Annotated in this window: 18 protein-coding genes and 1 pseudogene (2 of these 19 cut by a window edge); 15 read left to right on the top strand and 4 right to left on the bottom strand. The window is 51.3% G+C overall.

Annotation, left to right across the window (positions count from 1 at the left end; all coding sequences use genetic code 11):
• Positions 1-5,627, top strand: partial view of a TcdA/TcdB catalytic glycosyltransferase domain-containing protein gene (locus ACOJUO_RS17490; RefSeq protein WP_422137648.1) — the end only. It extends 22,927 nt beyond the left edge of the window; the window shows 5,627 of its 28,554 coding nt (coding positions 22,928-28,554); its start codon lies off the left edge, out of view; the stop codon is at positions 5,625-5,627.
• 556 nt (positions 5,628-6,183) lie between these two features.
• Complete coding sequence (locus ACOJUO_RS17485; RefSeq protein ID WP_422133284.1) at positions 6,184-6,684, top strand: DUF29 domain-containing protein; 501 nt, start codon at positions 6,184-6,186, stop codon at positions 6,682-6,684.
• A 292-nt stretch (positions 6,685-6,976) separates the two neighbouring features.
• Here ACOJUO_RS17485 and ACOJUO_RS17480 read toward each other — a convergent pair whose 3' ends face one another.
• Together ACOJUO_RS17480 and ACOJUO_RS17475 are read right to left on the bottom strand one after the other, a co-directional pair.
• Positions 6,977-9,226 carry an ankyrin repeat domain-containing protein gene (locus ACOJUO_RS17480; protein WP_422137647.1) on the bottom strand — a complete coding sequence of 750 codons (2,250 nt, stop codon included), beginning with the start codon at positions 9,224-9,226 and terminating at the stop codon, positions 6,977-6,979.
• A gap of 236 nt (positions 9,227-9,462) precedes the next feature.
• Positions 9,463-9,651 (bottom strand): annotated as a pseudogene (locus tag ACOJUO_RS17475) (ISNCY family transposase); the annotation flags it as partial.
• A gap of 288 nt (positions 9,652-9,939) precedes the next feature.
• On the opposite strand from ACOJUO_RS17475, the gene ACOJUO_RS17470 reads away from it, so the two are divergent.
• From ACOJUO_RS17470 to ACOJUO_RS17460, 3 genes are all read left to right on the top strand, one after another.
• Entirely contained in the window at positions 9,940-10,638 is a 699-nt protein-coding gene (locus tag ACOJUO_RS17470; RefSeq protein ID WP_422137646.1) for a hypothetical protein, read from the top strand.
• 53 nt (positions 10,639-10,691) lie between these two features.
• The gene (locus ACOJUO_RS17465) at positions 10,692-12,731 is read left to right on the top strand and encodes a hypothetical protein (protein WP_422137645.1); all 2,040 of its coding nucleotides are present in this window, start codon (positions 10,692-10,694) and stop codon (positions 12,729-12,731) included.
• A gap of 220 nt (positions 12,732-12,951) precedes the next feature.
• Entirely contained in the window at positions 12,952-15,951 is a 3,000-nt protein-coding gene (locus ACOJUO_RS17460; RefSeq protein ID WP_422137644.1) for a hypothetical protein, read from the top strand.
• On the opposite strand, the gene ACOJUO_RS17455 is transcribed toward ACOJUO_RS17460, so the two are convergent.
• Positions 15,946-16,080, bottom strand: a complete 135-nt coding sequence (locus ACOJUO_RS17455) for a hypothetical protein (RefSeq protein ID WP_422137643.1) — start codon at positions 16,078-16,080, stop codon at positions 15,946-15,948. The genes ACOJUO_RS17460 and ACOJUO_RS17455 overlap by 6 nt on opposite strands.
• Positions 16,081-16,183: 103 nt before the next feature.
• Here ACOJUO_RS17455 and ACOJUO_RS17450 point away from each other — a divergent pair, with 103 nt between their 5' ends.
• Positions 16,184-19,183: an RING finger domain-containing protein gene (locus tag ACOJUO_RS17450; protein ID WP_422137642.1), complete on the top strand. Its 3,000-nt coding sequence runs from the start codon at positions 16,184-16,186 to the stop codon at positions 19,181-19,183.
• Positions 19,184-19,907: 724 nt separating this feature from the next.
• On the opposite strand, the gene ACOJUO_RS17445 is transcribed toward ACOJUO_RS17450, so the two are convergent.
• On the bottom strand, positions 19,908-20,408 hold the full coding sequence (locus ACOJUO_RS17445) for a hypothetical protein (RefSeq protein WP_422137641.1): 501 nt from the start codon (positions 20,406-20,408) through the stop codon (positions 19,908-19,910).
• 107 nt (positions 20,409-20,515) lie between these two features.
• On the opposite strand from ACOJUO_RS17445, the gene ACOJUO_RS17440 reads away from it, so the two are divergent.
• From ACOJUO_RS17440 to ACOJUO_RS17400, 9 genes are all read left to right on the top strand, one after another.
• Complete coding sequence (locus ACOJUO_RS17440) at positions 20,516-21,157, top strand: hypothetical protein (RefSeq protein WP_422133273.1); 642 nt, start codon at positions 20,516-20,518, stop codon at positions 21,155-21,157.
• A gap of 123 nt (positions 21,158-21,280) precedes the next feature.
• On the top strand, positions 21,281-24,892 hold the full coding sequence (locus ACOJUO_RS17435) for a hypothetical protein (protein WP_422137640.1): 3,612 nt from the start codon (positions 21,281-21,283) through the stop codon (positions 24,890-24,892).
• Positions 24,825-48,749: a TcdA/TcdB catalytic glycosyltransferase domain-containing protein gene (locus tag ACOJUO_RS17430; RefSeq protein ID WP_422137639.1), complete on the top strand. Its 23,925-nt coding sequence runs from the start codon at positions 24,825-24,827 to the stop codon at positions 48,747-48,749. Before ACOJUO_RS17435 ends, ACOJUO_RS17430 begins: the two co-directional genes overlap by 68 nt.
• A gap of 30 nt (positions 48,750-48,779) precedes the next feature.
• Positions 48,780-77,153 carry a TcdA/TcdB catalytic glycosyltransferase domain-containing protein gene (locus ACOJUO_RS17425; RefSeq protein WP_422137638.1) on the top strand — a complete coding sequence of 9,458 codons (28,374 nt, stop codon included), beginning with the start codon at positions 48,780-48,782 and terminating at the stop codon, positions 77,151-77,153.
• Between the two features lie 96 nt (positions 77,154-77,249).
• Positions 77,250-87,038 carry a hypothetical protein gene (locus ACOJUO_RS17420; RefSeq protein ID WP_422137637.1) on the top strand — a complete coding sequence of 3,263 codons (9,789 nt, stop codon included), beginning with the start codon at positions 77,250-77,252 and terminating at the stop codon, positions 87,036-87,038.
• A gap of 1,317 nt (positions 87,039-88,355) precedes the next feature.
• Entirely contained in the window at positions 88,356-97,031 is an 8,676-nt protein-coding gene (locus tag ACOJUO_RS17415) for a hypothetical protein (protein WP_422137636.1), read from the top strand.
• 190 nt (positions 97,032-97,221) lie between these two features.
• A complete protein-coding gene (locus ACOJUO_RS17410) occupies positions 97,222-100,737 on the top strand; it encodes a hypothetical protein (RefSeq protein ID WP_422137635.1) in 3,516 nt (1,171 codons plus the stop codon).
• The gene (locus tag ACOJUO_RS17405) at positions 100,646-107,029 is read left to right on the top strand and encodes a hypothetical protein (protein ID WP_422137634.1); all 6,384 of its coding nucleotides are present in this window, start codon (positions 100,646-100,648) and stop codon (positions 107,027-107,029) included. The genes ACOJUO_RS17410 and ACOJUO_RS17405 overlap by 92 nt, the downstream gene beginning before the upstream one ends.
• 785 nt (positions 107,030-107,814) lie before the next feature.
• Positions 107,815-115,343 carry the 5' portion of a hypothetical protein gene (locus ACOJUO_RS17400; protein ID WP_422137633.1) on the top strand. The gene runs 1,360 nt beyond the window's last position, so 7,529 of the gene's 8,889 nt are visible here — the first part of the coding sequence; it begins with the start codon at positions 107,815-107,817; its stop codon lies off the right edge, out of view.

The raw sequence follows: 115,343 nt of genomic DNA, 5'->3' as shown, positions 1-115,343 counted from the left end.
TAGGCAGAGGAAACATTAGAGGGGGGTATGGAAAAGATACCCTGGTTTTGCCGGCAGAGGTCAGGTTTCCTTACTCCAGAATCAACAACTTCTCGCAAAAGGTTAAGGGTTACCATTACCTTCGCAGGACAGAATCCCGGGCATTCTTCGAGGTTAACCTGGAACAGGGACGCTGGCGTAACCATTTTGCTGAATACCTGCAAGACCACAACCTTAAACGCCTTGCGCCGGATGGCAGGGAAACAGGGGGAACAACCTCTCTTCTGCTCTTTCGCATATCAGAGCGCAGTTTCAGAATCACCGCATCCACCCCCGACGAGGATCTGAATCCAAAGAAATTATACATTGCCCCGCTGTCAGAAATAAAAGCTGACTACCTGCGTGAACAGGTCGACAAAGTATTGATATCTGAACATTTACTGACGGGGTACGATCAAAAGCACACAGGCGTAAAACGGATTTCTGATCAGTACCGCAGCCAGACCTTCTATTACGCTGGGAAAATCCTGTACAAATTCGCCAGCAACTGGAGAGGACATACACAAAGAGGCCATGTTTATTTTTCGAATCAGGGCATCTACCTGAAGTCGAACGAGGACGTGTATTACTTCAGCAAGCAGGGACTGATAGAACGCAGCAAAAGAGACCAACCCAATGAGCCCACCGTATTTTACACAACCCTCTGTCAGCTGCTGGAAACCGGGGGGACAATTAGCGGTATTGAAAATGTGGTGGGTTCGAAGCAAGGTCTGATAGTACGGGGAACCGCCGAGCCCAACAAAATTTATTTGCGGGGGGGTAAAAATGTAGCCCATACCCTGGGCGGGAATGATGTTGTCAGTGCTGGCGATGGCACCAACCTGATCCACCTGGGGACGGGTGATGACCTGGCGTTGTTGGGTGAGGGCTCGAACGAGGTGTATGGAGGTCCTGGCAGGGATACCGTTTCTTACCGTCTTAAAAAAAATGGGGTCAGGCTGGACCTCAGCCACCGGAACCCGTCTGATTCGTCGACAGGGCAGCATCTGGAACAGGTAGAGGTCATTCAGGGCTCCCCGGGCAATGACAGGATCTGGGGAGACCACGGCAATACCCTGTTCGTTATCACCAACGGCACCAATGTCGTGGATGTCCGGGGCGGGAACGACACGGTGGTCGCCAACGGCGGAGAAACCTCTATCCGGTTGCGCAGCGGCTTTAACAGGGTGATGCTGGGTGAGGGCTGGCATGAGGTATACACGGGCACTCATGCAGACACCATCTGGCTGCGTCGTGGCAGCGATCTTGGCAATCACAAAATTCACGCTTATCAACACCAGAAGCCTGCAACAGGAAAATGGCCAGTCGTGGTGGTCCGTTGGGAAATAGTCGGTAACGCCTGTGAGCACCGTCAGAAGGCCAGTTTGACGTTTAATCCCTTTGACGAGAGCCTGAACCTGCTTTTTGACGCTCAAATGCCTGACAAGCATGCGACTTTTGTCTTTCATTCCCCCGGTTTATCCAACTTCAACACAGTACAGGTCAATACTGGTATTTACTGGGACGATGTGGTGGGCAAACAACCTTCCCGGTCACTGACCGAGTCCCTGACAATCCTGAGGAACACTACCCTCTCGAGTCATATTATTTCAGGCAGCAGAACATGCCGGATCACCAGGGTTGTGGATGACTATAGCTTTACTAAAGAGGAGATGTTGGCATTTTTAAATCGCCACCCTGACAAACCTGTGGGTGAATTTCCCCGGGATCAATGGCGTAAAAAGGCTGAGCTGGAGAGCCTTGCCGATGAAGGAAAAACCCTCGGCGCTGGTCTGCACAGGATTGGTAGTCAGGAAAGCAATAATATCACGCTGGTGGTTGAGTTTGGTTTCGCCTCTTCCAGATGCAAACCAGGCACTGGTGTTTTGCGGAAGCTGACGTTTAAGCTGAATCAACAGCAGATGCTCACCGAAGGTTCTGGTATTTTGCGGAGGCTGAAGCAACAGCCGAGGCTTTCTGAAGACGCAGCCGTACCAAGGAATATCCAAGGTATTACTTCTTTGGAATTATGGCACACACTGACTTTAACATTGTTTGAAACCGGGGCAGACGGTCGCAGAAAACAACATGGGCGCCCTCAGGTGATACCGGGATTCAGGAAGGCAGGCCAATATACCTCGTTGTCTAAATGGACCCGAATATTCCCCGGTCAGCCAATGGCCAAAACCCTGAACATGCTGGAGATGGATTATACCTTCGAGACTCCTTTTATTCGCAAATGCAGTCCCTCCCCTTTATACAACAGCTCGGTGATTATGCCGACGGTTCACCTTGACCTGTCTTCAGACTCATACTCTGGCATCCCCATTATTATTGGCGGCCCGGGCAATGATCAGCTGACGGGCAACCCATCCACGGATAACGTGTTGCTGGGCATGGGAGGTGATGACCGGTTGCAGGATATGGGAGGCAATAACCTGTTCACGGTTGGCCTGGGTAATACGACAGTGATTACCGGCGGAGAGGGACACAACCAGCTGATACATGACAAGTCTGCCGTCGTTTATAGTACCCGGCTCTTGCGGCGAAGCTCCAGAAGTCTGACCGCCAAGGTGACCCTCTTGAAGTATCAACTGGATGGCATGACCGTCAATGTGACAGAGGGCATCATAAAGACCCGATGGCGAAATACTGACTCAACCGGCAGCTGGCGCTATCACCAGACCCTATTCAATGCTATGGACAAGATTGCCGGGACCTCGGGAGATGATAGCTACTTTGGCAGCAATGGTACGGATATTTTCAGCACCGGGGGTGGCCTGGACAAGGTGAGCATGGGGGACGGAGACGACCGGGTCATCATTGACGCCCCCTGGCAGAAGGGTACCTCGCTGGACGGCGGTAGCGGTGCCAATACACTGGTCTTTGATTTGTCCGTGAGTCGTGATGTGACGGTCGACCTGAAGAATGGTTTAACGGTCGATCACTTTATCCTGGAGGACACCGGGAAGGGCAACATAAGATTTTCCGGTGATGATAACGATAACGTTTATGTGTCCAGAGGTGCCCTGCGCAGTTTTAATGGCCAGGGAGGGGATGACTACCTTTTTGTTCTGAAGCTGCCCGCCTATATCCATTTTAACGGTGGTCCGGGCAAAGACACACTGGACTTAAGCCAGGCAACCCTTGCCCCGGAATTTGTCCGGCTGAAACTGTCCGTGCAAAAAAACTCAGTGCGCCACTCTTGTCCTGTAAACGATACGCAACCCTGCTCACCGGATATAAACATCAAAAGTCGTTTGTTCTTTACGCTCCTGCTGCCCGGATCGCAGGTCACCTATCAGACATGGGATTCCACGGTCAGAAATTTTGAGGTTTTCAATGGCCCGACCAGCGACGATTTTTTCGAAATCCCGGCCCTCGCCGGACTCACCGTCGATGGCAAAGGGGGCGATGATACTTTCATAATTTCCGCTGCCCACATCAGGGGCAATAGTTCAATCACCACCACCATCGGGGGAACAGGATACAACCGACATTATGGTAGCGAAGACGCTGACCGGATGGTGGCGAACCTGGGGCCGGACCTGCTTTCTGGTCACCTGGGTCCGGATACTTACGTTATCCACGCCCAGGCCAATGGCACCCAAATCATAGACCGGGACAACGGGAATAGCCTGATATTGCATGGGGTACAACCGGAAAAGCTGGACTGGCGGCTGACCGAAAACTATACCCTTCTGGAAGTAAACTACGATGGACAAATATTTTTCAGCATCGATTTACGGCACGTTCCCCATTGTGTACGCGAAGACAGCAGTCTGGTTACCGGGCACTTTATTGACAGTCTGGAGCAGCATATCTGGCACCTGACAACGATTGATCCGGTCAGTAACGAAGCCAGAGTTCTGACCGGCCAAAACCTTCGGAGTTACTATCACTCCAGGCTGACTGTTGACAATCGGCTGGACAGCACTTACCAGCTCAGCAATGTCACGGCATCGGTGCATGGCGGGCCAGGTGATGACGTGTTCTTCATCTCGGGTACGGTCAAGCCGGAGGCCGGGCTGTTCGGAGAGTCGGGAAATGATATTTTTCATCTTAAAAGCAGTGGTGCCAGCGTATATCCCGGCCCCGGCAATAACCTTGTCAGCCTGGAACTGGAAAATTCACAGAAAGATGGCAAAGAAAATGGCACGGTGAAGCTGTTCTTTGACCCCTCTTCGTTTAACCGGGTTCAGCTGGAAGGTGTCAGCCTTACGGATTTGCAGGCAGCAAGCTGGCGTCCGCTGGCTCAGCGCAATACCACTGACAGTAGTGACCAGGCTCCTTGTCCAGCCGGCTTATCCCACCTGCTGCCGCCTCCGGTCACTGGCGGCAGTTTTATCCTGGCAGCCTGGATTCGCCAGGACTTGCCCCTCGGCGGGCTAACACGGGCCGGGAGCACGCTGATTCATTTTGCCGATGCTGACGGCTCTGATGCCATCAGCTTGAGCCAGAAACCTGGTGGGCTGGAGATCAGGCTAACGAAGGGAGTCAGGGTCTTTCATAGAAAGGTCATGCCATTTTTTACCTCCCCCCGTCAGCACCTGGCTATGACAATAGATGACAGAGGGTTTCTAACCATCTACCGGGATGGCCGGGTTGTTTTGGAAACCGAGGCCCTCAGGCCACGCAGAAAAATTCGGGCGCTGAACTGTTATGCCGTTGAGAAACTGGTCATCAGTCGGCATCTCCCGTCGCCTGAAGGCATAAACATGATGGCATCCGGTGGTGTCGAACGTCTGGTGAGGATAGGCGATTGGCGATACCCTCACCTCTTCTATGCCAATGATTGGCCAGACAGTCTGGAGCTGGATGACGGGATTCTGGATAACAAGCAATTCATCCGTCAACGGCTGAAATCTGGCTATTCACTTTTACAGGAAAAAATCCCCGGACATCAGTATCTGATAGATGAAGAGAGCGCCACTTACTACTTTGCTGGCGATGACTTCTCTAACACTGACCAATGGGTTCTGGCAAACGCCACTGGCACGGCTGACCAGCTCGAGGTTAATACCCATGACTGCCAGACATTGCACTATCAAAAAGCAGGCGGGGATCTTATCCTGACGGTCTCGCCAAATACTGGCCTGCTAAAAAACAGCGACAATAGCGCTGAGCCGACAAACTCCACCCAGAGCCTTCGAGTGCAGAATTTTTTCAGCAAGCAAGGCGAGACCATTGAGCGCCTGATCGTCAATAACCGGGTGCTCAATATGAGCGAAGTGCTTGCGCAAGTGGACGCCCCACAGTCAAATGGCAGGCACTCAATGAATGAGAGCCTCCCGGAGGATGCATTGGCTGCTCAGGGTGGAGGCAACGGAACCCTGCCTCTTCTGAACAGGATCATTCGCCGGGGGCAACGGCTGGTGAAATACTTGGGCAGTCTGGCCGGAGGTGAGAAAGATGACGTTGGAGCGGGTGAAGCGGACAGTGAACAACGCGTGGTGGCAAGTCTGAATGACACAGGACTGAACCAACACTACCAGCGTCTGGTTCAGGAGATCAATGCCACGATGGGCAATCGCAGTGGTGAGAGTCCATCGTATGTGCCGACGGCAAGTGGCAGAATAATTCAGAACCTGACGACGCCGGGAATATAAACGACGGAGGTTAATTAATAAAAAATTAAAAACCTCTGTCGCTTTTTAGCAGATTCTGGATGAATTAAGTAGAACTATTGTCCTTTGAGAACTCTAAAGTCGAGCATGATATCAAGGTTTAGCAAGTAATACCTGCTGGAAGACAGGTATCCCCCGAGTAAATTTTGGCTAATGAGGAAGCCTGCCTGATGGGAGCGGTATGAATCGAGAGGTTCACGTACTGTTCTGAGAGGGGCTGACGGGGAAGTTCCGCCGGTCTACTCACCAGGTGAAACCCCCGCCAACAACTTTGCACCCCCCTCACCAACTGCTATCCTCAAACCTCGAACAAAAGTGAAACTCAGACCTGCTGGCCGACTTATCCCCAGGGATGGGGGGGTATCCCACCAAGCGCCTGGAGCGCGACTTATCCCCAGGGATGGGGGGTATCCCACCAAGCGCCTGGAGCGCGACTTATCCCCAGGGATGGGGGGTATCCCACCAAGCGCCTGGAGCGCGACTGGGAGGGAGCGGTTGATGGCTGAAGAATGGTATCCGTTTAATGGAGTGAACATCTATGAGTAATTTATACGAAACCGATTATCACCAGTGGTTATCCAATCAGGTAGCTTTGCTGCGAAATCGCCACTTTGACCAGTTGGATTTAGAAAATCTGTTAGAGGATTTGGAGTTGGGCATAGAATCAAAAGTCGATAATCTTGAACATTTTCTAACCAATCTCATACTTCAGCTTCTTAAGTGTGACTACCAAACCAGTGTGCTGCGGGATACTGTAGCTACAAAACGGGTCATAAACGGGTGGCTAAACTCTATTGATAATGCAAGGGACGGCATTAATAAATTATTAAGAAAAAATCACAGTTTAGAACAACGGGTGGAAGATGCTTTAGTTGAGTCATACCCTGATGGGAAAAATGGAGCCATTCGGGAAATGAATCGCCATATCCCCACTAAATGCCCAAAACTGGACAACAGCAGCTTCCCTGATACCTGCCCATGGTCTTATGAAAAGCTAATGGAAAAAGACTGGTATCCCCTTAACGGAGTTGAACTCTAACCTTTGTGGCGCTGCTCCATTTTGACTCGCTCCCATGATTTTAGGCCCTGCGGGTCCCAGCGTGGGAACGAGGTAAAAAAACCACTGTCGCTTAACCCAGGAAAGGGACAGCCCGATCCGCCAGACTCTTCATCCAAGTCCGGTTTTATATTCGGTTTCCTGACGCACAACCTTGAGCATGGCAACCGTCTCGCTTTTTACTGGACTTGAGACGGTTGCTTTTAGCAGATTCTGGATGAATAAGTAGAACTATTGTCCTTTGGGAACTCTAAAGTTGAGGATGAAGTTCACCTCAATTTTGCAGCTCAATAACCACAGGGGGGTTCTGCTCAGAGTCACTTTTCGTTTCGTTGGGCTTCGAACTCTCAATTTTATTTTGAATCAATAAAACAGCTGCTTGATTACCAATGGTCGTTGCCAAGTCTAAAACCGACTCATTATTGTTATCCGTTAATTGTAAATTTGCACCTTCTTGTATTAATGATTTTATAGCCTCTTGATTTCCAACACGTAAAGCAACATGCAGAGGTGTCTGTCCTTTATTATCCCGGATATTTAAATTTGCACATTTTTGAATTAATAATTTTATAGCTTCCTGATTTTCCAGTTGAACTGCAAAATGCAAAGGCGTGTATCCAAGTCTGTTCATTATATTAATATCTGCTCCTTTTGATAAAAGAATTGCAATCATTTTTATATCGTTATTCTGAATTGCATAGTGCAGCGAAGTATTACCTTGGTCGTCCTTTGCATTAATTTCTATCAAACGCACTCTTAGTAGAAACCTTACTACAGAATATGAATTAGCAAGAACCGCCTCATGTAAAACAGTTAGACCTGACTGAGTTTGAACGCAAAACTGATCGATTGTATCAGGCATGCATGGTTGATAAAACTTCAGCCCATAATGTAGACCTCTAGATAGCAAATCTTTTATAAGGGACTCATTATTGAAATTTGCTGCAATATGAAAAAGTGCTGACAGTTCATCTTGAGAAAATGCAGATTTCCAGTCTAATAACACTCTTATTGCATCTTGTGCTCCAGTAACAGCAGCAAGGTATAGTGGTGTAAATCCATCATTATTGGATAGTTCCTGGCTAGCACCATGACTAAGAAGTAAATTCACAACATTAGCGTTCTTTGCCAATACTGCTAAGTGAAGAGGTGTATTGCCTTGATAGTCCCCTTGATTGATAATTCTCAATCGCTCAGAAAAACGAGCTCGGCTTTTAATCAATAGTTTTACAGCTTCAGGATGATTGTTAATGATTGCTAAGTGCAGTGGTGAGTGTTGCTGATTGACAAGTAGCTCTATATCTGCTCCTGCCTTTAAGAGTGTTTCTAAGGCATTTGTGTCCCCCTGTATTGCAGCTACATGCAAAGGGGTAAAATCCTGAAGATTTCTTGCATCATAGTTGATACCTTTACTGAGCAAAAACTGAATTATCTCTGAATTATTGGTAGTTATGGCTATATGTAACAGCGTATTTTCAGAGGAATCCCGTTGATGAATTAAACCCGGAGAAGTTTCTAACAGGCTGCCAACTTCTTCAGCGTTCCCTTGGAGAACCGCTCTCAGTAAATGTTGAAATAATTGCTCTTGTTCAGCGCAATCGGCATCAGTATTACCTTCAGGGTTATCAATAACGGAAATATCAGGCAAAATAACTGCATATGACTCATGAGGCATGAATAAAAAGCTTGTTTTCTTTCTTTCAATTTTTCTCATTAAATCACCTTCAATTTTCCGCCTATTACTTTCTATATCCTTTGCACGAGTAATTTTCGACTTACGTTCTTCGTTTATATTTTTTAAAAATTTCCAGCCAGCATAAAAAGCTGACACTAATGCTATCCCGCCTACAATAGAAAATACTCCAGCTATCCACTCAAGATTTCTAAAATGCCTTTCTTCACCTTTCGAAATGACTTCATCATCAGTTGAGTTACTTGAAGTATGAAGTAGCTTTCTATTTGAAAATTTATTAAATACTTCCCCAGAAACATCTGAACCATTCTCAGAATTTAACTCCAAAACAATTTGTGTGCTGGGTGTTTTACCAACAGCATAAATGACTTTTTCTTCTGCCATTGTCATGATCTTATAAAAGGTAATATCTTTTGGCATGCCGGAAGGATCGTTATCATTTCCCTGCCTAACCCAAATAACTTCACCATTTGGATTCAAAGCGCTAATAAACCACTCTTGTTTGTATTGCAACTGCCCAGCGATGTACAAGTGATTACCTTTGAATACAGATGCGCTGACACTACCAATAAAATCAGGTAATGGTTGCTCATAAGTTTCTTCGTGACCAGCATTCTTAGCAACTTTCCAAAGCAATCGCCTTTTGTCTATATCGAAATAGATGTAATTAATTTCATCGCCATCGGCAGAGTTTCGATACAGTTGTAGTACCTTTGAGTTAGGCCGAACGGAGTCGGAGTTAGCCCTTACCGAAGTCCATGCCATAGTGGTATTGCAGTGAATAAATGCGGCCAGAGTTGCAGAGGCGGCTAAGTAGGAAGGAGTTTTCATAGGAGAAGAACCAAGTAGCGAGCAAAACATGGAAATTGTAGCTGATCAAAAGTAGTACCAAGGTTTTTTTCAAAATAGTTGCTGGCAAAGCATTGGTTCAAGAGCCAACGTCTGCGCAGGCTTTACCGGGACAGCCTACGCGAGTGTAGAGTTAGACACGATTCGTCGTGCATCCATGGTGACGGCGTAGATAAGAAACCCCGGTCATAACTGACTTGTGAAACCTGGGGAAATCACTGTTTGGCACCTTCTGCAATAGATACAGTCACTTGGTCGCCCGTCTGTTTTTCCATGACCAGATGATGCAGGGTAAAGCCAAACTGATCCTGCAATACGCAGACTCTGAGGCCAGGCTCTACAGGGGTTCCAGCCTTACCTTTGCTGATCCATTCGGTATGACGTTCGAACAATGAAAAAATCTTCTCATTGATACAACCCCAGTGACCAATGCGTTGGGGGTCATAGCCTCTCTGGCCATATTGTTGAATCTATAGCCTGAGTGATTCACCCCCTCGTTTAAAAGAGGCTGTTGCAACGCCCTCGCCCTCTATATGAGCGGCTCAGGAGTCATGGCTAATACCCTGAATAGCAGCACTAAAGAGAGGATTGACAAAAAGATCCGCCTGTTTTCTTGCAACACCACAATCATATTAATGGATAACTATAAACACAGCGTCTAGGCTTCCTGTCGACTTTTCCAGGGAGTCCTGAAAATGATTAAGTTGCGGCACTATTCGAACCTGTTCATCGCTCCTGTATTTCTGTTACTGGCCCTGACCACTCAATTTACACCCACTACAGCGTCAACAGCCCCCATAAAGATTAATGATGCAGAAGACCTGGGCAAGATTGGTCGAGATCGCGACTATCCACTGGACGGTACCTATCAACAGACAGCGGATATTGTTGTCACTAAAGACTATCAATCCATTGGCAATGATACCCATCCATTCACCGGGGAGTACTATGGGCAGTGCCGTACCATCAGCGGTCTGTCTAACTGTTTTATTGACACTCTGAAAGGCAGCATCAGGCACCTTCACTTTACTGGTGCCAATATAACTTCCCATAAGACGACCGGGTTAGCAGCCTGTGTTGTTGATGATACTGGCACAGTCAGTAATATCTGGGTGAAAGATGTTCATATTCTCACCAATGGTCGTAAAAGTTACGCTGGCATCGGAGGGGGGCTGATTAAAGGAACGGTTGGCAGCACCACGGCGGTGAACAGCAATGTCACAACCAGGGGTTGGTATGGAATCGCCGGCATCGGGGGGGGGCTGGTTTACGGAACGGTTGGCAACACCACGGCGGTGAACAGCAGGGTCGAAACCGGGGATTATCGTGCACACGCCGGCATCGGGGGGGGGCAGTTAACGGTGGAGGAACGGTTGCCAATACCAAGGCGGTGAACAGCAGGGTCGAAACCTCGGGCGAGGATGCTCACGCCGGCATCGGGGGGGGGATGGTTTTCGGAACGGTTGGCAACACCACGGCGGTGAACAGCACGGTCGAAACCGGGGATTATACTGCAAACGCCGGCATCGGAGGGGGCTTGGTTAATTTTCGAGGAACGGTTGCCAACACCACGGCGGTGAACAGCCATGTTACAACCGGAGGTGATGATGCAAACGCCGGCATCGGGGGGGGGTTGGTTAGACCTAGAGGAACGGTTGCCAACACCACGGCGGTGAACAGCCATGTCACAACCAGGGGTTGGTATGCATACGCCGGCATCGGGGGGGGGTTGGTTAGAGCTAAAGCAACGGTTGCCAACACCACGGCGGTGAACAGCTATGTCAATGGCATTAAAGAGAATTCTGAACCTACCTCCAATGATCAGCTTCTTTGCCAAAAAGCAGACCTACGTGTGTTAACAGCCAATTGCTCTTCGAGAACTGAATTTCTGGATGCGCTGGATTTTTCGAACAGTAATGCTTGCCCGGTAAAAGCCGCTACAGTGTCAACAGGCACTAAAGAGTCAGCACCCACTACCGCATCAACAGCCGTTAAAGAGTCAACAGCCACTGCAGCGTCAACCCCCATAGAGATTAATGATGCAAGAACCCTGGGCAAGATTGCCCTACATCCCGACTATCCAATAAACGGTACCAATCAAAAGAATGCTACTGCAGCTCCTACTACCGCAACTTCCATTCCAAGGAAATTATGCAGCTCTCTCAGAGATCAAACGACGGGGGTTCAACAACGGCTTATCGAGGACAGTGATCTTGTTAGCGAACGACAGTGCGTTGTTCTCAGTGCCGACCCTGCAGATGATTTAAGTGAGTTGATACAACAGATTCCTGATAACACTGTTATCTTGCTTTCCTCCAAAACAACTTCTCCAACCGTTGCCCCCGTGACAGGTAAGCTCACTGTTGAATATTTTATCGCCAATGCAATCGTTTTGAAGAGCGGTCAGGACATCATCGGGGCTGCTGATGACGGTTTTGAAATTGTTATCAAGCTTCATGATAACTTTACAAGTAAATACATGATCGGAGTTGGCGTTCACTACGATGACGAATTCAATTTTGGAGAAACAGCAGACAGTCATATAAAACACATTACTTTCCAGCCAACCGGAGTTAATCCAGATACTCAAACTGACGCTATTGTCCACACAAACTGCTATTCTGGGACATTATCTATAGAGAACAACGTTTTTTATCTCCCTGTCCGGGCCGCAGTTAACATTAATTGTTCTGCGAATCTGGATGCATCCACCAGTAATTTGCACACGGGCCCAGGCTTACGTTTCGCTGATAATCATGTCATTGGTCAAACCATCCACACAACAAAACTCAGTATGATTCCCGAGAAAGCAATATTCATTAATCTTCGCAACATCAATAACCTGTCAAACAAACTCGAAATAATTGGTAACACATTCCGGGGCAAAATCTCGGAATTGGCTCAGATTGCAATTGGATCCGGAAGCAATATTAATATCTTCAGAAACACTGTTGATATTGATAATAAAGACAAGACACCTGGCGAAATTCGTACAGGAATTGAAGGAGGGTTCGCTTTAAAAGGTCTTTCGTCGTCTGCCTATAGAAAAGCGCCTCTCATTAATCTGGCTGGTAACAATATCAACGTCACAAGGACAGCTTTAACTATCTATGACAAGCTTGATCTGGCGCTGGCCTGTAACCACTTTCTGGGAATGACTTTGTGGAAAGTAGACAACGAAGATTTCCCCCTGAAAGCCGTTGATCCATTGCCACTGGCAGATGAGTGCCCAAGGTCTGTGAGTTCAACCGTTGGCATGGCAACGACCAGCGCGCCGACACTCTGCCAGATCGTGAATAGCTGGACTCCTATCAATGATTCCAAAGCCACTGCTTTGACTGGGCTGACCAACGTCGAGGGGCAGTTCTACTTTGACTCAGCTGTTTGCATGACAGAGCTTCAGTCCTTTGCTTCATCAGCGGATACAACCTCAGTGACCAATGCTTTGGGGGTCATAGCCTCTCTGGCCATATTGTTGAATCTATAGCCTGAGCTGATTCATCCCCTCGTTTAAAAGAGGCTGTTGCAACGCCCTCGCCCTGTATATGGATGGCTCAGGAGTCATGGCTAATACCCTGAGTAGCAGCACTAAAGAGAGTATTGACAAAAAGATCCGCCTGTTTTCTTGCAACACCATAATCATATTAATGGAAAACTATAAACACAGCGTCTAGGCTTCTTAGCGACTTTTCCAAGGAGTCCTGAAAATGATCAAGTTGCAGCACAACTCGGCTCTGTTCATTGCTCCTGTATTTCTGTTACTGCCCCTGACCACTCAATCTACACCCGCTAAAGCGTCAACAGCCCCCATAGAAATTTATGATGCAAAAGACCTGGGCAAGATTGGTCGAGAATATCCACTGAACGGTACCTATCAACAGAAAGCGGATATTGTTGTCACTAAAGACTATCAATCCATTGGCAATGATACCCACCCATTCACCGGGGAGTACTATGGGCAGTGCCGTACCATCAGCGGCCTGTCTAACTGTTTTATTGACACTCTGAAAGGCAGCATCAGGAACCTTCACTTTACTGGTGCCAATATAACTTCCCAGAACACGACCGGGTTAGCAGCCTGTGTTGTTGATGATACTGGCACAGTCAGTAATATCCGGGCGAAAGATGTTCATATTCTCACCAATGGTGATAAAAATTACGCTGGCATCGGGGGGGGGCTGGTTAAAGGAACGGTTGGCAACACCACGGCGGTGAACAGCAGGGTCGAAACCCGCGGTGCATCTGCACACGTCGGCATCGGGGGGGGGGAGGTTAAAGGAACGGTTGGCAACACCACGGCGGTGAACAGCAGGGTCGAAACCCGCGGTGCATCTGCACACGCCGGCATCGGGGGCGGGTCGGTTTATAAAGGAAAGGTTGGCAACACCACGGCGGTGAACAGCAGGGTCAAAACCTTGGGCAGTCTTGCAAACGCCGGCATCGGGGGGGGGTCGGTTTATAGAGGAAAGGTTAGCAACACCACGGCGGTGAACAGCACGGTCGAAACCTTGGGTTGTAGGGCAGACGCAGGCATCGGGGGGGGGCAGTTTTTTGGTGGAACGGTTGGCAACACCACGGCGGTGAACAGCACGGTCGAAACCTCGGGCAGGCTTGCAGACGCCGGCATCGGGGGGGGGCAGGTTTATTTAGGAGTGGTTGGCAACACCACGGCGGTGAACAGCCATGTCACAACCAGGAGTGAAAATGCATGCATCGACATCGGGGGGGGCGTGGTTACAGACACGGTTGGCAACACCACGGCGGTGAACAGCAAGATCAAAACCTCGGGCGGGAGCGCAAAAGCTGGCATAGGGGTAGGGATTTTTGACCGTGGAGCGGTCGTCACCAACACCACGGCGGTGAACAGCTTTATCAATGGCAATATAACGAATTTTGGATCTATCTCCAATGATCAGCTTCTTTGCCAAAAAGCCGACCTACGTGTGTTAACAGCCAATTGCTCTTCGAGAACTGAATTTCTGGATGCGCTGGATTTTTCGAATAGTAATGCTTGCCCGGTAAATGCCGCTACAGTGTCAACAGACACTAAAGAGTCAACAGCCACTTCAGCGTCAAGAGCCGCTAAAGAGTCAACACCCACTAAAGCATCAACACCCATAGAAATTAATTATGCAGGAACCCTGGGCAAGATTGGCCTACATCCCGACTATCCAATAAACGGTACCTATCAACAGAATGCTACTGCAGCTACTGCAGCTACTGCAGCTACTGCTAATGCTACTGCAGCTACTGCTAATGCTAATGCTAATGCTACTGCAACTCCTGCTACTGCAACTCCTGCTACTGCAACTCCTGCTACTGCAGCTCCTGCTACTACTGCAACTTCCCCTCCAAGGAAATTATGCAGCTCTCTCAGAGGTCAAACGACGGGGGTTCAAAAACGGCTAATCGACGACAGTGATCTTGTCAGGGAACGACATTGCGTTGTTCTCAGTGCCGACCCTGCAGATGATTTAAGTGAGTTGATACAACAGATTCCTGATAACACTGTTATCTTGCTTTCCTCCAAAACAACTTCTCCAACCGTTGCCCCCGTGACAGGTAAGCCCACTGTTGAATATTTTATCGCCAATACAATAGTTTTGAAGAGCGGTCAGGAGATCATCGGGGCTGCTGATGACGGTTTTGAAATTGTTATCAAGCTTCATGATAACTTTACAAGTAGATACATGATCGGAGTTGGCGCTCACTGCGATAACGAATTCAATTTTGGAGAAACAGCAGACAATCATATAAAACACATTACTTTCCAGCCAACCGGAGTTAATCCAGGTACTCAAACTCACGTTATTGTCCACACAAGCTGCTATTATGGGGCACTATCTATAGAGAACAACGTTTTTTATCTTCCTGTCTGGGCCGCAGTTAACATTCATTGTTCTGCGAATCTGGATGCATCCACCAATGATTTGCACACGGGCCCAGGCTTACGTTTCGCTAATAACAAGGTCATTGGTGAAACCATCCACACAACAAAACTCAGTATAATTCCCGAGGAAGCAATATTCATTAATCTTCGCAACATCAATAACCTGTCAAACAAACTCGAAATAATTGATAACACATTCCAGGGCAAAATCTCGGAATTGGCTCAGATTGCAATTGGATCCGGAAGCAATATTAATATCTTCAGAAACACTGCTGTTATTGATAATAAAGGCAAGACACGTAGAGAAAGTTGTACAGGAATTGAAACCCGAAGGGGAGGGTTCGCTTTAATAGGTCTTTCCTCGTCTGCCTATTGCAAAGCGCCTCTCATTAATCTGGCTGGTAACAATATCAACGTCACAACGACAGCTTTAACTATCTACGACGAGCTTGATCTGGCACTGACCTGTAACCACTTTCGGGGAATGACTTTGTGGAAAGTAGACAACGAATATTTCTCCCTGAAAGCCGTTGATCCATTGCCACTGGCAGATGAGTGCCCAAGTTCTGTGAGTTCAACCGTCGACCCGGCAACGACCAGTGCACCGACACTTTGCCAGATCGTGAATAGCTGGACTCCTATCAATGATTCCAAAGCCACTGCTTTGACTGGGCTGACCAACGTCGAGGGGCAGTTCTACTTTGACTCAGCTGTTTGCATGACAGAGCTTCAATCCTTTGCTTCATCAGCGGATACAACTCCAGTGACCAATGCTTTGGGGGTCATCGCCTCGCTGGCTATATTGTTGAATCTATAGCCTGAGCTGATTCATCCCCACGTTTAAATTCGGCTCTCGTCCCATGGCAACCTGATCTCTGGCATCGGAAATCAGGGTCAGAATGTTTTTGAAGCCCTGCTTATAGCCATGAAGAATTACTGCAATCATCCTTTGCTGGGTGCTGAATAGTTACCATTGAACTATGGAAAGAAGAGTAGTCCCGGAAAATCTTGGCTATTCTCTGATGCACTACGAATAATGAGATTCACCCATGGCGTTCCTTTATTTTGTCAGAACAGACATTCAACACGGACTGTTCTGGCATTTCCTGACAAACAAGAAGGACGTGGTTGGTATTTTTGCTTTTTCCCTGCTGGCTATGATGATTGTGCCGTTATGTTATTCCTCAAACCTTATTGACCGTCATCATCCCGATGGGCGCAAGACTCTGATTGAAATCAATGATGGGAAAACCCGCAATAGCACACTGACAGTGACAGGAGGCAAGCTCGCTGACAAAGCCGATTTTCCCGGTGTCGGCGACGGAGGCTTTTTTTATTCGCCGCCTCCGCCCTGGGGAGGTGGAGGCGGCAGGCCATCGGGATTATTCGAAATTGACCTGGCTGTTCTGCAACCCGTCATCAACTGGCTGATGTCCATAGGCAAGACCCATCATGATGATGGCCGACAGGCAGGTAATGAGGATGGACAACCCTCTGGCAGCAGACCTAATGCAGAATCAAATGACGCAACTAACCACCACCATCAACAGGAGCAAAGAAAAGCACCTGAAAACCGAGAGAACAAATCACCCGGAGAAGAAAATAGTGGCAGCGGCGATGGCAATAACAGAGAAGACGACAATGGCGAGGAGGGTAAAAATAATGCTTCGACTCAGGACCTTCAGCTACTTGCCAACAAGCTTTTAGCTATTATTGCAAGCGACAATCCCAACGCCGCTTTTAAATTCAGGGAAATGTTAGAGAAGCTGGACATGCCTCAGCGTTTGCAGGTTCTGGAAACAAAAGGCACAAACATCAGCGGCGATACTATTACTCCTCTTGAGGCGATATTGGCACTGCCGCGTTCTTCCCTTGAGCAATCAACACGCAACCGATTTATCAGGCAGCTGATAGAAGCCGCTGGCAACAACTGCCAGATGATTTTGTCTGAGATTGTTCTGGACATAATCCACAAGCTCAACCAACCTGACCAACCACCGCAGATAGGGGATTTCGAAAAATGTTGCTTTACTGAGTACTTCCTTCAATTGTTCCTGCTTCATTCAAACCCGGTTGAGCGTATTCGCAATCTATTAGAAAAAATATCAGATTTAGCCATAAGGAATGAGATTATAAATAATCCACAATCATTAACACTCCCCTCCCCCTTTCTGGATACCTTGAAACAATTTAACCAGCACTCATCGTTCCTTGAATTAATACGCTTATCAAATGAACAGTGTATGCAAAATGATTTCATAGCGATCACTGCTTTTGCCAATAATGGACTGCGTGTGGATAAACATGAATCCAGTCAAATTATTGGTGCAGAGTGCGCGGTATGTAAGGAGCCGTTTGAACGCTCGTCAAATATAGTGAAAACGTGCTGCAATCACTTTTATCACGTTGATTGTTTAAGTCAGTGGCTCGAAAAAAGGAGGCGGGATCGTGCAGTCCAAGATTGTCCTACATGTCGTACACAATTAAATGGCTTAACAACAAAACTTAACGACTTTAACAAACTATTGAAAAAATACGACGGTTGTCATTCTTTAGCTATTGCAAAAAGAGCCGTTAAGGAATGGAATAAAACAGAAAAAAATTATGCAACCTTGTACCATTTTGTCCAATTTTGCCGACATAGCAGCCAGGCATCTGATGATTCACGGTTTGCAAAACTCTTGCGAACCCTCATTCATCCCGTGACAAAAGCCAAGATCCGCCATGACGACGTGATCAACTCAGCCACCTTCAGCGCCAATAACCACCTTGTGGTGACCGCCAGTGACGATGGCACTGCGAAAATCTATGTTTATCAGTCCGATGGAACATGGATGGAAGAGTTCACTATCCACCACGGTAGTCCGGTCATAATAGCCAGCTTCAGCGCCGATAGTCGCCGTGTGTTGACCACCAGTGACGATGGGACAGCAAAAATCTATGTTCGAAAGGAGGATAGATCATGGCAAGAAGAAATCACTATCCGCCACGATGGGCCCATTCGTTTAGCCACCTTCAACGCCAATAGTAGCCGCGTGTTGACCGCCGGTGACGATGGGACCGCAAAAATTTATGTTCTGAAGGAGAGTGGATCATGGGAACAAGAAGGGATCACCCACCATGATGGTCCGATCCATTTAGCCAGCTTCAGTCCTGATGCTAGCCATGTGGTGACTGTTGGCAAAGATAACGTGGTAAAAATCACGGGCAAATCAGCCGATGGATCATGGCAAGTAAAAATCAACGTAATCCATAAGCGCGAAGTCAACTCAGCTATCTTTAGCCCCGACAACCGCCATGTGGTGACCGCAAGTGACGATGGTACGGCAAAAATCATTGGCCAGAAAGACGATAAGTCATGGGAAAAAGAAGTTACCATCGGTCACATCAGGACTGTTAGTTCGATCAGATCAGCCGCCTTTAGCCCCGATAGCCGACATGTGCTGACTATCGGCAGTGATGACGAACTGGTTAAAATCATTGGTAAACGGGCCGACGGAACATGGGGAGTAAAAGCCATCATTTCCCATATTGATCGTATCACCTCAGCCACTTTCAGCCCCGATAGCCACCATGTGATGACCGCCAGTTTCGACAAAGAGGCAAAAATCTACGGCGAAAAAACCGATGCATTATGGGAAAAAGAAATCACTATCCACCATAATCATTGGGTCTTATCAGCCACCTTCAGTCCCGATAGCCAACATGCAGTAACCAGCAGTTATGATGGAACCGCAAAAATCCATAGCCACAAAAATGGAGGATCATGGGATCAAGGACTCACTATCCATCACAATGATCGGGGCACTTCAGCCACCTTCAGTACCGATGGCCGCTTAGTTATGACCTTTGGTTTTGATCGTACCGCGAAAATCATTCAACTGGAGGGCGATGGGTCATGGGAACAAGAAATTCGCCACCCCTATCCAATCCACGCAACCAACTTCAGCGCCGATAGCCGCTTTGTGCTGACCCAAAGTTTTTTTTTACCAACATCTGAAAGTTGTAGCAGCATTGTGAAAATTACTGAACTATGGAAGGAAGAGTAACTCCACTAGGAGCCTGACCGAGAATAGCGCCCGTAGCGAGGACGGCAGAAAATTGAGGATGAAAATTCGGTTTTGTGAGGAGAATAGCGAGCTATTTGACGAACAAAAGCGGATTTTCAGACCAATTTGCTGCCGCCGCAGTAGGGCAGTCTATTCTCGGTCAGGCTCCTAGGAGGCTAGCGGGACAGCAACTTGTTGTGATTTCGACGGTGTCAGATCGAGTGACGTAGAAGTTGGCACCTGGACTTGTAGCAATTGCACAGCCTGTGGTTGCTTTGGTAAATGTAGCATTACAAACGGCAAAGCTGGAAAATTGCAGACAAGTACATGTATCTGTAACTCAGATGGAGATTGCAGCGGAAAAACATGCACAGCTGGCGCAGCTTCCTTAACAGCGGGAGTCTTTAGCCTTTTGGTTGTATCTGTGGCTACTATTGCAGCGAGCTTTTAAAGTATCCCTCTTTATAAAAAGCCCTGATTGGGTAAAGTTGAGTTAGTTCCCGCCCCCGGTTTATGTGATTTGAAGGTATGGTGTCACAAATAAAAATCAGGGGCTACCTTTTCTCAGTAATTCCAAGCTCCGCAAAGGTGCTATTTAAAGGCATTTTACTGAAGTTTGAGCTAAATGTCAGATATTACACAATCACCGTCGTATCTCCATACCTGTTCCTCAGAAACCAGAAAATACTCACTGAGCAAACCACGGAGAACTATTGCTTCCGTATCACCTTCTACCTATGATTTTTACATCTCCATTATTTACTTCTTCTTCTGCCGAACTTAAGTCAAGGTAGCCACTTGCACTCTCTGCTGACTCAATACCAATTAAAGCAATTGGTTTATTGTTATCTAATATTATGTTTGCTGTAACAGTAATATAACCAATACCCTTGGGATTATCTTTGCTGAAAAGTTTAACGAAAAATCCTATCTCATGTTCGACTTTTGATTTTTCACCTTCTAACAAGATTGACTTAATAAGCTTGGCGCAAGTTTTCGATGTAAGTACCCAATATTTATTGACTCGAGCACCTGCACAAATACATACACCACCACCCACACCCTTCGTATAACCACCGAATAAAAGTTCACTGTCTGTATCTGCTCCTTTTCGGTAATCGTTGACAACAGAAAAAAATACTAATAAATCTTTTGCAACCTCATCTGGACTATCTTGAGACTCAGCCACACTACTTAAAGTTGTTATAAAAACAAAAAAATGCATCAAAAATAATCAAACCGATTGCGTAGCCACATCGAACTCCCCAAACTTCTAAAGAAAGCTAGGTGAGCAGATTGATGGCAATTCCCCAGCAATTTCCGATAATTTAATTGGCAGGTAATAAAGATGGACAACCTTCTGACAGCGGACCCCCCAATGCAGGAACAAAGGCACAAATCGTTAGCAAATTCGCCCCTGCTTCGTTTAACCGTGTTCGAATGGCTGGTGTTAGCCTCGCAGATTTGCAGGCGGCAAGCTGGCATTCGCTGGCTCGGCGTAATGCCACTGAAAGCGGTGACCAGGCTCGTTGCCCCGCCGGTTTATCCCGCCTGATGCCACCTCCGGTCACTGGCGGCAGTTTTATCCTGGCCGCCTGGATTCGCCGGGGCCTGCCGCTGGGCAGGCGAACACGGGCCGGGAGCAAACTGGTTCATTTTGCCGCAGCTGACAGCTCTGATGCCATCAGCTTAAGCCTGAGATCCAGGGGGCAACGGCTGGTTAATTACCTGTGCAGCCTGGTCGGAGGTGAGGAAGGCGACGTTGGAACGGGTACAGCGGAAAGTGAACAACCAGTGATGGCAAGCCTGAATGATACGGAACTTTACCAGCACTACCAGCGACTGGTTCAGGACCTCAGTGCCCTGTCGGGCAATCGCAGTGGCGAGAGCACGTCGTTTGTACCGTCGGCAAGCCAGGGAATGATACAAAACCTGACGACTCCACTACCTTCGACTACGATGAGTCAGGGTTGAAAAACTCAGAAATCATTAACACAGTGATATTACTGATAAGCAACATCTGTTGCATTACTCCAGTTGGTCTTTCCCACTGTTGTACTTCGGTAGAATTCATTACAGCTCCGGAGAGCTTCCTGCATGCCCGCCAATCTAACTGATACAAACCCTCTCAATCCTACTCCCAAAAGACAGTGGTTCAAGACCAGCGATGGCTGGTTTTACCCGGCCATTGTTAATACCGATATTTTTAGCATCAGACTGTCAACGGATCAGGCCAGCCCCGGATCAGCCTTTGCCACGCCAGCACACATCAGCACGGTCAGGACAGCCATTGACAGAGCCTTCTGGTTAATCGAGCAGTCCGGTTTTTTTCCCCACTATTTACATCGGAATATCAGTATTATCCTGTCTGACTCTGATTTGCCGGGTCAGAATATCTTTTATGACGACGATGGCGTTACATTGTTAATCGGGCAATCGCTCGGAGCTGACCAACTCGTTGCCACGTTGCTGAAAAATATGGCAATGGTCGTTTATGAAGCCTGTGACCCCAATAACTTCTGGTCAGAATTTCAGGCTCGCCAGCATGGTTCCGCAGAAAATAGTGGTGGTTTAATCCCGTCTCCCATTAGTCAGACTGATGATGTGGTTTCCGCTATAGCCACGCAAACACAGCTCGACTTTATTTCTGAAACCCTGGCTGCCAAATGGTTGAATCAGAAAGTATCACCGGCTTCACTCTATTGGCTGGAGTCTTTGCTTCCTGATCTGTTCAATGCCCCAAAAAATCCTGAGAAGCCGCCAACTCCTCTAAGTGCCCAACTGCAAGCCAGACACTGGCATTCTAAAAACGATCTTGGTCAAACACTTGCCTGGCTCAAAAGTGAGGAGATCCGTCCAACAGGCAATGTTACCAGACCAGTGCCTGACAGTTTTTCTCCTTTCACACCCGTCGCGCCTCTTTTGCGCATCGACGAGACAATAGCCTGCCCTGCTTTTGGCGATGGTTACCGCACCCGGGCTAACGGAACAGAAATAGGCATCAGGGTATACCCCCAGGGCGACGCCGCTCCGCCACTGCGACTGGCCGACATCACCCTTGATGTGGAAGGCTACCATTCACTCGGTTACAAAGATCCGGCACAAACGCTCCAGCGGCTGGTTTTTGACCTCAAGAAATTGGCAGGACTGTTTCTATACGGTGGTTTTAACCGGCAATTGCTGACCTTTCTTCACGGACTGCAGATTGCCAGTGATCCGGGTGGCCCGGATCACAAGGTCCCTCTTATCAAGGCAGAGTCCGACCGATTATTTATTGACAGTGACGCAACCTTCACAAACGACAGTCAGCCACTGATTCGTCTGGGAGCCGCCGATCTTTCCCGGCACTCTGACGAGGCTCTTGGACACGGACTGTCATCCCTGTTGGTACCTGCATGGCGAAAAACCCTGACCGACAATGCCGTGGCTGTGGCCGGTATTGAACAGCTCTGGGGAATCACTGACAACAGGCTGAAAGCACTGCAACCGCATTATGGGCTTGATGAACGTTACCAGGCCCGGCAATGGCCACCAGAGTCCGGTGATCTATACCAGCGACTGATGTCAGGCCAACGCCATGACCTCAGGAAACGTGGCGGCACAGCCGAAGACTTTGTTGATGCCGTCCGGGAACTTTATCAGGGTGACGGGCTGGCGCCAGCACTTGCCAGCGTTATGGGAGACTGGCAAGCGTCAGCGGAGAGTAACCGTACAGGCGGGGAAATGGCGGATTTGCTCAAGGCCATCGAAACCGTTTACGACGAACAACCGTTGCGCAGTGAACAATGGTTTTTCCGCAGGGCGCTCGATGACAGTCTGGACTGGCTGATCGCCCGAGATCCCAACAATACGGCTCTGGCAAACCTTCAGCGCCTGAAGAAAAATGACGAAGCACAACAGGATGAATACGATGGCCTGTTGGAGCCGGAACAGGCGCCGCTCTTTAACGACACCACCCGCAGCGTTCGGGGCAGATTCCTTACCCTCAAGGCTCTGGGTGACTGGATAGGGGTTTACCTGACACCGGACTATCTGGCCAGTTCCGGTAATCAGACCCTCGCCAGTGACCTGCGGCAACTGGTGGATGCCAGCGACCTGTTCAGACACCGGTTGAACAATACCGACGCGTTACGAATGCTGTCGGGCAACGTAACGACCCCGATAAGACCTGACACCCTTGGCGACATACACGACCAAGGTATATTTAAGGTCCACCCCGATGAGCGCAACAGGACGATCCCCGGGGAGTATGTCAGCTTGATTATCCCCGATCGCAATGGTGCGTTCCCCGGCAGTCAGTCCGGCCCACTGCCCTACCTGCCCATCGATCATGGTGCGGAAAATGACACTGTCCATGATCTTGCCCCGAATAATGGGACAGACCTTGCACCCATTAACCAGACAGTCAATAACGGCACCTTCACGCTTATCCCTTTTGATCCGGATGAGGGGAACCTGCCCTACGGTTCCGGATGGCTGGCAGGCCATCTTTCGTTCTTTTACCAACTGGGGGAGGCATTACGGCTGGCGCTTGGGCTGGCACCAGAAGAAGATATCAATGCGGCCAAAAACCGGATTCGTACTGAGCTTGGTTTGCCACAGCACTATCCCGGACAGGACAAACTGCCGTTACCGGTAGTGAACCCCCGTCAGATGATGGTCAAAGACACCCTTTCCGTTGAGGTAAGGTTTAATCAAACGACAGAGACAGACAGTAGAAAATCTTTGCGTCTGGCAGTGACCGGACGCGGCTCCCTGGGACGTCATCTGGAACTGACGGCAGAGCCTGACAGGAACGGTACTTATCGTCTGCAACTGGCTGCCATTGGCACTATGACCGCAGATGACAGTCTTCTGCCACCTTCCCTGCGGCACCGCTATCCGGCAGTCACAAGACCGGCAAAAGTACAAAGGGTTCGCCGTTCCGATTCTGATCCTGTGGCAGGTTCAGACTTGAAATTAATTGATAAACTGATTCCTGACGCCAAGACGTTCCATATGGAATTTGAGCCGTTATTACAGTATCAACGGATCTTGAACGCAGACTTGAACAAACGTTTTGAAGACCTGTTCTCGTCTTTTATGGTGTTTGATCGTTATCGCCATGTGAATGCACAATCAACCTTTGTTTCGGCGTTGAAAATCTACGAAAAACTCACCGCCCTGATCGTGAATCACCCACAGGCAACCGGCGTAAAATTTGCGAAACTGGCTACCAACATCCGGCGCTGGTTAGAAAGTAATCTGAAGCCAGTCCCTCCACAGCTGCATTTTGTCAGCGTTAACCCAACCGATGACGAACTGAAGCGTATCCGGTCATGGATTTTGGCCAATTCAGAGTCCGGTTTAAAAATAAATCTTTGGTATGACCCCAATGCAATGCTCGCCGGTGTGCTTGCCGAAGCCCTTAAAGAGTCAATGACCCGTAAATTGGCCGGTCAAACCAATCCCGGTAATCCCTCTGATTTTGAATCGGGTTTACTGAAAGACCTGATGAAGTTACAGGATGAGGCCTGGAAAGCCATAAAGCCAAAAATAGAACGGGGCCAGCCGTTTGATCAGGCGGTGAAGAATTTTCTGACAGGCCACCTCAAATACAAGGCGGACCTTGACAAAAAAAAAATCCCAAATGCAGAAATCCTTGCAGGAATTTGCACGGCAGATAGAGTTTTCTTACCCACAGGCGAAGTTTTCCCTCATCGATCTTAATAAGGTCTGGACCGCTGCCTACGGGGAAGATGGTAAGGAGACTGAAAAGGACTATTACAGGGAACTGGGGTTGCGTGGCCATCAGCCTGCGGCTGAGGCACTGGTGAAAATGAGGGTGATGGCCACCCTCGGCGGTGTTTATTCTGATACGTCGCTTTCGCCGGCATTGAATGAGGATCTTTTCAAGGGTGTTGATTATTCAGGCGTCAGCAAAACAGATTGGGACAGGGTAAAGGCAGTACAGACACAGTTGGTCATCCAGCGCCTCGGCAAAGAATTCCTTCCTGACGATCAGGCTCCTGCCATTCAACAGAAGGTTGCAGACGATATTGCCTGGTTCGGTGAAAAATACCCCGAGTTGAAGAGCGACATTGAACAGCGTCTGGCGAGTGCTGATCCCTCGCAACTGTTTAAGCCTTTGGAAAAAATTCAAGTCATGCCCTATCAGGCCTGTGTGCCATCAGAAAAAAATCCGGGTTTATTTTTCGCGGCGGCACCAGGCAACCCAACCATTGAGTTTGCTCAAAGCACGCTCTTATTACAACATGAAGATATTAGTCGGCTGGAATTGTCCAGTTTGACAAATTGGAATGATGCCAAACGAAAAGAAGCGGTTTTAACCCAAACAAAGGATGCTGCTGCGGCATTGGTTTATTACCGACTCAGAGGGATACAGAAGTTTGGGAAAGGCTATCAAATCCTGAATGGCGATGAGGCATTGAGGGAAAGCAAGTTTGCCATGAGTTGGACGGCAGGCTACGAAGCTTTACTGGATGTTCTGCAATTTTCAGCCAGAGAACACTTTACCATTTCCAGCGCAGCGGCAGCTGTCCGGGACCAGGAAAACGATATCCGGCGTTATATAGACACGGATCCGCAAAAGCCTGGCCAATACAGCCAACAACTGGTTCTCCAGATGGAGTCTGGCGATGCTAACCCGATTAGCAAGGCCAGCCATTACCTGTTTGACAAATATAAAAACCGCGAACCAACGAGAGTTAGTTATAACTCAATCCGTTGGCTGGTCAATAAGGGCAGTTATTGGTCAGATGGAGAGACAGGCGCAAGGATTAATACTGCCGATATTGGTAAATTTCTGGACGGAGATAGCCGAATTCATGTGGTCGGTGCGGGTCAGTCCAGCAATGGGAAATTTACCCTGAGCGGGCAAACCGCGTCAGACCTGTCAAAAACAATCAATGAATTGATTGCAGATACTCCTGTTAAAACCATTAACCTGGTTGGCTCAGGCATTGATCACGACGGGCTTGTCAGCCAATACCTGAGAGAGACCCTGAAAGCAACAAAAACCCAGGCAGTGACTGCCCGTGACGGTCTTTTGAGAGTGGATATCTGGGGGCGTCTGTGGGTTGGCCTGCTTGGAGACACGGGTCTGGTGACCTGGTCGCTGGCCGACAGGTCTGACAAGCTGAAAGCGCTTCGCATGAATGAGGGGGACGCCAGAGTCGAACGCTTGTCTGAAAAAAACCTGCTTGCTGAAAGTGCCGCTGGAATGCGGCAGTTGTCTTCTGTATTGTCAGACAACAGCGGGTTGCTGGGGCCCGTCAATCCGGATGATGCCATGCCGACTCTGGCGATGTTCAAGCACAGCCTGAAGCCCCATCTGGGTACTCTTGGTTCGGATAATTTAGCATCGCTGGAGAAAAAAATTGACCAATTTGACCAACTTCGCCCAGAGGGAACGCCCCTTCAAAAATACGCCCTTGTCTATCGGATGCAGGAAAACCTGCCCAAAACGTTTATGGGTGAAGCAGCCGTCTCCCTGCTGGACGCCACAATAAAGCAGTACCTGCTGGATGCTTTGGTCGAGGTACCGAAAGAGCTTAACACTATCTGGATTGGGCCTCTTAAAAAAGGTGTTGAAGACTGTCTCAAGATCTGGGTTTCACAGATTCCCGCCTGGTCTATGACGCTCTGGTACGATCCGCAAGCGTTTTTAGCGCCCATATTGGCCCGGGAAATACGTGAGTCTGTTGCCGCTGAGAAAGTACCCGAATCATTCCTGAAAAAAGAAAATGCCAGGAATGAATTTGTGAAACGTTTAAATCAACTGCAAGATCTGGCCTATAGCACTATAAAAAACGGCATCGCCCAGGGTAAATCCTTTGACGAAATGGCAAAGGCGTTTTTAGTCAACCATTTGGGTATGGATGAAAGCGAATTAGAAAAAATACGAACAGACAGTCTGAAGCAAATGAAGGCGTTCAGCGACGAGTTGGCCAAGCTCAGGAGCAGCCCTGTATCTGGTGAATTCAAGCTGGCAGACATCAATCAACTCTGGCCGACAGGCAATAAAGCCAGCCTGAAAGAATGGTACATCAAAGAACTTGCACTAAGGGGGATTTTGGCCGCTGCAGCAGATTTGGCAAGAGTGGAAGTACTTGCCAAAGATAAGGAAGGAGGGGGTGTCTATTTGGACGTTGATATACTACCTGCTTTTAACAAGGAATTGTTTAAACACCTTAGATTTCCGGATTTTTTTCCCTTTGGAGACCGTCGGATCGGTCCGGATTACCCCGTTAACCATGCAATCATTAAGTATTTTGGCCAGAAAGGGCCGGAACAGCTGTTTTTTGGCCGGACACCTGATCCGGAACAAGAGAAATACTATGACAAAATAAAGGAAGAATACCCTGATCTTATTAAGGGTATTGAAGAAGCCATAGCCAACCATGGCGAAAAACCCCTTTTTGTCTTTCAAGATTCGCTCAGGGTTATTCCTGGTTCAGTGGAAATAAAATTAATCTACAAAGAAAAAGCAAAGATCAACAACAACTTGATTATCGCGCCACCTGACAGTGAGGCTCTTGACACAGTTAAGAAAAGAATTATAAGACGTTATAAATTAATTGAACGTTTAAATATCGATAAGCCATTAAACGCTGCCAAGACAGATATAGACAAAACTGCAAAATCAATCGCCAGGGAATTGAATATTGATCAGAGAGTCGCCTACAGTTTTTTTGATTACCGGAAAGATGGAATATTGCACCAGGCTAAATCGACGATGTCCATATCAGGGTCCCGAGGATTTTTAGAAGTCTCCCAGAATTATTTGTCTGATTTTTTTTCAAAAAAAGACCTTGTTGATCTTGAAGTAAAAGACCTTTTCATGGAAATCAATCCATTAGCACAGATTAATTTAATCAGTTGCAGTACTGATGAATGCCCCAGTAGCTGGTTACCCAGAACGGATAAAACCGAGCGTTATGCCCTGAACGCTGAGCAAGACAGCCATTATACAAACCAGGTCATTCTTCAGCTGGGCGACAATGACATTGAAACCACAGCCAGCTTATATCTGGCAAACAAATACCAGCCCGATTTCAGCCGCCATATAGTTCTGGATTCTTATGGTTCCCTGTACGACCCGAATACAGGCCACGACATTAAGCTTGAGGCATTGCAAGCTGATTTTCTTAAAGACGACACCCGCATTATTGTAGTTGGCCACGGTAGTCAGTTTCAGGGGGATAAGGCCGGTTCTGAAAAGTTTCTTCTGGGCGGGAAGACGGTTGCGCAACTGGCCAAAGTGCTTGAGCGCATAACCGGCGGGCGCTTTGTCAGAACTGTCAGTCTGGTGGGCTGTGGCGCTGATGCCAGTGGCGAGCATTACCCTGTGGAGGCTTTCGCCAGAGCACTGTTTGGTGAAATCCGGACACGTCGAATCACGGCTCGTAACGCTCTGGTGGCGGTGGATGAGTTGGGGCGCAAATGGACGGGTGTGCTGCCCGCCAACGGCGATCCGCTGTGGTCACAGTCAGACCATCGCGTCAAACTGGTGCTTGAGAAAGACGACCGGGGACAGTTAATAACCCGCAAGCTCCCGGTTGCAGGAGGGTTGGTGAAAAAACTCCGGAATTTGCCCGTTTTACCCACCGGCAGGGATTATGTTCGTCTAGGTAAAGAGAGTGACCCTGATTTCCAACAAGCCAAACGTTTACTGCTTGAAGCGATTATCGAAAACAATGGCAGGCAGAAACTCTCCGATCTGATTGAGGATTACAACCGTCGACTCTATCAAAACACCGGTGATAACCTTTCTCCTTACCGGTTGATGCCTTTGCCGACTGCCGATGTCGAACTCCCTGTTGCCCGGGCCGGGGCTTCAAAAGAGCTTCAGCCACAAGAAAAACGTCAGATGAGCGCCTTTGTCCGCGCAGACTCAATCGGTGACCCGTTTTCCGGGGTGGGTCTGGTGGCCTATGGCGATCCCTTTGCCCGGGAGAATTTTTTCCGGACCCAGCAGGCGGGGTATCAACTGGCCCGGAAAGTCGCAAACCCGCCATCCAATGCGATGACAGCATTGTTTACTCGCCTGTTGCTTGGGTCTTTGCAGGACATTGTCGCACCTGGTGGCAATGACATAGACCCATTCCGGATCTCCAGCCCTGACCTGATAGCTTCTGTATTCGAAAAAGATGACCTGCTTGCCCTCTCGGTCCAACGGTCACAAACTCACTTTTCCGACTTGAGCGATTGGTATATCAAGTCTCTGAAAAATTTGCTGGGTCACTATCTGACGGACCAAGCAGACAAAAAAGTACTGAGACTGAACGCCAGAAAAAGGAGCGAACAGAGAAAGTCGCTGCAAGCAAGCCTTTCCCTTGGGATTAACAAAAGGCTGAAGCACGATCCTGATAGCGCTCTCAGTTCTACTGATCCTGTGTCTCTGGCCAGTGGCGAGGCTTTTGATAGCGACAAACACAACAAGTACCTGCCTGTTGTCACCGACCTTTCGGGTGAAACTTATGTTCTGGTGGACTTGCCAGAGACCAGGAGCCTGGCTTTTCCGGATTATCTGCGCAATATCCTGTCTATGCTTCAGTCCTCTGGTCCGCTTGGATCGCGTGATGCCCAGACACTGATCAATACCATTGAGTCAGCCTATACCCAACACTCAGACTCCCTGGTAGGACAGCAGCTTGATGAAAAAATAGACCAACTGCCGTTGGCTGATGTAGTCACACTGGCCAACGAAGTCATTAACATGGACTCGGAGCCTGATGCTCTGCGAAGCCTGATACGAAGACTGTTGCTTCGTCTGGTGACCAACGCAGAAAAAGCCCTGGACACTGATCAGAAACCCGATCACCAGGAGAGGTTACTGATCGCAGAATTACTCGCCCTGGCCCCCGACGAAAGGGTCTTCATCGTCGAGCTCCCACCTTCAGGAAACCGTCATCGCAAGGTTTTTCTCGACGGTTTGATGTCTGTCGACAAGCATCAGCGTTTGACCTCGCAAACCACCATGGGGGCTCATTCACCCTTTTTTTTCTCGACCGTCCAGCACAGAGCCTATCGCTCTCAGCTGCGTGAGCTGTCGAAACTGGATGGAACCCCAGATAGGCTGAAGCCTTTGCTTGGTTATTTCAGTAAACCTAATGAATTCGCCGATGCCCTTTTGGCCTGGCGCAAATGGGAGATAGAGACTGGTTTTGTCGCAAGAAGGGTGCCCATTAGTGTTCGCCCGGAACAAGACCGATTGCTCGCGGACAGTCGGGTAATTGTCCTGGATTGGGAAATAGCCGGGCCTTTCCTCCAGATTGGATTGAAGGATGTAGAGCATTATTCGTCTGATGCCGACCTGGCCCGGGTGATGACCCAATCCTACGGAATGGCTCTATTCCTGCAACTGCGGTTAATTGGGGCAAACCCATACATTCTCAACAGTGCTTCGGAGATATGGCAAACACAATTCTATAGTGATCCTCTTGGTGAGTTCGGCTTTGACAACAGTATGACAATGCGGCGGTTACCGGATCCCGGCGACCCGCTTTATCGTGAACTGGTCCTTGATAGCAATGACCATGGGCTTAAGTTTGCCGAGGGTACTGTAGATGATTTCCGGCAGGCACTGGAGGTATTGTTTGAGGAAGGAAATCTCTCCCGTTCGGTCAGAAACGTTATTCGTCACCTTGCAAGAGCCCCGGTGGGCTCTGTTTGTACTTTTTCAGAAGGTCTGGTTAAAGTACACGCAGAGTTCTGGAAACAGATGCGGGATTCACAACTGAGGTCTGCACTGCAGTTGCAGGACCCGGATTACCAGATGTTAAAACAACGAATAGCCAGATCTGGTTTATCCGCCAGAAAAAAGAATAGGTTATTTGCAGATCTGGCTAATATTGAAAGCTCGTCAGGCAAAACGTTTTCTCATGACACGGACGTCTATAGCAGTGAAATAAAGGAGAACAGCCCCGGAATTATTAGTGAAGTGACACCGGATTCCTATGGCGATAAGGGTTCGGTTTCGAAGATCGCGATCTTGTTCTCTGCCCGGTTTATCAAACATGTTCTTGAAAACAATGCTCTTGAAAACAATGCTCTTGAAAACAATGCTCTTGAAAACAATGTTCTCAAAAACAATGATCCAGAAAACAATACTCCTTCCAAACAACTGTTTTCATTACGCAATGAGATTATCAAAACCCTTCGATTGCTCAGAACCACCTCTGAATTCAAGGCTTTTTCCGACATCCTGGCAGAGGATCAGAGCCAGGTCTTTGGTGATCTCCGGGCTCTGGTGAATCAGGGCGTTATTGATGGATCTTTCGGGACAGGCTTCGACCAGGCCAAAATACCCGACTCTGTCCGGCTCTTACTGGTCATTACTCCTCCCGATCCATCCGCTACAGAAACGCCACAGCCGGTTCTGGTTGATAATACCGGTTGTATCCTGAAAGTAGATCCAAGCCAGTATTTCACCGAAGACAAAATGCTGGTTGGAGACTATCAAACTTTCTCAAGATCAGGCCTGATAGCAGGTTATATTGTTGCATCAAATCGGCTGAAAGGTTTCAGCAGCGATTTTGAAACTATTCGAAAAAGAATTCTGCCTCAACTTGGCATTAAGGGATTACAAAAAAAGAGCAAAACTCCGGAGACACGTCGGGACGATTATAGAGGACAGATCGGTCTTGAAATAGAGAATCTCATCACAAAAGTGGATGCTGAAGACGGCGAATTGCTTGCACGCAGTCAATTAAATACTAATGAGCTTATTAACCCTGATTATCCTGATATGCTCCTGTCTACTGATCTCCATGAGGGTCGCTCTATCATTGAAATCATTACCGGACCCAAACCGCTCTCGGCTTATCTCAGTGAATCCTCAGCTTTATTTCATGCGACCAAGACAATGGTCTCTGTTTTAACAAAAATACCTGAGGGTGGTTATACCGTAGGCGATTTAGTTAGGGCTTATAATGACGAGCTACTTGGCAATAACCCCAGAGGTAATTCAGAAGATTTCAGGTTGCTCACCCTTGATGAATATAGAAACAGTCAAGTTTCATTGCTGCCTGACATGATGGAGGCAGCGATAGCGGCAGAAGCACAGATACCGCCTTATCGTATTCATGTCAATATTGGGGTCGATCTTGGTTTGATTGGGGATATAACCTCCTATATTCCCAATCTTTTTGTCTCAAAGACAAAAGACATATTAAGGAAAGTTTTTCATTGGTGCCAGTATAAGGCCTCTGTCATTTCAGAAAGACTGAATCTGAATTCTGACTTGCTGAAATCCATGTTTACCATGCATTTGTACAAGCAGGCATTAGACAGTTCAACCGGCAATTTTATGAGGGGGAAAATGAATATTCCAGGTACCCCTATCAATAAAATAAGAGGATTACTGAGACTGGGTACCGCTGATTTTTTAATGACTGTTATCTCTGATTCGGAGGCCGCCCAACTTAAGTCAGCCATCCGGGATTACAGCTGGCAGGCCTTTACTTCGTTGCTGCAGGAAACGGTCAATGAACTGGCCACAGTGGGATCTGAGGCTGAAGGGCTTGGCAGGGCGTGGAAGGTTCCCAAACAGCGATTGCAAGTCAGGTTAAAATTGCTGTTCACCGACCTGTTGGATCATCGTGTCGAACATGGAAAGATGGTTATCCCCCCTGGTGATCTCTCAGATTATTTCGAATTACCCCAAGGCGAGAACAAAGGACCGAAGCTGGGTTACATAGATGTCATAAGTCCACTCTCAAGACATGATGTCACTTACTATGTCGATGACGAGGGTCAAAACCATTTCCTCGGTACCATGGAGGTTCGAAAACTCTGGCCCAATCTCGAAAACATGGCTTTTTCCCCTCCCGAGCCCTACACGATTTCGATTATAAAGTCCGTTCAAACCCCGGGGTTACTGGGAGCAGACCCGGAGATTGACGGGGTTTTTTTAACAAAAGCCCAATTCCTGGTCAAATCTGAAACCGAAACTCCGGATTACCAGCGCTGGGTGAAGCAGTCCATCCTCGACCGTCTGGGTCAACTCAGCCACGCCAGGCTCAAGCATGTAATCCGCACCTTCGTCAACCGTCTGCAGGAAACCCAGGACACAATCCAACAGGACAAAGTGGCCCGGTTGCTGCTGACTGCCAATCTAAGGGCAATAACCGGCGGGCCGTCAGGTTCAGCCTGGGACACTCTGGCGCAGTTGCAAAAAATGCAGTTGCAAAAAATAGTCTCGGTGGATTTTCAGCGGGCAAGCGAGGGTCAACGGCTTCCTTTAACAACCACTGACAATCTGGCCCCCTGGAAACAGCTGGCAGAGCTTTTTCTGCCCATTGAGTTTTATACAATCCTGGACTTCTTTCCTGCTGATGAAGGTAAAGCTTTTATTGTACCGGTGCTTAAATCGGAGGAGATACTGTCCGGGTACGGAATCTCTCTGAGTCGTGTGTTTCAGGAAATAACGATTGTCTTTAACGCCCAATGGCACTCGTACCAGAGTCGCCTGAATAACAATCCGCTGACCCTGACAGTGGGTACAAAAGACTCGCTGCCTGAACACCGTAAAGCGGTTTCCATAGGAAAGCTGTTCGCCATAGCCCTGTTAAACCATCCCGATGTCGCAGCGCTCAGGCAGGCCCAAAAAGCATTGCGGGCGACCTGGGGGTTATCGGCAATCATCACTGGCCGCAGTTATGGCCTGAGCAAAGGACTGACACTGGCCATTTTGCCAGACCAGCAAGCCCCCCAAGACAGTAACAGCAAGGTGCAAACGGGGCCTGCTCCCCTGGTGCAGCTTACCGACATCGGGACGGTGATAAAAGACAGCGCATCGGGCCGGATCATCCTTGAAAAGATAACCGACACTGTACCCAGACCTGCCGGATCGGACAGCACAATGCGCGAGAGTCCGACAAAGGTCAATGGCTCACCATTGACGACTCTGAAATGGCTTGGTGCCGAAGGTCAGCCGGGATTGCAATGGCTATCGGCCCCGTTGTCTCTGGATGAACTGGACACCCACAGGCTTTCTCTGGAAGCCGACTTTTATGGGAACCCTGAAGGGCAGTCCATTGACTGGACAAAAACCACTGGCGGGGCAGACACCGGAATCATCCTGAGGTTTCCCTTTGAGAATCTGGATACGCCGGTGTTCGCGGCACTGTTTGCTGACAGTGACAGCCCTGAAGGAGAAAGGCTGCTGGCCAGCCTGAAGTCAGCCAGAGTTATCGCGACAGCGGTTATCCCCCCGGCCTCAGGCGATAACAAGGCAATCCATGCTCAGTTAAAATCGCTATTTACCCTGTTATTGTTCCGGCTGTCGGGGGACGACGACTCTCACGAAAAACCCCTGTTTCCGGGAATAAGGCTGGCAGATTATATCCATACCTACCTTTCCGACAGTGCCGTTACCTCACTCAGTGACTACATTAAGCGCGTTGGCCTGCAACAGGTCAGCAAAGAACTGGCAGCGAAGCTCACTGTCCTGGCCCAGCGGGATACCCCGGATCTGCAAGCAAGCGTCAGGATCAGAGACCTGCTGGGGATGGCTCTGGATTACCGTCTTGCCAACGGCGCCGGGCTGCTGCCCGGCACGCTGCCGGACGAGTACTCGCTGCCCCTGAAGGATAACCAAAAATCCAGGGAACTCTGGACTGGCCGGATGTCAGCAGACCGCACAGCGCGACCTGTCGCTACAAACGCCGATGGCCATTATCTTCTGGACCTTGCCCTGCCGGGTCAAACCGGCATGGTGAAACGCCTGTTTCCGGGAACCCCGGCAACCCCCGATAACCTCCAGAGCCGCCTCAGGCTGGCTTTGCAACCAGACCGGCTTGGCCAAGATCCGGAAATTACCCGTGCGTTTCTTGAACTGGCGATGTCCAGTGTGGGTAAAGCCGGCTGGCCGTGGTTTTCGGAACACTTTTCCTCATTACCCCAATTGCAGCGTTTCGCAGTGGTGGAAGCCTTGGGTCAATATCGCTTGCAGTATCCGGAGGAAGATATTAAGCAGCTGGCCCGTGTTCTTACCAAAATCCAGCTGGCTGAGGTGAACAGGCAGATCAGTCAGGATGATCAAGCCGGGACACCGTCGGCTTTTCGCATCAGGAGTGTGCAACCCCTCGCAGATGGAAGCCATCGCTTCAAGCTGAAGACCGACGCGGGGATTATGCCTGTCCTGGCTGACTCTCTGGAGCCAGTGACCGGACTGTTGACTCAACAACCATCAAACAAACCGTATCCGCAATGGATGCTATTGTCGGCCAGTTCACACAGCAGCCAGTTCCCAGGGGCATTTCTGGATACACACCACAACGAAAGACTGTACCGACAGGCCTTGCACAACAGCGAGCTGGATCCCTACCGCTACCAGCATGATGTCGAGCGGTTTATTAGAATTTTCAGTGATTTTTCACCGGACATCTATCGCCAGCGATTCCAACAGCAGCACTCGCTTGACCTCAGTGTCGGCCTACCTGTTCACTGGCAGTTAAATCCCCATATTATCTTGCAGGCGTCCCGGTTGCAGGTCGGTGATAGCGCTGTAACTATTGAGCTTGGGATGAAGGATAACCCTTCGCTAAGACACGCATTATTTGACTCAGTCGTCAGCATGTTTTACGCCATAGGTCTGGCCAAGAGTCTAGAGGCTGTTGATACCGCCCTGTTCCAGTCTGGCTGGCCTGAGGAAGCCGGGCGACTGGGTCAACTGGGCAACACTATTGGTTATGATTCTGTCCGGCAATGGGATTTCCTGCCTGCGGCAATGAACCGGGATTCAATTGCACTTTATCCTGACCCCGCTGGATCATCCATCACTCGGGAACAAATTAAACAAGAGGTGACATGGCTGTTCAATCAGAAGTCTGAATCATTATCATTGAGACTTGAAGCGCTCTTTGAGTGGATTCAGGAGCATCAGAATGACCAGAGTATTCAAACCTTTACCAGAGCACTCTATGAGTTTGAGCGCGACCTGCCTGATGGTGAAAGAGCCCTGTTCAGGAGGGCTTTCACTGATCAACAGATCAAATTACTGAAGGATGTTCTGACGCAGCAGGCCCCTCACCAGTGGGAACTGATTGACTACGTAGACACACTTAAAACAACGCCCGATTCGCAGGCCCCAACCAATGCCAGCGGGTTTGCTTCATCGGCGTACTGGCTGATTGAGTCTGACAGCGACAGCGACAGTGACAGTGACAGTGACAACGACGGTGGCAGGAAGTTGAGGATTGTCATCTGGGACCCTGAGGCGCAAGACAACAAACGCTGCCGACGTGGGGTCGACGGGTGCAGAACTCGCCTGCTATCAGCAGGAAATCTGGCGGACCGCCCCTTTTTGGACATTGACAGCACGGATATCAGTTACACCGATACCAACAAACCTTATTACAAAGTTGAGTTCCTTAACCACAACGAAGAGCTGTACCAGGTGCTCAGGCGCTCAGACAAGGATATTACTGCCACCCCCCTGGGCCAGGCTTCCGTTTATGACAGCATCCTCGATAGCAACGACTCCCCAGCTGAGCGGGTGTTTTCAGACCCAACATTGGCCACCACGTCCGTGGCGGTCAGGCGTTCCGATGGCAAGGTTTATCAGCTGATTTCGGAAGCTGACGGTCACTACCGGGCAGTGAGTTTGCAATCCGGAGATAGGCTGTTAGCGTCGTACGACAGTAACAGTAAAACCCTTATTCCGGTGCTGGAAAAAAACGACCATGGAAAGACGATTTATGGCGTGAAACTGGACGACGCCGCCGCAGGGACAAACGGGCTGTTCAAACTCAACCCGAAGGAATCGCTGAAGGATCAGTTAGCCGCCGCCCGCCACTGGCTGTCAGCGAGCAGTTCCGAGCTACGGACGCTGACGGGCACAGACGACAGGATAGCCGTGATCCTTCCTGCCGACTACCGTCCCGGCCAGAAACTGGCGAATCAGGCCGAACGGCTCTTGTCAGAACTGAGAGTCTTTGTTGCCAGCTCCGCAGGACAGCGTCTGGTCAATGCCCTGGGGTTCCCTGACAGTTTCATCAAACCCGCCACTATGACCGAGCTGGACAGTCAGCTGCTGCCCGGTATGAAGCCCCCTGCCCCTCTCAGGCTGGTGATCAGGTTTGGCAAACAGGCTCTTGCTGACCGGGTGATACCCTATCGTCCCGGGGGCAGCGGGGATACCAGTGGCAACAGGCTCGTGGTGCTGCAAGTTAACCCGGCGGTGTTGACCGGGCAACGCCACTCCACCAGTAATTACCTGGGGGCACTGGCCTCGGTCCTGAAGGATTTATGTCGGGCAGCACTGGTCAGTACTAATCAGGTGAACTCACCAGCCATCGCCATGACCTGGTTGCAGGGAACCAAAATCACCAGTGCCCGGACGCTGCTGCAACTGGAAAACCAGCTTCGTAAGCAGTACGACCTGCTGCCCGTGCTGGCCACGGCATCAGCCCATACCCCTGTTCAGGAGGTCACCTCAGCGGGCGGGATAACGACTGTGAAAAGCCGCCATCGGGTCCGCATTGCCTATCAAGCCATTGCTGAGCCCCTGTCCGGCTTTGGCCGTCTGCTGGGGGATATGGAAACCCGGCTACTGTTTCAGCGGGTTCATTACCATTGCAACCAACGGGTTGACCGGTTATCCAGCGCTGGTCGTTTGAAGCTGAGAAACCTTCGCTCACTGTTAACGCAGCTGGCCTGGAGTGGGCTGGTCAGTCAGCGCATGATGACATCGCAGCCTGCACTGCTGGCTGATCCGGCGGACGTGGTCACAGCCGTGCTTGATGACAGTGAGCTGAAAGCACTGGCCGGGATCAACAACCTCGCCGGGCAGCTTGAAGAGGTGTTGACCGATGCTCTGAAAGACCGACGGGGCATCGCCTTCACAGCGGCAGAACAACAGGGATTATTGCGCTGGCTAAGCCGTGCAGAGGCGGTTCTTACGGACGCACAGGCCGTGCGCAAGGAATGGGCCGAGCCCGGACAACTTCCCCTCGCTGCGGATTCCCGCGGCAATGTACCGGTCACCACTGGTAACCGAAAAACCCTTGCCCTGACCAGCACCGGGCGGCAACCGGTCACCCGGCTGAATGATCAGCCTCTCATTGCTATTGAAAGCCAGAACGGCCCCCTGTCCGCTCCGGCAGGCGATGAGCTTGGCGGTTTGCTGGCCCTGTTGAGACAGGAGTCACCTGACAGCCCGCAGGCTGTCGCTGCTTTAAGGACCGAGCTTGGTTGGGCTCCAGCAGTTACCGACCCGGACTATTACCGGGACGCGATCAAGCGTACTCTGTTATCACTGTCCCCACAGCAGACCAACAACCTGGATGACACCCTTGTTGATTTGCTCAACAAGCCATCCCTGACCGACGGTGAGTCGCTGCTGGCGGAGTATTTTTTTCACCGGCGGCTCAGGGGGCTGGAACCCACAGACCCAGCCGGGTTGCGGGCGGATGCCCTGCGGGCCAATAAATGGCTTGATCTCCTGCAAAAAAATCCGCCATTGCTTCCGGGACCTGGCTGGGAGCGCCCGGCTTTCACCCTCGATACCGGGTTGGGCCGTTACCAGGCTCAGGTTCAAACCAAGGACGGGCAAAAAACGTTCACGCTGGGTCGCCGGGATGACCTGGCTTTTTCCAACCGGGGGCCCGGCTACACCCTGACTCACAGCGAAGGCGACCGCAAGCAGGTCTTTCGCCTCCAGCTTCCTGATGGCTGGCCAGACCGTCTTTTGCCGATCAGGCTGGTTGTCCACATGGAGTTTTATCGCAAGCTGCAACGGAAGGGCAGTATTGGCAAAGAGCAATTACAGAACGACATTCAATTCATTGCCCGGGGGATGGGGGAGCCTCGTCTATCGCAGCTTCTTCAGGCGCTGGTGCAACCCGTCAGGGATGCAGGCATTGCCGATATTAGCCCTTTTAAAATAAAAATCAGCCCCAGGCCGCTCTGGCCGTTGGTGGACAGTCGTGTCGAGGTGAGTGAGGAAAACAGTGCCCACGCCCTGTTATTGCTGGGCACGAAGAACAGGAACAGGCCATTTATTTTCCGGGAAACCCTGACCAACCTGGTGGGTGCCAGTCTGTTGAAGGCACTTGAAGGTGGTGGAGGGTCGCTGACAGCCTTGCGCCAGCAGGTGCGCCAGCAGTTCGGGATCAACACCGCGACACTGCCTGACAAGGAGTCGCGTCCCTTGGGACTGACCCGTCAATACGCACTGACTCTGGCGGTTGCCCCCCCTTCAGGCACAAGCCTCTATCGGCAACTGGTCGCAGGCCATCATAACCTGCTGTTAGCCAAAGGTACGAAAGCCGATTATCGCCGGGCATTGGCGTATTTAGAGTTGCATGATAAGACCAGGATTCAGGCAATAAGGGATAGCCTTGCTAAAGGGGAAATTACAGCCAGTGACCGTGAGAAAAAACTTTTCAACGAGGTTGTCAATGATAAACAATCCTCAGCGCCCCTGGTTCCAGATGTCTCTGATAATACCATTGCCTCCTACAAGGCCTTGCCCTCCACCTCTGAGCTGGTCAACGTGGATTACCGGGCCTTCTGGAGCGTTGGTTCCGGTATAGAATCCCTGCTCGACGCCAGACTGCTGGGGTTAAGTCGGGCGGCGGCAGAAAATTTCCTGTCCCAACAGATAGAGGTCGCTAAAAAGCATTTCAGACTAAAAGTCGTTGCCAGCACTTACCTGAAGTCACTGCTGGTTCATTTTATCTACTGGAAGATGGAGCAGGTTCTGGGTGACACCGGCCAGCCAGCCAGCCGGATACGCTTGGGAGTGACCGATGCGGTGACGACCATACTGCCTGACGGCGATATCGATGACATCGCAAAACTGATGTACGTTGATCTTTGGTTGGAGATAAATACGCCAGAGAGTCCGAGGATATCCACTCTCGTCGCATTGGAAAAAGCCTGCACTTTTGTTGCCCGGGGACTTGGCTGGAAGTCTTTTGACACTGGCCTGCTGGCCAATCTGAAGCAAGATGTGGACACCGTATTCCATGAGGCGGTAGCACTGCGACGGCGCGTCGGAAGGCCGTTCCAGTTGCCTGTTAATCAACAACCGGACGCCCGGGGTAAAGAGCCCACGTCTGTGCAGGCTTTAGCGGGGCAGGATCAGATCATTGAAACCTTCGCCAGCAGCCCTCGTTATGCGGTTATGGCGGATGCTAAAAGGCGTTATATAAAAATAACTCCGGCGGGCCCGGGCAATCCTTTCTCGCTTATGTCACTCCAGTCACAGGATGGCCTGAAGAGGCTGTTACGGCGGCCTCTTAATCCGGGCAAAAACGCTGCAGCCACTCAGGCTTACCTGTCACAGCTGGCACGCCATTATGAGGCTTTTAGTGAACTGAAAGACATTAACATGACCGGCCAGGTCAATGGCGTTATTGACAAGATGGACCATGTCACCCGGCAGCAGTTTGCCGATGGTTTCCTGCACTATGCCCGGCAGTCAGCCATCCCGGCAGGTCTGGCTGAAACCATCGCCGGGAAGTTACTTGCGGCAGAGCTCAGCGCCCTGGGTTCTCTGCCTGAAACGATTTCTACCGGGCTTTATCAGCGGCTCAACGGGCTGCTGAACCTGACCGGGAAAAAGGAATTTTCACTGACCTCTGGCGACCTGAATATTCGGGTGCTGACCGACCCCTCAATCACCGCCGATGCCTCCTACCTGATGCCTGCCCAAGGCACACTGGTGCTGGGCAATGGCGGTGCCGACAGTCCGCTGACCGCCGCCGCAGCAATGGCTTTGCTGCAGGCGTGGGAAGCCCGGGCACCGGGTGATCAGGCAAAAACATTCCTCGCCCTGCAACAGAAGCGGATCAAATTGCCAGCAGGCATGGAAAGCCTGTCACCAGAGTCGCTGGTCAGTGAGTTCACGGTTAAGGAAGGCAAGCTGGCACTCTCCGGCCTGCTGGAACGTCTGACCAGCTTTATCGGGCTGGCGGACAGGCTGAAGCGGGAGAATTTTTCCGGAGCCCGACTTCTGGCCAGAAAGATTCGCCAGAACGTGGCCGACGGCGTTGCCGCACTCAGGCGTGATATTGATTTTGGCCAGATGGCTGAGCTGGTTGATATCAGCAGCCGTGATTTCCGGAGAACCTTGCAGGCACTGGACAAGGCTGGTTTGCCAGACGATCAGGCAGCAAGACTGCCCGATGCAGACTGTGTTCTGTGCGATGGTTCCGGACCGATCAGGACCGCGATGGCCCTGATAGACAGGGTCAGCGGGCATCTGGATGTCATTGAGGCCAGTGATCACTTCATCCATACCAGGCAGAGTGCCGGTGACAAGGGGTTGCTGGCAGACGCCTTCCTGCTGCTGGAACAGGGACGTTTTGCAGCGGTGGTCACCGAAGACATTATGGACAGCCCGGCGTTCCGCAAGAAGCTTCTTGAACTCTTACGACAGACACTGGCGCAAAAGCAGGAGCTGAATCCGGAACAAGTCGTTGAGCGGGTGGTCACTTTGCTCAACGACTCGGGCTACAGCGTTGACGACACCCGCTTTGTCAAGGATCAGCTGCTTGGAAACCCGGAGTTTATGGAGAACCTCCGGACCCAAAAAGGCCGGGACGGGGATAGCCCTGAGCCCGGCAGCCCCGGTGATATCAAGCCGATAGCCGGGTCGATAGCCGGGCCGAAAAAAGCGCAAGGGAAGTTTATGCGCATGCTGGATAGGCTGGATCGCAGTACAAAATTCAATACGGGCAGGATGATTTACGGCGGAGCAAGTGCCATCTCTGGCCTGGCCCTGGCTGCGGTGTCACTGAATAGCCTGGCAAAACACGGAGACGAGATGCCTGCCCAAGCCAGGGACATGGCCTATGCAGGTGCGGGCCTGGGCACCATCAACTCGGTCTACGGCATTGCCACGACCGCCAACTGGGCGCTGAGCAAAACCCTGGTCAAGACGAAAAATCCGGCAGGGGCCATTGGCGTGGTGTTAAAGCTGGGCCCGAAAGTGTCACGAAATGTGGCCAGGGCGATACCCATTATAGGCGGTGTCATTTCTGTTTCGCTTGGCGCTTCTTCACTGGTCTCTAATGCCAGCAACGCCGATGCGGCAAGAAAAGCTGGCCGCCATAAACAGGCGGCTATTTTTGGTGCAATGGCCGCTTTGGATGCCATTACCATTGGCCTTGATGTTCTCAGTACAGCGCTGGACTTCATCAATCCAAAGCTGGGTATTATTGTGGACGTAATCAGTCAACTGCTGAGTTTTCTGCAAACAGCCCTGGCGGCCCTGGTGCCGCCTCCCACCGCCAGGGAGGATTTCAGCGCTGTATTGGAGAGCGATAAATTCAAGGAATATCTTAATGACCAGGTAACTCACTTTGAGAAAGAGGGCTACAGGTGGTTTGTGCTCCACCAGGATGCCACTGGTTGGCTTGACCAGGATAATTATAAGGAGGACCTTGAGACAGTGAAGAAATCCTTTCTCCGGTTTTTGGATGGCAAAGGAGACAAAGGACTTGCCCTTCGTGATTTGATCAACGAAAGGCGAACCGCAAGAGGATCGTCTCTGTCGGACTACATGTACGGCGAGAAGGGGTTCAAGATCTTTTATGGGCTGGGTGGCGATGACATCCTGATCATTAACGAGGGAGAGCTGTATGGCGGTGCCGGCAACGACAGGCTGATCCTGAAAAAAGGCGTGGCAAAAGGGGGCACTGGCAATGACGATATACGGATTGAAGAGTCAGGTGCCGCCTACGGGGACAGTGGCGATGACGTTATCCGGATTGTAAAGACGGGTACGGGTTACGGGGGCAGTGGCAACGACATCATCCGGATTGAAAAGACGGGTACGGGTCAGGGGGGCAGTGGCAATGATGTTATCTGGATTGGGCGCTCAGGTAAGGCTTATGGGGGATACGGCGACGACACTCTCTACCTGTCAAAGATCGATGGAATCGGCTTCGGCGGACCGGGAAACGATCAGATTTATTACGGCAAATTCCAGTATGGCGACGCGGGTGATGACCGGCTCATTGACCAGCTCGGCACCGTCGAACAGCACGGTGGTACAGGTAATGACCGTCTTTCGCCAGGGTTAGGCTATGCACGCCTTTTTGGTGGGCCCGGAGAGGATACTGTTATTCTGCCCAGTCTCTCGCTTCCTGTTTTCCGCCAGGAAAGTGTAGGTAATCTCACGACTCAATACAGTATTGGTCGTTATAGCATCAGCAGGTTCAATGATCAGTCATTCAAAACCACTGATCTCACGCTTCACTACCGTCATGGTTACTCTAAGCCATTACTCTGGGCTGACTTGAAAAACGAAAACTGGCTTAACCGTTTTTATCGTTACCTCATCTTTCAGGGGTTGAACCGCGACCACCCGGATAGCCAGGAAACAGGCAAAAAATCCGTTTTCGATGTTTTTCGTGTAAAGCTTGCCGGCCAGTTATCGGTGACTAAGGCATTGATGACGCACGTCACACCTGACGCCAGTCACACAGGCGTCAGTCGAATTTCTGATATTTACAGGGATCAGCTTTACTTTTACCTCGGCAAAGGCCGGTACGGTAGCGGGCGGGAGGAAGTCCACCTCTATTTTTCGCGTGAAGGCGTTTTCGTGATGAAAGCCGACCGCTCCCTGTTGTTTTTCGAAAAGGGCAGCCTGCTCAGGGCCAGTGAAAGTAACAAAGCCATTGAATTCTTCGCGACCCTCGTGGACTGCCTGATGACCGGTGGCCGTGTTCAGGGTATGGAAAATCTGGTGGGTTCCGAAGACGGCTCAGAAGTTTACGGGACCGACCAGCGCGATAACATTTATCTCAGGGGCGATGAAAATAGTAACAACATAGTGAATGCGCGAGGGGGTGACGATTTTGTCTATGCCAGCAATGGTACAGATGTAATAAAACTGGGGGCGGGCAATGATCGGGCGGTGTTGACCGATCAAAATGCGGTGCACGGTGGCCCCGGCACAGACACCATTTCCTATGCGGTTCGAAAGGAAAATCTTTGGCTGGATATGACCAACCGGGATCCGTCATCGGGAGAGGTGGTGACCGGTGTCGAGGTTATACAGGACTCCCCCCACGATGACAAGATCAAAGGAAACCATGAGAATACGGTTTTCATGACCACCGGTGGCACCAATATTCTGGATGCCGGGGCTGGCAACGACACGGTCATCACTGACGGCGGAAAGACGTCCATCTGGCTGAGAAGCGGTTTTAACACCGTAATACTGGGCGATGGTCACCACAAGGTTTATACAGGCATTCATGCCGACTCAATCAGGGTAAGTGGCAACAACCTTGGTAACCATAAATTTTACGGGCACAAACCCCAGCAGCCTTCGACAGGAAAATGGCCAGTCCTGGCCATCCGCTGGGAACGATTTGGTGCCGGGTGCATCCGGCAGCACAAACAGCTGGCCAGCCTGACTGTCAACCCGGTTAGCGAGCGCATGGACCTGGTTTTCAGCAAACAGAAACCCAATCATAACGTCACCCTGGACTTTAACACTCCCGACATCCCGCCGGTCACAGTCAGCCACGTTAATAGCCACTGGTACCGGGAGGATTTGGCCGGTACGGGCCGCTGGCAGTTCATAGACGGGGATGTGATGAAGCTGAGAAATACGACCCTGTCAGCTTATTTTGGTTCGGGAAAAGGTTCTTGCAAGGTCACCAGGAAAGTGGATATCTATCCCTTTTCCAGAGCGCAGATGCTGGCATTTTTGAATCGCTACCCCGGAAAACCTTTAGGTGAATTCCGCCGGAATCGGTGGCGTGAAAGGACAGAGCTGGAGAGTCTTGCTAACGAAGGAAAAAACCTGGGCGTCGGCCTGCACCGGATTAGCAGTGAGGAAAGTAATAATCTCAGTCTGGATATTGAGTTTCGTTTCGACTCTCCCGGTTGCAACCCGCGCAGTGGTGTTTTACGCAAGCTGACCCTGAAGCCGAACCAACAGCTGGTGCGCTTTGAAGGTCTGACCCCTCTCATTGAGAAGCAGGTCAAGTCCTTCAAAAATGGGAAGAACGTTATCTCTTTCAAACCAAAGCACACACTGACTTTAAAACTGGTTAAAACCCATGCAGACGGTCGCAGACGAAAACACGGCCATCGTACAATATCAGAATTAAAACCGGTCTCAAGACAATGGGACGAACTGTTTCCCGGTCAGCCAATGGCGAAAGCCCTGGCCATGCTGGAGATACGTCATAGCTTTGGCTGGGATATGACTTTTCTTAAGGTATGCGGGGTCTCCAGGTCATACAACAGTTCTGTGATCATACCGGATGCTCACCTTGACCTGTCTTCGGACTCACACTCTGGCGTCCCCATCATTATTGGCGGCCCGGGCAACGACCGGCTAACAGGAAACCCCTCTACGGATAATGTATTGCTTGGTATGGGGGGGCACGACATTCTGAAGGATATGGGAGGCAATAACCAGTTCGTGGTCGGCATGGGCAATGCAACCGTTATTGCTGCCGGGGAGGGATACAACCAGCTAATATACGACAAGCTCTCGGTTCTCTATGGTCTCCAACTCCTGCGGAAAGGCTCCACGGGAACCAGTATCAAAGTCGCTTTAACCTATCAACTGGATGGGATGACCGTCAATGTCACCGAGGGGATCGCACAGACTCGATGGCGAAATACGGAAACAGGCAGCTGGCGTTATCACCAGACCGTATTCAATGGGATCGTCCAGATTGCCGGGACCTCGGGAGATGATTCCTACTATGGCAGCAATGGTACGGATATTTTCAGCACCGGGGGTGGTTTGGACAAGGTGCACATGGGGGACGGAGACGACCGGGTCATTGTTAACGCCCGTTGGCAAAATGGCACCTCGCTGGACGGCGGCAGCGGTGCCAATACCCTGCTCTTTGATTTGCCCGACAGCCATCGTGTAGTTGTTGACCTGGAAAGGAGTTTAACGGTCAAGAACTTTGTCCTGGAAGACTCAGGGAAGGGCAAGATAAAACTTTCCGGTGATGATAAAGATAACATTTACGTGTCCAGAGGTTCTCTGTACAGTTTTAATGGCAGGGGAGGAGATGACTACCTTTTTCTTCTGAAGCAGCCGAAGGTCACCCATTTAAACGGTGGTCCGGGCACCGACACGATAGATTTCAGCCAGATGACCATCGAGCCGCCTTTTGTCCGGCTCAATCTGTCTTTAAGAAAAAAAGCAGTGAGCTTTGCCTGTTATGCAAGCGATTCGGGAGCCTGCCCTCCCGATAAAAACGTCAAAGGTCATATGTCTTTTACGGAAAGGTCGTCCAAATCCAAGGGCACTTCCGAAAAATTGTCGACAGCTATCAGTAATTTTGAGATTTTCAAGGGCCCCGATTCCGGCGATATGTTCAACATTCCGGCCCTTGCCGGTATTACCGTTGATGGCGGAGGTGGCAATGATACTTTCAGAATTTCCTCTTCCGACACCTGGGGCAATAGCTCAATCACCTCCACTATAGGAGGAGCTGGATACAACAAACATTATGGCAGCCAGAAAGCTGACCGAATGGTGGCGAACCTGGGGCCTGACCTGCTTTCCGGCGACCTGGGCCCGGATATTTACGTTATTTGCCCACAGGCCAATGGCACCCGGATCGTCGACCGGGACAACGGGAATAGCCTGATATTGCACGGTGTCCAACCTGAAAAGCTGGACTGGCGACTGACTGGGAATTATACCCATCTGGAAGTGGACAACGACGGACATTTCTTTTTCAGCATCGATTTAGGGTACGTTCCCCAGTGTGTGCGCGAAGATGGCAGTTTGGTCACCGGGCACTTTATCAACAGCCTGGAACGGCATATCTGGCGCCTGACAACCATTGATCCGGCCAACAACGGAAGCAGGCAGCTTAGCGGCAAAAACCTTCGAGATTACTATCACGCCAAGCTGACTGTGGATAAACGACTGGATAGCACTTATCAGCTTGGCAATCTTACCGAGCCTGTACACGGCGGGCCCGGTGATGACGAGTTCTTCGTCTCAGGTGCTGTCAGACCGGGGGTTGAGCTGTTTGGAGAGTCGGGAAATGATATTTTCCACCTCAAAAGCAGCGGTGTCAGTGTCCATCCCGGTTCCGGCAATAACCTTGTCAGTCTGGAGCTGGAGAATGCAGATGAAAAGGGTGCGCTAAAGCTATTCTTTGCTCCTTCTTCGTTTAACCGGGTTCGTATGGCTGGTGTCAGCCTTGCGGATGTGCAGGCAGCCAGCTGGCGTTCGCTGGATCTACGCAATGCTCCTGACAGCGGTGACCAGACTCGCTGCCCAGCGGGCTTATCCCGCCTGGTGCCTCCTCCGGTCACCGGCGGCAGTTTTATCCTGGCAGCCTGGATTCGCCGGGGCCTGCCGCTGGGCAGGCGAACACTGGCCGGGAGCACACTGGTTCATTTTGCCGAGGCTGACAGCTCTGATGCCATCAGCCTGAGCCTGAAACCCGGGAAGCTGGAGGTCAGACTAACGGAGGGTGCCAAGGTCTTTCATCGAGGGGTCAGGCCCTTTTTTACCTCCCCCCAGCTGCACCTGGTCATGACAATAAATGACAGTGGTTTTCTAACCATCTACCGGAATGGCCAGATTGCTCTGGCAACCCAGGCCTTCAAGCCAGCCAGGAAAATTCGGACGCTTAACTGTTATGACGCTGACAAACTCATCATCAACCAACGTCTCCCGTCGTTTGAAGGCATAAAAATGATGGCGTCCGGTGCCGATCCCCTGGTGAGAATAGGCACTTGGCAGGAGCCTGACCTTATCTACGCCAATGGCTGGCCAGACAGCCTGGAACTGGATGACAGCATTCTCGATGACAAGGTAAAAATTGCTCAACGACTCGAGTCGGGTTATTCACTTTCAAAGCAAACCATCCCCGGACATCAGTACCTGATAGATGAAAAAAGCACCGTTTACCACTTTGCTGGCGATGACTTCTCTGACACTGACCAATGGCTTCTGGCAAACGCCACAGGCACGGCTGACCAGCTCGAAATTAATACCCATGACTGCCAGAGATTGCGCTATCAAAAGTCGGACGAGGATCTTATCCTGACTGTCAGGCCTAATCATAACCTGCTGAAAAACAGTGAAAATAGCACCAGGCCGATCAATGCCACCCAGAGCCTTCGGGTGCAAAATTTTTTCAGTGAGGGAGGCGAGACCATTGAGCGCCTGATCGTCAATAACAAGGTGCTCAGCATGAGCGAGGTGCTTGCGAAAGTAGACACCCCGCAGTCAAATGGCAGGCGCTCAATGAATGAGAGCATCCCGGAGGGGGCACTGGCCGCTGAGGGTGGAGGCAACGGAACCCAGCCTTTACTGAACAGGATCATTCGTAAGGGGCAACAGCTGGCAAATTACCTGCACAGTCTGGCCGGAGCTAAGAAAGACGACGCTGACACAGGTGAAGCCGAGAGTGAGCAACCCGAGGTAGCGAGTCAGAATGACACCGAATTGAACCGACACTATCAGCGTCTGGTTCAGGAACTCAACACCACGACTGGCAATCACAGTGATGAGAGCCCGTCGTTTGTCCCATCGGCAAGCCAGGGAGTGATGCAGAACCTGACGACCCCGCAACCTTCGACTAGGATTGGTCAAGACTAAACGACCTGTTAGTTGCGGAGATCTTCTCTTATGTCTGCAAATCTGACCGACACCGTCCCTCTCAATCCTACTTACAAGCGACAGTGGATTGATACCGGCGATGACTGGTTTTACTCGGCCACTGTTCATACCGATAGTTTTACCATCAGACTGTCGGCGAACCCGGCCAACCCGGAGTCGGTCTTTGCCACACCAGAACACATTCTTACTGTCAGGACAGCCATTGACCGAGCCTTCTGGTTAATCGAGCAGTCCGGTTTTTTTCCTCACTACATGCATCGGAATATCAGTATTATCCTGTCTGACCCTGATTTGCCGGGGCAGAATATCTATTATGACGACGATGGCGTGACATTGTTAATCGGGCAATCGATCATCAATCCGTCATTATTGCCCCAGGCTTCGGGCAAAGCTGCCGGTATAGCCGATGCTCTTGGAACTGACCGGCTCGTTGCCAAGTTGCTAAACAATATAGCAATGGTCGTTTATGAGGCCTGTGATCCCAATAACTTCTGGTCAGAATTTCAGGCACGTCAGAATGGTTCCACAGAAAATGGTGGCGGTTTAATCCCGTCTCCCATCAGCCAGACTGATGACGTGGTTTCCGCTATAGCCACTCAAACACAGCTCGACTTTATCTCTGAAACCCTGGCTGCCAAATGGTTGAATCAGAAAGTATCACCGGTTTCACTCTATTGGCTGGAGTCTTTGCTTCCTGATCTGTTCAATGCCCCAAAAAATCCTGGGAAGCCGCCAACTCCTCTAAGTGCCCAACTGCAAGCCAGACACTGGCATTCTAAAAACGATCTTGGTCAAACACTTGCCTGGCTCAAAAGTGAGGAGATCCGTCCAACAGGCAATGTTACCAAACCAGTGCCTGACAGTTTTTCTCCTTTCACACCCGTCGCGCCTCTTTTGCGCATCGACGAGACAATAGCCTGCCCTGCTTTTGGCGATGGTTACCGCACCCGGGTTAACGGAACAGAAATAGGCATCAGGGTATACCCCCAGGGCGACGCCGCTCCGCCACTGCGACTGGCCGACATCACCCTTGATGTGGAAGGCTACCATTCACTCGGTTACAAAGATCCGGCACAAACGCTCCAGCGGCTGGTTTTTGACCTCAAGAAATTGGCAGGACTGTTTCTATACGGTGGTTTTAACCGGCAATTGCTGACCTTTCTTCACGGACTGCAGATTGCCAGTGATCCGGGTGGCCCGGATCACAAGGTCCCTCTTATCAAGGCAGAGTCCGACCGATTATTTATTGACAGTGACGCAACCTTCACAAACGACAGTCAGCCACTGATTCGTCTGGGGGCCGCTGATCTTTCCCGGCACTCTGACGAGGCTCTTGGACACGGACTGTCATCCCTGTTGGTACCTGCATGGCGAAAAACCCTGACCGACAATGCCGTGGCTGTGGCCGGTATTGAACAGCTCTGGGGGATCACTGACAACAGGCTGAAAGCACTGCAACCGCATTATGGGCTTGATGAACGCTACCAGGCCCGGCAATGGCCACAAGAGTCCGGCGATCTCTACCAGCGACTGGTGTCAGGCCAACGCCATGATCTCAGGAAACGAGGTGGCACTGCGGAAGACTTTGTTGATGCGGTCCGGGAACTTTATCAGGGTGACGGGCTGGCGCCAGCACTTGCCAGCGTTATGGGAGACTGGCAGGCGTTAGCTGAGACTAACCACACAGCCGGGGAAATGGCGGATTTGCTCGAGGCCATTGTCACAGTTTATGGCGAACAGCCGCTACGCAGTGAACAATGGTTTTTCCGCAGGGCACTTGATGCCAGTCTGGACTGGCTGAGTAACAGAGACCCCGACAACCCGGCTCTGGCAAACCTTCAGCGACTGAAAAAAAATGACGAGGCACAACAGGATGAATACGATGGTCTGTTCGAGCCGGAGCAGGCGCCGCTCTTAAACAATACCACCAGCAGCGTTCGGGGCAGATTCCTTACCCTCAAGGCTCTGGGTGACTGGATTGGGGTTTATCTGACACCGGACTATCTGGCCAGTTCCAGTCATCAGACCCTTGCCAGTGACCTGCGGCAACTGGTGGATGCCAGCGAGCTGTTCAGACACCGGTTGAACAATACCGAGGAGTTACGGATGCTATCGAGCAACGTAACAACCCCGATAAGACCTGACACTCTTGGTGACATACACGACCAGGGTATACTTAAAGTCCACCCCGATGAGCGCAACAGGACGATCCCCGGGGAGTATGTCAGTTTGATTATCCCCGGTCGCAATGGCGCGTCCACTGCCAGTCAGTCAGGCCCGCTGACCTACCAGCCCATTCGTCATAGTGCGGAAAATGACACCATCCATGATCTTGCTCCGGTTAACCAGACAGTCAATAACGGCACCTTCACGCTTATCCCTTTTGATCCGGATGAGGGGGACCTGCCCTACGGCTCCGGGTGGCTGGCAGGCCATCTTTCGTTCTTTTACCAGCTGGGGGAAGCATTACGGCTGGCCCTTGGGCTGGCACCAGAAGAAGATGCCAATGCCGCCAAAAACAGGATTCGTACTGAGCTTGGTTTGCCACGGTACTACTCTGGACAGGGCAACCCCGGACAGGACAGACTGCCGTTACCGGTAGTAAACCCCCGTCAGGTGATACTCAAAGAGACCCTGCCGGTGCAGGTAAGGTTTAATCAAACGACAGCGACAGACAGTAGAAAACCCGTACCTCTGGCAGTGACCGGATATGGCTCCCTGGGGCGTTACCTGAAACTGACAGCAGAGCCTGACAGGAACGGCACCTATCGTCTGCAACTGGCTGCCATTGGCATAATGACCGCAGATGGCGGTCTTCTGCCACCTTCCCTCTGGCACCGCTATCCCGCACTCACCAGACCGGCGACGGGGCACAGGGTTCGCCGTTCTGATTCTGAATCTGCTCCTGTTGCAGGTTCAGACTTCGAATTAATGAATCAACTGATTCCTGACGTTATCACGTTCTATAGGGAATTTGCGCCTTTATTACACTATCACCGCGCCGTGAATGCAGACTTTTCCGAACGTTTTGAAGATCTGTTCAGGGCTTTTAAGGTGTTTGATGGCTACCGTCGTGTGAATTCTTCATCAACCTTTGCTCTAGCGGTAAAGGTCTACAAAAAACTCATCGACCTGACCAGGAATTACCCGATGAAAGGGGAAGCCGGCGAAAAATTTGCGAAACTGACTACAAACTTTCGTCGCTGGTTAGATGTCGCCATTAAACCAGTCCCTGAAAAGCTGCATTTTGTCAGCATCGGCCCAACCGTCGCAGAGCTGAACACTATCAGGTTATGGATTGCAGCCAATTCAAAGTCCGATTTGCAGATAAACCTCTGGTATGATCAAAACGCAATGCTCGCCACTCTGCTTTCTGAAGCCCTTAAAAAAGCAGTGACCAGTCAATTGACCCGTCAATCTGGTCCCGGTGATCCGTCTAATTTTGAATCGGATTTAACCAGAGGAATCATGCAGCTGCAGGATCAGGCCTGGAAATCCATAGCGTCAGACATGGAACAGGGCCGGGGATTTGATCTGGCGGTGAAGAATTTTCTGGTAGGCCACCTCAACTATAAATCATCGGATATTGATAAGAAAAAAGCCCAAATGATGACAGCCTACCGGCGATTTAAAAAGAAGATAGCGTCTTCTTATCCCGGGGCGAAGTTTTCCTACGAAGATATTAATAAGGTCTGGACCGATACCTTCGGGAAAAAGGGTAAGGAGGCCGAAAGTTACTATCTCAGGGAGCTGGGGTTGCGTGGCCACCTGCCTGCAGCCATTGCACTGGTGAAAACCAGGGTGATTGACACTCTCGGTGGCGTTTGTTCTGACACGAAACTTTCACCTGCCATTAATGAGGATCTTTTCAAGGAAATTGACCATTCAGGCCTCATCAAAACAGATTGGGATAGGATACGGATGGCACTGACAGAGCTTGTCATCCGAAGGTTCGGCAGGGAATTCCTTCCCGAAGATCAGGATCCTGCAATAGAACAGAAGGTTTCAGATGATCTCGTCTGGTTCGGTGAAAAATACCCCGAGTTTAAAGGCGATATTGTACGGAGCCTGACGAACTCTGATCCGTCGCAACTATTTAAGCCCCTGGGAGAAGTTAAAGTCATTCCCAGTGAGATATACCTGCCATTGGAAAAAGCCCCAAGTTTATTTTTTGCAGCATCACAGGGCAGCAAGACCATGCAGATGGTCCAAAACCACCTTTTAACCGCTTATCAGACGATTGATCAATATAAGTTGTTCGACGTGACAGATTGGAAAACTATCGAGGATACAAGAACGTTTTTCACCTCGAATCAGATAGCTTTCCCGTCATTGATTTGTTATCGAGTCGGGGGTATATCAACGTTTGCAGTTAGCTATGAAATACTGAGCGGTAATAATGCGCTGGAGCAAAGCAATAGTGCAATGGGTTGGACTGGAGACCACAGAGATTCGCTGGATATTCCTGAATTGTCTTCCAGCGAATACTATACGATTTCCAGCGAAGCACTGGCTGTCTGGGAGCATGAAAACGATATCGCAGTCAATACCAACACCGATCCACAGAGCAGAAGCCAATACAGCCAACAATTGGTTATCCAGATGGAGCCTGGTGATGATAGCCCGATTGCCAGGGCCAGCCGTTATCTGTTTCGCAAATACAACAATGGTCAGCTGGCGGGAGGTAGTTATCGGCTGGTCATTGATAACGATGCCTGGTCAGATGGAGAAACAGGCGCAAAGGTCAACAAGATCGATATTGGCAGATTTCTGGACAGTGAAAGCCGAATTCATGTGGTAGGTCTGGGTGACTCCGGGAACGGGGAATTTACACTGAGTGGCCAAACCGCGTTAGAACTGTCAAAAAAAATCAATGCATTGACCGGTGATACACCGGTTAAAACCATTAATCTGGTTGGCTCAGGCATTGACGACAATGGGCTTGTCAGCGACTACCTGAAAGAAATTCTGAAAACAACAAAAACCTCGGCAGTGACTGCCCGTGACGGTCTTTTGAGAGTCGATATCTGGGGGCGCCTATGGGTTGGCCTGGTCTCAGAAACAGATCCGGTCACCTGGTCACTGGCCGACCACTCTGACAAGCTGAAAGCGCGTCGTAAGAGTAACGGTGAAATCACCGTCGAACGCTGGTCTGAAAAAGACACATTGGCTGAAGGTGCCACTGGACTCCGGCGGCTGCCCTCTGTGTTATCACAGGACAGCGGGTTGCTGGGGCCCACCGTCAATCCCGATGACCTGGTGCCAACTCTGGCGATGTTCAGGCACCGTTTGAAGCCGGGTCTGCTGAGTTTTCTCAAACCGAGTGATTTAGAAGCACTGGAGACGAAAATTGCAGAATTTGACCAACTTCGCCAGAAGGAGGGAAGTGAAAGTGCCCTGAAAAAGTACATGCTTGTCTATCGGATGCAGAAAAACCTGCCCGCAATTCTGAGTGGGGAATCAGCGGCCTCCCACCTGGCGGCGGCAATAAATCAGTACCTGCTGGATGCTTTGGTGGAGGTTCCTGAAAAGCTTAACTTTATCTGGATTGGTCGTCTCAACGAAGGGGTTAAGGACCATCTCAGGGTCTGGAGTAAGATGGTTCCCTCATGGTCGCTAAGGCTCTGGTACGATCCACAGGCATTTCTGGCGCCCGTGCTTACCCGGGAAATATATAAGGCTGTTGCCGATGAGAAAATAGCCGAGTCATTCCTGGTACATGAACAAGCCAGAGTGGAGTTTTTGACGCGTTTGCGTCATCTACAAGATCTGGCCTACAGCACTATAAAAAAAGGCCTCGCCCAGGGCAAAACCTTTGACGACATGGCGAAGATATTTTTAGTCAACCACCTGGGGATGGATCAAGAAGAATTAACACAAATACAAAGGCAAAGTCTGCAGGAGTTCACAGATCTCGCCAATGAACTGACCGGGCTCCGGGGCAACACCGGATCCGGGGGATTCATGCTGGCAGATATCAATCAACTCTGGCATTCAGGCGATGAAACCAGCATGAAAGCGTTGTACGTGAGAGAACTTGGCTTGAGAGGGATTTTAGCTGCAGCCTCTGATTTGGTAAGAGTAGTACTGCTGAAGGGGGGAGGTGTCTATTTGGACGTCGACACGCTGCCTCATTATAATGAAAAATTGTTTAAAGGGATTGAAATCCCAAGTGAAATTTTACATTCAGGAAGACTGAGTCATTTAATTAACCATATGATTATGGATTATTTTGCTGACCCAGGCCCGGAACAACTGTTTTTTAACAGAACACCTGATCCAGAAATACGGAGAGAATATAACAGATTCAAAGAAATATACCCTGATTTTTTTAAGGCTGTCAAAGAAGCCATCGTTAATCATGGGAAAGAGCCTCTTTTTACTTTTCCAGGCTCAGTCAAGGCTATTCCTGGCTCAATAGAAATAAGGTTACAATTTGTAGAAAGAATCAATGGCGGCAACTGCTTTATTATCGCGCCGCCAGACAGTGAAGTTCTCAAGGCAGTTCATCGAGAAATAATAAGGCGTTACAAATTGATTGATCGGCTGGGAATAGGCGACACGGAAAACTCTTATGACGACAGTATCGATGTCGATACAGTTGAGCAAATGAAAGAGTCAATCGTCAATGAATTGGGAATCAATAACGATTTCGCCAAAGATATAATTAACTATCGAGGTGATGGATTAGTTGTTAGAGGAGCTGGAGCGACGTTGCACCTATCCGGGCCGTCTTTGTTTATTAAAGTCATCAGAAGATCTGTCTTTGCTTTGCTTCCAGAAGAGGACCTTTTTGATTACAAATTAAAAGCCTATTTCACGCAAATTAACCCACTGGCAAGGATTGATTCAGTGAGTGTTGATACGGATGAAAAGCCCAGTAGCTGGATTACCAATACTGATAAAATCGTGCGTTATAAACTGACCAATGAGCGAGACAGCAGTTATAAAAACCAGGTCATTCTCCAGCTCGGTAACAGCGACAATGAAGCCAGAGCCAGCTCATACCTGAGAAATAAATACCAGCCCGATTTCAGCCGTCTTATACGACTGATGCCTGATGGCTCCCTGATTGATGAGAAAGCAGGTTACATCATTGAATCCAGGATTGTGAAAGCCAGTTTTATTACAGACGACACACGTATTATTGTTGTTGGTCATGGTTCCAAGGTTCAGGATAAAAACACCGGTTCCGACAAGTTTCTTCTGGGCGGCAAGACGGTTGAGCAACTGGCTGAAGTGCTCGAGCGCATAACCGGTGGGCAGTTTGTCAGGACTGTCAGTCTGGTGGGTTGTGGTGCTGATGCCAGCGGCGAGCATTACCCTGTAGAAGCGTTCGCCAGAACACTGTTTGCTGAAATCCGGACAGAACGCATCACCGTCCGCAACGCACTGGTGGCAGTGGATATGCTTGGCCGTAAATGGACTGGCACCCTGCCCGCTGATGGCAATATCCTCTGGTCACAGTCAGACCATCGCGTCAAGCTGGTGCTTGAGAAAGACGATCGGGGCCAGTTAATGGCCCGCCAGCTTCCGGTTGCAGATGGGCTGGTGAAAAAACTCCGGAATTTGCCCGCGTTGCCCCCCGGCAGGGATTATGCCCATCTGGGCAGGAATGACCGTCATTTCGATCAGGCCAGACGCTTACTGCTTGAAACGATGATCGAAAACAATGGCAGGCAGAAACTCTCTGACCTGATTGAGCATTACAACCGTCGACTGTATCAAAACACCGGTGATGACCTGTCTCCTTACCGGTTGATGCCTTTGCCGGTTGCCGATGTCGAGCTTCCTCTTGCCTCAAAAGAGCCTCAGCCAGAAGAAAGACGTCAGATAAGCGCCTTTGTCCGCGCAGACTCAATCGGTGACCCGTTTTCCGGAGTGGGTCAGCTGGCCTATGACGATCCCCTGGCGCAAGAGAATTTTGCCCGGATCCAGCAGGAGGGGTATCTGCTGGCCATGGGAGTTGCAAACTCGCCATCCGAGGTCATGGCTGCATTGTTTACCCGCCTGTTGCTTGGGTCTGTGCAGGACATTGTGGCACCCGGAGGCAATGACATAGATCCGTTCCGGGTCTCCAGCCTTGAGCTGATGACTTCGGTATTGGGAAAAGGTGACCTGCAGGCTCTCCGTGGCCAGCAGTTGCAAAATGACTTTGCCGACTTGAGCCAGTGGTATATCAAGTCTCTGAAAAAGTTATTGGGTCACTTTCTGGCGGACAAAGCAGACGAAAAAATACCGAGACTGAACGCCAGAGAATGGCATAAGCAGGGACAGTGGCTGCAAAAAACACTTTCCCTTGGGATTAATAAAAGAGTTCCCCATGACGCTGTCGGTTTTACAGATCCTGTGACCAGGATTCACGGAGAGGCTTTTGATGACAGCAAATACCTGCCTGTTGTCACCGACCCTTCGGGCGTAACTTATGTTCTGCTGGACCTGCCAGAAAGTAACAACGCGGCTTTTCCGGATAATCTGCGCAATATCCTGTTTATGCTTCAGTCCTCAGGGCCGCTGGGGCCGCGTAATGCCCAGACGCTGATCAATACCATTGAGTTAGCCTATTCCCGGCATTCAGATTTCCTGGCAGGAGAGCAGCTTGCTGAAAAAATAACCCGGCTGCCGATGGCTGATGTAGTCACACTGGCCACTGAAGTTATTAACCTCGACACGGAGCCTAAGGCTCTTCGGAGTCTGATACGAAGACTGTTGATTCGCCTGGCAGCCAGCGCAGTGAAGGCTCTGGACATCGGTCACAAACCGGATTACCAGCAGAAGTTTCTGATCGCAGAATTACTCGTCCGGGCCCCCGAAGAAAAGACCTTTGTCGTCCTGGTCCCAGAATCGGGAAAATACCAACGCACGATTACTCTGGATCCTTTGAAGACCATCGACACGAATGACTATCGTGGCTTGCATTCGCGAGTCACTCTGGGGGCTCGTTCGCCACTTTTTATCTCGACCATTCAGGACAGTACCTATCGCTCTCAGGTGCGTGAGCTGCTGAAACTGAATGGAATGCCAAAAAAACAGGGACCTGTGTTTCGTTATTTCGACAAACCTAATCAATTTGTCGATACCCTTTTGGCCTGGCGAAAATGGGAAATAGAGTCTGGTTTTGAGGCTAAAAAGCCGAACCTTGATATTCTTCTGGAGCAAGACCGATTCATCCAGGACAGTGAGGCAATTGTCCATCCATGGCAATCAAATAAGTCGATCATCGTCCGGGTTGGAGTGAAGGATGTACCGGAAGAGGCGTCTGACGCCCGCCTGGCCCGGGTGCTGACCCAATCCTACGGGATGGCCCTGTGTCTGCGAATCCGGGCAATGGCTCCAAATGCTCGCTATCTAATCGGGGCTATGGAGATATGGCAAATGGATTACCGTGATAATCCTGAGGGGGATTACGGTTTTGACAATGCTCTGACACTTCGGCAATTCACTGGCGATCCGCTTTACCGGGCACTGATCCGTGACAGTAAGAACCATGATCTTAAGTTTGCCGTGGGTTCTGTAGATGATTTCCAGCGGGCTATGGAGGTATTGGATTCGGAAGGGAAACTCAGCGATTCGGTCAGCAACGTTATTAGCCGCATTGCAATGAATCCGGCGACCTCTGTTAATACTTTTGTAGAAGCTCTGGTTAAGGTATACACAAATTTCTGGAAAGAGATGCAGGATGCACAACTGCGGTCGGTGCTGCAGTTGCAGGCATCGCAATACCAGATATTGAAACAACGATTAACCAGCTCCGATTTAACCGTTAATACCAGGAGCAGGTTATTGTCAAGTCTGGGCAATATGGAAAACCCGCCAGACAAAACTTCGTACACCGGCACCATGCCTTCTCATTACATGGACGTCTATAGCAAAGGAATAAAGGAGAACAGTCCCGGAATTATCAGTGAAGTAACACCAGGCTCCTATGGCGATAATGGTTCGCAGACCAAGGTCGCGATCTTGTTCTCTGCCGGGTTTATCAAATATGTTCGTGATCAGAATGCTCTTGAACAGAATGCTCCTTCCGAACACCTGTTTTCAATACACAGTAAGATTATCAAAAGCCTTAGATGGCTCAGCACCGTCCCTGAATTCAAGGTTTTTTCCGGCGCTCTGGCGAAAGATCGGAGCCAGGCCTTTGGCGACCTCCAGAAGCTGGTGGATCAGGGGGTTATTGATGGTTCTGCCGGTAGCGGCTTCGACCAGGTCAAAATACCCGACTCTGTCCGGCTATTGCTGGTCATTACTCCTCCCGATCCATCGGGTACTCCATCCGCTACAGAAATGCCGCAGCCGGTTCTGGTTAAGAATACCGGTTGTGTTCTGAAAGTGGATCCGAGCCAGTATTTCATCAAAGGACAAATAGAGGTTGAACAACATCAGACCTTATCAGGCCTGATAGCTCGTTATATTGTTGCATCCGGTCTGCTAAAAGGAATCAACGGAGATTATGAAACCCTTCGCAAAAAAATGCTGCGTAAATTTGGCATCAAGGCATTACCAGAAAAGAAAAGCATTATCGTTGTTCCCTTCGACCCTTTCAAGGGACGGGCCGGCCTTGAAATAGAGAATCTCATCACAAGTGTGGACACTGAAGCGAGGAAAAACCTTGCATACTCTCAATTTAATCCTGATGAGCGTATTAACTCTGATTTTCCTAATATACTCCTGTCTACTGATAGCCATGAAGGTCGCACCATCATTGAAATTGTTACCGGCCCCAAACCTCTCTCGGCTTATCTCAGTGAGTCCTCAGATTTATTTCTTGCAACCAAAACGCTGGCCTCTGTTTTAGCGAATATACCTGAAGGGGGGGTTACCGTCAGTGGTTTGGTTGAGGCTTATAATGATCAGCTACTTGGCAATAACCCCGAAGGTAATTTAAAAAATTTCAAGTTATCCAGTTTTGATGAATTTAAAGACAGTCAGATTTCATTGTTGTCTGGCAAGATGGGGGCAGCGGTAGCGGCAGGAGCACAGTCACCACCTTATCGTATTCATGTCAATATTGGGGTCGACCTTAGTTTGATTGGGGATATAACCTCCTATATTCCCGATCTTTTTGTCTCGGATAAAAGCGACACATTAAGGCAGGTTTTTGAGTGGAGCCAGTATAAAGCCGCTGTCATTTCAGAAAAGCTGAATCTGAATTCTGACTTGCTGAAATCCATGTTTACCATGCATTTGTACAAGCAGGCATTAGACAGTTCAACCAACAATTTCAAGAGGGGGAAAATGAGTCTTGCAGGTACCTCTATCAATAAACTTAGAGGATTACTGAGACTGGGTACCGCTGATTTTTTAATGACTGCCATCTCTGAGTCGGAGGCCGAACAACTTAAGACAGCCATCCAGAATTACGGCTGGCAAAGCTTTACTTCGTTGATGCAGGAAACGGTCAATGATCTGGCCACGGTGGGATCTGAGGCTGAAGGAATTGGCAGGGAGTGGAAGGTTCCCGAACAGCGATTGCAAGCCAGGTTAAAATTGTTGTTCACCGACATGTTGGATCATCGTGTCGAACATGGGGCGATGATTATCCCCTACAACCATGGCTCAGATTTTTTCGAATTACCCCAGGGCGAGAACAAAAGCCCGAAGCTGGGTTACGTAGATATCACAAATGCATCCTCAAGACATGGCGTCACTTCTTATGTTGATGAAGAGGGTCAAGCCCATTTTCTCGGGACAGTGGAGGTTCGAAAACTCTGGCCCAATCTCGATAAGATGGCTTTTTCCCCTCCCGACTCTTTCACGGTTTCGGTAATAAAGTCCGTTCAAACCCCGGGGTTACTGGGAGCAGACCCGGAGGTTGACGGGATTTTTTTAGGAAAAGCTCAATCCCTGGTCAGCCCTGAAACCAAAACTTCGCATTTCCAGAGCTGGGTGAAGCAGTCCATCCTCGACCGTTTGGGTCGACTCAGCCAGGCAAAGCTCGAACATGTCACCCGCTCCTTCGTCAACCGTCCGCATGAAACACAGGACCCAATCGGGCAGGAACGAGTGGCCCGGTTGCTGCTGACTGCCAATCTCAGGGCAATAACCGGCGGGTCGTCAGGATCAGCCTGGGACACTCTGGTGCAGTTGCAAAAAATAGTGTCCGTGGATCTTCAGCGGATAACCAGCGAGGAGCAACCGCTTCCTGTGGCAGCCACTGACCGTCAGGCCCGCTGGCAACAGCTGGCAGAGCTTAATCTGTCTACTGAACTCAATACACTTCTGAAACTGTTTTCTGGTGATGAAAGCGAAGGTTTTATTAAGCCGGTGCTTAAATCAGGAGAGGTGCTGTCCGGGTACGGAATGTCTCTGCGCCGTGTGTCGCAGGAAATAACGATTGTTCTTGACCCCCACTGGCACCCGTACCAGAGTCAACTGAACAAGAATCCGCTGACCCTGACAGTGGGAATAAAAGACGCGACGCAAGATAACCATAAAGCTACCCCTATAGGAAAGCTTTTCGCAATAGCCTTGTTAAACCATCCCGATGTGGCCGCGCTCCATCAGGCGCAAAAGGATTTGCGGGCGATCTGGGGATTGTCGTCAATCAAGACTGACCGCAACTATGGCCTGACCAAAGAACTGACTCTGGCTATTTTTCCAGAGCAGCAGGACGCCCTTTACACACAGTTTGTGGATGGCATCGGCAACCCCGATCACAATTGGCAGTTTGCTTCCGGGTCGGTTGAGGATTTCGCCCGGGTTCTGTACGGGTTGTCCACCCGCTATGATCAGGACAGTCTGACAGAGGCTTTTCATCGGATTCGGAACTACCACCGTCAAAACACCGGAGTATATCTGGACACCTTTGCCTCAGCAGTGGTGAAGACACACAGGAACCTGCCGGATGGCCGGGCAGCACTGACTCTGCGTCAGGTTATCGGGAGTGACGGCTGCACTTTTCTGAAACAGACCCTGAATGAAAGGCGCGCACCATTAATCAGTGGCCTGGATGCAATAATAGATGCCAGAAGTCTTGACGCGCTTTATAGTGGCCGCGATTTAAAACGACGCCTTCCTGGTATCACACTGAGCAGGGGGATAATGTTAAGGGTCACCCCTGAATACTTCGGTTATGCCGGGGCGAATTATCATTTATTACCCGATGCTATCAGGAACTTCCTGGCAACACCTCTGGGCAAAGATTACCTGAAAAAATTTGAAGAGAGTTTCACGTCCGGCCGTTATCAGTACCTGATTTTTGATGCCCCAAAAGCAAGCGATGGAAAGCAGCAAATCGTTGTTACGTTAACACTGGCTGGCGAAGAAACGGCTGACAGACAAGTGATCATTGATCCCAGTGCCAGTCAAAAGATCCGTTTGTCCAGCTTGATCCCAGTGTTTGTTGACCTGGTTAAATCCGGCTACGACATGGATGATAGCAGTCAGCCTGCCGCCCCGGACGATAAAGACATTGAAACAAGGGTTCGCCAGGAAATGGGGCTGGCTCCCCTGGTGCAGCTTGCCAAAATAGCGGCGGTAAAAAAGGACAGTGCAACTGGCCAGATCGTTCTTGAAAGAGTAACCGACGCTGTCTCCCGACCTGCCGGATGGGACAGCACGGTGCAGCAGAGCCCGACAGAGATCAATGGCTCACCTTTAACGACTCTGAAATGGCTTGGTGCCGAAGGTCAGCCGGGATTGCAATTGGTAACAGCCCCACTCTCCCCGGATGACCTGGACACTCACAGGCTTTCTCTGGCAGCCGATTTTTATGCGCTGGATAAAATGATCTCGACGCTGACTCATCCGGACAATACAAAAGATTACGATGAGGTCTACAAGGAGTATTTTAGCGACCGGTCAGGCTCTGAAGGGCAGCCCATTGACCGGGCAAAAACCACCGACGGCTCAGATACCGGAATCATCCTGAGGCTGCCCTTTGAGGATCTGGACAGGCCGGTGTTCGCTGCCCTGTTTGCTGACAGTGACAGCCCTGAAGGGGAGCGGCTGCTGGCCAGCCTGAAGGCTGCCAAACAGTTCGTGACAGATATTGCCCCGGCCTCAGGCGATTACAGGGCAATCCATGCTCAGTTAAGGTCGCTGCTTACCCTGTTGTTGTACCGGCTGTCGAGGGACGCCCCCCACGGGAAATCCCTGTTTCCGGGAATAAGGCTGGCAGATTATATCCATACCTGCCTTTCCAACAGTGCCGCTGCCTTACTCAGTGACTACATTCACCGTGTTGGCCTGCAACAGGTCACTCAGGAACTGGAAACGAAGCTCACTGTCATTGCAAAGCCGGGTGCCCCGGATCTGCAAGCGGGCGTCAGGATCAAAGACCTGCTAGGGATGGCTTTGGATTACCGCCTTGCCAACGGCGCCATGTTGCTGCCCGGCACGCTGCCGGATTACTACTCGCTGCCCCTGAAAGATAACAAAAAATATCGAGAGCTCTGGACTGGCCAGATGTCAGAGGACAGCACAGCGCGACCTGTCTCCAGAAACGCCGATGGCCAATATCTTCTGGACCTGGCCTTGCCGGGTCAAAGCGGCATGGTCAAACGCCTGTTGCTCCGAAACCCGGCCCCCCCCGATAACCTCCGGAGCCAGCTCCGATTGGCTTTGAAACCGGACTGGCTGGGCAGTGATCCAGAGGTTACCCGTGCGTTTCTTGAATTGGCGATGTCCGGGGTGGGTAAAGCCGACTGGCCGCAGTTTTTGGAGCACTTCTCTTCATTGCCCCAATTGCAGCGTTCCGCAGTAGTGGTGGCGCTGGGTCAATATCGCTTGCAGTATCCAGAGGACAGTATCAAGCAGCTGGCCCTTGCCCTTACCCGAATCCAGCTGTCGGAAGTGAATCAGCAGATCAGTCAGGATGATCAGGACGGGACACCGCCGGCGTTTCGCATCAGGCGTGTGACATTACCCGAAGACGGAAGTCATGGCTTCAGGCTGGAGACTGACGAGGGGATCATACCTGTGCTGGCCGACTCCCCGGAGCCGGTGACTGGAGAGCCATCACTCAAGCCGTATCCGCAAGGGCTGCTAATGCTCGCCAGTTCATACAGCAGCCAGTTTCCAGGGTCGTTTCTGGATACGCACAACAGCGTCAGACTCTACCGGCAAGCGATGCAGGATAGACAGCTGCATCCCGACCGTTACCAGCATGATGTCCAGTGGCTTATTAAAACGTTCAGTGACTTTGGACCGGAAATCTATCGCCAACGACTTCAGGAGGGGGGGGCGCTTGACCTGAGTGCGGGCCGGCCTCTCCACTGGCAGTTAAATCCCCATATTCCCCTGCAGAAGTCACGGTTGCAGGTCGGGGATGCCGCTGTAACGATTGAGTTTGGGATGAAGGATAACCCTTTGCAGAGTTACAGATTCTTTAACGAAGTGGTTGGCCGGTTCTACGCCATGGGTCTGGCCAAGAGTGTAGAGGCTGTTGATGCCAGTCTGTTCCAGTCGGTCTGGCCAGAGGAGGCGGAGCGACTGCGTCAACTGGGCGACACTGTTGATTTTGATTCTGTCCAGCGATGGGATTCCCTGCCTACGGCGCGGAATCTGGATAATACCCTTCCGAGAGACAACAGCCCGGATTTACCAAAACTTTATGCTGGATCCGTCAGTCAGGAAGGCGTGAAACGGACGCTAAAATGGCTGTTCGATCAGAAGCCTGAATCAATTTCATTGGGCCTTGAACAGCTCTTTGACCAAATTCAGGGGGACCAGGATAACCCGGCTGTTCAAACCTTTGCCGAGGCGCTGTATGAGTTTGACTGCAACCTGCCTGATGGTGACAGAGTCCTGTTCAGGGAGGCTTTCACTCCCGGGCAGATCAAATTTCTGAAGGGTGCCCTGACTCACCAGGCCCCTCAGCAGTGGGAACTGATTGACTACATAGACACACTTAAAACAACGTTCGATTCGCAAGCCCAGGTAACCGATGCTGACGGGTTTAAGTCATCGACCTACCGGCTGGTTGAGTCTGGCAGCGGCGACGACAGCGACAGAGAGTCAGTGGTTGTCATCGAAGACCCTGAGGCGCAAGACAACAAACGCTGCCGACGTGGAGTCGACGGGTGCAGTACTCGCCTGCTATCAGCAGGAAATCTGGCGGACCGCCCCTTTTTGGACATTGACAGCACGGATATCAGTTATACCGATACCAACAAACCTTATTACAAAGTTGAGTTCCTTAACCACAACGATGAGCTGTACCGGGTGCTCAGGCGCTCAGACAAGGATATTACTGCCACCCCCCTGGGCCAGGCTTCCGTCTATGACAGCATCCACGATAGCAACGACTCCCCAGCTGAGCGGGTGTTTTCAGACCCAACATTGGCCACTTCGTCCGTGGCGGTCAGGCGTTCCGATGGCAAGGTTTATCAGCTGATTTCGGAAGCTGACGGTCACTACCGGGCAGTGAGTTTGCAATCCGGAGATAAGCTGTTAACGTCGTACGACAGTAACAGTAAAACCCTTATTCCGGTGCTGAAAAAAAACGACCATGGAAAGACGATTTATGGCGTGAAACTGGACGACGCCGCCGCAGGGACAAACGGGCTGTTCAAACTCAACCCGAAGGAATCGCTGAAGGATCAGTTAGCCGCCGCCCGCCACTGGCTGTCAGCGAGCAGTTCCGAGCTACGGACGCTGACGGGCACAGACGACAGGATAGCCGTGATCCTTCCTGCCGACTACCGTCCCGGCCAGAAACTGGCGAATCAGGCCGAACGGCTCTTGTCAGAACTGAGAGTCTTTGTTGCCAGCTCCGCAGGACAGCGTCTGGTCAATGCCCTGGGGTTCCCTGACAGTTTCATCAAACCCGCCACTATGACCGAGCTGGACAGTCAGCTGCTGCCCGGTATGAAGCCCCCTGCCCCTCTCAGGCTGGTGATCAGGTTTGGCAAACAGGCTCTTGCTGACCGGGTGATACCCTATCGTCCCGGGGACAGCGGGGACACCAGTGGCAACCGGCTTGTGGTGCTGAAGGTTGACCCGGCGGTGTTGACCGGGCAACGCCACTCCACCAGTAATTACCTGGGGGCACTGGCCTCGGTCCTGAAGGATTTATGTCGGGCAGCACTGGTCAGTACTGATCAGGTGAACTCACCAGCCATCGCCATGACCTGGTTGCAGGGGGCCAAAATCACCAGTGCCCGGACGCTGCTGCAACTGGAAAACCAGCTTCGTAAGCAGTACGACCTGCTGCCCGTGCTGGCCACGGCATCAGCCCATACCCCTGTTCAGGAGGTCACCTCAGCGGGCGGGATAACGACTGTGAAAAACCGCCATCGGGTCCGCATTGCCTATCAAGCCATTGCTGAGCCTCTGTCCGGCTTTGCCCGGCTGATAGGGGATATGGAAACCCGTCGACTGTTTCAGCGGGTTCAGTATTATTGCAACCAACGGGTTGACCGGTTATCCGACGCTGGTCGTGCAGGGCTGGGAAACCTCCGCTCACTGTTAACGCAGCTGGCCTGGAGTGGGCTGGTCAGCCAGCGCATGGTGACATCGCAGCCCGCACTGCTGGCTGATCCGGCGGACGTGGTCACAGCCGTGCTTGATGACAGTGAGCTGAAAGCACTGGCCGGGATCAACAACCTCGCCGGGCAGCTTGAAGAGGTGTTGACCGATGCTCTGAAAGACCGACGGGGCATCGCCTTCACAGCGGCAGAACAACAGGGATCATTGCGCTGGCTAAGCCGTGCAGAGGCGGTTCTTACGGACGCACAGGCCGTGCGCAAGGAATGGGCCGAGCCCGGACAACTTCCCCTCGCTGCGGATTCCCGCGGCAATGTACCGGTCACCACTGGTAACCGAAAAACCCTTGCCCTGACCAGCACCGGGCGGCAACCGGTCACCCGGCTGAATGATCAGCCTCTCATTGCTATTGAAAGCCAGAACGGCCCCCTGTCCGCTCCGGCAGGCGGTGAGCTTAGCGGTTTGCTGGCCCTGTTGAGACAGGAGTCACCTGACAGCCCGCAGGCTGTCGCTGCTTTAAGGACCGAGCTTGGTTGGGCTCCAGCAGTTACCGACCCGGACTATTACCGGGACGCGATCAAGCGTACTCTGTTATCACTGTCCCCACAGCAGACCAACAACCTGGATGACACCCTTGTTGATTTGCTCAACAAGCCATCCCTGACCGACGGTGAGTCGCTGCTGGCGGAGTATTTTTTTCACCGGCGGCTCAGGGGGCTGGAACCCACAGAGCCAGCCAGGTTGCGGGCGGATGCCCTGAGGGCCAATAAATGGCTTGATCTCCTGCAAAAAAATCCGCCATTGCTTCCAGGACCTGGCTGGGAGCGCCCGGCTTTCACCCTCGATACCGGGTTGGGCCGTTACCAGGCTCAGGTTCAAACCAAGGACGGGCAAAAAACGTTCACGCTGGGTCGCCGGGATGACCTGGCTTTTTCCAACCGGGGGCCCGGCTACACCCTGACTCACAGCGAAGGCGACCGCAAGCAGGTCTTTCGCCTCCAGCTTCCTGATGGCTGGCCAGACCGTCTTTTGCCGATCAGGCTGGTTGTCCACATGGAGTTTTATCGCAAGCTGCAACGCAAGGGCAGTATTGGCAAAGAGCAATTACAGAACGACATTCAATTCATTGCCCGGGGGATGGGGGAGCCTCGTCTATCGCAGCTTCTTCAGGCGCTGGTGCAACCCGTCAGGGATGCAGGCATTGCCGATATTAGCCCTTTTAAAATAAAAATCAGCCCCAGGCCGCTCTGGCCGTTGGTGGACAGTCGTGTCGAGGTGAGTGAGGAAAACAGTGCCCACGCCCTGTTATTGCTGGGCACGAAGAACAGGAACAAGCCATTTATTTTCCGGGAAACCCTGACCAACCTGGTGGGTGCCAGTCTGTTGAAGGCACTTGAAGGTGGTGGAGGGTCGCTGACAGCCTTGCGCCAGCAGGTGCGCCAGCAGTTCGGGATCAACACCGCGACACTGCCTGACAAGGAGTCGCGTCCCTTGGGACTGACCCGTCAATACGCACTGACTCTGGCGGTTGACCCCCCTTCAGGCACAAGCCTCTATCGGCAACTGGTCGCAGGCCATCATAACCTGCTGTTAGCCAAAGGTACGAAAGCCGATTATCGCCGGGCATTGGCGTATTTAGAGTTGCATGACAAGACCAGGATTCAGGCAATAAGGGATAGCCTTGCTAAAGGGGAAATTACAGCCAGTGACCGTGAGAAAAAACTTTTCAACGAGGTTGTCAATGATAAACAATCCTCAGCGCCCCTGGTTCCAGATGGCTCTGATAATACCATTGCCTCCTACAAGGCCTTGCCCTTCACCTCTGAGCTGGTCAACGTGGATTACCGGGCCTTCTGGAGCGTTGGTTCCGGTATAGAATCCCTGCTCGACGCCAGACTGCTGGGGTTAAGTCGGGCGGCGGCAGAAAATTTCCTGTCCCAACAGATAGAGGTCGCTAAAAAGCATTTCAGACTAAAAGTCGTTGCCAGCACTTACCTGAAGTCACTGCTGGTTCATTTTATCTACTGGAAGATGGAGCAGGTTCTGGGTGACACCGGCCAGCCAGCCAGCCGGATACGCTTGGGAGTGACCGATGCGGTAACGACCATACTGCCTGACGGCGATATCGATGACATCGCAAAACTGATGTACGTTGATCTTTGGTTGGAGATAAATACGCCAGAGAGTCCGAGGATATCCACTCTCGTCGCATTGGAAAAAGCCTGCACTTTTGTTGCCCGGGGACTCGGCTGGAAGTCTTTTGACACTGGCCTGCTGGCCAATCTGAAGCAAGATGTGGACACCGTATTCCATGAGGCGGTAGCACTGCGACGGCGCGTCGGAAGGCCGTTCCAGTTGCCTGTTAATCAACAACCGGACGCCCAGGGTAAAGAGCCCACGTCTGTGCAGGCTTTAGCGGGGCAGGATCAGATCATTGAAACCTTCGCCAGCAGCCCTCGTTATGCGGTTATGGCGGATGGTAAAAGGCGTTATATAAAAATAACTCCGGCGGGCCCGGGCAATCCTTTCTCGCTTATGTCACTCCAGTCACAGGATGGCCTGAAGAGGCTGTTACGGCGGCCTCTTAATCCGGGCAAAAACGCTGCAGCCACTCAGGCTTACCTGTCACAGCTGGCACGCCATTATGAGGCTTTTAGTGAACTGAAAGACATTAACATGACCGGCCAGGTCAATGGCGTTATTGACAAGATGGACCATGTCACCCGGCAGCAGTTTGCCGATGGTTTCCTGCACTATGCCCGGCAGTCAGCCATCCCGGCAGGTCTGGCTGAAACCATCGCCGGGAAGTTACTTGCGGCAGAGCTCAGCGCCCTGGGTTCTCTGCCTGAAACGATTTCTACCGGGCTTTATCAGCGGCTCAACGGGCTGCTGAACCTGACCGGGAAAAAGGAATTTTCACTGACCTCTGGCGACCTGAATATTCGGGTGCTGACCGACCCCTCAATCACCGCCGATGCCTCCTACCTGATGCCTGCCCAAGGTACACTGGTGCTGGGCAATGGCGGTGCCGACAGCCCGCTGACCGCCGCCGCAGCAATGGCTTTGCTGCAGGCGTGGGAAGCCCAGAAACCGGAGGATCAGGCAAAAACATTCCTGGCCCTGCATCAGAAGCGAATCCGATTGCCAGAGGGTGTGGAAAGCCTGTCACCAGAGTCGCTGGTCAGTGAGTTCACGGTTAAGGAAGGCAAGCTGGCACTCTCCGGCCTGCTGGAACGTCTGACCAGCTTTATCGGGCTGGCGGACAGGCTGAAGCGGGAGAATTTTTCCGGAGCCCGACTTCTGGCCAGAAAGATTCGCCAGAACGTGGCCGACGGCGTTGCCGCACTCAGGCGTGATATTGATTTTGGCCAGATGGCTGAGCTGGTTGATATCACCGGCCGTGATTTCCGGAGAACCTTGCAGGCACTGGACAAGGCTGGTTTGCCAGACGGTCAGGCAGCAAGACTGCCCGATGCAGACTGTGTTCTGTGCGATGGTTCCGGACCGATCAGGACCGCGATGGCCCTGATAGACAGGGTCAGCGGGCATCTGGATGTCATTGAGGCCAGTGATCACTTCATCCATGTCAGGCAGAGTGCCGGTGACAAGGGGTTGCTGGCAGACGCCTTCCTGCTGCTGGAACAGGGACGTTTTGCGGCGGTGGTCACCGAAGACATTATGGACAGCCCGGCGTTCCGCAAGGAGCTTCTTGAACTTATACGACAAACACTGGCGCAAAGGCAGGGGCTGAAACCGGAGCAAATCATTGATCGGGTGGTCACCTTGCTCGATGATTCGGGCTACAGTCCCGACGACACCCGCTATGTAAAGCAACAGCTGCTTGCAAGCCCGGAATTTGTGGAGAGCCTTAAGCTTCGTGAAGACCATACCGGCGGGGATAGCTTCGAGCCTGATAGCCCGGATGGCAGCAAGTCAGGCGGTGGGTCGAAAAGCTTGCAAGGGAAGTTCATGCGCACGCTGGACGTGCTGGATCGCAGTACAAAATTTAATACGGGCAGGATGGTTGTTGGTGCAGGGAATGCCGTCGCTGGCCTTGCCCTGGCTTCGGTGACACTGAATAACCTGGAAAAATACGGCGACTCGATGCCTCCTGATGCCAGGAACTCGGCCTATGCGAGTGCGAGCCTGGGCATCACCAACTCGGTCTACGGTCTTACCATGAGCGCCAACTGGGCGCTGAGCAAAACCCTTGTCAAGACCAACAATCCGGCAGGTGCCCTGGGCGTCGCGTTAAAGCTGGGTCCGAAAGCGTCACGAAATGTGGCCAGGACTTTACCCGTTATAGGCGGTCTCCTTTCTCTTGAAGTTGGTACGCTTTCACTGGCCGCTAATGCCGCAAACGCCCACGCGGCAAGAAAGGCTGGCAGCTATAAACGGGCGGCCATTTATGGTGCCATGGCAGCCCTGGATGTCATTACCATTGGCCTTGATGTCCTGAGTATGGCGCTGGACTTCATCTTTCCAAAGCTGGGTCTTGTTGTGGACCTGATCAGTATGCTGTTAGGTTTCGTGCAAACGGCCCTGCAGGCCATTATGCCGCCCCCCACCGCCCAGGAGGATTTCAACGCTTTATTGGAGAGCCCGCAATTCAATGGACAGCTTGATCAGCAGATGGAGCACTTTGAGAAAGCAGGCTACAGGCGGTTTATGCTGTTCGACGATGCCAGTAATTATCTTGACCAGAGTAAGTATGACGAGAACCTCGAGACATTGAGGTTCTCCACTATGTGGTTTCTTCTGGATGATTTCGACAAAGACAAATGGTATGCCATTGTTGACAGGCAAAACGTAAGGCGATCCGGGTCAGGGACGTACCTGTCGGACTACATAGAAGGCAGGAAAGGATACAAGAGATTTTTTGGTTTGGGTGGCAATGACACCCTGATCACTGACCTGGGTGAGCTTTATGGCGGTCCGGGCAACGACTTGCTGATTGTCAAAAAAGGCAGAGCAGCAGGGGGCAGTGGCAATGACATTATCCGGGTTGAAGAGTCAGGCGAAGCTTACGGGGACAGTGGCGATGACGATATCCGGATTGAAAAGTCAGGTAAGGCTTACGGGGACAGTGGCAATGACATTATCCGGATTGAAAAGTCAGGTACAGGTTACGGGGGCAGTGGCAATGATGTTATCTGGATTGGGCACACAGGTAAGGCTTACGGGGGATACGGGGACGACACCCTCTACCTGTCAAAGATCGGTGGCATTGGCTATGGCGGGCCGGGGAACGATCAGATTTATTTCGGCAAATCCCAGTATGGCGACTCGGGCGATGACCAGCTCATTGACAAGCTCGGCGCAGTCTACCAGCACGGTGGAACAGGTAATGACCGCCTTTCGCCGGGGTTAGGTTATGCACACCTTTTTGGCGGACCCGGAAATGATACGCTTGTCCTGCCCAGGTTCTCATTTTCTGTGGTCAGCCAGATGCCAAAAGGTAATCTCACGGCTCAGTACACTATTGGTCGTAATACCTTCAGGATTGATGGCCATCCATCCGGTCCCATTCATGACACGCGTCGCTACGCTCATGGTTACTCTAAGCCATTACTCTGGGTTAACTTGAAAAACAGAGTCTGGGGTAACCGTTTTTCTGATTATCTTGAGTTTCAGAAGTTGAAGCGCACCCATCCGGATGGCGAGGAAAAGGAAACAGATAAATCCTTTTTCGGTGTGTTTGGTGTAGGGCCTGGCGGTCAGTCATCGGTGACTAAGGCATTGATGGAGCAGGTTACACCTTTCGCCGGTCACCTGGGCGTCAGTCGAATTTCTGATATTTACGGTACAGGTTCTTACTTTTACCTCGGCAAAGTTCAGTACGGCAGCGCGCGAGAGCAAGTCCACCTCTATTTTTCGCTCAAAGGCGTTTTCGTGATGAAAACTGACCGCTCCCTGTTGTTTTTCAAAGAGAACAGCCTGCTCGAGGCCAGCAAAACTAATAAGGCTGTCAAATTCTTCGCCACCCTCCTGGACAGCTTGGTAACCGGGGGCTCTGTTGATGGTATGGAGCATCTGTTGGGTTCCGAAGACGGCTCGGAAGTCTACGGAACCGAACAGCGCGATAACATTTATCTCAGGGGCGATAAAAATAGCAACAACATAGTGAATACGCGAGGTGGTGACGATTTTGTCTATGCCAGCAATGGCACAGACACAATAAAACTGGGAGAGGGCAATGACCGGGCGGTATTGAGCGATCAAAATAAGGTGGACGGCGGCCCCGGCACAGACACTATTTCCTACGTGGTTCGAAAAAAAGATCTCTGGCTGGATATGACCAACCGGGATCGGTCGAAGGGGGAGGTGGTGACCGGTGTCGAGGTCATACAAGACTCCCCCCATAACGACAAGATCAAAGGCAACTCCGAGAATACGGTTTTTATGGCCACCGGTGGCACCAATACCCTGGATGTCGGAGCTGGCAACGACACGGTTATCACTCAAGGCGGAAAGACATCCATCTGGCTGAGAATCGGTTTTAACTCCGTGATACTGGGTGATGGTCAACACGAGGTTTACACGGGCATTCATGCCGACTCAATCAGGGTGAGTGGCAACAACCTTGTTAACCAAAAATTTTATGTCCACAAACCTCAGGAACCTTCGACAGGAAAATGGCCAGTTCTGGTTATCCGCTGGGGACGATTTAGTGACCGCTGCACCCGGCAGCACGGACAGCTGGCCAGCCTGACTGTCAACCCGTTCAGCGAGCGCATGGACCTGGTTTTCAGCAAACAGAAACCCAATGCTAACGTCACCCTGGACTTTAACACCCCCGACATCCCGCCGGTCACAGTCAAGCAATTTAATACCCACTGGTACCGGAAGGATTTGGATACGGATACGGACCACTGGAGGCACATAGCCGGGGATGTGATGAAACTGAAAAACACTACCCTGACCGATTTTGATTCAAGAAAAGGTGCTTGCAAGGTCACCAGGAAAGTGGACACCCATACCTTTTCCAGAGCACAGATGCTGGCATTTTTGAATCGCTACCCCGGAAAACCTTTAGGTGAATTCCGTCGCAAGCAGTGGCCTGACGAGACTGAGTTGGAGAGTCTTGCCAATGAAGGAAAAAACCTGGGTGCCGGTTTGCACCGCATTAGCAGTGAGGAAAGCAATAATCTCAGGCTGGGGATTGAGATTCGTTTCGACTCTTCCAGTTGCAGCCAGCGTAGCGGTCTTTTACGCAGGCTGACCCTGAAGCCGAACCAACAGCAGGTGCTCTTTGAAGGCTTAGCCCCCGCCCAGAAGGTGCATGCCACGTTCGACAAGGGCAAGGAGATGGTTTTCTCTGTCCCGGCAAAGCACACACTGACTTTACAATTGGTTAAAACCGATGCAGACGGCAGCAGACAACATTATGGCCGTCACCAGATATCAGGAAAAGAACAGTACTCAAAACAATGGCACGAACTGTTCCCCGGTCAGCCAATGGAGGCTGGCCTGGGCATGCTGGAGGTGCGTCATACCTTTCAGAGGACAATGGGGCTCATCAAGCTATGCGGAGCCACCAGACTGTACAACAGCTCTATGACTATACCGGATGTCCAGCTTGACTTGTCTTCAGACTCACACTCTGGCGTTCCCATCATTATCGGTGGTCCGGGCAATGATCGGCTAACAGGCAATCCCTCCACAGATAATATATTGCTTGGCAAGGGAGGGCGCGACATTTTGCAGGATATGGGAGGCAACAACCAGTTTATTGTCGGCATGGGCGATACCACTGTTACGGCTGGCAGGGAAGGACATAATCAGCTAATACACGACAAGTCTTCCTTACTTTATGGAATCCGGCGCCTGCGGCAAGACATCAGGGTTCTTACCTTCAAGGTTGCCACAATATATGAACTGGATGGCATGACCGTCAATGTCACCCAGGGGATCGCACAGACCCGATGGCGAAATACGGAAACTGGCAGCTGGCGTTATCACCAGACCGCATTCAGTGGGATCGGCCAGATGACCGGGTCTTCGGGAGATGATACCTACTTTGGCAGCAATGGTACGGATATTTTCAGCACCGGGGGCGGTTTGGACAAGGTTCACATGGGGGGCGGAAACGACCGGGTCATCATTAACGCCCGCTGTCAAAATGGCACTACCCTGGACGGCGGCAGCGGTGCCAATACACTGCTCTTTGATTTGCCCATCAGTCGTCGTGTATCTGTCGACCTGAGAAATAGTTTAACGGTCAGGAACTTTATCCTGGAGGACACCGGGAAGGGCAGGATAAAATTTTCCGGTGACGATAAAGATAACATTTATGTGTCCAGAGGTTCTCTGTACAGTTTTAATGGCAGGGGAGGAGATGACTACCTTTTTCTTCTGAAGCAGCCGCAAGCCATCGATTTTAACGGTGGTTCGGGTACCGACACGATAGATTTCAGCCAGATGACCATCGAGCCGGATTTTGTCCGGCTCAATCTGTCTTTAAGAAAAAAAGCAGTGAGCTTTGCCTGTTATGCAAGCGATTCAGGATCCTGCTCTCCCGATAAAAACGTCAAAGGTCATATGTCTTTTACGGAAAGGTCGCCCGAACCCAAACCCAAATCCAAATCCAAATCCAAATCCAAGGGCATTTTCGATAAATGGTCGGCAGCTATCAGTAATTTTGAGATTTTCAAGGGCCCCGATTCCGGCGATATTTTCAACATTCCGGCCCTTGCCGGGATTGTCGTCGATGGCGGAGGTGGCAATGATACTTTCAGAATTTCCTCTCCCCGCATCAAGAGCAACAGTTCAATCACCTCCACCGTAGGGGGACCTGGATACAACAGGCATTATGGCAGCCGGGAGGGTGACCGGATGGTGGCAAACCTGGGGCCTGACCTGCTTTCCGGCGACCTGGGCCCGGATATTTACGTTATTTACCCACAGGCCAATGGCACCCGGATCGTCGACCGGGACAACGGAAATAGCCTGATATTGCACGGAGTCCAACCTGAAAAGCTGGACTGGCGACTGACTGGAAATTATACCCATCTGGAAGTGGACAACGACGGACATTTCTTTTTCAGCATCGATTTAGGGCACGTTCCCCAGTGTGTGCGTGAGGATGGCAGCCTGGTCACCGGGCACTTTATCAACAGCCTGGAACGGCATATCTGGCGCCTGACAATAATTGCTCCGGCCAACAACGAAAGCAGGCTGCTGAGCGGCAAAAACCTTCGAGATTACTATCACGCCAAGCTGACTGTGGATAAACGACTGGATAGCACTTATCAGCTTGGCAATATCACCGCACCGGTGCATGGCGGGCCAGGTGATGACGTGTTTTTCTTCTCGGGTGCTGTCAAGCCGGGGGCTGGGCTGTTCGGGGAGTCGGGAAATGATATTTTCCACCTCAAAAGCAGTGGTGCCAGTGTTCACCCCGGTCCTGGCAATAACCTTGTCAGTCTGGAGCTGGGGGGTTTAAAGGATAGTGGCAGGGATAGTGGCAGGGAAAGCGGCTGGGAAAACCGCGCCGTGAAGCTGTTTTTTGCTCCCTTTTCGTTTAACCGTGTTCGAATGGTTGGTGTCAGCCTCACGGATTTGCAGGCAGCAAGCTGGCGTTCGCTGGCTCTGCGTACTGCGCCTGACAGCAATGACCAGACTGGTTGCCCAGCCGACTTATCCCGCTTGATGCCCCCTCCGGTCACCGGCGGCAGTTTTATCCTGGCAGCCTGGATTCGCCAGGGCCTGCCGCTTGGCAGAGGAACACGGGCCGGGAGCACGCTGATTCATTTTGCCGGGCCTGACGGCTCTGATGCCATCAGCCTGAGCCTGAAACCCGGGAGGCTGGAGGTCAGGGTAACGGAGGGTGCCAGGTTCTTTCATCGAAGGGTCAGGCCATTTTTTACCTCCCCCCGCCTGCATCTGGCCATGACAATAAATGACAGTGGTTTTCTAACTATCTACCGAAATGGTCAGATTGCTTTGGCAACCCAGGCTTTCAAGCCGGCCAGGAAAATTCGGGCGCTGAACTGTTATGCCGCTGACAAACTCATCATCAACCAGCGTCTCCCGTCGCCTGAAGGGATAAAAATGATGGCGTCCGGTGCCGACCCCCTGGTGAGAATAGGCACCTGGCAGGACCCTGACCGTATCTACGCCAATGGCTGGCCAGACAGCCTGGAACTGGATGACGGCATTCTGGATGACAGGGAAAGGATCGGTCGACGACTCGAGTCTGGTTATTCACTTTCAGAGCAAACCATCCCCGGACATCAGTATGTAATCGACGAAAAAAGCACTACTTACCGTTTCTCTGGCGATGACATGGATAATGGCCAATGGCTTCTGGCAAACGCCACGGGCACCGCTGACCAGCTCGAAATTAATACCCATGATTGCCAGACATTGGGCTATCAAAAGTCGGACGAGGATCTGATCCTGACTGTCTTGTCGAATAAGAACCGGTTGAAAATCAGCGACAATAGCAGCCATCCGCTCAATGCCACCCAGAGCCTTCGGGTGCAAAACTTTTTCAGCCAGGAAGGCGATACCGTTGAGCGCCTGATCGTCAATAACCGGGTGCTCAGCATGAGCGAGGTGCTGGCGAAAGTAGATACCCTACAGTCAAATGGCAGCCGCTCACTGAATGAAAGCATCCCAGAGGCAACTTTGGCCGCTGAGGGTGGGGGCAACGGAACCCAGTCCTTACTGAACAGGATCATTGGCAGGGGGAAACAGCTGTTGAATCTGGGCAATCTGACCGTAGCTAAGAAAGACGACGCTGACACAGGTGAAGCCGAGAGTGAGCGACCCATGGTGGCGAACCTGAATAACACGGAACTGAACCGGCAATACCAGCGTTTGGTTCAGGAAAGAAACACCCTTTCAGGCAATCGCAGTGGCGAGAGCCCATCGTTTATTCCATCGGTAAGCCAAAGAATGGCGCAGAACCTGACGAATCCGCTAAATTTAACGATGATGGGTCAGGGCTGAGTCCTCCGACCACGCCGGTGAAAAGACAAGTATCACAACCCTTCTGATATCACAACCCTTCTGAAAGCCATCTAGATCAATCCATGAGGTGTTATCATGCCAGCTGTACCCAAGGATGTTCATGTTGCTATTGTCGGTCCTGTCGAAGGTTGGGAGTCTATTTGGCTAAAAATATGGGCCAGCTTGAACCCGGACCATACAATCCATGTATGGTCTCCCAAAGCTTTGAGATACAAAAGAATTCTATATTCGTTGCTGTTTTCTGAGAGAATACAACAAATTATTGAAACAGATTATCCCATTGATATTGCGCGGTTGAGGCATAGCATCTGGCAAAAAATCGATACTTTTATGGGGAAAAACGATGATGTAGAAAGATTGGATATAATGAAATCCCATTTTTCAGACAGTGTAAAGATGTCGTTTACCACCCAATGGAATAAAACCAACGATCTGTTAAATCAAATCCGAAATGAAATTGGCACGGTTTCTGTTAACGAATTAGAGTTTGAATTTGAAAAAACACACAGTGAATATATCAAGTACACCTTAAGCCTTAAAAAAACTGTGATAGCCGAAAGAGCTATAGGGTTTTCTCATCAATTCTCTGATGGAGGGGTATATATTGATCAAGGACTGTTACCATCACTGGACGATGAGACCTTTAAAAAAGGGGGTGTTTCGAAAAATCTTATACCGAGAACCAGCGGTAAGATTATTTACACGGAGGAGATAGAAAGAGTTAAGGTGCGTGCTATTCTGATAAAAATGTTTGAAAGTGGAATTATTCCTGATCCTGGACCTTATTTTAAGGTACACCGACAACTGCCAAAAGTAGACTCCGATCGAATTCAAAGAGTCGTAAAAGAAACCAGTATTGACAAACTATTTAAAAAACTAAGTGATCGTGCACTATCGAAAGCTACCTTTCATAAAGTATTTTTCGGTAAAACTATGGCTAGAGGCCGGCCTACAGCTTCATACCTTAGTGATTCAATCAAGCCAATAATGTTCGAAGCTGCCCCAAATAACCGCTTGATCGGAAAAATAATGGAAGAAACCATATATTTCCACAGAGTTTTAGAAAACCTTAAAAAAAATGAAATAAGCAAGCAAGAGCGTATACCAAAGTTACAGGAGTCTTTGAAAGCATTCTATATCTCTAGCGATGACATCGATAAAGTTGCAATGATGTTAACAGAGCTTTCATATCATAATGGGGATTTTGAACACAGGATTCTCGCTAAAATAGGTTATGACGCTTTTGAAAGATTAAAAAATAGCCAATCCGGAGTAAGGACCACAGTTAATTATGATCAAAATTTCTTAGAGTACAATCCCTTCTATTACATGAATTCTTATGACAATGATTTTGACCTGCCAGAATTTGAGCGCAAGCGACCATACAAAAAGTTAATAATGATTAATGTTTTTAAGATTCCAGAGAACAGGGAAGAATCTTTGAGAAAGTCTTACGAACTTTATAATAAGTTACGCACTCAAGATGGCGGCGCTGTTTTGTACGAATTTGTTGAATCTGATGCAGTGCAAAAGCAAGAACTTAGAGTGATGGCAGGAAAATCATTCAAAAATATTGGCGTAGACACTAAAGTTTTTATCACTGGAAGTCTTGATTTCTCTAGTACCGAGTCGAGTGCCGTTAATCACATCAACTCCCAATTCTTAGTGAAAAAGCTATTGTCAGCTTTAATTGAAGTGATCCCCAAGGATACCACCGTACAAAACATAGCATTCTCTTTTGATAACTCCGCACAAGACATTCCAGGTGTTGAGGGTGTCTTGGATGCTGGTCAGAGAGATTATGTTATACCTGAAGTCCTGAGGGGGCTGGCTAAAAAAGGTATCTATGCAAATTCAGCTGTTGCAGTTCGGGGATACTTATCCGCAGTCGTTCCACAGCAAACTACCGGTGGTGATCCTGACAGGCCGTCAACCTCGAGAGATGCGCCCGATTCTGAACTCAACCGTATTGTTTTCACCCGGAATAAAGACGACACCGTTACGTATATAGCCAAGTTCGGGTTGAGCTCGCTTGACCCTGATAATGAGTTTAATCCCACAACCGGCCTTGACACTCGCGAATCCATGTTTGCAGATCAGTTGTTCGAATCCATAGTCGTTGAGGATTCGCAGGATTCGGGCGACCCCAGACTCGGAAAGGAGTCAGCCAAAGCCCTGGTCGAAAAAATGTATGCCGGTGACAGGCAGCAGGATGGTTCTGCCTCTGCCTCTGCCTCTGCCTCTGCCTCTGCCTCTGCCTCTGCCTCTGCCAGACCGGAAAACAGGGTACCCACTTCCACCGTCCACAATGAGGTCGATTATAGAAGAGATGCTGAAAAATACTTATTTGCATCTGAGTTCAAAGATGCGATTTTTTTCGGATTAAACAAAGACTCAACCCCTGGAAGAGTTGCTTTCTTCCATCCGGATCGGAGAGAAACGCGTCGTTTGGAAGACACAATCGACATGGCGAAGGAATCTTCCTCCTACACCGAATGGCTTGACCGCTATGAAAGGCGTTTCCCCGAGTTCAACTACATCACCCAGCTTCGGCAGGAAATGAACCAATATCAGGGTGAAGAAGAGAAGGTCAAGGCCTTCGAAACCTTCAAAAGAAAGGCAGAGACCTATTCATTCGATAGCTTCACTTTCAATGCCCTCACTGAAGAGGGTGCTGCCACAGTTAGGGCAATCTACAAAAATGAATTCCCCAACATTGAGCTTCCCGCAAACCAGCTACCAGCCTCTTGTAACCGGCGCCGAAGATCAGCCAATGCCGGCAGCTGCGACGCTCGACGCAAAGAGTTGGCGTATGCGCTCCGGTTACTTTCCGGCCCCAAAACCCAACTCAATCTTGATGGCAAAAAAGACAACAAAGGTAAAAAAACCGATATTGCCCTGATCAAACCCACCAACGAAGGTGTGCGCTGGCTGCAGAATTTTTTCACCCGGTATCGTCGCCTCGAAGCCAGGGACGCATTAGCTAACACCCGGGGCATGCACTCGGTCATTGCCCTGAACGAAGACTCGTTTACCCGTGCTCAACAGCAGATAAAAGACGGGACCTTGAGTGGCCAACCCCTGTTGCTGAAAACCACCCCCTCCGGCAGTTATGCGCTGCTCACACCCGATGGCCGGGTTCAGTCGGCCATCGCCGGGGGAGACGGCAACCGCGTCACCGTTGTCGGTCGGCCAGCCAGACTGATCGCCGATGCTTTGACGACACTGTCCTACTTTACCCCGGACATCCACATCGCCAGCCTGACCGTCAGCGATCTTGCCAGCAGCAAACAGTCAAGCGGAATCACCGCCCTGAACGCCCTGAAAACCTTTGTGGCCCTTTCACCCACCAACGGCAAACCCCTGGTGGGCGAACTGATTATCGAGCCCAGAAGTCGCAGCCCCGAGGTTTTCAAACGACTGGTGAAGGATATCCAGCGCCAGATGCCGAAGGATCGCCCGGCGATCGAAACCCTTGTGCTGCGCTCCCCGGCCACCGGAGAACCGCAGTACCGGCTTTTTTCTGGCGAAAAGGCGGTGCTGATGTCACCCCGGCCATCGGATTCAAAAGCCCTTATTCGGTATTTGCCATCCAGCCAGCTTTCGGTTCCGGAGCAGCCCCGGACTAAAGACAAACTCTCAGGTTTGGCTTCTGAACGAGCCGAATTCAGGCAGCGGCTGCTGGAGTTTGACACCGCCCTGGGGGACATTAAAGCCCGGCACTCTCTGCCCGACAGCATGATCCCCCAACTCGATACCCTTCGTCGGGATGGCCGTGGCTGGCGCATCGACTTTTTAGAACCCGATACCCTGGCCCGTAAGAACATACAGTTTACGTCCGGAGCTTTTGACCGCTTCCGGGGCTTTCTCCAGGGCAAGGGTCGTCCATCACCATCGCGGCTCAAAGGAAAAAAAGGAGCCACCGGCAGCTGGGATAAACTCAGGTCTGTTATAGGTCTTTTCGACCTGGTCACCGGGATTGCCCCCGCAGGATTTCATTACAAAAACTCCCCGCCTCAGAATATGACGGACACTGAACGACAGATTTATACCGGGCGTCAGGTGGTTTTTTATGCAGCGGTCACCTTGCAGGGGATTGAGATGATCGATCTCGGGCGACAGGGACTCAAACTGTTCACCCCGAACTTCAAGCAGCCATTTTCTACCCACCGGACAGCGCCAAAGCTACCCGGTACCGAGCTGAAAAAGCCGGTCAGTGGGCTGAAAAAAGTCGGCAGGCTGGGTAAAAAAGCCGCTCGTTTTTTGCCTTTAGTGGGTTCCAGTGTGCCGATAACCAGTCTCACCCTGACCGTGATTGACTATGAGAACGAAGAGGACCCGGAAGTTAAGGAACTCAAGAAATCCATGGTGATCTTTGAGTCGGTGGACATGGGTATCTCAATTTTTTCAGACTTTCTCGGGCCGCTCGGGTTTACGGTTGACGGTCTCATGCACTACGTCAGGGCTATTTTTGCCGAGGATTATAAAGAAAAGTTCGCCAAGCTGGCCTATAAAAAGTTACGGGACGCCTCGGGCAAGGCGGCCCACATCTTTAACCCGATTCACGCCCAACTGGATCCCAAAAGTTTTCTGGCCAACAACCAGACCCTCAATGCTTTGGTGAGCGAGGACGGCAAAAACCTCCTGCCCCTGAACATCGAGTCCATCAACCTGGCGGACAAGACTCTGACCTACGGAGGCGTCTATACGCACGGGATAACCTTCGTGGCCAAAGATAATGGCGACTGGAATTGGAAGAAATGCAAGGAAAAGGTCGATGTAGCACACAACACCCTGGAATGCCCTACCTATACCAACCGGCTCGACCGCTCCCCGGCCCCCTTTAACCTGATCAACGATGCTCTGAAGACATTGTGCCGGAAGGAATCGCGTTTAATCCCGTACCAATGCTCAAACGGGGTGTTTCACAACCTGGGACAGATGAGCGATAAAAAGATCATTTTAATGCCTGCCGTACCCGAGTTGAAGCTCACACTCGAATACACTGACATTGATCAGGACTTTCAAGGGAGTGCGCCGGACGGCAGTTCACCCGGTGCGCAGCTGCTCGATGCCGTCAGCGATGATAAGCTGAAACGGATTTACCAGAAAAAGGTGAAAGACACCAAAGTCACTCGGTGTGTGAGCATCTTTTTTAAGAAGTGTAAAGAAAAAGTGACTTACACATATAAATACCTTGGCAAGACGTTCACTCATATAAGCGGCCAGGAGTACCTTCAATCAACCAGCAGCCTGAATCTCGATAAAAACGATCACATCGTCGTCTTTCGCTGGGTCTCAGACGAATTCTCCTGGCTGCTGGATTATGACCTGTACAGTCCTAAAGGGTCCGACAACACCTACGTCCTGGTGTCCAACGGTGACCATGTTATCCGCATTCACCCCCGGGGGCAGACGGCCTCTACCTGGGTGTTGAACTACGACGGCAAGCGCCCCTACGCCTGCATTACCGAGCGGGATGACCAGATACAAAACTGTAGCTCCTCGCTGAGCCAGATCAGGAACCCAACCTGGGACATCAGGCTGGGTGAGACCCTTTTCCGGTTTCCTGATCCGGCGCCGTCCCCCTCTCACGAACCCATCCCCTCGTATAAAGTTGTGGTACAGGATCCCAACGCACAGTTTGAGTGGCTGCCGGACGACAAAGTGATTCATCACTTATACGACACCGGTACACTGAATGACAGGCCGTCAAGAGCATCGAAACTGAACAGAATCATGAGCCGTTACACTGCGGCCAGGCGTTTCCTGCCGCTGGAGCTGAAAGACTGCGACGCCTCATTTCAGCTCCGTCAACACTGTATGGCCGGAGCGCCGAACCGGTGGACCACAACCACATCCGGGTGGTCACCCAAAATACCGAACCGGTGGGCGATGAACGGTGCCCTTGACCCACTACCCAGGAGCAATAATCGGCAGAACCCGGCCTGGTTACAGCACCAGCGGGACTGTGACCGACAGGTTAATGAGTATCTCAAGAAACCTTACCGCTGCTTCCCCGGCAAACTGGGACTGGCCAGAGCGGACTGGCATAAGTTAGACCGGATCCAGATCTGGTACGATACCCTTAACCATCAGGAAATCCGGCTCATTGCTGCCAAGGTGCAACCGGTCCAGGGGAACCCGGCTACCGGCTACTATTTTTTTGACTCCGCCAACGGCAAGGTGTTATTCCAGAATAAGGAGGTACTGACCCGGGAAATCAGGCACTTTGATGAGTTGAATGCCAGCTTGTTTGGCCGCCACGTCTCTAAGATAGTGCCGAACAAAGATGAGTCACAATTGCTGGTATTTGATGCCCCCTATTATTACCTGTTGACGGCCAGCCCGTCCGGTCAGCTGAATCACCAGTTGATTGCGGCAGAAACTCTGGATGGCCAGCTCAGCGAACCTCCTGTACCACCTGCAGCGGCATCCGGCACAACGGCATCTGACCATGGACTGATTTCCATGCGGGTCGTCGATAGCTACAACAAACGTCGTATACTTAGAGCCGGTTTTTATGACGATGCCACCCGAACCCATTTTGCCTTCCTGAGCAGCCTGTTGGATGGCGACGTGCCGAATAATAAAAACGACGGAAGCCACTTACGGACGATTGATGAGCGTGTCCGCAGAGTACTGAGTGAAGAACACCTGCCGGTCCACAAGGTGGTTTGGGGCAAGAAAGTTTACTACATTTTGTTCAGCAAGCACTCCGGAGACCTGTATTACCTGACCGCCGACGTAAAAAACCCCAAGAATGTCCAGCGGCTGAGCTCCGGTTTCCATTTGATCCGCCCGGCAGGCGAGAAGCAAGCGCTGGAAAAGGCAAAAGTAGAGGCAAAGATGGCCAGGGGCGGCGTCTTCAGGCATGTGCAGGCGCACTCCGGCAGCCTTCTGGCCGATACCAACGGTCACTACCGGCTGTGGATACCGGACAAGGCCTGGGACAACACCCGGGTGGTCAGCGAAAACCTGTCGGTGGAGTCAGGGCCCTTTAAGAACTGGCAGGTCGAAGCCACCGGGCAGATCGTCGCCAAGTCGAACGATACCCTGAGTGTGCACCAGTTCACCCCCCAATCTGGCGTGGTGATGGACAGCCTGAACCTGGGCAAGGTAGTCAACCTGATCTTCGCCAAACTGAGCATAGAACACCCCGGCACAACCTGGACCACCGCCAGTGCCCGTTTTTTCATCCGTGAGCTGAAGAAACTGCTGGGGAACCGAGTGAAAGAGGCCAGGGAGGCGTTCTCGGCCACAGTGGGACTGGTGCCGCTGAGACCGATCACCGCGATCACCGACCATCCCCTGTTCAGCGCGATCAGGCAACTGAACCTCTGGTACTACCCGGACAGCGACACCCTGCTGGCGGCCAACACCCGTGACCAGTTTGAGGTCATGGTGAACGAGAACGGCCAGCTACTCGCCCTGTCGGACACCCGCAAAGAGGAGGCCTTCGAGTTTTTTCTCCAGCCTGATCAGGACAAAGGTCATCCCTTTTGTGGCAAGGCCGCCGCCGCTTCGCTGACCGGGATGCCCAGTGAGTTCGATGACCAGATCTCCCCTCCCTGCCGTTACACCCTGCCTAAGCGCACCGACTTGAGGGGCAGCTACCAGTGGAAATTCGGTGCCCGGGCATGGCGCATCAAGACACCGAAGGCTCAATACCTGGCCAACCGTGAGCGTCTGGCCCTGGTGGCGCTGGACCTCAGCCTGATGGGACCCAGGAACACCACCGGCAGGCTGGTCTACTGGACCCGGCAGGATTTTAACCAGACCGTGGGCTCTCTGCCAGCGGACGTACGACAGCGGGCTGACATCGGACTGATCGCCCTCACGCTGCGCCCTGATTATTCCCCCACCCAGGTAGCCTGGATGGATTACCGGGGCCGGAGTCCCCGTAAACAGAGACTGTTGTTCGGTTTGCCTGGCAAGGAACACGGTGTTCAGCAAGTGATTGGCAGCACCCGGAAGTTCTCGTCCCCTAAGTCAACGAGCGCGGTCGTTTATAACCAGAACAACCAGACGCTGTACCGGGTCACCCAAAAGGGTTACCAATCACTGGGCACCTTTGGCAGGGTCGCCGTGATGGCCGAGGGTCTGCTGCTGTCAGGAACCCCCGGAGCCGACAAGATCAAACTGGAAACGTTGCGGCTGGACACTTACTACCAAGAGCATCGGGTGGCCTTTGTCCGGAACGGTACCCGACAGCGGTTCGGGATCATGGTGGAGAGCCAGGGTGGGTCCGACGTGATTAAACTGGATGAGACAGACTTGTCATTTTTTGCCCGAATCCTCATCCATCCCGGCCTGGCTGAAGAAAGCATCACCAAGCACGACAGGGCACAAACCCGCATTGAACTGAATGTATCGGCCTTCCTCTTCCTTGCCTGGCGCCGGGGTCAGAACCTGGTGCTGTCCAACCGGTTTACCACCGGCGATGCCGAGATCGAGATTCAGCAGGTCTGGGCCAGACAGCACGACCAGTTCCTGCAACCCACAACGCTGGTGTTCAATGACCTTGAGCTGTCATTATCCGACCTTGCAGCACGGGTGACGGACTCAGGTCAGGGGGTCGTCCTGCCACTCACGGTGAGCAGCCTCGTCAGGAAGGAACGCCTCCGATCCATCAACGCCACAGCCAGCAACCCCCTGTACATCCAGCAGGACCAACCGGTAAAAATCGTCACCTACCAGGCGATGGACGGGATTAAACTGACACTGGAACCCCTGAACGCCACATACGTCAGACGTCAGGTGTTTATTACTGGCACAGGACAGTGGGGCTGGGAGCCGGGCAGTGTTCAGGTGAGCGGGCCGAAACCCGACAGCGGTTACCAGTCATGGCCGTTTCTACCCTCCGTAATCAGCTCGTCCGCCGTCGGTAACAGGACAGCGAGACTCTGGGGCAATAGCCGCAGTAATATTCTGTACCTTGGCGCCGACGCCCGACAGTGGTCACTCCGTGGATGGGGCGGTCATGACCTGCTGCTGCTGGGAACCTCAGGAAACACCGCCCCACGACCAGAAGTACTGGCAAACCGGGGCGACCGGTGTGACAACCGGAGGCTGGATACGCCCGGCAACAGCAGCCTGTGGCAAGCCATTCTCGACTGGACCCGCCCGCTGGTCGGCGGTGTTGGCAATGACGTCTATGACCTGCGGGCGTGCAGGCCAGCCCGCACAATCGACAGTCGTGGCAAGCATTATGTTCTACTGTCGTCCGAGTCTAAGGCAGATTTACGACGTTTGTCGGGTGATAACAGCACCGCACTGTTCTTTACCGACCTGACCCCGGAACAGGTGGCGTTCAGCCAGTGTAACCCGCAGGCGCAGAGCAATCTCACCCGCAGCAGCAACTTTACCCGCAGCAGCGCTTCCCTGCCATTGGAGAGCCAAACCTTCAGGATCATCAATACCGGCACTAACCAGACACTGGCACTGGTGAAACCGGAGGTGCTGGCCAGTCTGCACTTTAAAGGTGGACAAGTCAGCCTGAACCCCATGGCTATGATCAACAGGAATGACAGCAAGTTAGCCATGAACGACAGTGACGGGGGAGAGAATGAAGCCGTGACCTTTCTGAACAAAATCATTCGCAGGGGGCAACGGCTGGTGAATTACCTGTGCAGCCTGGCCGGTGGTGAGAAAAACAACATTGGGTCGGAGAGTGAGCGGCCAGTAGGAACAAGCCTGAATAATACGGAACTTTACCAGCACTACCAGCGACTGGTTCAGGACCTCAGTGCCCTGTCAGGCAATTACAGTAGCGAGAGCCCGTCGTTTATCACGTCGGAAAATCAGAGGATGATGCAGAACTTGACGACACCACAACCTTTAACGACGTTAGGTCATGGGTGATTATCAGCGACTGATCACGCTTAATTAAACGACATACTTTTTTTATAAAACGGATAAGCAGGTCATTATCCCAGTTCCGAACTACACTACATGGTGCAATTTTTAAGCATTTAAAATACTCTGATCACGCCGGTGAAAAGAGCAAGTATCAAAACCCTTTTGAAAACCATGTAAATCAATCTTTCAGGTGTTATCATGGCAAACTTCCCAATACCCAAGAAGGTTCATGTTGCTCTTGTCGGTCCTGCTAAAGGTTGGGAGCATATTTGGCTAACAATATGGGACAGAGTGAACCCAGGCCATACAATCTACGTTTGGGCTCCCAAGACCTTGATATACAAAAGAATTCTATATTCGCTGCTGTTTTCTGAGAGAATACAACAAACTACTGAAACAGATTATCCCTTTGATATTGTGAGGTTGAGGCATAGCATCTGGCAAAAAATCGATACTTTTATGGGTGAAAACGTTGATGTAGAAAGATTGGATATAATGAGAGCCGATTTTTCAGGCAGTGTAAAGAAGTCGTTTATTGACCAATGGAATAAAACCAAACGTGTGTTAAATACAATTAAAAATTCCATTAGCAGGGCTGTTGTTGAAGAATCCGAGTCTTATTTTGAACGAGAAAACAGTGAGTATATCAAATACACCTTAGGTCTTAAAAAAACTTTGGTAGCCGAAAGAGCTATAGGGTTTTCTCATTTACTCTCTGATGGAGGGGTATATATTGATAAAGGACTGCTACCATCACTGAACGAAGAGCCCTTTAAAAAAAGGGGTGTTTCGCTCACGAGCATATCTGGAATGGGATGGGGCAGGATTGCCAGGGAGCCGCTAGAAAGAGCTAAGGTAAGTGCTCTTTTGCAAAAAATGTACGCAAATGGAATTATTCCTAATCCTGGAGATTATTTTAAGGTAGACGATATAAAACTGCCAAAAGAAGCATTCAATCTAGTTAAAAGAGTCGTAGAAGAAATCAGTATTGGCGATCTATTTAACAAACTGAGTTCTATTGGACTAAACGGATACACCCATCATAAAATACTTTTCAGTAGAGCTTTATTTTCTGAAAATAGGGCTGAAGCTTCATACCTTAATGATTCAATCGAGCCAATAATGTTGGAGGCTCTCCCAAATAACCTACTGCTCCAAAAAGTAATTAAAGAAACCATACTTTTCCACACGCTTTTAGAAAAACTTAAAAAAAATGAAATAATCAAACAAGTACGCATACCACAATTACAGGAGACTTTGAAGGAATTCTATAAAAATAAAGCTGCTGTCTCCAGCGATGAAATCGTTAAAGTATCAATAATGTTAACAGAGCTTTCATATCATAACGGGGATTTTGACTACCAGATTCTCGCCAGTCTAGGTTATGACGCTTTTGAAAGATTAAAAAAGACCCATGCCAGAGCAATTAGCTCAATTACCGAGAAGAATGGTTTCTTAGCGAACAATCCCTTCTATAGCACGATTTCTTATGGCAATGATTCTGACCTGCCAGAACCAAAGTACAAACGAGCATACGACAAGTTCATAATGATTAATCTTCATGACATTCCGGAAAATATAGAAGAATCTTTGAGAAAGTGTTATAGACTTTATAATAATTACCGCATTCAAGATAGCAGCTCTGTTCTGTACGACTTTGTTGAATCTGATGCAATGCAAAGGCAAGAACTTAGTATAATTGCAGGAAAACCATTCAAAAATATTGGCGAAGACACTAAAGTATTCATTACTGGAAGTCTTGATTTCTCTGGTACCGAGTCGAGTGCCGTTAATCACATCAACTCCCGATTCTTAGTGAAAAAGCTATTATCAGTTTTAAGTAAAGTGATCCCTGAGAATACCACCGTACAAAACATAGCATTCTCTTTTGATAACTCCGCACAAGACATTCCAGATGTTGAAGGTGTATTGGCTGCTGGTCAGAGAGATTATGTTATACCTGAAGTTCTGAGGGAGCTGGCTAAAAAAGGTATCCATGCAAATTCAGCTGTTGCAGTTCGGGGATACTTATCCGCAGGCGTTCCACGGCAAACCACCGGTGGTGATCCTAACGGGCCGTCAACCTCAAGAGATGCGCCCGATCCTGAACTCAACCGTATTGTTTTTACCCGGAATGAAGACGACACCGTTACTTACATAGCCAAGTTCGGGTTGGACTCCCTTGACCCTGATAATGAATTTACTCGCAGACCCAACATTGACATTTCCGAATCCATGTTCGCAGATCAGTTGTTCGAATCCGTAGTCGCTGAGAATTCCCAGCGTTCGACCGATCCCAGACTCGCGCCGGATTCAGCTGCAGCTCTTGTCGAAATGATGTATGCCGGTGACAGACACCGGGATGGTTCTGCCTCTGCCGGATCCGAAAACAGAGTGCCCACTTCCACAGGCCGCCGAGAGTTTATCGACAATAGAAAAGATGCCAGCAAATACTCATACTACACAGATTTCCAGGCAGCGATCTATTTTGGATTAGTGCAGCAACCGCCGACTGAAAATGCTGCTTTCATTCATCCGCATGAAACAGAAACCAGGCGTTTGAGAGAAACACTCCAAATGGCGATGCAATCTTCCTCTTACACTGAGTGGCTTGCGCGCTATGAAAGACGTTTTACCAATGATCACATGAATCAGCTTGAGCGGGAGATAGAACACTTCAAAAGTAATGAAGCAAAGGCCAAGGCCTTCGAAAACATCAAAAACCAAGTACAGAAAGGCTCATACTATATTCACAATGTCGATATTGAAACGCCGAAAGGTGCCGCCGAAATTAACGCAGAATTCAAAAATGATTTCGACAACGTACATGTTCTCCCGGTCCCGCCACAAGGGGCTTGTCGCAGGCCTCGAAGATCAGCCGGTGCCGGCAGCTGCGATGCTCGACGCAAAAACCTGGAGTATGCCCTCCGGTTACTTTCCGGCTTCAAAACCCAGCTCCGTCTTGGCAACGACAGGAAAAAAACGGATATCGCCCTGATCAAACCCGCCAACGAAGATGAGCGCTGGCTGCAGAATTTTTTCACCCGGTTTCGTCGCCTGGAAGGCAAGGACGCATTGGCTCACGCCCGGGGCATGCACTCGGTTATTGCCCTGAACGAAGACTCGTTTACCCGCGCTCAACAGCAGATAAAAGACGGCACCCTGAGTGGTCAGCCCCTGTTGCTGAAAGCTACCCCCGCTGCCGGTTATGTGCTGCTCACACCCGATGGCCGGGTTCAGTCGGCCATCGCCGGGGGAGACGGCAACCGCGTCACCGTTCTCGGTCGGCCAGCCAGACTGATTGCCCATGCTTTGACGACACTGGTCGACTTTACCCCGGACCGCTACATCGCCACCCTGACCGTCAGCGATCTTGCCAGCAGCAACCAGTCCCGCGGAATCACAGCCCTGAACGCCCTGAAAACCTTTATGACCCGCTCGCCCACCCATGGCAAACCCCTGGTCGGCAAGCTGATTGTCGAACCCAGAAGTGGCAGCCCCCAGGTTTTCAAACGACTGGTGAAAGATATCCAGCATCTGATGCCGAAGGACCGCCCGGCGATTGAAAGCCTTGTGCTGCGCTCCCCGGGCACCGGACAACCGGAGTACCGGTTGCTTCCCGGCGAAAAGACTGTGCTGAGGTCGCCCCGGCCATCGGATTCAAATCCCCCGCTCCGCTATTTGCCGCCCAGCCACCTTTCGGTTCCGGTGCCGCCCCGGACTGAAGACAGCCTCTCAGGTGTGGCCTCTGAACGAGCCGAATTCAGGCAGCGGCTGCTGGAGTTTGATACCGCCCTGGGGGACATTAAAGCCCGGCACTCACTCGCCGACAGCATGGCTCCCCAACTGGATACCCTTCGTCGGGATGGCCGTGGCTGGCGCATGGACTTTATGGAACCCGATACCCTGATCCGTAAGAACATCCGGTTTACCTCCGGTGCCTTTGATCGCTTCCGGGGCTTTCTCCAGGGGACGGGTCGTCAGGGATTCCGGGTCAAAGGAAAAAAATCTTCCACCAACGGACTGGAAAAGCTCAGGTCTTTTATAGGCCTTTACGACCTGATAGCAGGGCTTTCCCCTGTGGGACACCATTACAAAAATCCCCCGTCTCAGAATATGACGGACACCCAGCAGCAGATTTATACCGGGCGCCAGACGCTTTTTTATACGGCTGTGGCATTGCAAGGGATTGAGATCATCAATCTCGGGCGACAGGGGATCAAGACAATCATCCCGGCCATCCGGTCGTCATTGCCCCCCGGTCAGAAACCACCAAAGCTACCCGATATTTCCGGGTCGGGCAAGTTGCCCGGCGGTCTGAAAAAAGTCGGCAGGCTGGGTAAAAAAGTCGGTCGTTTTGTGCCCATACTGGGTCTCGCCGTGCCGGGAGCCAGTCTCACCCTGACCCTCATTGAGTACGAGAACGAAGAGGACCCGGAAGTCAAGAAACTCATGGAATCCATGGTGACCTTTGAGTGGGTGGATACCTATGTCTCCGTCATTTCAGAGTTCCTCGGGCCAGTCGGGGCATTTATTGACGGGATCATGCACTACGTCAGGGGTATTTTTCAGGAGAACTATAAAAGGAAGTTAAAAAAGCTGGCCTACAAAAAGTTGCAGGATGCTTCGGGTGAGGCTGCCAAATTCTTTGACCTGATCCACGCCCAGCTGGACCCCAAAAGCTTCCTGGCCAACAAGCAGACCCTCAATGCCTTGATGAGCGGGGATGGCAAAAGTCTCCTGCCCCTGAACATCCGGTCTATCAACCTGGTGAGACAGACCCTGACCTACGGTGGCGTCTATTCATTCAAGCCAACCTTAATCGCCGGGAAAAAAGACGACTGGAAACAGAAAAACTGTGAGAAGATACCCTATGTACCCAAGGCTCCTTTACGGCACTGCGCCAGCGACATCAACCGGATCGAATACTCCCCTGACACCTTTAACCTGATCGACGATGCCCTGGCGACATTGTGCCGGACGGAGTCGCGTTTAACCGGGTATCAATGCTCAGACGGGGTATTCCGCAACCTGGGGCAGATGAGCGATAAAAAGGTCATTTTAATGCCTTCTGTACCCCCGTGGGAGGTCAAGCTCCTCTACAGTCCCTTGGACCAGACCTCTCTGGGGAGTGCGCCAGACAGCAGTTCCCCCGGTGCGAAACTTCTGGATGCTGTCAGCGACAGCAAGCTGAAACGGTTATACCAGAAAAAAGTGAAAGACACCCGGTATACCGAGTGCGACGGGCATGGCTCATGTGATGACATCAGCTACGACTATAAATACCTTGGCCAGATGTTCACCCATACCGACAGTTTGAAATACCGTCGGTCAACCAGCAGACTGTATCTCGATAACAAGGATCACGTCGTCGTCTTTCGCGAGGTCTCATCGACATTCTCCCGACTTCTGAAGTATGACGTGTATAGTCCTGAAGGGGCCAACAAAACCTACGCCCTGATATCCAACGGTGAACACACTATCCACCTTCACCCCCAGGGGCAGACGGCCTCTACCTGGGTGTTGAACTACGACGGCAAGCTCCCCTATGCCTGCATTACTGAGCGGGATGACCAGGTACAAAACTGTCGGTCCTGGGTGAGCCTGTCCTATGAAGATAACCGGGACTTCAAGCTGGGTGAGACCCTTTTCCGATTTCCTGAACCAAGACCACACTCCTGGTATGAACAGGCTCCCTCGTATAAAGTCGTGGCCCGGGATCCCAACGCACAGTTTGAGTGGCGGCTGCTGGATCACAAAGTGATTCAACGCTTGTACGACAATGGAGGACTGAATGACGGGCCATCAAGGGCGTCGAAACTGAACAGAATCATGAGCCGTTACACTGCGGCCAGCCGGTTCCTGCCGCTGGAGCTGAAAGACTGCGACTTCTCACCTCAGATCCGTGCACGCTGTATGGCCGGAGCGCCGGACCGGTGGACCACAACCACATCCGGGTGGTCACCCAAAATACCGAACCGGTGGGCGATGAACGGTGCCCTTGACCCACTACCCAAGAGCAATAATCGGCAGAACCCAGCCTGGTTACAGCACCAGCGGGACTGTGACCGACAGGTTAATGAGTATCTCAAGAAACCCTACCGCTGCTTCCCTGGCAAGCTGGGACTGGCCGAAGCAGACTGGGATCAGTTGGGCCGGGTCCTGCTTTGGTACGATACCCTTAACCATCAGGAAATCCGGCTCATTGCTGCCAGCGCCGAGCTGCAACCGGTCCAGCTGCAACCGGTCCAGGGAAACCCGGCTACCGGCTACTATTTTTTTGACTCCGCCAACGGCCAGGTGTTATTTCAGAATAAAGAGGCACTGACCCGGGAAATCAGGCACTTCGATGAGTTGAGTGCCCGCTCGTTTGGCCACCATGTCTCAAAGATAGTGCCGAACAAAGATGAGTCACAATTGCTGGTATTTGATGCCCCCTATTATTACCTGTTGACGGCCAGCCCGTCCGGTCAGCTGGCTCACCAGGTGATTGCGGCAGAAACCCTGGATGGCCAGCTCAGTGTACCCCCTACCCCACCTGCAGTGGCATCTGACACAACGACATCCGACCATGGGCTGATTCCCTTGCAGGATGTCGATAGCTACGGCAGCCGCCGTCTTCTTAGAACCGGTTTTTATGACGACGCCACCCGAAACTATATTACCTTCCTGAGCAGCCTGCTGGATGGCGACATGCCAAACAATAGAAACGACGGAAGCCGTTTACGGACGATCAATGAGCGTGTCCGCAGGGCATTGCGTGAAGAGCACCTGCCGGTCCACAAGGTGGTGGTTCGGGGCCAGACTGTTTACTACATTTTGTTCAGTCGGCACTCCGGCAAACTGTATTACTTCAGCACCGACGTGAATCGCCCCGGTGGTATCCAGCGGCTGAACTCCGGTTTCCATTTGATCCGCCCTGCAGGCGAGAAGCGAGCGCTGGAAAAGGCAGAAGTAAAGGCAAAGATAGCCAGAGTCGGCGTCTTCAGGCATGTGCAGGCGCACTCCGGCAGCCTCCTGGCCGATACCAACGGTGGCTACCGGCTGTGGATACCGGACAAGGCCTGGGATAACACCCGGGTGGTCAGCGAAAACCTGTCGGTGGAGTCAGGACCTTTTAAGAACTGGCAGGTGGAAGCCACCGGGCAGATCGTCGCCAAGTCGAACGATACCCTGAGTGTGCACCAGTTCACCCCCCAGTCTGGCCTGATGGTGGACAGCCTGAACCTGGGCAAGGTAGTCAACCTGATCTTCGCCAAACTGACCATAGAACACCCCGGTACAACCTGGACCACCGCCAGTGCCCGTTTTTTCATCCGTGAGCTCAAGAGTCTGCTGCGAGACCGGCTGAAAGGGGCCCGGGAGGGGTTCTCGGCCAAGGTGGGGCTGGTGCCGCTGAGACCCATCACCGCAATCATCGACCACCCCCTGTTCAGCGCGATCAGGCAACTGGACGTCTGGTACTACCCGGACAGCGACACCCTGCTGGCAGCCAACACCGGTGACCAGTTTGAAGTCATGGTGAACGACGACGGCCAACTGCTCGCCCTGTCGGACACTCGCAAAGAGGAGGCTTTCGAGTTTTTCCGACAGCCTGATCAGGGCGCCAAAGGCCATCCCTTTTGTGGTGAGGCCGCCGCCGCTTCGCTGACCGGGATGCCCAGTGAGTTCGATGACCAAATCTCCGTTCCCTGCCGTTACATGGCTAAGCGTATCGACTTGAGGGGTAGCCACCACTGGGAACACGGTGCCCGGGCGTGGCGCATCCAGACACCGACGGCCCAATACCTGGCTAACCGGGAGCATCTGGCCCTGGTGGCGCTGGACCTCAGCCTGATGGGACCCAGAAACACCACCGGCAGCCTGGTCTACTGGACCCGGCAAGATTTTAACCAGGCCATGGGATCTCTGCCAGCGGGCATACGCCAGAAGGCTGACACCGAACTGATCGCCCTCACGCTGCGCCCTGGCTATTCCCCAACCCAGGTAGCCTGGATGGATTACCGGGGCCGGAGTCCCCGTAAACAAAGACTGTTGTTCGGTTTGCCTGGCAAGGAGCACGGCGTTCAGCAAGTGATTGGCAGCGTCCGGAAGTTCTCGCTCCCTCCGTCAACGAGCACGGTCGTTTATAACCGGAACAACCAGACGCTGTACCGGGTCACCCAAAAGGGTTACCAATCACTGGGCACCTTTGGCAGGGTCGCCGTGATGGCCGAGGGTCTGCTGCTGTCAGGAACCCCCGGAGCCGACAAGATCAAACTGGAAACGTTGCGGCTGGACACTTACTACCAAGAGCAAGAGCATCAGGTGGCCTTTGTCCGGAACGGTACCCGACAGCGGTTCGGGATCATGGTGGAGAGCCAGGGTGGGTCCGACGTGATTAAACTGGATGAGACAGACTTGTCATTTTTTGCCCGAATCCTCATCCATCCCGGCCTGGCTGAAGAAAGCATCACCAAGCACGACAGGGCACAAACCCGCATTGAACTGAATGTATCGGCCTTCCTCTTCCTTGCCTGGCGCCGGGGTCAGAACCTGGTGCTGTCCAACCGGTTTACCACCGGCGATGCCGAGATCGAGATTCAGCAGGTCTGGGCCAGACAGCACGACCAGTTCCTGCAACCCACAACGCTGGTGTTCAATGACCTTGAGCTGTCATTATCCGACCTTGCAGCACGGGTGACGGACTCAGGTCAGGGGGTCGTCCTGCCACTCACGGTGAGCAGCCTCGTCAGGAAGGAACGCCTCCGATTCATCAACGCCACAGCCAGCAACCCCCTGTACATCCAGCAGGACCAACCGGTAAAAATCGTCACCTACCAGGCGATGGACGGGATTAAACTGACACTGGAACCCCTGAACGCCACATACGTCAGACGTCAGGTGTTTATTACCGGCACAGGACAGTGGGGCTGGGAGCCGGGCAGTGTTCAGGTGAGCGGGCCGAAACCCGACAGCGGTTACCAGTCATGGCCGTTTCTGCCCTCCGTGATCAGCTCGTCCGCCGTCGGTAACAGGACAGCGAGACTCTGGGGCAATAGCCGCAGTAATATTCTGTACCTTGGCGCCGACGCCCGACAGTGGTCACTCCGTGGATGGGGCGGTCATGACCTGCTGCTGCTGGGAACCTCAGGCAACATCGCAGCACGGCCAGAAGTGCTGGCAAACCGGGGCGACCAGTGTGACAACCGGAGGCTGGATACGCCCGGCAACAGCAGCCTTTGGCAGGCCATTCTCGACTGGACCCGCCCGCTGGTCGGCGGTGTTGGCAATGACGTCTATGACCTGCGGGCGTGCAGGCCAGCCCGCACAATCGACAGCCGTGGCAAGCATTATGTTCTACTGTCGTCCGGGTCTAAGGCGGATTTACGACGTTTGTCGGGTGATAACAGCACCGCACTGTTCTTTACCGACCTGACCCCGGAACAGGTGGCGTTCAGCCAGTGTAACCCGCAGGCGCAGAGCAATCTCACCCGCAGCAGCAACTTTACCCGCAGCAGCGCTTCCCTGCCATTGGAGAGCCAAACCTTCAGGATCATCAATACCCGCAACAACCAGACAATGGCGCTGGTGAAACCGGAGGTGCTGGCCAGTCTGCACTTTAAAGGTGGACAAGTCAGCCTGAACCCCATGGCTGTAATCACCAGGAATGACAGTACGTCAGCCATGGACGGCAGTGACGGGAGAGAGAATGAAGCCGTGACCTTTCTGAACAAAATCATTCGCAGAGGGCAACGGCTGGTGAATTACCTGTGCAGCCTGGCCGGTGGTGAGAAAAACAACATTGGGTCGGAGAGTGAGCGGCCAGTAGGAACAAGCCTGAATAATACGGAACTTTACCAGCACTACCAGCGACTGGTTCAGGACCTCAGTGCCCTGTCAGGCAATCACAGTAGCGAGAGCCCGTCGTTTATGCCATCGGAAATCAAGGGAATAATGCAGAACCTGACGACTCCGCTAAATTTGACGACGATGGTCAAGGCTGAACAACATTAAAAATTCCCTATCATTAAAATTTAATACGACACTTTTATTTTATATAACTGAAAAGAAGGTCACCTTCTCAATTACGAACTACACTGCACGGTGCAATCTTTGAGCATTTAAAGTCCTCTGAGCACGCCAGTGAAAAGACAAGTATCACCCCCCTCTGAAAACCATGCAGTTCAATCTACCAGGAGTTATCATGCCATCTATAACCAATAAGGTACATGTTGCTATTGTCGATGCTATTGAAGGTTGGGAGCGTATTTGGCTGTCAATATGGGCCTGGGCGAACCCGAACCATGACATCTATGTATGGGCTCCCAAAGCCTTGATATACAAAAGAATTTTATATTCGTTGCTGTATTCTGAGAGAATGCAACAAACGATTGAAACAGATTACCCCGCTGATATTGCGCGGTTGAGGCGTAGTATCTGGCAAAAAATCGATACTTTTATGGGTGAAAACGTTGATGTAGAAAGATTGGATATAATGAAAGCCGATTTTTCAGACAGTGTAAAGAGGTCGTTTACCACCCAATGGAATAAAACCATCAATGTGTTAAATCAAATTCAAAATTCCATTAGCAGGGCTTATGTTAGAGGAGATACTTCTGCTTTTGAACGACAACACAGTGAATATATTAAGTACACCTTAAGCCTTAAAAAAACTGTGATAACCGCAAGAACTATAGGGTTTTCTCATTTATTCTCTGATGGAGGGGTCTATTTTGATAAAGGACTGCTACCAGCACTGAGGCTTGCGCCCTTTGAAAAAATGGGCATTTCGCACGCGCCTGTGTCGGAAGGGGGATTGGACAGTAGTGAGAGAGAGCAGCTAGAAAGAGCTAAGATACATGCTATTGTGCAACATATGTTCAAACGTGGAATCATTCCTGATCCTGACCGTTTTTTCAACACAGACGATATAAACCTGCCACAAGAACAATTAAATCGAATTAGAGCTGCCGTAGAAATAACCAATATTAGCGATCTATTTCATAGACTGAGTAATCGTCAAAATATGAAGTGGGCTAGTAATTCTAAAATATTTTTCGGTAGAAGTATACCTCCTAAAGACGAGATTAGAGCTGGACACCTCGATGATTCAGTCAAACCAATGATGGTGGAAGCTTTCCCAAATAACCCACTGATCAACAAAGTAATCCAGGAAGCCACATTTTTCCATAGTGTTTTAGAAAAATTTAAAAATAATAATGAAATAAGCAAAGAAAGACGCGTAACGGAGATAAACAAGACTTTGAATGAATTCTTTAAATATGAAGATCCTGCCGACAACAAAAAAATCAATGGAATTGCAATCATGTTAGCGGAGCTTTCATATAATAACGGGGATCTTGACCACCGGATTCTCGCTAAACTAGGTTATGACGCTTTTGAAAGAATAGAAAGCACCGATTACGGAGAAGAACCTTTAATCTCCCGAGTTAAGAGCTTCTCAGAGCAAAACCCCTTCTATAGCATGAACTCTGATTCTGACCTGCCAGATCCTGCGCACAGGCGACCATACGACAAGTTCATAATGATTAATATGCCCCCGACTAAGGACGATGGAAAGTCTGCAAGGCAGAGTTATGGAAAATATTATAGGTTTCGCACTCCAGCAGACAAGAACGTCTTGTATGACTTTTTTTATTCTGTTAAAAGGCAAAGACTAGTAATTAAAACAATTTTAGGAACACCATTCAAAAATATCGGCGAAGACACTAAAGTCTTCATTACTGGAAGTCTTGATTTCCCTGATATCGAATCGGATAACATTTATTCTATTCACTCCCTATCCTTAGTGCAAAGGCTATCAATAATCTTAAGAACAGTGATCCCCGAGAATACCACCGTACAAAACATAGCATTCTCTTTTGATAACTCTGCACAAGGCATTCCAGATTCTGAAGGTGTATTGGATGCTGGCCAGAAAGGTTATATTGTACCTGAAGTTCTGAGAGAATTGGCCAAAAAAGGTATCCGTGCAAATTCTGCTGTTGCAGTTCGGGGATACTTATCCGCAGGCGTTCCACGGCAAACCACCGGTGGTGATCCTAACAGGCCGTCAACCTCAAGAGATGCGCCCGATCCTGAACTCAACCGTATTGTTTTTACCCGGAATGAAGACGACACCGTTACTTACATAGCCAAGTTCGGGTTGGACTCCCTTGACCCTGATAAAGAGTTTCATCCCAGACCCGACATTAAAACTCCCGAATCCATGTTCGCAGATCAGTTGTTCGAATCCGTAGTCGCTGAGAATTCGCAGCGTTCAACCGATCCCAGACTCGTGACGGATTCAGCTGCAGCCCTTGTCGAAATGTTGTATGCCGGTGACAGACACCGGGATGGTTCTGCCTCTGCCGGATCCGAAAACAGAGTGCCCACTTCCACAGGCCGCCGTGAGTTTATCGACAATAGAAAAGATGCCAGCAAATACTCATACTACACAGATTTCCAGGCAGCGATCTATTTTGGATTAGTGCAGCAACCGCCGACTGAAAATGCTGCTTTCATTCATCCGCATGAAACAGAAACCAGGCGTTTGAGAGAAACACTCCAAATGGCGATGCAATCTTCCTCTTACACTGAGTGGCTTGCGCGCTATGAAAGACGTTTTACCAATGATCACATGAATCAGCTTGAGCGGGAGATAGAACACTTCAAAAGTAATGAAGCAAAGGCCAAGGCCTTCGAAAACATCAAAAACCAAGTACAGAAAGGCTCATACTATATTCACAATGTCGATATTGAAACGCCGAAAGGTGCCGCCGAAATTAACGCAGAATTCAAAAATGATTTCGACAACGTACATGTTCTCCCGGTCCCGCCACAAGGGGCTTGTCGCAGGCCTCGAAGATCAGCCGGTGCCGACAGCTGCAATGCTCAACGCAAAAATCTGGCGTATGCCCTCCGGTTACTTTCCGGCTTCAAAACCCAGCTCCATCTTAAAGCCGGCAGAGACAAAACGGATATCGCCCTGATCAAACCCGCCAACGAATTTGAGCGCTGGCTGCAAAATTTTTTCACCCGGTTTCGTCGCCTGGAAGGCAAGGACGCATTGGCTCACGCCCGGGGCATGCACTCGGTCATTGCCCTGTACGAAGATTCGTTTACCCGCGCTCAACAGCAGATAAAAGACGGGACCCTGAGTGGTCAGCCCCTGTTGCTGAAAGCTACCCCCGCTGCCGGTTATGTGCTGCTCACACCCGATGGCCGGGTTCAGTCGGCCATCGCCGGGGGAGACGGCAACCGCGTCACCGTTCTCGGTCGGCCAGCCAGACTGATTGCCCATGCTTTGACGACACTGGTCGACTTTACCCCGGACCGCTACATCGCCACCCTGACCGTCAGCGATCTTGCCAGCAGCAACCAGTCCCGCGGAATCACAGCCCTGAACGCCCTGAAAACCTTTATGACCCGCTCGCCCACCCATGGCAAACCCCTGGTCGGCAAGCTGATTGTCGAACCCAGAAGTGGCAGCCCCCAGGTTTTCAAACGACTGGTGAAAGATATCCAGCATCTGATGCCGAAGGACCGCCCGGCGATTGAAAGCCTTGTGCTGCGCTCCCCGGGCACCGGACAACCGGAGTACCGGTTGCTTCCCGGCGAAAAAGACTGTGCTGAGGTCGCCCCGGCCATCGGATTCAAATCCCCCGCTCCGCTATTTGCCGCCCAGCCACCTTTCGGTTCCGGTGCCGCCCCGGACTGAAGACAGCCTCTCAAGTGTGGCCTCTGAACGAGCCGAATTCAGGCAGCGGCTGCTGGAGTTTGATACCGCCCTGGGGGACATTAAAGCCCGGCACTCACTCGCCGACAGCATGGCTCCCCAACTGGATACCCTTCGTCGGGATGGCCGTGGCTGGCGCATGGACTTTATGGAACCCGATACCCTGACCCGTAAGAACATCCGGTTTACCTCCGGTGCCTTTGATCGCTTCCGGGGCTTTCTCCAGGGGACGGGTCGTCAGGGATTCCGGGTCAAAGGAAAAAAATCTTCCACCAACGGACTGGAAAAGCTCAGGTCTTTTATAGGCCTTTACGACCTGATAGCAGGGCTTTCCCCTGTGGGACACCATTACAAAAATCCCCCGTCTCAGAATATGACGGACACCCAACAGCAGATTTATACCGGGCGCCAGACGCTTTTTTATACGGCTGTGGCATTGCAAGGGATTGAGATCATCAATCTCGGGCGACAGGGGATCAAGACGATCATCCCGGCCATCCGGTCGTCATTGCCCCCCGGTCAGAAACCACCAAAGCTACCCGATATTTCCGGGTCGGGCAAGTTGCCCGGCGGTCTGAAAAAAGTCGGCAGGCTGGGTAAAAAAGTCGGTCGTTTTGTGCCCATACTGGGTCTCGCCGTGCCGGGAGCCAGTCTCACCCTGACCCTCATTGAGTACGAGAACGAAGAGGACCCGGAAGTCAAGAAACTCATGGAATCCATGGTGACCTTTGAGTGGGTGGATACCTATGTCTCCGTCATTTCAGAGTTCCTCGGGCCAGTCGGGGCATTTATTGACGGGATCATGCACTACGTCAGGGGTATTTTTCAGGAGAACTATAAAAGGAAGTTAAAAAAGCTGGCCTACAAAAAGTTGCAGGATGCCTCGGGTGAGGCTGCCAAAATCTTTGACCTGATCCACGCCCAGCTGGACCCCAAAAGCTTCCTGGCCAACAAGCAGACCCTCAATGCCTTGATGAGCGAGGATGGCAAAAGTCTCCTGCCCCTGAACATCCGGTCTATCAACCTGGTGAGACAGACCCTGACCTACGGTGGCGTCTATTCATTCAAGCCAACCTTAATCGCCGGGAAAAAAGACGACTGGAAACAGAAAAACTGTGAGAAGATACCCTATGTACCCAAGGCTCCTTTACGGCACTGCGCCAGCGACATCAACCGGATCGAATACTCCCCTGACACCTTTAACCTGATCGACGATGCCCTGGCGACATTGTGCCGGACGGAGTCGCGTTTAACCGGGTATCAATGCTCAGACGGGGTATTCCGCAACCTGGGGCAGATGAGCGATAAAAAGGTCATTTTAATGCCTTCTGTACCCCCGTGGGAGGTCAAGCTCCTCTACAGTCCCTTGGACCAGACCTCTCTGGGGAGTGCGCCAGACAGCAGTTCCCCCGGTGCGAAACTTCTGGATGCTGTCAGCGACAGCAAGCTGAAACGGTTATACCAGAAAAAAGTGAAAGACACCCGGTATACCGAGTGCGACGGGCATGGCTCATGTGATGACATCAGCTACGACTATAAATACCTTGGCCAGATGTTCACCCATACCGACAGTTTGAAATACCGTCGGTCAACCAGCAGACTGTATCTCGATAACAAGGATCACGTCGTCGTCTTTCGCGAGGTCTCATCGACATTCTCCCGACTTCTGAAGTATGACGTGTATAGTCCTGAAGGGGCCAACAAAACCTACGCCCTGATATCCAACGGTGAACACACTATCCACCTTCACCCCCAGGGGCAGACGGCCTCTACCTGGGTGTTGAACTACGACGGCAAGCTCCCCTATGCCTGCATTACTGAGCGGGATGACCAGGTACAAAACTGTCGGTCCTGGGTGAGCCTGTCCTATGAAGATAACCGGGACTTCAAGCTGGGTGAGACCCTTTTCCGATTTCCTGAACCAAGACCACACTCCTGGTATGAACAGGCTCCCTCGTATAAAGTAGTGGCCCGGGATCCCAACGCACAGTTTGAGTGGCGGCTGCTGGATCACAAAGTGATTCAGCGCTTGTACGACAATGGAGGACTGAATGACGGGCCATCAAGGGCGTCGAAACTGAACAGAATCATGAGCCGTTACACTGCGGCCAGCCGGTTCCTGCCGCTGGAGCTGAAAGACTGCGACTTCTCACCTCAGATCCGTGCACGCTGTATGGACAGAGCGCCGGACCGGTGGACCACAACCACATCCGGGTGGTCACCCAAAATACCGAACCGGTGGGCGATGAACGGTGCCCTTGACCCACTACCCAAGAGCAATAATCGGCAGAACCCAGCCTGGTTACAGCACCAGCGGGACTGTGACCGACAGGTTAATGAGTATCTCAAGAAACCCTACCGCTGCTTCCCTGGCAAGCTGGGACTGGCCGAAGCAGACTGGGATCAGTTGGGCAGGGTCCTGCTTTGGTACGATACCCTTAACCATCAGGAAATCCGGCTCATTGCTGCCAGCGCCCAGGTGCAACCGGTCCAGGTGCAACCGGTCCAGGTGCAACCGGTCCAGGTGCAACCGGTCCAGGTGCAACCGGTCCAGGTGCAACCGGTCCAGGGGAACCCGACTACCGGCTACTATTTTTTCGACTCCGCCAACGGCAAGGTGTTATTCCAGAATAAGGAGGTACTGACCCGGGAAATCTCGCACTTCCAGTTGAATGCCAGCTTGTTTGGCCGCCATGTCTCAAAGATAATGCCGAACAAAGATGAGTCACAATTGCTGGTATTTGATGCCCCCTATTATTACCTGTTGACGGCCAGCCCGTCCGGTCAGCTGGCTCACCAGGTGATTGCGGCAGAAACCCTGGATGGCCAGCTCAGTGTACCCCCTACCCCACCTGCAGTGGCATCTGACACAACGACATCCGACCATGGGCTGATTCCCTTGCAGGATGTCGATAGCTACGGCAGCCGCCGTCTTCTTAGAACCGGTTTTTATGACGACGCCACCCGAAACTATATTACCTTCCTGAGCAGCCTGCTGGATGGCGACATGCCAAACAATAGAAACGACGGAAGCCGTTTACGGACGATCAATGAGCGTGTCCGCAGGGCACTGCGTGAAGAGCACCTGCCGGTCCACAAGGTGGTGGTTCGGGGCCAGACTGTTTACTACATTTTGTTCAGTCGGCACTCCGGCAAACTGTATTACTTCAGCACCGACGTGAATCGCCCCGGTGGTATCCAGCGGCTGAACTCCGGTTTCCATTTGATCCGCCCTGCAGGCGAGAAGCGAGCGCTGGAAAAGGCAGAAGTAAAGGCAAAGATAGCCAGAGTCGGCGTCTTCAGGCATGTGCAGGCGCACTCCGGCAGCCTCCTGGCCGATACCAACGGTGGCTACCGGCTGTGGATACCGGACAAGGCCTGGGATAACACCCGGGTGGTCAGCGAAAACCTGTCGGTGGAGTCAGGACCTTTTAAGAACTGGCAGGTGGAAGCCACCGGGCAGATCGTCGCCAAGTCGAACGATACCCTGAGTGTGCACCAGTTCACCCCCCAGTCTGGCCTGATGGTGGACAGCCTGAACCTGGGCAAGGTAGTCAACCTGATCTTCGCCAAACTGACCATAGAACACCCCGGTACAACCTGGACCACCGCCAGTGCCCGTTTTTTCATCCGTGAGCTCAAGAGTCTGCTGCGAGACCGGCTGAAAGGGGCCCGGGAGGGGTTCTCGGCCAAGGTGGGGCTGGTGCCGCTGAGACCCATCACCGCAATCATCGACCACCCCCTGTTCAGCGCGATCAGGCAACTGGACGTCTGGTACTACCCGGACAGCGACACCCTGCTGGCAGCCAACACCGGTGACCAGTTTGAAGTCATGGTGAACGACGACGGCCAACTGCTCGCCCTGTCGGACACTCGCAAAGAGGAGGCTTTCGAGTTTTTCCGACAGCCTGATCAGGGCGCCAAAGGCCATCCCTTTTGTGGTGAAGCCGCCGCCGCTTCGCTGACCGGGATGCCCAGTGAGTTCGATGACCAAATCTCCGTTCCCTGCCGTTACATGGCTAAGCGTATCGACTTGAGGGGTAGCCACCACTGGGAACACGGTGCCCGGGCGTGGCGCATCCAGACACCGACGGCCCAATACCTGGCTAACCGGGAGCATCTGGCCCTGGTGGCGCTGGACCTCAGCCTGATGGGACCCAGAAACACCACCGGCAGCCTGGTCTACTGGACCCGGCAAGATTTTAACCAGGCCATGGGATCTCTGCCAGCGGGCATACGCCAGAAGGCTGACACCGAACTGATCGCCCTCACGCTGCGCCCTGGCTATTCCCCAACCCAGGTAGCCTGGATGGATTACCGGGGCCGGAGTCCCCGTAAACAAAGACTGTTGTTCGGTTTGCCTGGCAAGGAGCACGGCGTTCAGCAAGTGATTGGCAGCGTCCGGAAGTTCTCGCTCCCTCCGTCAACGAGCACGGTCGTTTATAACCGGAACAACCAGACGCTGTACCGGGTCACCCAAAAGGGTTACCAATCACTGGGCACCTTTGGCAGGGTCGCCGTGATGGCCGAGGGTCTGCTGCTGTCAGGAACCCCCGGAGCCGACAAGATCAAACTGGAAACGTTGCGGCTGGACACTTACTACCAAGAGCAAGAGCATCAGGTGGCCTTTGTCCGGAACGGTACCCGACAGCGGTTCGGGATCATGGTGGAGAGCCAGGGTGGGTCCGACGTGATTAAACTGGATGAGACAGACTTGTCATTTTTTGCCCGAATCCTCATCCATCCCGGCCTGGCTGAAGAAAGCATCACCAAGCACGACAGGGCACAAACCCGCATTGAACTGAATGTATCGGCCTTCCTCTTCCTTGCCTGGCGCCGGGGTCAGAACCTGGTGCTGTCCAACCGGTTTACCACCGGCGATGCCGAGATCGAGATTCAGCAGGTCTGGGCCAGACAGCACGACCAGTTCCTGCAACCCACAACGCTGGTGTTCAATGACCTTGAGCTGTCATTATCCGACCTTGCAGCACGGGTGACGGACTCAGGTCAGGGGGTCGTCCTGCCACTCACGGTGAGCAGCCTCGTCAGGAAGGAACGCCTCCGATTCATCAACGCCACAGCCAGCAACCCCCTGTACATCCAGCAGGACCAACCGGTAAAAATCGTCACCTACCAGGCGATGGACGGGATTAAACTGACAGTGGAACCCCTGAACGCCACATACGTCAGACGTCAGGTGTTTATTACTGGCACAGGACAGTGGGGCTGGGAGCCGGGCAGTGTTCAGGTGAGCGGGCCGAAACCCGACAGCGGTTACCAGTCATGGCCGTTTCTGCCCTCCGTGATCAGCTCGTCCGCCGTCGGTAACAGGACAGCGAGACTCTGGGGCAATAGCCGCAGTAATATTCTGTACCTTGGCGCCGACGCCCGACAGTGGTCACTCCGTGGATGGGGCGGTCATGACCTGCTGCTGCTGGGAACCCCGGGAAACATCGCAGCACGGCCAGAGGTGCTGGCAAACCGGGGCGACCAATGTGACAACCGGAGGCTGGATACGCCGGGCAACAGCAGCCTGTGGCAGGCCATTCTCGACTGGACGCGCCCGCTGGTCGGCGGTGTTGGCAATGACGTCTATGACCTGCGGGCGTGCAGGCCAGCCCGCACAATCGACAGCCATGGCAAGCATTATGTTCTACTGTCGTCCGGGTCTAAGGCGGATTTACGACGTTTGTCGGGTGATAACAGCACCGCACTGTTCTTTACCGACCTGACCCCGGGACAGGTGGCGTTCAGCCAGTGTAACCCGCAGAACCTCACCCACAACAACCACTCCCTGCCATTGGATAGCCAAACCTTCAGGATCATCAATACCCGCAACAACCAGACAATGGCGCTGGTGAAACCGGAGGTGCTGGCCAGTCTGCACTTTAAAGGTGGACAAGTCAGCCTGAACCCCATGGCTGTAATCACCAGGAATGACAGTACGTCAGCCATGGACGGCAGTGACGGGAGAGAGAATGAAGCCGTGACCTTTCTGAACAAAATCATTCGCAGAGGGCAACGGCTGGTGAATTACCTGTGCAGCCTGGCCGGTGGTGAGAAAAACAACATTGGGTCGGAGAGTGAGCGGCCAGTAGGAACAAGCCTGAATAATACGGAACTTTACCAGCACTACCAGCGACTGGTTCAGGACCTCAGTGCCCTGTCAGGCAATTACAGTGTCGAGAGCCCGTCGTTTATTCCGTCAGCAAATCGGGGAACAATACAAAGCCTGACGACTCCTCAACCTTTAGCTACGATAGGCCAGAGCTGAACAACATTTACGACGCATTTATTTTTTTATAAATCCAGTCATTGAACTAAGGATGTAAATCAAGCCACTGCGATAGACCGGAAAGATGCGTAGTTTCCGTAAGGAGCATGGTGGAGTTCCGTACTACACTGCAGGATGCGGTTTTTGCGCATTTAGAGCTCTCTGATCACACCGTTGAAAAGTCAGGCATCACACCCGTTCGGGGAACCGTACGGGTTAATCTATCAGGTGTCATCATGCTAATATCCAAGAATATTCATTTCAGTATTGTCGGTCCTGTTAAAGGTTGGGAGTTTAGTATTCTAACAATATGGGCAAGGGTGAACCCGCACCATACCCTCCATGTATGGGCCCCTCAACGTTTGATATACCAAAAAATCCTATATTCGTTGCTGTTATCTGAGATAAAAGCAGAAGCTATTGAAAAAGATTACCCCAGAGGTATTGCTCAGTTGAAACGCAGCATCTGGGATAAAATTGATAGCTTTTTCGGTGAAAACCGTGACATAAATAATTTGGATATAATGCATTCTGTTTTTTCAGATGGTGTAAAGAAGGAATTTCTCACCCAATGGAATAAAACCAACCATATATTAGATCAAATTGAAAGATCTATCAGTAAGGCTCTCATCCATAGAAGCCTGGATAATTTTGACGGACCGACCGATAAATTTATCAGGTACACTTTAGGCTTTGACAACACTTTAATAACCGAAAGATTTATAGGACTGCATCATCACTTCAAGCTTGGGGGAACATATATTGATAAAGGACTACTACCAAAAATGGATCCTGAACTCTTTCAAAAAAGTAGCAATTTGCTCAACCCTATATCGGGGATGGCAGCAGGTGATGGGAGGGAAAAGCAGATCGAAAGGGCTGTGATACGTGCTCTTTTAGAAAAAATGTTTGCAGATGGAACTATTTCAGACCCTGACCCTTATTTTGAAACATACGACAAAGACCTGCCAAAAAAGGCATTCACTCTAATCAAAAGCATCATAAAACAAAGCAATATTGGGGATGTATTCAATAAACTTGAGGAATATGAACTAACGGACCACACCAGTAATAAATTATTTTTTAGCAAAGAAGTAAATTTTGAAGACAACATTATCCATGGATCTCTTTATGACTCACTCAAACCAATAATGGTGACATCTCGCACAAAAAACCCGGTAATCATACTACAACTCGATGAACTCTGTTTTATTCATAACACTGTAGAAGGTTTAAAAAAATCAAAAATAAACACAAAAGAACTCACAGCAAAGATAAAGGAGTATTTGAATCAATTCTATAGAGAAAAAACAATCAGTGTCTCCAGCGATGACATCAATAAAGTTGCAATCATGGCAACTAACCTTTTATATGATCCCGGGAAGGATGACTATCAGCTTATCGCCCAATTAGGTTATCAGGCCTTTGAAAGATTAAAAAATTACCAAACAAAAATAAAACCGACAATCAAGCTAACTGATGACTTCTCAGCAAACAATCCCTTCTATAACAGAAAACCCTATACCCCGGATATTGTCCAGTCAGTAATAGTACGGCAGAAGCCGTACGAAAAACTAATAATGATTCATGTTTCTGATAATCAGATCGACATGATCGATTCTTTAAAAAAGTGTCGTAAAGTTTATGATAACTACCGCACTGAAGACAGCAGCGTTTTGTTCAACGCTGTTAATGTCGATTCAACGGAAAGAAAAAAACTTGAAACAATAAAAGGTGCTCGGATCACAAATATTGGCGAAGACACTAAAGTCATCATTACTGGAAACCTTCACTTCTTTGATACCAAGTTGAATGCAATTTCTCCTCTCTACACCAGATACTTGGTGGAAAAGCTATCAACAGTCCTGCGAATGGTGATCCCCAGGCATACCACCGTACAAAACATAACGTTCTTGTTTGACAACTCTGCGCAAGACATTCCGGGCTCTGAAGGTTTACTGGATATTAGACAGAAAGATTATGTTGTCCCTGAAGTTTTGAGGGAGTTGGCCAAAGAGAGTATCCGTGCACATTCAGCTGTTGCGGTTCGAGAGCCGATGTCAGCAGGCGCTCCTCAGCAAACCACTGGTCGTGATCCTGATAAGCCGTCAACCTCGAGAGATACGCCCTATCCTGAACTCAACCGTATTGTTTTTACCCTGAACGACGACGATACCATTAAATATAAAGCCAGGTTCGGGTTGGCCTCCATTGACCCCGAAAGTCAGTTGACTTATGCCAGACCCGAAGGCGAGTGCACCGGTACCATAGCCACAGGCAAGATTGTTGATGTCTTAAGCCAGGATGAGTCTTTTGTTAATTTAGAAGAAGATTCGATCAAAGCCTTAGACAAAATTCCATTTATCGGTGCCAACCCCGAAGGTCATTCTTCCTCTCAAAGACTCGAAGGTGAGCACTATAACGAGATGGGAGATGACTTTAACGATCCCAGAAAAGATGCTCGAGATTATAAATTACAATTTAATTTCCAAGCCGCAATCTCTCATGGATTATGGGAAAATAATGGCAATAAAAAAGTTGCTTTCGTCAATCCGGATCACAGAAAAACTGATCGTTTATCAGACTCACTCTACCTGGCTGAGCATTCTTCCTCGTACAGTGAATGGCTTGCACGCTACAAAAGACGTTTTCCCGAGGCTCACGAAGTCGACCTGCTTGAGCGGGAAATGGACAAATTCAAGAGTGAAGAAGCGAAGGTCAAGGCCTTCGAAACCCTTAAAAGACGGATACAGGCAAAATCATACGATATTCACACTGTCGATCCTTTAACAGTAGAAGGTGCCGCCAGACTTAACGGGAGATACAAAAATGATTTCGACAACATCGATTTTCTCACAGTCGAGCTACCGGGGCCTTGTAACAGGCCTCGAAGATCAGCCGATACCAACAGCTGTGTCACCCGGCGTAAAGAACTGGCAAATGCCCTCCGTTTACTTTCCGGCTCCGATACCCAACTCTATCTTGGCGACGACAACGACAAAACGGATATCGCCCTGCTGAAAACCTCCAACGAAGGTGAGCGCTGGCTGCAGGATTTTTTCACCCGGTTTCGTCGCCTGGAAGGCAAGGACGCATTAGCTCACACACGGGGCATTCACTCTGTCATTGCCCTGGACGACGCCTCGTTTGATTTCGCCCAAAGGCAAATCAAGAAAGGGACGCTGAGTGGCCAGCCCCTGTTGCTGAAAGCCACCCCCTCTGCCAGTTATGTACTGCTCACACCCGCTGGCCGGGTTCAGTCGGCCATCGCCGGAGGAGAGGGCAACCAAGTTACTGTCCTCGGTCGACCAGCTCGACTCATCGCTCATGCTTTGACGACACTGGTCGAATTTACCCCAGACTGCCGCATCGCCACCCTGACCGTCGGTGATCTTGCCAGCAGCAGCCAGCCTCGCGGAATCAAGGCCCTGAACGCCCTGAAAACCTTTATGACCCGTTCGCCCACCGACGGCAAACCCCTGGTGGGCGAACTGATTATCGAGCCCAGAAGTCGTAGTGCCCATGTCTTCAAACGACTGGTGAAGGATATCGAGCGCCTGATGCCAAAGGACCGCCCGGCGATTGAAACCCTTGTGCTACGCTCCCCGGCCACCCGGCAACCGGAGTACCGGCTGCTCCCTGGCGAAACGACTGTGCTGATGTCGCCCCGGCCATCGGATGCAAAAATCTCCCCCCACTATTTGCCGCCCGGCCACCCTTCGGTTCCGGTGCAACCCCGGACTGAAGACAGTCTCTCAGGTGTGGCCAGTGAGCGGGGCGAATTCAGGCAGCGTCTGCTGGAGTTCGACACCGCCCTGAGGGACGTTAAAGCCGGGCACTCACTCCCCGACAGCATGGTCCCCCGACTGGATACCCTCCACAGGCGTGGCCGGGGCTGGCGCATGGACTTTTTGGAACCCGATACACAGGCCCGAAAAAACATCCGGTTTACGTCCGGAGCCTTTGAACGCTTCCGCAGCTTTCTCCAGGGGCCAGATCATCAAGGGTTCCGAGTCAAAGGGAAAAAAACCTCCGCTGGAGGTCTGAAAAAAGCTGGTCGTTTTATGCCCTTGCTGGGTAGCGGAGTGCCCTTAGCCAGTCTCAACCTGACCGTCAATGAGTACGAGAAGGAACAGGACCCGGAAGTCAACAAACTCATGAAATCCAGGGTGATCTTCGAGTCGGTGGATACGGCAAATTCCACCACTTCTGAGTTTACCGGGCGGTACGGGGTCTTCATTGACAGTTTCATGCACCATGTCAGGGAAGTTTTTAATGGCTATTATAAGGAACAGTTAGAGGAGCTGGCCTCTAAAGGATTGCGGGACGCTCCGGCCAAGACTACACAGATCTTTGACCTGATTCACGCCCAACTAGACCCCGAAAGCTTCCTGGCCAACAACCAGACCCTCAATGCGTTGATGAGCGGGGATGGCAAAAATCTCCTGACCTTGAACATCCAGTCCATCAACCTGGCGAAACAGACCCTGACCTACGGTGGCGGCTATTCATTCCAGACAACCTTAATCGCCGGAAAAAAAGACGACTGGAAACCATGTAAGGACGAATCCGTTATACTTAACTATTTCAAACCATACTGCGCCAGCGACATTAACCGGATCGAATACTCTCCTGACACCTTTAACCTGATCAACGATGCCCTGACGACATTATGCAGGACGGAGTCGCGTTTAACCGGGTATCAATGCTCAGACGGGGTATTCCACAACCTGCGGCAGATGACCGGTAAAATGATCATCTTAATGCCTTCCGTACCCCCGTGGAAGGTCAAGCTCCGCTACACCCCCTTAGAAAATATCCTTTCAAGGAGTGCGCTGGACAGCAGCTCCCCCGGTTTGAAGCTTCTGGATGCCGTCAGCGACAGCAAGCTGAAATGGCTTTACCACAAAATAGTGAAAGACATCCGGTATACCGAGCTTGAGCGGCGTGGCTCCACTTATGTCAGGTCCGACCATTTCAGCTACGACCATAAATACCTTGGCCAGATGCTCACCAGTACCGACGGTTTGAAGTTCCGTCCGTCAACCAGCAGTCTGTATCTCGATAGCCACAATCACCTCGTCGTTTTTCGTCAGGTCTCAGACGAATTTTCCAGACTGCTGGGTTATGACCTGTATAGTCCTGCTGAAGGGGCCGGCAAGACCTACGTCCTGATGTCCAACGGTAACCACCTCATCCGCGTTCACCCCCGGGGGCAGACCTCTACCTGGGTGTTGAACTACGACGGGCGGCTCCCCTATGCCTGCATTAACGGATGGGGTGGAGGGGTGGAACGCTGTTCATCCGGGCCGACTGACAACCAAACCTGGACCCTCACACTGGGTGAGACCCGCTTCCAGTTTCCTAACCCGACGCCAGACGCCCCCTATAGAGTGATAGCTCAGGATCCCAACACCCAGTTTGAGTGGCTGCCGGACCGCAAAGTGATTCATCGCTTGTACGACACTGGCGAACTGAATCACAGTTCGTTAAGGGCCATCAAGCTGGAAGGAATAATGATCAACTACACCGGGGCCAGCCGTTTCCTGCCGCTGGAGCTGAAAGACTGCGACGCCTCACCCCGGATCCGCGCACGCTGTATGGCCGTAGCGCCGGAACAGTGGCTCACATCCGGGTTTGTGCCCAAAAAACCGAAGCTGTGGGCGATGGCCGGTGCCATTGACCCGTTACCCATGAAAGCTGATCCGCCCCCGCGAGTCGAGCAGAACCCGGCCTGGCTGCAACATAAGCAGGACTGTGACCGACAGGTCAATGAGTATCTTAAAAAACCTTACCGCTGCTTCCCTGACAAGCTGGGACTGGCAGAAGCGGACTGGGATCAGTTAGACCGGATCCGGCTCTGGTACGATACCCACCACAGCACGGTAATCCCGCTCGTTGCTCCCTCCGATGACCAGGTAGAACCACTCCAGGGAGGCCCGGACACTGGCTACTATTTTTTTGACTCCGCCAACGGCCAGGTGTTACTACAGACCACCGGAGTCCTGAACCGGGACATCAGCCACTTCCATGAGCTTGAGGTCAGCAAACATGGCGCCTTGTTTGGTAACCACGTATCAAAGACAGTGCCGAACAAAGATGAGTCACAATTGCTGGTGTTTGATGCCCCCTATTATTACCTGTTGACGGCCAGCCCGGCCGGTCAGCTGGCTCACCAGGTTATTGCGGCAGAAACACTGGATGGGCAGCTCAGCGTACCTCCTACCCCACCTGCAGCGACACCCGACACAACGACATCTGACGAGGAGCTGATTCCCTTGCGGATGGTCAATAAATACGACAGTCCAAGTATACTTGGGACCGGCTTTTATGACGGTGCCACCCGAACCTATATTGCTTTCCTGAGCAGCCTGTTGGATGGCGGCCTGCTGATCAATAAGGACGACGGCAGCCGCTTCCGGCAGATCAATGAGCCAGTCCAGAAGACACTGCGCGAGGAGCACCTGCCGGTGCGCAAGGTGGTGCAGGGCCGGACTGTTTACTACCTTTTGTTCAGCCAGCATTCCGGCAACCTGTATTACATAACCACTGTCGTCAAAAATACCAAGAGCGTCCAGCGCCTGAGCTCCGGTTTCCAGGTGATCCGCCCGGCGGGCGAGCGCCGGTCCCCGGCACAGATGGCCGACAACCGGATCTTTGCCCGTGTGCAGGCGCGCTCCGGCGGCCTTTTGGCTGATACCCTCAGTGGCTATCGGCTGTGGATACCAGACCAAGCCTGGGACAACACCCGGGTGGTCAGCGAAAACCTGTCAGTGGAGTCAGGACCCTTTGAGCACTGGGAAGTCAAGGCCACCGGGCAGACTGTCGCCAAGTCGAACGAGACCCTGAGTGTGCGCCAGTTCACCCCCCAATCCGGCGTGGTGATGGACAGCCTGAACCTGGGCCAGATAGTCAACCAGGTCTTCACCAAAGTAACCCTGAGACACCCCGGCACAGCCTGGACCACCGCCAGTGCCCGGGCATTCATCGGTGGGCTTAAGGAACAGTTGCGCACCTTGGTGGCAGAGGCCCGGAAGCAGTTTTCGGCAACGGTGGGACTGGTGCCGCTGAGACCGATCACCCCGATGACCGACCACCCCCTGCTAAGCGCGATCAGACAGTTGGACTGCTGGTACTTCCCAGGCCATGATACCCTGCTGGCGGCCAACACCCGAGACCGGTTTAAGGTCATGGTGAACGACGATGGCCAGCTGCTCGCCCTTTCAGACACCCGCAAACAGGAGGCTTTCGAGTTTTTCCCCCAGCCTGACCAGGGCGCCAAAGGCCATCCCTTTTGTGGCAAGGCTGCCGCCGTTCCGCTGACCGGGGTGCCCAACGAGTTCAACACCCTGATCTCCGGTCCCTGCAGTTACACCCTGCCCTATCTGCCCTATGACACCCAATTGCGAGGCAGTTACCAGTGGCAAGCCAGTGCTCAGGCATGGCGGGTCCAAACGCAGCAGGCCCAATACCTGGCCAACCGGGAGCGTCTGGCCCTGGTGGCCCTCGACCTCAGCCGGATGGGGCCCAGGAAAGCTTCCAACAGCCGAATGTTCAGGACCCGGCAGGATTTCAACCATGGCATGAGATCCCTGCCACGAGACATTCGAGAGCGGATCGACACCGGACTGATCGACCTCAGGCTGCGCCCTGGCTATCTCCCAACCCAGACAGCCTGGATAGATTACCGGGGCCGATTTCCCGCACAACAGAGACTGTTGTTCGGCCTGCCTGACAAGGGGCACAGTGTTCAGCAACTGATTGGGCAAACTTCGGCCATCATGAAAGACCATCACTGGTACTGGTTCCGTCATTCAGCAGCTACGGTCGTTTATAGTAAGGATCAGCAAACGCTGTACCGGGTTAACCTCAGAGGTTACCAGTCCCTGGGTACTTTTAATGGGGTAGCTGTGATGGCCGAGGGTCTGCTGCTGTCAGGAACCCCCGGAGCCGACAAGATCAAACTGGAAACGTTGCGGCTGGACACTTACTACCAAGAGCAAGAGCATCAGGTGGCCTTTGTCCGGAACGGTACCCGACAGCGGTTCGGGATCATGGTGGAGGGCCAGGGTGGGTCCGACGTGATTAAACTGGATGAGACAGACTTGTCATTTTTTGCCCGAATCCTCATCCATCCCGGCCTGGCTGAAGAAAGCATCACCAAGCACGACAGGGCACTAACCCGCATTGAACTGAATGTATCGGCCTTCCTCTTCCTTGCCTGGCGCCGGGGTCAGAACCTGGTGCTGTCCAACCGGTTTACCACCGGCGATGCCGAGATCGAGATTCAGCAGGTCTGGGCCAGACAGCACGA

The organism is Endozoicomonas sp. ALC020 (assembly GCF_049275935.1).
Lineage (GTDB): Bacteria > Pseudomonadota > Gammaproteobacteria > Pseudomonadales > Endozoicomonadaceae > Endozoicomonas_A.
Note: the sequence above shows the minus strand (reverse complement) of the source record. Positions and strands in the feature narration are given on the sequence as shown.

Bases quoted from the DNA above. Each gene is read 5' to 3' on its own strand.
- ACOJUO_RS17485 (WP_422133284.1), top strand. From the start codon at position 6,184: ATGAGTAATTTATACGAAACCGATTATCACCAGTGGTTATCCAATCAG.
- ACOJUO_RS17480 (WP_422137647.1), bottom strand. From the start codon at position 9,226: ATGAAAACTCCTTCCTACTTAGCCGCCTCTGCAACTCTGGCCGCATTT.
- ACOJUO_RS17470 (WP_422137646.1), top strand. From the start codon at position 9,940: ATGATTAAGTTGCGGCACTATTCGAACCTGTTCATCGCTCCTGTATTT.
- ACOJUO_RS17465 (WP_422137645.1), top strand. From the start codon at position 10,692: ATGGTTTTCGGAACGGTTGGCAACACCACGGCGGTGAACAGCACGGTC.
- ACOJUO_RS17460 (WP_422137644.1), top strand. From the start codon at position 12,952: ATGATCAAGTTGCAGCACAACTCGGCTCTGTTCATTGCTCCTGTATTT.
- ACOJUO_RS17455 (WP_422137643.1), bottom strand. From the start codon at position 16,080: ATGATTGCAGTAATTCTTCATGGCTATAAGCAGGGCTTCAAAAACATT.
- ACOJUO_RS17450 (WP_422137642.1), top strand. From the start codon at position 16,184: ATGGCGTTCCTTTATTTTGTCAGAACAGACATTCAACACGGACTGTTC.
- ACOJUO_RS17445 (WP_422137641.1), bottom strand. From the start codon at position 20,408: ATGCATTTTTTTGTTTTTATAACAACTTTAAGTAGTGTGGCTGAGTCT.
- ACOJUO_RS17435 (WP_422137640.1), top strand. From the start codon at position 21,281: ATGCCCGCCAATCTAACTGATACAAACCCTCTCAATCCTACTCCCAAA.
- ACOJUO_RS17425 (WP_422137638.1), top strand. From the start codon at position 48,780: ATGTCTGCAAATCTGACCGACACCGTCCCTCTCAATCCTACTTACAAG.
- ACOJUO_RS17420 (WP_422137637.1), top strand. From the start codon at position 77,250: ATGCCAGCTGTACCCAAGGATGTTCATGTTGCTATTGTCGGTCCTGTC.
- ACOJUO_RS17415 (WP_422137636.1), top strand. From the start codon at position 88,356: ATGTTAACAGAGCTTTCATATCATAACGGGGATTTTGACTACCAGATT.
- ACOJUO_RS17410 (WP_422137635.1), top strand. From the start codon at position 97,222: ATGCCATCTATAACCAATAAGGTACATGTTGCTATTGTCGATGCTATT.